This is a genomic window from Marinomonas sp. TI.3.20 (genome assembly GCF_038155025.1).
Taxonomy (GTDB): Bacteria; Pseudomonadota; Gammaproteobacteria; order Pseudomonadales; family Marinomonadaceae; genus Marinomonas; species Marinomonas flavescens.
In genome coordinates, this window is record NZ_JBAKAS010000004.1 from 57,672 (window position 1) to 173,014 (window position 115,343).

A 115,343-nucleotide genomic window follows, 5' to 3' on the forward strand; every position below is an offset into this window, starting at 1 on the left:
GCATAACCAATGTCAGTTTGAAAATCTGGGCTCACTGCCACGAACATGTCTTTGAACAAGGTTTCCATTGCTTCCATGCGAGCATCAAACGAAGGCACACCTTGGCAACCATCCACAAAATTCACTGGCAAGGCTTCGTCGCCATGAATGTCTAAAAACATGTCTACCCCAGTTTCAGCCATCTTAGTTTGAACTGCTAATACTTCTGGGCTGAATTCTTTCGTCGGATTTTTCCACTCACGGTTTAAATTCACACCTTTTGAATTTACCCGTAAATTGCCATGAACGGCACCATCTGGATTCATATTGGGTACAATATGGAATCGACATTTTTCCAACAAGGCGCGTGAAATAGGGTGAGATTCGTCAAACAATCGCTCTAATAATCCCTCAATAAACCATTCTGCCATGGTTTCACCTGGATGCTGACGAGCGGTAATCCAAATGTTTTTCGCTAAACCTTGGGTTTTACTGATTTCCAGCATGGTGATATCTCGCCCTTCAGCGGTTTCACCTAGATGATGAGTAATACAGTCTTCATTGCTTGCCGCCCACGCCATCATGTCTAAATGACGCTCATAGCTGTATGGCGCAAAATACGCATAGTAAACGCTGTCTTGCTCTGGCTGGTGGTTAATTACCAGTTTGCCATCAATATACTCAGTAGGAACACGAAACCAGTATTCCCTGTCGTAGGAAGCGACCGCTTGATAATCAACCCAACCTTCTGGGTACGCAGCATCACTCGCGTTCTCGAATTGAATTACGCAACTTTCGCCCATTCCGCCTTGTAATCGAAAATAAAACCACTGGAGGAATTTAGAGTTTGTATCATTGGGGATTTTTACTCTAATATTGTCCGGATCCGAGGCTTCAATAACAAAGATGTTACCGCCATCAAACGCACTACTGATCTTGATTCGGCTGGTCATTCTTTATTCCTTAAAAATCAAACATTGGTTCTATATATGGCAAGTTTACCTATATTCATGACGGCTGTCGCCAATTCATCTGACGAGCCCGCTTTTCCTCTTTTATTTACTTGGTCAACGCCAGAAGCACAAGTGAAAGAAGTGCTTGTGATTCCTGATGACGAATGGTTAGAAAATCATCATATCGATGCGAACGCCCTAAACCTTGATGAAAATCAACTGTACGAATTCGGCTTTGAAGCCAGCGACATATTGGTTGAGTGGACCAATGAATTCGATACTGACGTTATTTATGGACTTGACCCTGATGAGTTAAGCCTACTGGTAGAAGCCACTTATAACATCAAAAACTTAGATCCGAGCTTTGAAATACTGAGTATTCATTCTTGGTTCGATGAGCGCGGCGTGTCACTAAACGATTCACTGGCAGAGCAAGGTCTAACCACGCCCCTACACTTACTACCACCTGATGAAATTATCATTCAATTGTTGCAGATTGCGGTTGAACACGGATTGATAGATCCCGCAGACATTCCAGATAGCACCCAAGAGTAAGGTTTCTTGACACTGTTATAGGTCAATAAAATGATGAGTATAAAGACAAGAAACTGGCACTACTAAGGTATCCTATTTAGAGTCAGAAGAGATTAATTGTTAATGATTAACTTTACCTTTTCTGACTCTAACTGGAGCCCTTGTGATAGATATTCTCCCCGACTTATGCGATCTCTACCGTGAACATCTTCAGATTGCTGATCCAATTTTCAAATCCTATGGCAAAAAATCCCATTTCTATGGAGAAGTTGTCACCATATCTTGCTTTGAAGATAACAGCCGCGTTCGAGAGCTCGTCGCCACTCAAGGCAAAGGTAAGGTGTTAGTTATCGACGGCGGAGGCAGCGTTCGTCGAGCATTACTGGGTGACATGCTGGCAGATAAAGCCGCGAAAAATGGCTGGGAAGGGATTGTCATTAATGGCGCAATTCGTGATGTCGCCGCCCAATCTCAAGTCAATCTCGGTATTCACGCTTTGAACGCACACCCGGTACCAACTGAAAAACGTGGCTTAGGAGACGTTGGTAAAACGCTTCACTTTGCAGGCATAACCGTGATGCAAGGCGACTATATATATTGTGATTTAAATGGGATTGCAGTTGCTAAACAACCGCTTGCAATGCCAAAGTCGTAAATAGCATTTTTCATTATAAAGTTTTCGTTATAAAGCTTTCGTTATAAAGATTAGAACTCAGCACGCTATCTGCAATGTGCTAGTTAACTGCGTTCATACTAAGTACGACAACGAGGTATGAACTTTTCAACATCACTAACAGAGGTAAATCCTTACAACTCAATTTAATTATTAAAGGGGCACATGATGAACAATAGTTTCGACACCCAATACTCTCTCGCTGTTAACAGTGAGCAATATCATATTCATTCTTTAAAAGGGCTTGGCCAGAAAGCCAGTCGCTTACCTTTTTCTTTAAAAATCTTGCTTGAAAATCTACTGCGCAATGAAGATGGCGTTAATATCAAAAAACAAGATATTCAAGCCTTATTAGACTGGGATTCCAAAGCAACCCCCACAGCCGAAGTTGCCTTCACTCCCGCGCGCGTTGTTATGCAAGATTTCACTGGCGTACCTGCTATCGTTGATTTAGCGGCGATGCGCGATGCAATGGAAAAGCTGGGTGGAGACCCCGCCAAAATCAACCCACTGTCGCCCGCCGAATTAGTGATTGACCACTCAGTACAAGTGGATGGCTATGGCAGCAATGGGGCTTTCGATTTAAATGCAAAACTCGAATATGAACGCAATAAAGAGCGCTACGAATTTCTGCGTTGGGGTCAAACCGCCTTTGATAATTTAAAAGTTGTGCCGCCAGCAACCGGCATTGTTCACCAAGTAAATTTAGAATATTTGGCACGCGTTGTCTTTAATGAAGACAAAAATGGCCAAAAGGTCGCCTACCCTGACACCCTGGTTGGGACAGACTCCCATACCACCATGATCAATGGTTTGGGGGTACTCGGCTGGGGTGTTGGTGGCATTGAAGCCGAAGCTGCCATGCTGGGGCAACCTATTAGCTTACTCATCCCGCAAGTTGTTGGTGTGAAATTAACAGGCCGATTGCCAGAAGGAACCACCGCGACAGATTTAGTATTAGCGGTGACGGAAATGCTCAGAAATTATGGGGTTGTAGGCAAGTTCGTCGAATTCTACGGCGATGGTTTGGCTGACTTACCACTAGCGGATAGAGCGACAATTGCCAACATGGCACCAGAATACGGTGCTACGTGCGGTATTTTTCCAATCGATGATGAAACCATTAATTACCTCCGTTTAACCAATCGTGATGAAGAACAGATTCAACTGATTGAGCACTATGCAAAACACCAAGGACTGTGGCGAAACAAGGGAGACGAAGCAGACTATACCGATGAGCTTGAGTTTACACTTAATAATGTCGTGCCAAGCCTTGCAGGCCCTAAAAGACCTCAAGATAGAATACCGCTTAATGAAGCCGGAAGCGTCATTCGTAACCACTTAAAAACCTTTCAAGACGAACGAATCGCTCGCCGTGCCCATAACGGTGACGCCATAACGCTCATTGACAGTGAAGGGCCTATCACCAACCCAGAAGAGCCAATAGATGAAGCGCAATTCATGGGGGCCGCCAACGTCACCTTTAAAGGCCAAGAGTTTGAGCTAAACGATGGTGCTTGTGTTATTGCCGCGATTACAAGCTGTACGAACACCTCAAATCCGAGCGTTATTATGGCGGCTGGGCTGGTTGCTAAAAAAGCCAAAGCATTAGGCATCAATACAAAACCTTGGGTAAAAACGTCTCTCGCGCCCGGCTCCAAAGTTGTAACAGACTATTTAAAAAAAGCAGGGTTATTGGAGGACTTAGACAGCCTTGGCTTTAATCTCGTAGGTTATGGCTGCACCACATGTATCGGCAACTCAGGACCATTAGGCGATGAAATATCTGAGGCGATACAAAAACATCAACTCATTGTAAGTTCCATTTTATCGGGCAACCGTAACTTTGAGGGACGCATTCATCAAGATGTAAAAATGAACTTCTTGGCCTCACCACCACTGGTTGTTGCCTATGCAATTGCCGGTCGTACTGACATAGATGTTTACAACGAACCGCTCACACAAGATCCACAAGGCCGTGACATTTATCTTAAAGATATCTGGCCAAGCGCCAAAGAAGTAAGCGATCTGGTTAAGGTGACGGTCACCCAAGACATGTTTGAAAAAAGCTATGCTAATGTTTACCAAGGCGATGAGCATTGGCAAACAATTCAAATCCCCGATGGCAAACTTTATGATTGGAATACGGCATCCACTTACATCAAAAAAGCGCCCTTTTTTGATGGCATGACCAAAACGCCACCAGGGATTCCTACCATAGAAGGTGCTCGCTGTTTGGCAAAACTGGGGGATTCAGTGACCACTGATCACATCTCGCCAGCCGGCGCCATTAAAGTAGACGCTCCAGCAGGCTTGTATCTACAAGAACATGGCGTAGAAAAATCACAGTTTAACTCTTACGGATCTCGTCGTGGTAACCACGAAGTAATGATGCGCGGCACTTTTGCCAACGTCAGGCTGCAAAACTTACTTGCTCCTGGCACAGAAGGCGGCGTTACCCGCACACAACCTAATGATGAACTGGCGACTATTTATGATGCCGCTATGGAATACCAAAGCAATAACATTCCGCTTATCATTCTTGCTGGTAAAGAATACGGTACTGGTTCCTCTCGTGACTGGGCAGCAAAAGGCTCTTTATTATTGGGCGTGAAAGTGGTCATTGCACAAAGTTATGAGCGCATCCATCGTTCTAATTTAATTGGCATGGGGATTCTACCCTTACAATTTAAAGACGGTGAAAGCCATGAGTCATTAGGCTTAACAGGACAAGAGCAATTTGATATCAAGGGTCTGACCAACAAAGCAACGCAAGTCACCCTAGTGGCCACCGACAATAACGGTAAGCAAACAGATATTCTTGTTGATGTGCGCATTGATACACCAAAAGAGTGGGACTACTACAATCACGGAGGTATTTTGCAATACGTACTGCGTAACATGCTCAACTAGTTAGCGGTTTAAAACACAATTAAAACGCCCAATTCAGTGATGAATTGGGCGTTTTTTTACGAGCATCCATAAGAAAAAGCCGCTCTATTCGCTAACTTAATGCACTAAGCGTGTGTGTGAACAGACTACGTACGCCATTAACAATCATCTGAACAGACATCATCAACAATAGCATCCCCATTAAGCGTTCTAATGCAGCTAGCCCTTTTTCTTTCAATAACCTATTCAGCATTGGCGCCATCATTAAAACGAAAACAGACACACCCCACGCACAAACAACAGAGACCAACAACCCACCGTGATCACTTGGATAACTTTTCACCATGACTAACAAGGTCGCCAGCGTTGATGGTCCAGCCAACATAGGAATAGAAATGGGCACGATGAAGGGTTCGATCACGGCGTTTTTTTCTTTCGCCATGACCGATGGGAAAATCATTTTAAGCGCAATCACAAACAAGACCACCCCACCCGCAATAGAGATAGACTCTGTTTCCAAATGCAACAGCTGCATAAATTGCGCACCGAAATATAAGAACGCCACCAAAATAACCAAACCAATCACACCATCGCGTGCAACGATTGCATATTGACGCTTCTGTGGAACGCCTTTCATCACGGACAGTAGAATCGGAATGTTACCAAAAGGGTCAATAACAAACAGGAACAATAAAAACGTCGAGAGAATAGAAAAATCGGTATTCATGAAGAACTCATATCTTAGGTTTTAAAAAGAGATAGCCACTGAAAACTAGAATGCATAGACAAAAAATAAGAAATCTTGATGTTTGGCATGTTTTAACAAAATAAAACTAGCTTCTGATTGATTTTAATGAGGCTATACTTAACTATCTACCCGCTAAATTGGGCTGAGCATAGTACCAATCTAATATTTGTTAAGGAAGGCATAAATCAAGGCATTTACTTACCGCTGCTATTAAGCAAGCTCAAAGAAAAAACAACCCAAACTGACCACTAGTTCAAATTATGCAAAAAACTAACCCTGATAGCGAAGATCAAATTCTGTCAGCGAAATAGGTTTACTAAAATAATATCCTTGATAACCATAAACATCATGCTGCTTTAACAACTCAAATTGCTCATTGGTTTCCACTCCTTCTGCCACCACACTCACACCAAAATTATCCGCTAGATCCACTATCGACTTAACCATTAAGCGAATTTGCTCACCTCCTGCCAAATCTTTAATAAAAGAACGATCTATTTTAAGCTCATCAATCGGCAGTCGATGTAAATAACTAAGTGATGAATAACCCGTACCAAAGTCATCCAAAGAAATGGCAATACCATGAGACTTTAATCTATTCATTTTATCCGTCGCGTCATTGATATCTTGAAGCAAAACCGTCTCGGTAACCTCAACAATGAGTTTGCTTTTATCAATATCATAGGCGCAAACCGTCGCCATGAAATCATCAACAAATTGGCTTTGCCAGATTTGCTTGGCGCTTAAATTCACTGACATAGTTAACATTTGGGTACTTGAGGACTGTTGCCACTTCTGTAGCTGTTCGCAGGCCTGCATAAGAACTTGCTCGCCAATATTAATAATCAGATTACTTTCTTCCGCTTGATCCATAAAAGCAACCGGAGGCAATAACCCTCGTACTGGATGCTGCCAACGAACCAAAGCTTCAGCTCCTATTAATACCGCCTCTTTGTTGACCTTAGGTTGAAGATAAATAATGAAATCATGATCAAGAACAGACTGTCGCATGTCCTTATTAAGTTGACTTATATGCGTCAGATCATCTTTCATATCAATATCAAATAATAGAGCATGTTTACTGCTACTTGATTTAGCACGGTACAACGCAAGATCCGCCAATTGTAGCAATGCACCAGCAGTCACATCATTGCTTTTAAAGACTATTCCGCCAACACTAATAGAAATATCGTAATCAACAGACACATCATGATGGTCATTTTCTATTGTAAACGTTTTTGATACTTCTTTAATTAACGAATCCGCATGCTTCTGAGCTTCAATCGTCGATGCTTCTTTATCTGAATCAATTAGCGGATAGATAATGACAAATTCATCACCACCAAAACGAGAGGTAATCATTGTCTCTTTGCTTACACCTAACAAGCGAGTGGCGACCATTTTGAGCAATTTATCACCCATATGATGCCCATAACTATCATTTAGCAATTTAAAACGATTAAGATCTAAGAACAAAACAGCACTATAGCAATCCTCTTGTTTACTTAATAAGAGGGTCTTTTCCAACTCAATTTCCAGTTGGGTACGATTTACAAGACCTGTCAGTCCATCATAATAAGCAAGACGTTCAATTTTCTGTTGGTTATATTTTTCTGTGGTGATATCTAGAATAATACCCACCAACCAAGTTGGATCACCATTACTATCAAACTCAGCCACACGGCCACGATCCCAAACCCATATTACTTTCCCATCAGGCCGTTTTATACGAAACTCAATACTATATGGCTGGCTCGTCTTCAATAACAAATCCAATGCCTGAACCACTGCCACTCGGTCTTCAGGTAAAATACAGGCTTCAAACTCTTTAAAGGTTTCTTGGCTCGATCCAACACCCGTAATCAGGTCCCATCGCGCATTGTGAAGCACTTGATTGGTGTGAACATCCCATTCCCACAAGCCTTCCTCAGACACATCTAAGGCATGTTCAAGGCGTCTTTTATCTCTATCGGCATCTTCTTTCAGTTGTGTGATATCAGTAACATCTTTAGCAACGATAGCAACTTTAAGGTTGTTTTGAGTATCTCTGAATGGAATTTTAGTGGAGCAAAGGTGTTGCTTTCTACCGGTATCAATATTGTACAAAGACTCACTAACGGTTTCTTTTTCAAACTTATTGATAACAGACTGCAAACTCTCCAAAAAAGCATCCGCTTGATCTCTATGCCGATCAAAAAAATAATCGTTTTTACCTATCATTTCATCAGGTGTACTGCCGTATAAATAGGCTAGTCTTTTATTGCAAAAAACATAATCTCCGTTGTATTCCTTAACGGTAACAATGTCTTCCATCTCATGAATAACATTGGTAATGAGATCCATGTTTTTCATAAATATTTTGTGTAAAAAAACAGAAGTGATCCCACCTGAAATAAACACAAGAGCAACGATGGAGAGCCCCAGCTGAAATCTGGACATTTCAACCAAAGAGTAGAGGAACAAAAACACAAGAAGACAAATAAAACTAATTATAACCGAAACTAATCCTATCTTTAGTCTACTGTAACCAGTCACATTATCCATCTAATCGTCCTTATAGGTGAATGGGGATATTGTACGATTGTAGCTCAAAACAATCTCGTAAATTATATAATATTTGCTTGTTTGGTTTTAGTGCTTTCGAGGTGACATCAAACGTTAAAACGACTCTCCACATTGAAAATAAAACTTTTCCACTATAAAAAAATAATTCAATCTAAAGTCAGCATCCTATTACTTGGCCCTAACTGAAGATTATTGATTAATAAACATTAATCTTCACATACAAATGTAACACAAGCGTTGTAAACTGCTTTTTTTCAAAGACGTACTAAGGAAACACGCCATGAAATGCAAAGCGCTAATACTGCCACTTTTCTCATTGTTACTGCTTATATCTAATATCGTCAATGCCAACGACCTAAAAGTAGGCAGCATAGCACTTGTCCCTCTTAGTACTTTGCACCCTACCCAACCTGCTATTGGTTACGACCAAGTTTATTACAAATTAGGACGCTTCCAAGCAGACCCTAAGAAACAATTTGATGAAATCTGTGAAGCAAATGGTCAAAAAGGTTTATCTCATTTTACCTCAAGTTCTATGCCCAACATTCCTAGCAGCTTTCAATGTGACGAGGCCGTGGGCACAGAAAAGAAAGATATGAAAACCATAGTGATTGCGCCAAATGGCCAATATTATCTTACAGATGGACATCATACATTTAACGCCTTCTGGCAAATGAAAGATGGTGGAAAGCAATTTAAGGTCAATGTTGTCGTTGCTAAAGATTATCGAGCATTACCTACCATGGCAGCATTTTGGAAAGCCATGGTAATAGACGGAAATACATGGCTACAAAACAGTACCGGGCACGCTATTACCTATCAGCAGCTTCCTACTTCTTTGGGAATGGCCAATTTTGAAAATGATAAATACCGCTCCCTTATGTACTACTCTCGCGACGTAGGCTGGAACAAGCCTAAATCTCCAGTACCGTTTCTTGAATTTTATTGGTCTAAAGAAGTCCGCAAAGGCATTGATCTAAACCATTATGACCTAACTTCTGCCAAAGGGTACCGCCAAGCTATCACAGACGTCAGCCATTACCTTATAAATATGAAAAGCGATAATGTTGGCGGCTCAGGAAAAACAACCAAAGAAATGGGACAGTTTACGGCCTTTAACAAAAAAGGACTGAATAAACTACTCAACCCTAAAAAGGGAAAAGTGACTTATATGTTGAAATATAAGAACAGCTTATAAGATTATCATCGTTATCCTAAAACCTTGATCTGCCGTTAAGGGCAGATCAAGGTTTCTAGATCGCACAAAACTTGCGCTCAACCGTAAAACACGACTGACAAAAGGATTTTTACTGTTAGAAAATGTCATTTTTTAGTACTCTCTGCGCTCTTCAATCAGTAAGCCGCCTACACCAACATGTTTAAAAAATTTCTTATTCTCAGTGTCATTTTCTTGATCGCCCCCTTCCAGTCCGCCATTGCCGCGCAAAATTTTACCCTTATTAAAGCGCAAGCAAAATTATCTGACGATACTTACCTAACTGCCGACACACTTAAAGATAGGCTGAACCAACAAGGGCAGGAGCTGGTTCATCAATCTTTGATACCTGCCTCTCAAGTCAGTTATTTCTTAAGCCAGAAGGACGGAGTACAAACCATTGCCATCCGAGGCACCGCTAACCTAGAAAACGCCATTGTAGATTTAACGGTATCGTTACAACCTGATCCCATCTTAGACATTAAACTGCACCAAGGCTTTGCTTCTGCCGCGAGAGCCGTTTACGAAAACATGAAACCCTATCTTAAAAAAGATGAAGCAATACACATCACTGGACATAGTTTAGGTGGTGCGATTGCCGTTATCTTAGGTATGTATTTACAACACGACCATTACCAAGTCACTCAGTTGATCACCTTTGGACAACCCAAAGTCACCAATGTGACGGGAGCCAATAAATTCAGTAACTTACCCTTGATTCGTGTTGTTACACTGCACGACATTGTGCCTTTAGTACCACCAATCAGCCCATTACAAATAAAAGACTTAGACATTTTCTGGCATATGGGACAAGAAGTTATTTTAATGGGAGATAAAAAATACGCTGAAACCAATGGTATAAAAAGCGCCCTAAGAGCGACAAAATTCACCACGTCTATTCCTAACGAACAAAATCTTAATGCTCACAAGATGTCGACCTACATGGGCCGAATTAATGAACTCCAGGACAATCCAGTGGAAGTTCCATATAAAACAGATATTAATTTATTTGGTTTTTCATTCGATTAAGACCAACCCGAATATAGGCTTTTCCAGACATAAAAAAACACCCAGTAAAATATCACTGGGTGTTCTTTATTTCCGTTTAGATAATTGAAGCAAGTACGATGCTCAGATCAAGTCTGATAACGCTATAAACGTAACCCTATCGGCAAACTTTCACCAACAAGGGCATTCAGCTCATTACTATTGATCTCTACTTGGCTTTCAAGACGCTCTAACCATTGAGCCGGACATTTGTCTTTTACTAACTTTTTGCCAATTTTCTTACGATAATCTTTAAGCGATGCTGATTCATCCTGATTCATTTGGCTCATAAGTACCGCGGCAAGCCCAGCCTGCTTACGTTTTTTCCAATCCTCTTTTAGAGCTGCGTCTAATAGAGGATACAGTGCGTCTTCAGGAATACGAGCTTCCTGCTCCCCACTCAATAAATGGCGTGAAGCAATCCGTCCCAATGTCCACCAAGCGGTATCAGGCTCTGAGGATTTTGACAGCCGCTTCAACAACCACTCTATCGCAGTCAGTTTGTCGGCTTGTTCTAACTTCTCTAGGGCACCGACAAGACGAATCAAATCATCACTAGAACGGGTTAATAACGCCTTCATTTTTTCACGAGAACGCTGTCCCGACGGTGAATAAAATTGGCTAAATTGTTTAAATAAAAGGGTTTGCTGCTCAACAGATAAACCACCAGCAATACGTCGATACAGCGTCCAATATTGCCCCCAAACAGCCGCAGCATCATGCTGAGTACCTGCCTTGGTAAGATTAATCACTTGCTGTACTCGAGCAAGATCTTCCTCTGCGCCATAACCAGGACGCAAACAATAACCAATCAGTTGCAACCATTGACGTTCATGTTGAGCGCTTTTCATTCGACCTGATTTCAAGCTCAATAGCTTATCAACTAGGCGTCGCGAGGTAGCAAGGTTCCAATGGTCACGACTACCCAAAAGCGAATCTAAATCCTGCTTAAGGGACTTCACTAGATCGGGTACTTGTTTTTGCCCAGCGCTAGAGAAACAGTTAGTCAAATGTTCTTCGGCTTGGCCCATATTGGCGGGCAATAAGCCGGTGCTAGTCTTGACACTCTCAGCTGATGCGTTAGCTGGCGAGGCGTTAGACTGCGTAGAGAAAAGCAAACGCCACTGATCGCGCTCATTCTTGCTTTTCAAGGAGACTTGCAACACGCCCACTTCCGTCATTTGCACGGCCAAATTAACAACGGCTTCATTCGCATCAATTGAAGCATCCAGTTCAGTCGACAAGGTGGAAATATAATGCAACCCTTCGTGCTGCCGTACTTTGCCTACAATACAGTCGATATGATCATCTGAACGATAAAGGGGAAATTGAACCTGTTGACCTAGGGTGACAAAAAAATCTTGTTCTAGGGTTAAGGTTTCTCCTTTCAGCGTGTCTTTTGGCAGAATACCCACGAACTGATCGTCACCTACTTGCAGATATAAAGCATGTGCGACACCACTTTCGATTCGTGCACCCTCACCCACTAACGCACTCAAATAAAGAGCAGCGCCTTTCGCAACGGCATCATTTGGTTCATCAGCAACACAGGCTAATAACGGCGTGTCAGACCAAGCATTAAGCTGGTCTAATAGCTGCGCTTTTAACAGCGGGCTATTAAACAATCCACCATTAAACAAAACAGCGTCTGGCATAATGTTACCAGTGGCTTGTTGAATAGCCTCTTGATGAGTATAAAGAAATGCGGCCAAATGCCGGGTAAATGCCGGATCTGACTCATACGGCAAGCCCAAAGTATGCATGGCGTAAGCGCTTTTTTGCACCTTAGTATTCTGGTCTACCAATGGGAAAAAGCCGCTTTGAATTTGTTCAAGTAACGCATTACGTGACACGGAAAATTTCTGTGAACCACCAATCAAACGACTGCCGCCGCCCAGCACTGTAATACTGACACGATCTGGGGCAGCTTCACCGAGCAATGTCTCTTTGGCTTGACGCGTTTGCTGTACTAACGCAGCAAGCCGCGTCGCAGACAATGCGGAAATTTGCTTAGGATCAAGCTGAAAAGCCAACGCCTGATCTAAATTATCACCACCTAATAATAAGTGTTCGCCTACCGCTATACGCTTTAGTGACACACTCTTATTAGCGGACGTAGTCGGCTGAACAGAAACCAAGCTAAAATCGCTAGTGCCACCACCAATATCAACCACTAAGAGCATTTTTTTATTTGCTAATGCCGCCAGTTTCACATCGTCGTTAATATAGTGATAGCAAGCAGCTTGCGGCTCTTCCAGCAAGTACAAATCATCGAGACCTGCATTTTTTGCTGCCTCAAGGGTTAAAGCACGCGCCTCTTCATCAAAAGAGGCTGGCAAGGTCAAAGCAACTTTTTGCTTTTCTAGAGGCGCATCAGGAAACGTATAATTCCAGCTTTGCTTGATGTGCATTAGCAACACTTGGCTGGCTTCCAATGGGCTTATTTTTTTAGCAAATTCGCTTGCCCAAGGAAGAATGGCAGAACGACGATCTACTTGGCGATGACTCAACCAACTTTTTGCGCTCTGCACTAATTGTCCGGCACGACGCTGACCAAGCGCTAACGCGCCCACACCAACGACACGCCCTTTATCGCCATTACGCCAAGGCAGTACCGGGTCCAGCTTTTCATCCGCCGCCAATAGATAGATAGCGCTTGGCAAGAAGGTAAACTCTTGCACAGAACCATCTGACATGACTTGCGGAATTGGCAATAGAGTCGGCTCACCTCCATCATTCGATAAATAGGATACGACGCAATTGGTCGTACCTAAATCAATCCCAACTCGAAAAACTGACTCTGGCATTTACGCCTCCCTGACTTGAAACTCAATCGTCCAGTTTAGATTCGATTTCGTATCGTGAGCTTGCAATAAAAGCAATCCTAACTCCGTGACACGAGCGGTTAGATACACTCGAACCATTTCACCTTCTTGATAATGACCCGCATCCAATTGAATACTAATGGGATTCAATTCAATAAGCTGACCAAGCGCAAAAGAAGAAATCACCTTACCCACTGAATCTACTTGATTGCCTTGCGACTGGAAGAAACGGAAGGTCACCGATTCACCCACGACAAGCGAGAACTCATTCGGTAACATTTGCTCTTCTGAACCTTCATCCAAACCAAATGGTGCCACACAAACAGCATCCACTGGTGGCGCCATTCCTGGAATAGCAGGCATTGGGCTAGCGACACCAATATAATAATTCGCCGCTAAGCCACTTTTTACTTTTACCCCACCTTCAGCTTGCACCAAGGCATAATAGGTTGCTCCTTTCGCCACCGCATGATCAAGGTGTGACGGTGCCAACATAGTCAGCTCAACACCCTCTAACATGGCGCGCAGTCGAGTTTCTATCGTGCTGCGAATCAAGCTGGCATTAAATACACCGCCATTGAGCAGGATTTTTGTTGGTTTAGCATTATGCTGTGCCAAGAACTCACTAATATGGCGAGTAATTGCAGGATCACTTTCATAATCCAAATTAATGGTACTGATACCACTACGTGGAGCTTTATGAGCTTGCTCACCAAACGTCACTTCTGGAAAGAAGCCTTGCAACAATAGCTGCTGAACATCGTTTTGAGTCAAGGTTGTTTTGATGCTGTTATTGAACAGGCTACGTCCGCGACTGGGTACGACAACACTCACATCATTCAAGTCTGCGTTAGACAGCAACCTCTCTTTCGCTTCACGGCACGCTTGAGTTAAACCAGAAATTTGCCACGGCTCTAGGGTCGTTCCACTTTGTGCAAGCTGACCGGCCAAATGATAAGTCAGCGTCATATCCATGTTATCGCCACCAAGAAGAATATGACGACCAACAGCAACACGCTCTAACCCTAACGTTCCATCTTGCTCAACCGCTTGAATCAAGGATAAATCGGTAGTACCACCACCCACATCAACCACTAAAATGTGCTCATCGACGTGTAAGGCATCACCCCAAGTTTCTTGGTCAGCTAACCACGCATAAAACGCAGCCAAAGGCTCTTCAATCAATCGTGCACGCAAACCTACACGTTCCGCCGCTTGCTCAGTAATGGCACGCGCGGCTGGATCAAATGAGGCTGGCACAGTAATAACCACATCTTGCTCAGCAATGGGGGCATTTGGAAACGCCAGCGTCCAAGCATGTACAAGATGAGATAATAATGTTTCCGTGATCTGCGCTGGCGAGACTTTTGAGACCTCTTCTAACGCGTCGACCGGTAAAATAGCTTCATCAGCACCCACTCGTGAATGGCACAACCAACTTTTCGCACTTTGAACCAAGCGCCCAGAAGATTTCGCACCCAACTCACGAGCCAATTGACCAACGATGGAATTTGCTCTACCCCAAGGCAGCTGCAAATCGCTTTCTAAAAATTCGGTCGCATGAGGAAAGTAAACAAAAGATGGCAATAAAGGCTGTTCTGTTATTTGTCCTGCCGCGGTAAATTGCGGGATACTGAGTTGTTTAATCTCAGGCGTTGCGTTTTCTTGTTTTGATTCAGAATAGAAGACAGCCGAATGCGTGGTACCTAAATCGATACCAATAAAATAATCGCTCATAGTTAAACCTCTATTTCAGCGGGCGCCAAGATGGTTAGATTGTCGGTGCTGCTGACTTTTGGAAGCTGAGTTTTTGTCACTTTCCAACCAGGATGAATTAAGGTACCAGCATACGGGCCAGTACCTTCAACACGACCTTCTAGCTTGATCTGCTTAGCGTCGTAGTCAGACGCTACCTCAACACGGCTGTTCTCTGGTGCTGTGTTAACAACGTCGATAGTAAAGTGCTGGTTAATCACTTTAGAGCAACCGGCATGAATTTGGCGCGCCGCCGCGCCAACCTCGGCGTCGTCATAGCCATCGATACTTTCTTGAATAAAATCGATAAAACGTGCTTCGTGTTGTAATAATTGCAACAGTTGGTGAGCACCGTCCTCATTGACGGTGGCCAATACTGGCGCAGCCACTTCGACTTCACGAATGACTTCAATTTCTTTGGTTATTACAGTGGGCTCTGCTTCAAAGGCCAGCACTTCACCCTTACCTACAGCAGAACAACGGGCAGCGTAATCGCCACTGCCCATGTATTTAAAAAACTGACCAAACGCGCCAAAGAAGCGCGGTATAAAAGAGATTGATGTGATTTTTTGGCTCATAATCTACCCATTCTGCATTTCTTCTAACTCAAGCCAACGCTCCATGGTTGTCTCAAGTTCGTGTTCTTTAGTAGTGACTTTCGCTAAGGTCTTTTGAACCTGCTTCGCATCACCGGCATAAAAATCTGCAGCGCTAGTGATTTGATGCAAAGCGGCAATTTCTTGCTCTAACTTAGCAATCACTTCTGGCATCAAATCAAATTCGCGCTGTATTTTATAGCTCAGCTTTGCTTTCGGCTTAGCGGCCACGGCCACCGCTTCTTTTTTGATTTCAATTTTGGCAGGTTTCGTTTCGTTGGTTTGCGATGTAGATTCTGTTGGGAATTTACCACCTTGACGAATCCAATCTTGGTAACCACCGACGTATTCACGTACACGGCCTTCACCTTCAAAGGCAATTACGCTGGTCACAACACTGTCCAAAAATGCACGGTCATGGCTTACTAATAGCAAGGTGCCGTCGTAATTTAATAGCAGCTCTTCTAACAACTCTAATGTTTCCACATCAAGGTCGTTGGTTGGCTCATCCATTACGAGAAGGTTCGCAGGTTTGGTAAATAATTTGGCAAGTAACACACGGTTACGCTCACCACCTGACAAGGCTTTTACTGGCGTACGAGCGCGCTCAGGCGGGAACAAGAAATCACCAAGATAACCAATAACATGCTTAGTCTGACCATTAATCTCAATGGTATCTTTGCCTTCACCGACGTTCTCAGCAACCGTTTGTTCAGGGTCTAATTGCTCACGCAGCTGATCAAAATACGCCACGTTTAGCTTAGTACCTTGGCGCACTGTACCTGAATCTGCTTTTAAATCGCCTAACAGGATTTTTAGAAAAGTACTTTTACCGCAACCATTTGGTCCGATCAGTCCAATCCGATCTCCACGATTGACGATCAAATCCATTGGGCGAAGAATCACTTTGTCTTCAAACGAATGGGCCACTTGTGTGAACTCTGCTACCAATTTGCCGGAGCTTTCTTTCGACTCAATCGTCATTTTAGCGTTGCCTTGACGGCCAATACGCTCAGAACGTTCAACACGCAACGCTTTTAGCGCTCGTACTCGACCTTCGTTACGGGTGCGACGTGCTTTAATACCTTGGCGAATCCAGACTTCTTCTTCTGCCAAACGCTTATCAAACAACGCATTGGCACGTTCTTCTTCTTCTAAAAGTTTTTCTTTGAAGACAAGAAATTCGTTAATGTTGCCACTAAAAGAAATTAAGTTACCACGATCCAATTCGATAATACGATTGGCTAGTTTCTCAAGGAAACGACGGTCATGGGTAATAAACAAAATCAAACCACGGAATTGCTGAAGCTGCTGCTCCATCCACTCGATAGTAGGAACGTCCAAATGGTTTGTTGGTTCGTCGAGCAAAAGCACGTCTGGATTTGATACCAAAGCTTGAGCCAAAATAACACGACGACGCCACCCACCAGACAATTCAGACATTAACTTGTCTGCAGGAAGTTTTAAACGCTGAATCATGTGATTCACACGTTGCTCAAGATCCCAGCCTTGAATCTTATCCAGCTCCGTTTGAATATCACCAAGTTCATTAGCGTGGTCATTTTCAAAATCTTCTAACAACGCAAAGTAACGTTTCATTAGGTTATGAGCTTTACCTGCGCCTTCACTCACTACTTCACGTACAGTTTTGTTGTTGGCATCAGGAAGTTCTTGAGGAAGCTGCGCAACACGCATACCGCCTTCGATTCGAACCATGCCTTCATCAGCAACCTGTTCGCCTGAAATAATTTTTAATAACGTAGATTTACCAGCACCATTACGACCGATGATAGCAACACGTTCGCCGGCTTCAGCAGCAAAACTAATTTTTGACAGCAGCGGATTATGCCCGAATGCAACACTGACCTGTTCTAACGACAATAGACTCATATCTATCCAAATAAAAAAAGAGGGTAAATTTTGTGCGCGTATAATATCACCCTTCCTAACGAAGGTTTAGCGAAACAAAGAAACTGTAATCCAAAAACTGACAAAAACCATTAATTAAAAAGAGAAAAAAGCCCATACATTGGTATCCATCTACATAATCACGAACAATATGCTTAGATAAGCAAACAAGGATCATTTTATCGCCCTTCAATTGTGCATATAATTGACACAAACTTGATAACGACATACAACATAAGAACAATATAAACCAACCTACTAGGGAGCGGTTAATGGAGCTTAAAAACAAAGCAGGTCCAATTTTTGCGATCACGATAACCGTTGCCGCTGTTTTATGGATGATTGCAGGTGGCCATGGCATCACCACAGCCCAACATGATGATCCCAGCTCAACAAAAAGCTCAGAAGACAGCAGCCCTAAAGAGAATGCGCTAAACAGCAATGCCAACAAATCCCTAAGCACTCAACAGTATTCGGTTCAAGCCAAAACCATTCACGCGCAAATGACCGAGTTACACCTTACCCTTTCGGGACAAACCCTTGCCGACAAAACCCTTATGTTAACCAATAGCTATAAAGGGAAAATTGTTGCGCTGTATGCTGATAAAGGCGACTTTTTGAAGAAGGGCGAGCCAATTTTGCAAATTGATACTCGAGCACTTAAATCGCAAATAAAAGAAGCAACGCTACTAACACAACAAAGAAGTATAGAACTAGACGGCCTGACAAAACTGAAAGCCAAGAACTTAGCCTCTAATGTTAAATTAGCCGAAGCCAAAACTAACCTCGCGGCCGCACAAAGCAATCTAAAGACACTGGAAATCCATTTAGAAAACGCCACGGTTACCACACCTTTTACTGGCACACTGAACACATTAACGGTAAAGCAAGGACAAATAGTGGGTGAGGACACACCGATTGGCTCACTCATTTCTTTAGACCCGCTGCGCATTCAAGTGTCTATTCCACAAAACAAAATACAACAAATCAAAATAGGAACGCTGGGGAAAGTTCGCTTAGAATCTGGTTTTGAGACCACTGGCAGTGTGTCTTATATTAGTGCAGAAGCAAATCAAGAGAGCCGCGCCATTAGCGTCGAGTTATCAATACACAACCCTACACATAAGATCCCAACAGGATTAACCGCTGACGTAGATTTCACGCTTACCAAGCAAAAAGCTCAAGCCTTTTCACCCGCCCTACTTACCCTAGATGACAATGGACATACCGCTGTAAAAGTATTGAACGACCGTAATCAAGTGACCATTTTACCAGTCAATATTGTCAAATCTGGACGAGACAATGTCTGGGTAACTGGCCTGCCAGACACTGTCAACTTGATCACGGTCGGACAAGGTTTTGTTTCCGCTGGCGACACTGTTGAAGCCCACTATTAATAAGGATTTTTAAATGAAAAAATTAATAGAAGCGGCTTTAGCTCGATCACGAACGGTACTATTATTGTTTAGTCTCGTATTGATTGCTGGAGCGGTGTCTTACATTGAAATCGCTAAAGAAAGCACACCAGACATCACCATCCCTATGGCTTACGTGTCTGTTACTTTAGACGGCATTTCACCAGAAGATGCGGACAGTTTGCTAGTCCACCCTTTGGAAAAAGAACTGAAGGGCCTAGATAACCTTAAAAAAATCAGCTCTGTTGCCTCTGAAAACCACGCATCAATCATTTTAGAGTTTGACCAAGGGACAAATATCGATCAAGCAATCATCGACACTCAAGAAAAAATTAACCGCGCTAAAAGCGACCTTCCTCAAGGCGCTGACGAACCAACCGTAACAGAAATAAATCTCTCTACCTTCCCTGTACTACGCATCAATTTATCTGGTGATGTAGGCTTTACTACATTAAGCAAAGTCGCCAATGACTTGCAAGACAAAATTGAAGCGACTAATGGCGTACTCGAAGCGGCGATCAGTGGCGATCGCGATCAGCAAGCGCAAATAATTATCCGCGCTGATCAATTAGACTCGTACAATTTAAACCTCACCGATGTGGCTAACTTTGTCTCAGGTAACAACCAATTAGTAGCAGCAGGCAACCTAGATACTGGTGCAGGCCGCTTCCCTATTAAAGTCCCGGGTCTACTCAAAAATAAAGAAGATATTCTTAATTTACCCATCAAGGTAGATGGTGACAACGTCGTTAAATTAGGGGATATAGCAAACGGTGAATTAACCTTTGAAGATCCCACAAGCTACGCCAGAGTTGATGGCAAAAATAGCATTTCACTCGCGGTCTCAAAACGGGTTGGCGCTAACATCATAGACACGATTGATGCTGTCAAAGCCTTGGTTAAAAAAGACAGTACTCAGTGGCCTCAAGGGGTTAATTACACAATCACCCAAGACGAATCAAGCAATATTAAAACGTCGCTTAATGACTTATTTAATAATGTGATAACAGCAACGTTATTAGTCATGATTGTCATTGTCTGGGCGCTTGGTATCCGCAGCTCAATATTAGTCGGATTAGCCATTCCCGGCGCCTTTCTAGCGGGCATTTTATTGCTTAACATTCAGGGCTACACCATTAATATGGTGGTACTTTTTGCGCTAATATTAAGTGTCGGCATGCTCGTCGATGGTGCCATTGTTGTGACTGAATACGCCGATCGCAAGCTTGCCGAAGGCGCCCCTAAAAAAGAAGCCTATAGCGAAGCCGCAAAACGCATGGCATGGCCTATTATCGCATCGACGGCAACCACCTTGGCCGTGTTTATGCCATTACTATTCTGGCCAGATACGGTCGGTGAATTTATGCGTTATCTGCCTATTACGGTTATCGCTACACTCACAGCATCTCTAGTGATGGCGCTCATTGTGCTTCCTACATTAGGCTCTTTAATCGGTAAAAAAGGCAATTACAGTGACGCCACCCTACTTTCATTACGCCTTGCTGAAAATGGCGACCTAACAAATCTCAAAGGGGTTACTGGCTGGTACAGTCGCGTACTTACTCGCTTAGTCAACATACCAATTTGGGTTTTAATGTTTGTCATTACGTTACTAATCGCCGTTCAGGTTACCTATAGTCTTTATGGCAAAGGCGTCGAATTCTTCCCAAGCATAGAACCCGAAGTGGCTAATTTAGAGATCCATGCTCGAGGCAACTTATCCTTACAGGAAAAAGATGTTTTGGTGCATAAAGTTGAAAAGCTACTTATTGGCAATCCAAACCTTAAATCTCTGATAGCTACAACATTTGCTACCCCCAGCAATAAAGATGCGCCAGACAGCATCGGCAAAATTTCTATGGAGTTTATTGACTGGTCACAGCGTGAACCCGCCAGCGTCATACTTGAACAGATTCGCGAGAAAACAAAACAAATCCCTGGCATCCTAGTCACATCCGAGATTCAACAAGGCGGCCCGCAATCGGGTTCAGACATACAATTAGAGTTGAGTTCAGATTATTCTAAACCTCTGAACGATGCAGCCGACATGATCGCCGAACAATTAAGACAACAGGATTCGATCATTTCAGTAGACGATGATAGATCGCTTCCCGGTATCGAATGGCGCCTTGAAGTAGACAGAGCCAAAGCCAGCCGCTATGGCGTTGATGTAAACACGCTTGGAAGTGTGGTAAAGCTGGTCACCAACGGATTAAAACTGAGCGATTTTTTACCAGAAGGCGCAAATGACAAAATTGATATTGTTTTGCGCTATCCCGTTAACAATCGAAGTTTAGAACAACTAGACCAAATACAGATTCCATCCAACAAAGGCCCTATTCCAGCCAGCAACTTCATCCATCGCTACGCAGCACCTAAGCAAGGTGTCATCAATCGAACAGATGGCAAAAAAACCGTCACGATTGACGCCAATGTGAAAGATGGCGTGGTGGTCAACGACGTTATCAAAACCATAAAAGCGAAGTTAGACAAAGAGCTTCCAAGCGCGATTACCTATCAATTTAGAGGCAACACAGAGAACCAGCAAAAGTCGACCGACTTCCTGATCAAAGCTTTTTTTGTTGCCTTCTTTATTATGGCGATCATTTTGGTTACGCAATTTAATAACTTCTTCCAATGCGCACTCATTCTAAGCGCCGTCATCTTCTCTACCATTGGTGTCTTCATTGGTTTGATGATGAAAGGCCAGCCTTTTGGCGTGGTCATGAGTGGCGTCGGTGTTATCGCCTTAGCTGGCATAGTGGTGAATAACAATATTGTTCTAATCGATACTTTTAACAATCTCAGAGCACAAGGCATGAAGGTTCGAGAAGCCGCTATTCGTACCGGCGTACAACGCTTGCGCCCGGTCATGCTCACCACGATTACCACTATTTTAGGACTCGTTCCTATGGTGTTTCAGCTCAATATCGACCTAATTCATCAATCTATCAGTGTTGGCGCGCCATCAGCGCAATGGTGGACGCAACTTTCTACCGCCATCGCCGGTGGGCTGACATTCGCCACACCATTAACGCTGATACTGACACCTTGTCTCTTAGTCCTCGGATATCGTCGCGGAGAACGTAAAAAAGACGCCTTAGAAGCGAGTGAAAAACTTGAAGAGGTTAAAAGCGAATAACAGAATTTTATTCTTAAATTCAGCTAACAAGAATAAATGCAGCACTGCAAAAAAGGCGCAGAAGAAGTGAAGAAGAAGCATCACACTCTTCTAGCGCTTACCACTGATAATCGGCTGCACATAGGCATTCGCCACCTCCACGCAGACCGGCCTTTGAATGTATTGGCATTTACGTCAATTAAAAACAACAAAGCCAGGCATGAGACCTGGCTTTGTTTTATGCAACGACAATAGCGAGCTATTTTTACATAGGGTACATCATGTCATTACTAGAAGCTGTCTCGACGGATGATTTCTTAGAATCATTACGAGCGCTTTCAAGACCTTGAAGATAAGACTCAGTGATGTCTCCAGTAATGTACTTACCATCAAATACTGAAGTATCAAATTCACGAACATCAGAGTGCTTTTCGTCAACACAAGCTGCAATCAAATCGTCCAAATCTTGGAAAATCAATTTGTCAGCACCGATTAATTCACAAATCTCATCAACATTGCGATCATTGGCTATCAGTTCAGTCACCGCAGGCATATCAATACCATACACATTAGGATGACGAACTTCTGGCGCGGCAGAGGCGATGTACACTTTCTTCGCACCCGCTTCACGTGCCATTTCAATAATTTCTTTACTCGTGGTACCACGAACGATGGAATCATCAACCAACAGAACCGTTTTGTCTTTGAATTCAAAAGGAACAGGATTCAATTTTTGACGAACAGACTTTTTGCGTATTTCCTGCCCTGGCATAATAAAAGTTCGACCGATATAACGGTTTTTCACCAGACCTTCACGGAACGGAATATTCAACGTTTGGGCTATTTGCAATGCAGCCGTACGACTGGTATCTGGAATCGGAATGACCACGTCTATGTCGTGATCTTTCCATTCACGGCGAATTTTCTCCGCTAAACGATCGCCCATATTCATACGGGCTTTATACACTGAAATACTGTCGAGTACAGAATCTGGGCGAGCAAAATACACATACTCAAACAAACAAGGACGTGCGACTTTTTTTGGCGTGCACTGACGAACATGAACATTGTGGTGCACATCAAAGAAGATGGCCTCACCTGGCTGAATGTCACGTTCTATTTTAAAGCCACCTGCATCGAGCGCCACGCTTTCTGACGCCACCATGTATTCAATACCGGTCTCAGTTTGTTTAGAGCCGTAGATCAAAGGGCGAATACCATCTGGATCACGAAACGCTAAGATACCGTAACCAGTAATCAGCGCCACAACCGCATAACCCCCTTCAATTCGCTTATAAACACGCTCTAGCGCATTGAAAATATCTTCTGGCGTTGGGATAAGTTTCCCTTCCGTATGAAGCTCATGAGCCAGTACGTTCAACAACACTTCTGAATCAGACGTTGTATTTACATGACGAAGATCAGATTCAAACACCTCTTGTTTCAGCTTCTTCGTGTTTGTTAAATTGCCATTGTGGGCAAGAGAAATACCGTAAGGAGAGTTAACATAAAAAGGCTGCGCTTCTGCTGAGCTAGAAGTACCCGCGGTTGGGTAACGAGCATGCCCAATGCCGATATTACCCTGAAGCTTTTTCATGTGACGCGTACGAAATACTTCACTAACCGGACCATTGTCTTTGCGTAAGCACAAACGACCATTATGGCTTGTTACCATTCCTGCTGCATCTTGTCCGCGATGTTGAAGCAGAGTTAACGCATCAAAAATAGCTTGGTTGACCAGGGACGTGCCAACGACACCAACGATACCACACATGTTCTAGATCCTCGTGTTGGGGAAATTGTGTTTATAAACACAATAAAGGTTCTTCATTTTTTGCTGCTTTATAAGCAACTAATTTCCAAGAGCACGATCTATGAGAGACGGACTTATCATGTCCGAACTCTTGCCTAACATATCTCGTGTCCAGTCTTTCAAAAGTACTAACTGAGGAATCAATTGTGATGACTTCCAAAGTTCTGTTTTTTCTATTGCTGGGCTCAAACTCAATAATGAAACAAAAGCCACAACCACTAAACCGCCTCGTGCAAAACCAAATACCATTCCTAATACCCTGTCAGTACTAGAAAGGCCAGTTACTTGTATCAAAGAGCCAATCAAATAACTCGCTAATGCACACACCACGAGACTCGCAACGAATAAAGAGACAAAAGAAACGATATAGCGAATCTGGTCACTTTGAACCTGATCGACCAATAAAGCCTGCATATTGTCAGAAAACTTAACCGCAACAACAAATGAGACAACCCAAGTGACTAGCGATAAAACTTCTTTTACAAATCCCCTCTTTAGACTTAACAAAGTGGAAATAAGAACGACGGCAATGATAAGCCAGTCTAACGTTGAAATTGAATTTACAGTGTCCATAATGACCCTATTAAAAGCGCGCCGAAGTTTAACAGAAGGTATAGATAATCCAAATACCGAAAAACAAAACTCGTATTAATTTTCAGAAAATCTCACAACAATCCCTTTTAGGGAAAATTTCTTCTGGATATTGCTTTGGACTTTTTCAGAGGTATCTCGGTCTAATTCAGGGCCAACAAACACTTTAAATAATGAATTTGTAGTGACGCTATACGCTGAGTAATTTGCTTTTTTTAGCTTATCAACCAGTCTTTTTGCATTATCTTCTTTTGAGAAACTGGCGATCTGAACAGTCCAACGACCAGAGGGCGTAGCAGCAGGTTTTAATTTGACTTTTGGAACACTTTTTTGCACCACTTTCACTGCTGGTGCTGGTGCTGGTGCTGGTGCTGGTGCTGGTGCAACGTTGTCATTTTTAGTCGCTGGCACAAGACTTATATCTTGAGCCGATTTCGCAACCGTGTTATCCGATGAAATAGCGGCCACATCACTTTTACCTGAATCAGGTAGTGCATCTAATGACTGCGCCGGTGCAATTTTCACATCAGGAAAGATGGGAGGTTTACTGACTGCCACTTGAATATCGAGCTCAGGAGGACGTTCACCATCTAGAATTTGTGGCAAAATAATCGCTGCTGCCACAATCATAATCCCTGCCCCAATCAATCTATAAGTCATCTTTTTATCTAACATTGTGCTTCCTTATGTTTGATATGAGCAAGATAGTCAGTCACAGTAACAAAAGAACCAAAAACAATAATCGGGCGATTTTCTTCTAATGCGCGACAAGCAGCAACCTCAAAAGCCTCAGCAATGCTCGAATACTCATTCGCAACAATATCATGCAACCGCGCCAAGACTTGACCTAGCTCTTGTGCTTTTGCCCCTCGAGGGCCACCTAAGTCAGCTAAATACCAAGAAGAAAACTGATCACAAAGCGTTGTCATAACACTATTAATGTCTTTATCTTTTAGCATGCCACACACAGCAATGGGCTTAACACCAAGCTGTGACACTCGTTTCGCCAATTCACCAGCCGCTTCCGGGTTGTGAGCGACATCAATGTAAATTAAAGGACTTTCATTTACTTTTTGAAAACGCCCCGTTAATTCAGCAGTCTGAAATAATGCTTGCAGATCAAGTAGCTCAAGATCAAACCCCATATAGCTCAACACAGCGACCACGGTTGCTGCGTTCTCCAAGGGCAAATTAGGTCGTGGTAAATTAGCAAAGACCTGATTGTTACCCGTCCAAGACCATTGATCCCCATTGATTTGGTAAGAAAAGTCTTCCCCTTTCTGACGTAAGTCTGCACCTATCATCACAGCAGTCTGAGCCAGACTACGAGGAGGATTTACGACACCACTAATCAGCAGTTTATCTTTACGCGCAATCCCTGTTTTCTCACGAGCAATCACCTCAATGGAATCGCCCAGCCAATCCGTATGATCAAGCGCAATGGAAGTCACGACAGCCACATCGGTATCGACCATATTGACCGAATCCAAACGACCACCCAAACCCACTTCTAACACCCAGTAATCTAGGTCTGCTTGTGAAAAAATCCACAACGCAGCCAAAGTGCTGAATTCAAAATAGGTTAATGGCGTATCGCCACGAGCGGCTTCAATCGCGCTAAACGCCTGACAAATGATTAAATCGTCACAAGCAGTATCATTAATGGCGATACGCTCATTGAAATCAATAAAATGGGGAGAAGTATACGTGCCAACCGAATGGCCTTGGGAATACAGATACTGGGTCAACATAGCACAGGTTGACCCTTTACCATTCGTCCCAGCGACCGTAATAATTTTGCCTTTCGGTCTCGAAATGTTTAATTTTTCTAAGACTGAACTTCCTCGTTCGAGACCTAATTCGATCTCGGAGGGGTGTTGGCTTTCGATGTACGAAAGCCAACTATCTAACGACGTTGGCGTCATTTATTTAGGCTGCTCTGTTAGTCAACAATGACAAGATATTGAATAAGCGATCGCGCATTTCTTCACGTCCGATAATCATATCAAGCGCTCCTTTCTCTAGCAAAAACTCGCTACGCTGGAAACCTGCAGGCAGTTTCTCACGCACTGTTTGCTCGATAACACGAGGACCAGCAAAACCAATCAAGGCATTTGGCTCAGCAACATTTAGGTCGCCTAGCATAGCAAGAGAAGCGGAAACACCACCAAACACAGGATCTGTCATAACAGAAATGTATGGAATGCCTTCTTGTTTTAGACGTTCAAGACCCGCACTGGTTTTGGCCATTTGCATCAAGGAAATTAAAGCTTCTTGCATACGAGCGCCGCCACTGGCTGAGAAGCAAATCAATGGGATGCGTTTTTCAAGACAGACATTGACAGCCTGAATAAAACGTTCGCCAACGATAGCGCCCATAGAGCCGCCCATGAAGCTAAATTCAAATGCCACAGCAACAACGGGCATGCCATTTAGAACACCTTCCATTGCAACCAACGCATCTTTTTCGCCTGTTGCTTTTTGCGCAGCCGTAATACGATCTTTATAGCGTTTGGTGTCTTTGAACTTGAGCTTGTCTTCAGGCTCAAGGTGAGCACCGATTTCAAAACGCCCTTCTTTATCCAAGAAAATATCCAAACGACGACGAGCACTGACTCGTAAATGGTGACTACATTTTGGACAAACGTCTAAATTTTTCTCTAATTCAGGACGGTAAAGAACATTGTCACACTTAGGGCATTTTTTCCAAAGGCCTTCAGGAACAGAACCTAATCCGCGTTTTGATTCGCTACGTACAAGCGACGGTACAAATTTGTCTAACCAGCTACTCATTTAACTCTCCATATCTCTGTTTACAGCTGCCGCTTAAGCATCCATTTCTGTGCGCATAGGCGCTAGAATGGCTTGCAAAGCGTCAGCGATATATTCTTTTGGCTGATCTTTATTTTCAGCAATGGCATTTACCAAAACACTACCAACAATAACACCATCAGCACACTTACTGACAGCGGAGGCTGTTTTCGCATCGCGAATACCGAAACCCACACCAATTGGAAGCGATGTAATTTCACGCAATGAATCGACGTGTTTTTGAACACTATCCACATCCAGTTCAGCCGTACCAGTGACACCTTTTACCGATACGTAATACACATAACCGGAAGCCAGATCACAAATTTTCTTAGCTCTAGCCGGTGTTGTTGTCGGCGCTAACAAATAAATCAGGTCAATCTCGTTTTGGCGGAAGCATTCTACTACATCTGTCGCCTCTTCTGGAGTCAGATCGACTAATAAAATGCCGTCTACACCCGCTTCTTTCGCAGAATTTGCAAAAGCTTGATAACCAAAGAACTCAATTGGGTTCAAATAGCCCATCAAGACCACTGGCGTATGAGAGTTTTGTTTACGAAATTCAGCAATAATAGCCAATACCTTTCGCACACTGGTGCCAGCCGCTAAACTACGCTCACAGGCTAACTGAATAACCGGACCATCTGCCATAGGATCAGAAAACGGCATACCAATTTCAATCACATCAGCGCCAGCATCAACCAAACCATTCATCATGGTAACCGTATGTTCTGGCGTTGGATCACCTGCGGTAATATAAGGAATTAATGCTTTTTTACCTGTTTTAGCTAGATCCGCGAAACACTGTTTGATTCGGCTCATACTGTAATCCCATCCAATTCAGCAACCGTCATAATATCTTTATCACCTCGACCTGACAGGTTGATCACAACAATCTTGTCTTTTTCCATTGTCGCCGCTAATTTCATACCATAAGCCACCGCATGGCTTGATTCTAGCGCCGGCATAATACCTTCTAGGCGTGTCAGATCATGAAAGCCATCCATCGCCTCATCGTCATTGATCGCAACATAATTCGCACGACCAATGTCTTTTAACCACGCATGCTCTGGACCCACACCTGGGTAATCCAAACCTGCAGAAATAGAGTGCGTACCGATAATTTGACCATCATCGTCTGCCATCACATAAGTACGATTACCATGAAGCACACCAGGACGACCTGCTGACAATGGCGCCGCATGACGACCTGTTTCTATGCCATCACCACCGGCTTCTACGCCATACATAGCCACACCGTCATCACCAATGAATGGATGGAACAGTCCAATCGCGTTAGAACCACCACCAACACAGGCAACCAAAGCATCAGGCAATCGACCTTCCTGCTCCATGCACTGTATTTTAGCTTCACGACCAATCACGGACTGAAAATCTCGTACTAATTTAGGGTACGGATGAGGGCCCGCTGCGGTGCCGATAATGTAGAAAGTATCGTCTACATTACTCACCCAATAACGCATTGCTTCATTGAGCGCATCTTTCAGTGTTTTGGTACCAGACTCAACCGAAATCACTTCAGCGCCCAATAGCTTCATACGATAAACGTTCAGCTTCTGACGACGAATATCTTCCGCCCCCATGAACACCTTACAATTCAACCCAAGACGAGCCGCTACAGTGGCAGAAGCCACACCGTGCTGTCCGGCGCCGGTTTCAGCAATAATATTAGGCTTACCCATGTGCTTCGCCAATAAGGCTTGGCCAATGGTGTTGTTGATTTTGTGCGCGCCCGTATGGTTCAAATCTTCACGCTTAAGGTAAATCTTAGCGCCACCGGCTTTTTCAGTTAATCGCTCAGCAAAATACAATGGAGAAGGACGACCAACATAATGGGCTAAATCCTTATCAAACGCGGCTTGAAATGCAGCATCCTGAGACAACTCTTCGTACATTTTTGTTAAATCATCAAGTGCAGACATTAACGTTTCAGAAACGAAGACTCCACCATACTGACCAAAACGACCATGCTCATCCGGCAAGGTTTGATCTATATCTTTATTGCTCACGTTTTGCTCCACTAATAAATTGTTTTACTTTTACCTTGTTCTTTAAGCCTTTGGACGCCTCAACACCACCGCTAACATCCACCGCATAAGGAGCAACTTGCTCAACCGCATGGGCAATATTTTCAGGTGTTAAGCCACCCGCCAAAATAACCGGCAAAGGTAAGTTGTTTGGAATCAAAGTCCAATTAAACACTTCCCCCGTACCACCCGGTACTCCCGCTTTATAGGCGTCTAATAAAATGGCATTGGCCGACAAATACGTTTGCGTTGCCGCTAACAAATCATCGCCCTCTTTAACCCTTAATGCCTTTATATAGGGACGATTATAAGATAAACACTCTTTTTCTGATTCATTTCCATGAAATTGAATCATCCAACGAGAATGACCTGAGATTACTTCGTTAATTTCATCACTTTGAGCATCCACAAAAAGCGCTATTGGCACAACAAAGGGAGGCAATTTAGCAAGGATACCATTGGCTACTTCAGGATCGATATAACGAGGGCTTTTTTTATAAAAAACGAAACCCAGAGCATCCGCACCATATTCGCAAGCGGTAAGCGCGTCCTCAAGGTTAGTAATTCCACAGATTTTAACGCGACAAGGCATACTCTGGCTCTTCTACATAAGGTAAAAAATGCGGACCTAATGGTCGCGAAGGGACATTGAAATGATCAGGGTATTCAGCATCAACAAAATACAAACCTGTTGGCGGTGCTGTGATACCACCTTGAGTGCGATCTTTAGCATCTAATACTTGTTTCGCCCAAGAAATGGGCTTCTCACCCGCTCCAATGGTCATCAATACACCCGCAAAATTGCGAATCATATGATGCAAAAACGCATTGGCACGCACATCAAGCACAATGTACTGACCCAATTGTTGAACTGAAAAATTCAAAATGGTTCTCGTGGGCGTATTGGCTTGGCAACCAATGGCACGAAAGGACGTAAAATCATGAGTTCCCAGAAAGCACTCTGCGGCTTGCGCCATTGCGCCAACATCTAGCGACTTGTAAGTCCATGTAAGACCCGAAGACAAGATAGCAGGACGCAGAGCCGTAGGATAAATGACGTAGCGATAGCGACGACTAAGCGCACTAAATCTAGCATGAAAATCATCATCAACGTACCGAGCTGCGACCACCGCAATATCAGAAGGCAGATGCGTATTCGTGCCTAACGTCCAAGAGCGCTCACTGCGCTCCTCATCTGTTTCAAAATGAACCACTTGCGAACTGGCATGAACACCAGAGTCTGTTCGACCTGCGCAAATAACGCTCACTTTGTGGTTTGCAATCACACTCAGTGCTTTTTCTAAATTCTCCTGAACAGTGGGTACATCGTATTTTTGTGCTTGCCAGCCTTTATAGGCTGAACCATTATATTCTACTAACAGGACAACTTTTCTAGTCACTTGGGAACATCCGCTCCATCATACTTTTTGCGTCGGCAATTTGTTTTTCATTGCCCGTGGATACAACATCTTCAAGTATAACACGCGCACCCTCATCGTCACCCATATCCATATAGGCACGAGCAAGATCAAGTTTAGTTGCCACCTCATCTCCGCTGGCATCGAAGAAATCAAACTCTTCTTCGTCATCGTCAACCTCAGCACCCTCTGCTGCTTCTTCTACACCAAATGAAGGTACTTCAATATCCGTCATATCATGCTGCGCTTCTGCTAATGTTTCTTCGATAGTGGACGCTAAAGATTCGTTTGGCGTTTTATCGAACAAAGCAGACTCATCAAGATCATCCTGCTCATCATCATTTAGCAGACTTGAAACAAAGCTCTCTTCTTCACTAGGTTCATCCACGTCTTGTATGGCAGTATCGGCCTGGATCGTTTCAGTTTCTGTGGCATCCATTTCAGGCTCTACCGTTGGAACATCCACTTCATCTTCAGGAACAGCTTCTAATTCTGACTCAAGACTTTCAAAACTGTCATCCAAATCTTCAATATCATTTTCATCCGACAACTCATCCATTTCCACGTCTAAAGACGCAAAAGGATCTTCTAATTCATCATCCTCAACACCATCATCTTGTGGTGACGTCTCTTCAGGGATAGACAAGTCTTCAGCGAAATCAAACTCTTCTTCATCTAAATCCAATGAATCTGTTACTTTATTCATAGATTCAGCTTTATCACCCACTGCATCATCAACAGGAAAGTCAAAAGGGTCTTTTAAAGAGTTTTCTTCGGATTCATCATCATTATTAATGGCAACAGCCGCCGCCGCTCCGGAAAGCGCCGCAGGAGCCGCCAAATCAAATTCATCTGCAACTGGCTCAATCTCTTTCTTCTTACCTAGGCGACGCATCAACAGCCCACCTAAAAATCCGAATAAAAGCATGACGACCGCAGCAATAGAGACAATGATAGGATTGCCGAAAATTTTATTCACAAGAGAATCAGCTTCAGCCTTTTCTTTCGCTCTTCGCGCCTGATCCGCTTCTAGAAGCTGATCAACCGTATTTTTCTGTTCTTGTAGAGACTGCTGTGCGCTCGCAAACTGCTTCTCTAGCTCCGCCATTTGCTTATCTTTTAAACTGATAAGTTTTTGCAGCGTATCCAGTTGTTTATTCAAATCGCCAAGCTTGCCTGAAAGATCTTCTTTCTCACGCTTCTCTTTATCTAATGACTCTTCAGCGGAAGAAAGTTGCGATTTAAGATTGCTAACACTCTGCCCTTGACCTGCATTTGAGTTGGCATTATTTTCTGGCAAAGCACTTTGACCAGAAGATAAGGTTAATTTATCCGAGTCGGAGACCGGCGATGTAGCCGCGCCTTTTGCTTTGGCTTGAGTGTTCAACTGAGCGCTTGCGATTTTTGAACGACTTGCAGCCGCACTTTTAAGCGCCATCCACGCACTGTGCTGACGATTAAATTCTTTTTGAGAAAGGGACTTATTGAATAGAGCAATTTGCTGCTCAGTAGGCAATCGTAATACAACACCCTCTTTGAGCAAATTAATGTTATTTGAATAAAAAGCATTTTTATTTAATGCCTGAATCGCCATCATAGTTTGATAAATATTTAAGCGGTTCGATAAGGTATTTTTGTCCGCAATTGACCACAGCGTATTGCCTTTCGCCGTAAACATATTACCGCGCGAAGCCATTTTATCCGCTGATGCCGTCGCACCACGAAACACCGAACTTGAAGAGGTTTGCGCAGAAGTAAGTTTCGTCGAACGGACGAGTTCTTCTTGCGACTTATCGACCAAGGCAGATTGATTCAGTGGCGTTTGATACTCACGAACCACTTGCCCACTAGGCCAACGAGCAGCCAATACAAAATGTAATTCTTTATCTTTTATCGCTTTAACCGAGGTCACATCAATGACAAGGTCTTTACCATTACTCGCACGTTTCACATCAAATTTTAGCTGAGATAAGTCCGTCGCAGGTTTGAAGCCAGCCTGCTGGAATTCACTCTCACTTCCTAAGCGAACTAAAATATCTTCTGGCGTGAGCTGACCATAATCCGACAATTCAATCTTGCCTCGATATGGTTCATCTAAGTTTGATTGAGAGGTTAACTCGCCCAGTTCCAATGCGTAGCCGTTTGACACATAAAATGCACCAGCAACGGCCAGACTAATGAGGGTTTTCCTGAGCATAATCGTCCCTTTTATTTTAAAATGGCGTTAAATTCTAATCTAAGTATCTTACACGGTTGAGTATTTATCAATAGCTTTAGAATCAATGGTTTGTCTTATAATGCCAGAATTGAATAATCGCCTAATTAGTCGACAATTTTAGCCTTTAGAAATAAATAAAGTTATCTCGATAAAAGAAGCCTTGCACGTAATCTACGCCAATCCGCTCAGCAAAAGCCAGATCTTCAGCGGTTTCCACACCTTCCAAAATAACTCGCTTACCGGTGACATGGGCAAACTCAATAATCTTTGAGACAAACACCATATAGCTCACATCATCTTGCATTTTAAGAACATACTTATCAAGCTTAATCCACTCCACCAACTGCATCACAGCCACAGATAACATGGACCTAGGATTACACAAATCGTCTAGCGCCGTACCTATCCCTAAATTACTAAAGGCCTCAATCATAGACAAACTCATCAAGGCATCATTGATCTCAGAGTTTTCAATCAACTCAACCACAACACGACCCTTACCAACCTGCTGAATAGCACCAAGAATTGGATTATCTGCCACCTCACCCCCGCACGCGTAAAACGCATCTTGATCCAGATTGACAAACACTTGATGTGCTTTAGGCATATTGCTCAATTGTAAGCATTTTTGCGCGTATTCCACCTGATACAAGGACAAGGGATTGTCATGCAAAGAGGCATAGACAAGATCTGGACGAATCGCCTTACCCGCCACATCATAGAATCGAGACAACGCCTCATAGGCTACTATCTCATTGGTATCTATCGCTACAATAGGTTGATATTCCACCCCAAACCTCTGATGCTTAATCAGATCCAACAACACACTATTCGACAAATCAAACACTCACAGTTTCCTTTTTAAAGCTAACATTTACTGCAGAGATAATAATTCTCATTAACATAAAAATAAAGCATGAAAATAAAACATAAAAATAAGCACAAAAAAACCCCGCGTTAGCGAGGCTTCTTTTGTATCAATAACTTAGATGGTGATTATCGGGTAAGGAAAAACCACAACAACCCCTCCCTTCCGGACGATGCCCGCCGTATGATTTAGGTGTATACATTTTACACAACGACATTATTGATTAATCATTAAAGCTTATTTTGAAAAGCCACCAAGAGGCTTTAATAAAAGTGGGGCAAGTGCAGCATGCTTCTCTCTAAGCGCCATCGGTAAATTACCTAAATGAACCATTCTTGTTGGCGTAGCCGCTGCAATCCAACGCTCCGCATGTGCATTCCAGTTTTCAATATGAATATAAGATGCCTCAAGATCTTTAAAACGCTCGTAGACCATAATGTCACCAGCATCAGAGATGTAGTACTGATAGTTTAACGTACCCTCTTCAGTTAAGGCTCTGTTAACCTGTGAGTTCATCACCTCTTTAAAATTTTCAAGTTGGCCTTCGTTCAGTTTAGCTTCTACTATCTGTAATAGCTAAATAGGATTCTGTTGTGATACCCCACCTTATATCCCTAGTTGTTTACTTCTGGATTTAACCTGTTGAATTTAAATTAAAAAATTTAATTTCATGTGATTAAAATCTTACCAAAGTAAGATTAGAAGTGTTTTGATGGATCCATACGCTGATGAAGAATACGGGCAACATCAATACCACTTTCACTAATTTGATAAAAGACAATATGCTTCTCTACGGGAAAGCTTTTAGCGCCGTCATAAACATCGCTTCTTTCTCTACCAAAATCAGGGTATTGAGCTAACTTCAATAAGGCAGCATCGATAGTTTGAGCATACACCTTTGCCTGTGCACTTCCCCAAGATTCAATAGTTGATGAAATTATTTTGAATAAATCGACTTCAGCTAAAGGAGATAACCTATAGCTAGGCATTGGTATTATCGCTCGCTGACTTGCTAGCGACTGATAGAGAAGCTTGTTCAAATATTTCCATTACACTGTGCTTTGACGATTCGCCAGCAGCTAGCTGCTCGAATCCTTTAGCGACTTCTTCTCGTAATATTTCAAGTTGCTGATTTTTAGCAGCGTCTTTCTCAAATAAAAGTCTCAAACCATCACGGATCACTTCACTTGCTGAAGTATATAAACCATCAGATACTTTCTCTGTGATCCTTCTTTCGAACTCTTTGCCTAAAGTAATATTCATCATTAACACTCCAACCATTCATTAATCACATTATGCGCATGATATGCACATAATTCAAGTTTGATGATAGAAAATAAAAAAAGCCCGAATATCGCTATTCGGGCTTTCGTTTAAATGGTTAGAGCTTCAGTAATAGAGTTAAAAATCTATGTCGGGTAAGAGAAGCTCATTACTAAGCCTCCCTCCCCTAAGAACTGTGCGTGCGATTTTCACCGCACACGGCTCAAGCCTTTATAAGGCTAGCAAGCTAGACCAGCAACTTAAAGTTCTGGCAAAATATCGAGCGCATCACTGGTAAAATGAACAGGAAAATCTCCAATTGAGCGACGATTAATGCGAATAAGACCAAACTCCTCAGCTTTCTCGTACAATTGAAAGTCGGTCGCCGACTCACTCACTGAAAACGCTTTACCATTTTGCTTTTTCATCATTTCTATCACCCAAACATAGATCTCATCTTGTGTCATTTTTTCCAACATAGTCAAACTCCATTTACTTACAAGCATTTAAAACATGCATCTTACGATGACAATTATGATGTAACAACACCAAGTTATCCAGTTTGTCGCTTCCACCCTTATGACGCTCTACCACTTGATGAATATCCCATCTTGCATCGGATGCCATCTGCTGGCTGCAACATGGACAACGGCGCTGTGCCAATCAAATCTCATCACACAAACCAAATCACACAAGCAAAAAAAAAGCCCCGCGTTAGCGAGGCTTCTTATATTTCAATGACTTAGGGGATGATTTACATCATGCCGCCCATGCCACCCATTCCGCCCATGCCACCCATATCAGGCATAGCTGGAGCACTATCCTGAGGAGCGTCAGCAATCATTGCTTCTGTGGTGATCATAAGACCAGCAACAGAGGCCGCTGCTTGTAGCGCTGAACGAGTTACTTTCGCTGGGTCAAGAATACCCATCTCTAGCATGTCGCCGTATTCGCCTGTTGATGCGTTGTAACCGTAGTTACCTTCGCCTTGTTTTACTTTATCCACTACAACAGACGCTTCTGCACCAGCATTGGATACGATTTGACGCATTGGCGCTTCCATCGCACGTAAAGCAAGCGCGATACCAACGTTTTGATCTTCGTTCTCACCTAGAAGGCCAACTACTTTTGTTAGTGCACGAACAAGCGCAACACCACCACCAGCAACCACACCTTCTTCAACCGCTGCGCGAGTTGCATGAAGTGCGTCATCTACGCGTGCTTTTTTCTCTTTCATTGCAAGTTCAGTTGCAGCACCGATTTTGATGACAGCAACACCGCCTGCTAATTTAGCAACGCGCTCTTGAAGCTTCTCTTTATCGTAATCAGATGAAGAGTTAGCGATTTCAGAACGAATTTGAGCAACACGGCCTGTGATGTTTTCAGCAACACCCGCACCATCAACAATCGTTGTGCTTTCTTTAGTCAAAGTAACACGCTTAGCCGTACCAAGTTGTTCGATTGACGCTTCTTCAAGCTTGATGCCGATCTCTTCAGAAATAACAGTTGAGCCTGTCAAGATAGCAATGTCTTCAAGCATGGCTTTACGACGGTCACCGAAACCAGGCGCTTTGGCTGCAGCAACTTTAACTATACCGCGCATAGTGTTCACAACAAGAGTTGCTAACGCTTCGCCTTCAACGTCTTCTGCAATGATCAACAATGGACGTGATGCTTTAGCAACACCTTCCAAAATTGGTAGCAAATCACGGATATTAGAAATTTTCTTATCAACCAAAAGAATGAATGGATTTTCTAGTTCCGCACTCATCGTTTCTTGGTTGTTGATGAAGTAAGGAGATAGGTAGCCGCGGTCAAACTGCATGCCTTCTACTACTGCTAGTTCATCTTCAAAACCAGAACCTTCTTCTACAGTGATCACGCCTTCTTTACCAACGCGCTCCATTGCTTCAGCAATGATTTTACCCACAGAAGAATCAGAGTTTGCAGAAATTGTACCGACTTGCTCTACCGCACGAGTATCTTTACACGGTGTAGAAAGTGCAGCAATTTCTTTAACAACGGCGGCAGCAGCTTGATCGATACCACGCTTAAGATCCATTGGGTTACGGCCAGCAGCAACCGCTCGCAGGCCTTCAGCAATGATAGACTGAGCTAGCACTGTTGCTGTTGTTGTTCCGTCACCAGCGACATCATTGGCTTGAGAAGCAACTTCTTTCACCATTTGAGCGCCCATGTTTTCGAACTTATTTTCTAGTTCAATTTCTTTCGCTACTGTCACGCCGTCTTTAGTGACAAGCGGTGCGCCGAAAGATTTTTCAATAACAACATTACGACCTTTAGGTCCTAATGTTACTTTTACTGCATCTGCAAGAACGTTTACGCCTTTTAGCATTTGCTGACGTGCGCTATCTCCGAATTTAACTTCTTTAGCTGCCATTTTCTTATACCTTAACTGTTGTAAGTGTTATGAATAGTAATAGAACTGTGGGACGAGTTAGGCTTCAACAATGCCGTAAACTTCATCTTCTTTCATGATAAGCAGTTCTTCACCTTCGATTTTAACAGTTTGACCGGAGTACTGGCCAAACAACACAGTATCACCGACTTTAACGGCTAATGCTTGCACATCGCCATTGGATTGAATACGGCCAGTGCCAACAGCTAAAACCTCACCTTGAGTAGGCTTTTCTGTAGCAGATCCTGGTAAAACAATACCAGATGCAGTTGTTGTTTCTTCTTCTTTACGTCGAACAACGACACGATCGTGCAAAGGACGAATATTCATTGATCAATCTCTCCAATTAAAAACAAAGTAAAAGCCAGGACGTCCCTGGCAGGACTACACTCACCGTCATAGGGCAAGTAACTATCTCGAATTCTTATATACGGCTAACAAAGTGCATTTCAACCCTTAGCCGCAATTATTTTTTATCAATTAAATCATGATTATCATCTGGCTCTTTAGAATACTCTCCATCAAAAGTATCCCCTTCTTTTTCAGAAAACTGACTGCTTTGGAAATTCCATTGACTACCGCGTTTTACCATGGAGGCAATAAAGTTAACAACCAAGCCAGCCGCCACCAGTTTACGAACAGGCGGGATCAATAAAAGCGCACCAATTGAATCGGTAATGAAGCCTGGCATTAAAAGACACAAGCCAGCAAACAGCAACATAATACCTTCAGCCACTTCAGATGCTGGCAATTCACCTCGGCGAAGTTTCTCTTGCGCCTTCATTGACGTTTCTAATCCTTGCTTACGTATCAAGGTCACCCCTAGAATAGCAGTCAGGAAAACCAAGCCAATGGTAGGCAAAGCACCAATACTACTGCCCACTTTAATCAAGAGCGTTAACTCAATGACTGGGACTAGAATAAACAATAAAAGCGCAATTCTCATATCTACCTTCTTTATAATAAGTTCAACTCAGTATTTAAGGGCGAAGTGGTGACTAATCAAGCAATAGACCATTTTAAATCACAAGTCTTTTTAATTTTGAACAGCGTACCTCACGGCGAATGCATTGCCTATGGTGAACTAGCCAAACTTGCAGGTTTTCCTAATCACGCTAGACAAGTGGGCGCGATGATGAAAAATTTACCCAAAGACACCAAATTGCCATGGCACCGGGTGGTGAACTCGCAACGAAAGATCAGCTTCCCAGAGAACACAGACGGTTATTTACGCCAGAAAGAGAAGCTAGAACAAGAAGGATGGGTGATTATTGGTACAAAACTGGCCATGAAGACAGAGTAAAAAAAATACCAAGCCGATTGAGCTTGGTATTTATCATTCATATCACAAAGAAAAGAACGCTGTCTTTTGCTCTTGCTAAGTATCACTAATCTCGAAAGTTAGTAAATTGCACTGGCTGATTCAGGTCCGCACCACGCAACAACGCCATAACCTGCTGTAGGTCATCGCGTTTTTTACCTGTCACACGCAATTGATCACCTTGGATTTGCGCCTGCACTTTTGCCTTACTGTCTTTGATCAGTTTAATAATGCGTTTGGCTTCGTCGGTTTCAAGCCCTTCTTTCATTTTGACTTCTTGCGACACCCTCATATTGCCTTTCACAATGGCTTCTTTTTCTAAACTTTTTAGATCGATGCCACGCGCCACAAGCTTCTGGTTCAATATATCAGACAACTGACGAAGCTGAACTTCTGCTTCTGTCGACATAACAACACAGCTTTTGTCTTTTACTTCATAGCTTGCTTTTACGCCTTTGAAATCATACCGTGTGGTGATTTCTCTGTTCGCTTGGTCAACGGCATTGGTCACTTCGTGCCAATCCAGTTCGGAAACAACGTCAAATGATGGCATTTTTATGCTCCTTTACATGGTCAATAATGGATTTGGGCGCGATAATAACAGGGATTGAAATAAAATACCTAATGGAAGTCTTATTATGAAAACCACAACTTGGCTCGTTGTCGGCGCTGGCGCCATTGGTCTACTCTGGACCTGCAAACTTAAAAAGCTCGGCTTCAATGTCCATTTAGTTTATCGAAACGAAGACCCCAGCAACCTAATTACGCTAGACGACTCACTCGCAGGGGAAGAAGACACCCCCACATTATCTGACTATAAAATCAAACGTTTCAAAGCATCCAAGCTAAATCAAAACTACGATAAAGTACTCTTTTGCACCAAAGCCTACGACTTACAAGACGCCTATCATGCTGTCGAACCACACCTAAGCGAAACCGCAGACATTGCTTGCCTCTGCAACGGTCTTGGCGCTCAAGAAAAACTACAGCAGGCTATTAAACCAACACAAACATTGTGGGCTGGCACCACCAGTGAAGGCGCGCTGAAAATCGCGCCAAACAAGGTCAAACACACAGGACTTGGTGACACGTATTTCGGACAGTGGCTCGCCTCGAAGGAGAACAAGCACTTCCCTATTCCTTCTTTTGAAGTGGTTAATATCCACCAAAGACTGATAGAAAAACTGGCCATCAACGCCATTATCAACCCAATCACCGCCATTTATGGCATCCAAAATGGTGATATTTTAAGCAACGACTACGAAAATCTTTTTAAAACAGCCACTGCTGAACTGGCCGATTTTTTTACTCAATCTGATTTTTCGTTACTAGAACACAGCAAACACCTAACCACTGATAATCTAATCAATCGCATTTCAACAGTTGCTCAGCTAACGCGTCTCAACCGTTCATCCATGCACGAAGATTTGCGACTAAAAAGACAAACCGAAAACGAATTCATCTCAGGCTATTTGATCGAACAAAGCAATAACTCCCTACCCATTCAAGCCGCACTTCACCAAGCCGTCGCCCAACCTGAGCAGCGCGAAGAGATCAAAAAAAAGCTACTAAACACGGTTTAGTAGCTTTTTTAAAATAACTTAATCTTTCGCTTTGGCTGGCATCAAAAACACCAAGCACGTCAAGACATTAGATCTTACTGATTTTCTCTTTCGTCAGCTGAATTTTCTTGTCTTTATAAAGTGCGCCTAAGGCTTTTTTGTACGTCGCTTTACTGACTTTAAAGACTGCATAAATCGCCTCTGGAGACGCTTTATCTGTCAATGGTGACTCACCGCCATGGGCGTCCAAATAATCCATAATATCATCTAAGATATTACGAACTTTCTTGTAGCCTACTTCTTGAAGACTTAAATCGATCTTGCCATCTTCACGAATACGTTTGATGAAGCCGGTGGTTTTTTCGCCTTTACGAAGCTGCCTAAACGCATCTTCAAAAAACAACACACCCCAAAAACGATTTTCAATAATGCATTTAAAACCAATATCGGTTTTATCACCGATAATAATCGAGACTTTCTCACCTGATTTATAAGGCGCTTCTTCTCGATTGAGCAATGTATCTATTCTTGTCGTTGCAACAATACGATTGGTGATGTTGTCTAAGTAGATAAAAAGTAAATGTGTCTCACCTTCTTCCACTCGGTTCTTTTGCTGACTAAAAGGCACCAATAAATCTTTTGGCAACCCCCAGTCAAAGAACGCACCCACTTGGTTCACGGCAATGGCCGTCAGCCCTGCAAACTCACCGACTTGTGCCTTCGGAAGGTCTGTCGTTGCAATTAATTTATCTTCAGAATCTAAGTAAACGAATACTTCCACGTCTTGACCTATCTCAAGACCTTTAGGAACGTAACGTCTAGGCAATAAGATTTCACCTAATTCTTCGGCATTTAAATACACACCAAACTCTTTTTCTTTTACGACTCTTAACGTATTTAAGCGCCCAATTTGTGTAGCCATGAATTCTCCGGCATTAAGTTTTTACGCATTATAACCCATCACTAACAAGCCCAAACTAAACGTCTGGTGTTTGCATGCTATTGGATAATATTTTTTCCAATGACTCTTTTCCCATTTCTTCCATCACATCAATATTGCGCTCTGGAATAGCGTCGGTATCACCATAGAATTCTATGGCTTTTTCAACACTCGCCTCACGCAGCAAATGCAACATAGGATAGGGAGAACGATTGGTGTAATTTGAAACATCTTCTGGTTCGGCACCAGAAAAACAATAATTTGGATGAAAGGTCGCCAATTGATATACGCCCTCACATTCTTGCTCGAACATAATATTTTCCGCTAGATCAACAAAGTCCAAATAACGGTAAAAATCACTAAACAAGGTCGGAAACACAATGATCGTTGTTTCCGTTTCTGGGTGCTCATCCAGCCAATGCACCTCAGACATCAATTCTTCAAGCGCTACTTGCGATTTTTTAGAACGCACGACCACGAAGCGAACACTTTCTCGCTCCATTTCACGCTTTGCAAAAGGGCAAATATTCAGCCCCACGATAAAATCATTCACCCACTTAATGGTTTGGGTGGTTACCAGCTCATCTGACAAATGCATGGTTATCTTCTTCCTATGATTTCGCCATTTTAGAGCAAAGCACCGAACGGGTCTAACTTAACTCGTCATGAAATAAGGTTTCGATTTCGAAACACCATAAAACAAGGTATTATTATGCGTTATGCAGACCATTACACTACTACATTAGCGTAATGCAAGAGAGAGAGGTTTAACTCGCTGCACCTTTTCCCCCGCAATAGAGAGTGTACATGTTATTTGATGAACTAGATCTTGATGCCACAATAGAGCGTGCCATTATGGACATGGGGTTTGAAACCCCTACCCCGATACAAGAACAAGCTATCCCTATTGCTTTAGACGGATCAGATTTACTAGCAACAGCCCCAACAGGAACAGGGAAAACCATTGCTTTTTGTGCCCCTGCAATCCAGCATATTCTTGATCGGGATGAGCAATCGACTACGGCGCCTAAAGTGATGATTATCGCGCCAAGCCGAGAACTTGCTCGCCAAATATACAATGTCGTGATTGAATTGACTGCGTACACAAGAATCGAGTCACAGCTTATTATTGGCGGCATTCCTTACGGCATGCAACAACAACAATTAAGCGAAAACTGCGACATATTAGTTGCCACTCCAGGACGCTTAGTAGAATTAGATGAGAAACATTGGCTTGATTTGAGCGATGTGTCTTATTTCGTCATTGATGAAGCCGATCGTATGCTAGACATGGGATTCTCAACGGCCATTACTCGCTTAGCAAAACTGCTGCCTAAAGAGCATCAAACATTGATGTTTTCTGCCACTTTAGAAGGCGAGAAAATGGGCCGCTTTGCCAGCGCCTTACTTAACGACAGCACTGAACAACTTCGCCTTGGTGAATCTGCTCGCTCCGTCCCCAATCAAATTCGTCAAGTTGCTTATCGAGTTGATGATGAAGAACACAAAGAAGCGATTTTAAAACACTTGCTTACGCTGGACAGAGTCCAACAAGCCGTGGTGTTTGTTTCTAACAGAGAGCACGTTGATGTTTGGGTTCAGCGCATTCGTAAAATGGGCTTGATGTGTGATGGCCTACACGGCGAAATGAAACAAGGCGATCGTAGCGAGCATTTAAAGCAAATGGTTCGTGGACGTTTACAGATATTAGTGGCGACCGATGTTGCATCGCGCGGTATCGACCTTCCTGAAATAAACACCGTTATTAATCTTCGCTTACCTCGCAAAGCCGACACTTATGTACACAGAGCGGGTCGTGCTTCTAGAGAAGGTGAACCAGGCGATTGCATCTCTTTAATCGATGTCAACGACCTACCTATGATCGAGAAGATTCAACGCTTCATGCAAGCTAACATTAAATTTGGCCGCATTGAAGGCTTGGAAGCGAAAAGCAAAGCTCGCTCACAAAGCAGTCGCCCGAGAAAGAAAAAAGCACCTAGTAAAGCGGCCATGAAAGCGATCGCTAAATCAAAAACGAAAGCTAAAATCAAAAAATAAAACTGAAAAATAAAGCTGGAAACTAGAACTAAATAAGTCGAACAGCGGACACAAAAAAGGGCTTTTGAAAAAGCCCTTTTTTTGTATCTGACTAACCACTTATCGTTGTCTTATTCATCAATAAACGTCAGCGTGTGATGCTTGCGATTGGCTTTAGTATGCAAATAAGAGCGGTTATGCTGATTGACATGCACTTTCGTGGGAATCAATTCAGCCACTTCGATACCATGCTCTTGCAACTGCTTTGCCTTGTCTGGGTTATTCGTTAACAAACGAATTTTTGTCACACCCAATGCTTTCAACATTTCCGCTGCCACACCAAAGTCGCGATCATCGTCTGGTAAATGCAACATTTCATTCGCTTGGTAGGTATCGTAACCTTGGTCTTGCAAAGCATAGGCTTCTAACTTAGCGTACAAACCGATACCACGACCTTCTTGACGCAAATAAAGAATATAACCGCCTTCTTCATCAATGCGATCAATGGCCTCATCTAACTGCTCACCACAATCACAGCGCCCTGAACCAAACACGTCCCCAGTCAAGCACTCAGAATGCAAACGCACCAAAGGAACCTCATTTTTAAACGCTGTATTTTTTCCTTCACAGAAAATGCCGATGTGCTCTTTGCCTGATTCATCTCCATTAAAAGAAATAAAATCAGCCATTACGTCGCCCGCTCTTACAGGAATCTTCACTCGACGCTTAACCGTTAACTGATTCATTGACACTCACTCTCTTTATAAATAATGCTGTTATATGCGTGTATTATAAGTACTTTTCAATACGAGAACTAAGGAAAACTAGATTAAATGATCTAACGGCAGCGAGGTGCCATCTTTGACACTGCGAAGCAAGAAACTAGATTGAACGCCTGTCACACCAGGAATACGCGTCAGCTTCCCCAACAAGAAGTCATGATATTTCTCCATATCTTCAACCACCACTTCGAGCAAATAGTCACAATTCTGCCCAGTCACCAAGTTGCAATTTCGTACTTCAGGAAAAGCATTTACTTCTTCTTCGAACACACTAAAACGATCTGGCGTGTGTCGATCCATGCTGATCTGCAAAAAGGCCGTCAACTTCAAACCCAAGCCTGAGCGCTTAAGTAACGTTACCTTGCGATCAATAATACCACTTTCTTCCAACGCCTTTACCCGCCGTAAACAAGGCGAAGGAGACAACCCCACTCGATCAGCCAACTCCTGATTGGTAAGACTAGAATCTTGCTGAATCTCCTTCAATATACTCAAATCAATCTTGTCAAACTTCATAAACCCACCATTTTCACCCACTTTTTCCACATACTAGCAATTTAATGCCAAAGAATATGTGATTTTTATTAAAAAACGCAATCTTTTACCCAAGGTTTTTCGTTACTATAGAAACATCAACAAGCGCCTACTATATAGATGCGTATAACACACTGGGGTTTACCGACCCTTCAACCAGCAAGGACTTACATCATGACGTCTTTTGACCACACTAAGTACACGCCATTCAAACCAGTGGCTATCCAAAACCGCACTTGGCCTGACCAAGTCATCACCAAAGCACCTATTTGGTCTAGCGTTGACCTGCGCGATGGCAACCAAGCACTGGTTGAACCAATGACAGTGGAACAAAAGAAACAATTTTTCGCCTTACTGGTAGATGTGGGTTTTAAAGAGATTGAAGTAGGTTTTCCAGCTGCGTCACAATTAGATTTTGATTTTGTACGCTGGTTGATTGAAGAAGAACAAGTGCCTGACGATGTTTACATCCAAGTATTGACTCAAGCACGTCCTGAATTGATTGAGCGTACTTATGAGTCTTTGAAAGGCGCTAAAAAAGCCATCGTTCACGTTTACAATTCCACATCGACGACTCAACGCGAGCAAGTGTTCCGCATGGACATGGCTGGCATTAAAAAAATTGCCGTTGACGGCGCTCAGTGTGTCAAAGATCACGCGGCGAAACACCCAGAAACAGAATGGGTCTTCCAGTACTCTCCAGAGAGTTTCACTGGTACAGAAATCGATTATGCAATTGAAGTGGTCGATGCCGTATCTGAAGTATGGCAACCAACCCCTGAAAACAAAATTATCATTAACTTGCCAGCCACAGTCGAAGTGTCTACACCCAATCGCTACGCTGACCAAATTGAATACTTCTGCCGCAACGTTAAAAAACGCGACAGCATGCTAGTGAGCTTACACACCCACAACGACCGTGGTTGTGGCGTGGCCGCCGCTGAACTTGGTGTTATGGCCGGCGCAGACCGCATCGAAGGCACCTTGCTAGGAAATGGCGAGCGCACAGGTAACATGGACATAGTCACCATGGCGATGAACATCTACAGCCAAGGCATTGATCCTGAGCTAGCGCTAGGCGACATGGACCGTATCATAAGCGTGGTTCAAGCCTGCACCTTGCTTCAAGTACACCCGCGTCACCCTTACGCAGGCGAGTTGGTATTTACCGCTTTCTCTGGCTCTCACCAAGACGCCATTAAAAAATGTTTGGCTAACCAAACAGATGACAAACCTTGGGATGTGGCTTACTTGCCTATCGACCCTCGTGATGTGGGCCGCAGCTATCAAGAAGTGATTCGCGTAAATAGCCAATCTGGTAAAGGCGGCATCGCTTATACCCTTGAGCAAGAATACGGTTTGGCTTTGCCTCGCTGGTTGCAAGTAGAATTCAGCCCAATCGTACAGCGATTTGCTGAAAAAGACGGCGGTGTTGTTAACGCTGAATCGATGAAAGACTTGTTCGAAAGCAGCTTTGTCACCGGCACTAGCCCTTACAAACTTGGCCGCTATGACCTTGCTAAAGAAGAGGAAGATACGGTTCGTGCTGAATTGCTTAGCGACAGCGGCAGCGTAAAAATCAGCGGTTCTGGCAACGGTGCCTTGTCTGCTTTCAGTGAAGCGCTTGGCAACCACTTTAATATGCGCGTAGACATCATTCAGTATCAAGAACACGCTCTGACCGTAGGCAGTGACTCACAAGCCATCGCTTATGTTCAAGTTAATATTAATGGTGATCGCTTTAATGGCGTAGCGATAGACAACGACATTGTGTCTGCCTCTATTCAAGCCTTGCTTGCAACGGTAAACCAAAAAGCCATTCAGAGTGAAAGCGCGGCTGTCGCTTAAAGGCAGTCACTTAAAGACAGTCACTTAAAGACAGAAACAGTGTCATTTCCATCTGGACCGTCATTATCCATGACGCATAGTCTAGACAATAAAAAGCCGCTTCATTGATCATGAAGCGGCTTTTTATCTATTGCGTATTACTTAGCCATTCATAACTTATTTGATTAATGGCTGCATCGCTGGCTCACAACGAGAAAGATCGAACCCTTTTGCTGTCACGTCCGCTTTAAGGTCATTGTAATTCTGGCCCTGTGCGTTATTCATTAATACCCACAAAACCGAAGATCGAGTACCAGTACGACAAAACGCTAAGGTTTTCTTCGCGTCGGCAATCGCCGTAGCTTGAGTACTAACTTGCGACTCGCCAAGTTTTTTTAAATCCACTGGATTATGAACATACTCAAAACCTAACGTTTCAGCGGCTTCTTTTAGATCATCGGACAACGGCTGATCTTCTGCTTCCTGATCAGGGCGATTATTAATAATACGCTCAAACCCCAGCATTTTTAGTTCAACCAAGTCATCAGAGATAACTTGCGGCGCAACGAAGTAATTATTTCCCAATGAAATAGGGGTATTCATCTTCACTCTCCTTTACATGCGTTTTTTAAGATCTATACAATACTTTTATTAAATGGAAACCAAATTTCGTCTTGATAGGACCTTGAATTTCTAACAGCGGGCCATTAAAAACGGCTCTATCAAACGCTGGCACCATATCGCCTTTATGAAACTCACCAAGATCTCCCCCTTTTTTACCAGAAGGACAAGTAGAGTACTGCTTAGCGAGCGTATAAAAATTCGCCTTAGGCTCCTTAAGTTTTAACTTAATGGATTCAGCCTCAGCTTTGGTTTTAACTAAAATATGACATGCACTTGCCGTCGCCATTAGAACACTCCAACTCAAATATTGATCAAACTCCGTATTCTAGCGTATTTGATGTGATAGCATCACTTTATCTACTCAAAAAGAAGGTGTTTAGCCAATGGAAGTTTATACAGCAATACAAGATCTGTCCCTACTTCTTGTCGAACCCTCCGACATGCAAAAAAAAATCATCGCCAAAGCCTTAACAGAAGCAGGCATTAAAAAAATAGAATTTGCGGATAATATTAAAGACACATTGGCTTTGATTACAACGTTTCCGCCAGACTTAATCATTTCGGCAATGTACCTTCCTGACGGTTCTGCCAATGAATTAATTGATGCCATTAGAAATAATAAAAATACGGAGAACCAGTGTTTTATGCTGGTATCCAGTGAAAGTAACCGAGAAAACCTAGAACACTTACGTCAGTCTGGCGTCTTAGCTATTCTACCCAAACCCTTCACCAATAAAGATCTACAAAGAGCTATTTATTCAGCACTAGACCTTATTGTTGAGGAAGAAATAGACCTAGAATTGTTCGACCCAAGGTCTCTAAGAGTGCTTGTTGTTGATGACAGTCTAATGGCTCGAAAGCACATCAGCCGCACATTAAACTCCATGGGGATAGAGCACATTGAGGTTGCAGAAAATGGCAAAAGCGCAATAAACATACTCAACAATGCAGAGTTTGATTTAATTATTACAGACTACAACATGCCTGAAATGGATGGTCGAGAATTAACAGAAGCGGTTCGCCACTCTATAGATCTGGACCATATTCCCATCCTTATGGTGAGTTCAAACGCAGGCGACAACCAATTAGCCAATATTGCACACGAAGGGGTTGATGCTATTTGTGGCAAACCTTTTGAACCCGCAGTCGTTCGTAAACTACTTGCGAAAATTTTAAACTAACCTTGAACCATGGGAGGCAAACAGCAACAATCAAGTCAGCACGAGTTCTTGCCGACTTGATGATTGATGATTGATGATTGATGATTGATGATTGATGATTAGCCTAAAACAATTTGATCTCGACCAAGGCGTTTAGCCTCAATCAAACAAGAGTCTGCTACCTTAAGAGCGTCTTCTAACGAAGCCTCTTTTGTCATGTACGCGCCAATACTGCAGGTAACAGCAATGTTCGCTTCAGTGAAAGCACAGCGTCTAAGCTTTAAAAGAAAATCGTCTAGCTGTTTTTCAAAAGAAACACCTCCCTTGCCAACCACACAAAAGACCTCGCCGGAGAATCGTGCTGCAAGTGCATCCGGAAAAGACGCCATAATTTCAACGCCTATTTCTTTCAGTAAGGCATCTCCAACCATGCAACCATAAGCATCATTAACGGCTTTAAAGTGATCTAAATCCAACAAGGCTAATCCAACACCATCAACCTTGGTAGATTCCTTATCAAAATACGCTTGCCCTTCATCAAACAAATAACGTCGATTTTTCAGCTGTGTCAGAGAATCCACATTGGCAAGATCTCGAATCGTTTCCAACATCTCTTGTGATTCCAAGTTGTGGATAATCCGACAATAAAACTCTTCATGGTAGAACGGCTTTTTAATAAAATCATTCGCCCCCATTTTAATAAATTTTGCCGATAAGGTAGTGTCCCCTTCTGCAGAGAGACCAATAATAACCAAATCTTGAAAACGAGTATTTTGACGTAATAATTGGACCAACTCATAGCCATTGATCAGTGGCATATTATGATCAGTAATCAACAACTGAATGTCAGGTTCAGACTCCAACTTAGCTAACGCTTCTTGTCCATCTTTTACATCAATAACATTAAAGCGATATTGCTCAAGCAAAACTTTTATAAAAAGCCGGCTAGTTGATGAGTCTTCAGCCACTAACGCTTTTATTGCTTGGTTCTTTTTAAGCCGTTCAATCATACTAATGGCGTGACTGAAAGAATAATGACTGTCTTTGGTTATGTAATCCAAGACGCCTTTATTCAGAAGTTCGAGACGCAACTCATCATCAAATGTATCGGTTAGCACAACACAGGAAATATTAAACGACAACACCAGATCAACAACTTCACCATGAAGTGCATCTGACATATTCAAATCAACGATCGCAGCAAAAAAAGGCGCGTCTTTGCACGCTAGCAACGCAGCCTGTGCCTCTTGATAAGAAGAGCATAAAACTGAAGAAAAAGAAGGCACTTTAGATAATAAGTGAGTCAGAATTTTTAAGACAACAGGGTTCTCTTCAACCACTAAAATTTTGTTCATCATCATGATAAAAACGCTTTAATTTGACCGATTTTGCGAAATAATTAATAAGCTTATTTAAAGCTTCCCTATTGCCCTATACCTTGAATACTTTAAAATAGAACGTAAATGCATAAGTTTATGAACATTCAATTTATTGACACTAACTTATTGCTTTTTTTAATTCTTTTGCCATTTAACAAGGTATTTCCCTGATATGCAATGTCGTTCTCATTGCGGTGCCTGTTGCACAGCGCCTTCTATTTCATCCCCTATTCCAGGGATGCCAAATGGCAAAGCCGCCGGACAAGCCTGTATTCATCTTGTTGAAGAGTATCGTTGCGCTATTTTTAACGATGCATCACGCCCAAAAGTGTGCAGTGATTTTATGGCAGAAGCAATGATTTGCGGCAACTCTAGAGAAGAAGCAATGATCATTATTGCCTCTATCGAAGCAGCAACCACACCAACGGATAACGATTCTATTGCTAGGAGCAGCACCCAATGACACTCGCTTTTAAACGCCCGCTTGCCTTTCTATTTCTATCGCTAATATTGAGCGCTTGCTCAACACAAAATACCAGTAGCCGTTTAGTCGTTGAACCTCCTAGCGAATCACAGATTAAAAGCAGTGTTAAAGATCAAGTATCCATGATGCTTAATGCTTTTACGCCTGTCGCTGGTCAAGCACTTCCAAATAACACTGTGTTATCAACGTACGCACAAAGGGGCTATCGTCCAATTTGGATCAAAGACAAACACATAGATCCTTCTATTTACAAACTAGTGACCATTCTCGAAAAAGCCAAAAGCCACGGCCTCAATCCGATTTATTACCATGTCGGCATTATTAAGCATTATTTGGCCCTCAAATCCCCTACGCCACAGCAATTGGCAGAAATGGATGTGATTACTACCATTGCTTTATCGAGTTACGCCCACGACATCAGCAATGGCCGTTATGAGCCTCAACTCATTGACCCAAATTGGCAATTAGATGCTCCAAGCCGAGACTGGAAAGATTTACTGTCGTTAAGCTCTGCTGGCGAAATGGTCGATTCACTGCCTCTGCTTGCACCTAGAAGCTCACAATATCAAATTTTACAAAAATGGCTTGTCTACTACCAACAACTCGCTAAAAAAGAAAAAGACATTATCGTCAAACCTGGCAGTGCGCTGTCTATCGGCGACGAAGGCCCAAGAGTCTCTCAATTACGAGCACGATTAGTTCAACTCGGCGACATCCGCTTTTCAACTCGAAAAGTAGACGAAGATAGATTTGATAAGAAACTAAGAGAAGCTTTAATGAGCTTTCAACATCGCCACCACTTAACGGCAGATGGGGCAGCTGGCGCGCAAACTATCAGCATGCTCAATGTCCCTCTTAAAAAACGCGCTGAGGAAATTGCCTTTAACCTAGAAAGATGGCGCTGGCTTCCCAATAAACTTGAAGCCAATCGCATCTGGGTAGACCTTACAAACTACTCAGTAGACGTATATCTAAATGGTGCTCGCACAACCATGAAAGCTGTGGTCGGCAAGCCTGATAGAATGACACCGGTATTCAAAGGCATGATGACGTATATGGTCGCCAACCCAAGCTGGCGCATCCCACAACGAATCGCCCGCGAACACTTACTTCCAAAGCTTCAAGCTGACCCGAACTATTTAGGTAAACATGGTTTTAGAGTTTTCTCAAGCTGGAGTATTGGCGCTAAAGAATTAGACCCTACAAGAATCAATTGGAGAAGCATTGCTCCCGAAGACCTAGCCTTTCGATTCGAGCAAATACCAGACGAAGGCAATGCTCTGGGTGAATTTAAGTTTATGTTCCCTAACAAGAATGAAATCTACTTGCATGACACACCAGCAAAATACCTATTTAAGCGAACAAACAGAGATTTCAGCTCTGGCTGCATTCGTTTAGAAAAAGCAGAAGAATTCGCAAAAACCATTACTAACGGCAGCCCACAAGCCAAAGTTCTCGCGAAATACATTAAAAACAAACAGACTAAAATTATTACTTTACCCACCTATATTCCCGTATATATCGTCTACTTTACTGTGGTAGCAAACGCAAACGGTATGCCCGAATTTCGTGATGATATTTACCATCGTGACGAGTTAATGGAACGCGCCATGGGATATAAAGCGTTTCAAGTGAACGAACCACTTTAACCCCTCATTACAATATAAGCAGCACAACAAAAACCCCATTAACGATTAAGTTAATGGGGTTTTATATTAAATAACGCAGATTAAATGTTATTTATTGAGCAATAATACAAATCGTAATTTCTTCTCGGTCATGATAAAGATGCTTAGCTTGATAATGATAAGCGACACCTGCTTTTTTGAGGTGATTTTCAATCAGCTCTAAACACAACATAACTTCTTGATAACGTTTTTTCATTGGCAATTTTAAATTGAAAATTGCCCTATGTGTCCAACGATTTGCCAACCATTTGGCCATCAACTCTGCAACCATAATAGGACGCTCTACCATGTCACAGACCAACCAATCAACGGTATAAGGGGGTTCAAACTTAAAGCCATCGGCTTTTTCATGCTCAACTAACCCTGTCGACATCAATGCTTTTTGCATCGGCCCATTATCAACCGCAATAACATGAATATTACGTTTCACAAATTGATAAGCCCAGCCTCCAGGCGCCGCACCCAAGTCAACCGCCCACATACCCTCAACCAAATCTGTCGCGCGCTTCTGCTCAGGAATGAACTGCAAGAACGCCTCTTCTAACTTCAATGTAGAACGACTTGGCCCTGCAGCAGGAAAACGCAAACGACGAATCCCCATAGGGAACTCACTACGACACGCGGCATAGGAAACCCCTAAGTAGGCGTTTTCACCATCAAGCAAAAACACATGATGTCGCACACCCACAGCCTTGTTCCGTAATACGCCTGATTTCTTCCAACCCAGTCTCAAGGGTTTATCCAGCTTTTTGATTAAGCCAGATAAGGCTTTAGTATCATTCGTGTCTGCGGTCTCAACCCAAACCTCTTCTGCCAATGGCAACTGTCGAGCCGCCTCAAGCAAAGATTCAACACGCGCACCGGGCTCCAGATCGACTAAATCATTAATGGCAATAATCTGACGAGCAAAAATTAAACGATTGAAATCCAACTGCTTAATCAACCCTTCGATTTCTTCGGTTTGATCAAAGCAAAAAATCACATAACCTGCATCAGGCACTACTTTCGCGTAGCCATAAAACCCTTTCTCAGACGAAACCTGCGCCAGCTCAGCCGCACAATCTTTCTCAAAACCTGGTCGGCAATAAGCCAAAATATTCTTCATTTACTTTCCTACCCCAACACTATTCCTAGGTTGGGTTACATTTACTGGCCAGTAGGCCATTTTAATGACGCTTCTTGAAAATTCATTTCAAAGAATTCACGAAACGCTAAACCAAAGCATTCTCCAACATCTGGAGAATGATTAAAAATTTGTACTTCACCTTGCCAAGTAAACGCCAAAGAGCACGCGTGTAAATAACCACGATCAGCCGCAGCGCCTGCATAACGCTCATCACCAAGAATAGGGGAACCTACACTTTTCAAAGCCACTCGAATTTGATGTGTTTTACCCGTCAACGGCCTTAAAAAGAAAACGCGTTTACCCTCAAATGCCGCTGAAAAAAACTGCGTCACCGCAAGATTCTCATTGTCTTTAGTAAGACGCCACTGCCCTCTTCGGCTTGGCACCATACCACCACGAACCGTTCCCTGTTTCTTTTTAGGCTTACGATCTGACAGTGCAACATAACGCTTTTCAACTTGATGCTTCTCAAACATCTCACCAAACAGCACAGCTGACTTATGATTTAGAGCAACCAACAAAAGCCCTGACGTGATCTTGTCCAAACGATGCACAGGGTAAAACACTTGATCAGGATAATCATGCTTTAATGTCTGCATAACGCCTAACCCTTCGGATTCCCCATGAAAACTCATGCCAGCCGGTTTATTTACAACCCAAAAATCATCACAACGATATACAACGTCTAACAAAGAGAAACCTCAAAAAAAACCAATAGACCACCCACTTCAGCAATAAGGAAGTGAACAGCACCTATCTTAAAAAATTAAAAAAACTAAAGAGTCGAAGCTTGAGAAACAACACGATTACGGCCAATTTCTTTCGCTTGATAGAGCGCGATATCCGCTAAGGCGAGCACATCTTCATAACGCTTAGTCTGACTTGATATTACCGCTAAACCAATACTCACCGTTACGGGTATAACAATACTCTTATCCGTTACGATCATGGCATTTTCAACAGACTGACGTAAGTCATTCATTTTTACTTCCGCTTCTTTCAGCGTCGTATTTTTCATAATAACAACAAATTCTTCCCCACCATATCGCCCAATTTCATCACCCGGCGTTAAGCAAGAATGCATCACAGAAGCGACTTTACTCAGCACAACATCACCGGCCTCATGACCAAAATTGTCATTAATGTATTTAAAGTGATCAAGATCCAAAATAGCAAAAACGCACGATTTACCAAGCTGCTGAGCTTCTGCATAGATACTCACAGCGCTCAAGAGTATTTTTCTGCGATTCGCCAATCCTGTTAACTCATCCTTCTCAGCCAATATCCGTAAGTGGTTATTCGCCTGACGCAATCGAGCGACCACAACATTAATCACCACCGCAATCGTGATTAACGTCCATAAAAAAGTCAGTACCGACGATACTTTCTGCTCATTAACACTCAGAAATGCACTGTGTGCGGGAAATAACTCACAGACAATAAAGAGCAAAATAGACAAAGCAATAACACCATATCGTAGCGCTTTTTCGCCCGGTTTAAAGCCAGCAAACGCATAAGCCGAAATAGTGACCAATAACCAGTGGAAATCGCTATAAGCACCAAAAAACAATAAGTTAGAAACAACAATCTGGGTAATAATATTGAAGGGGGTGAGCACTCTAACGAAAGTAAGTAGGCCTTTAGATTGAAGATAAAAACCAGATAGAGAAAGAATCAATGCCAAAAAATAAAAAGCGACTACCAAAAAGGATCCATGCGCACTAAAAATCAGCATCAACATGAAATCCGTCACACAAAGCAAAGCCAGTGTTAAATTCACAACTTGTTGATACGTCAAACTACTTGCTGACCCTTCTGAAACACCAAAGTTAAGAAGTTTATCAAGCCAATACGGTTTTGTAGGTGGCACTTTATCCCTAATAAAACTCAATTTTTATAATGTCACTAATATAATACAAACGAATGTGGTACTTTTTTGATGTGTAAATTCTACCTAAAAAACACCTTTTTTCCTACTAATTAGAACCCACCCACAAAGTAAAGCGGATAGTTTACTTATCCGCTAAACGAAAGCCTGCAATTTTGTGCACCTGACGCACTGCCATTTTAAATTCTTCTTCAACCGTATTATCAATACGCGCCTCAAAACCTGACAATATATCAAATCTAGTTGCTCCTTTTACCGCCATAATAAAAGGAAAGCCAAACTTAGCCTTATAAGCCGCATTATAAGCGGTAAATTTTGCTAACTCTTCAGGTGTGCACTGATCCAACCCTGCTCCTGCTTGTTCTGACGTAGATGCCATGGTAAGCCCACCGGACAAAGCCGCCTTACCCGCGAGGTCTGGATGCAATCGCAACAACGCTAATTTTGCGTCAGCACTGCTATGCTCAACAATGTCATGCAACAAAAGCGTAAACACCTCTCTCTCGTCAAAATCCGCAGCCTGTTCATTCTCTTGTATTCTCGACCACGCCGCCTCCGCCACCCACATAGAGTGCTCGTAGATGTCTTTAAATTGCTTGATAAAATCGTCTTTGCTTAACTCGCTGGGCTTATTCAATAAAAGGCGCTTATCATTACTCATTAATGTCATACCAACTACTCTGCTTTATAAGGGAATTTATCACGCCAGTGGTGGGCAATATCGATACGGCGCGCACACCAAACATCATCAAATTGCTGAATATAGTCTAGGAAACGACGCAATCCAGCAATACGTGCTGGACGACCAATGATTCGACAATGAAGACCAATAGACAGCATTTTAGGACTAGTTTCTCCTTCCGCGTAGAGCGTATCAAAGGCGTCTTTTAAATATTGAAAAAAGTGCTCGCCGGTATTAAACCCCTGCATGGCAGCAAAACGCATGTCATTGGTATCCAATGTATAAGGAATCATCAATTGAGGTTTATCATTCTCAAGCCGCCAGAAAGGAAGATCGTCACTATAATCATCGGCATTATATAAAAAGCCCCCTTCTTCAGCGACCAAACGACGTGTATTCGGGCCCGTTCTGCCAGTGTACCAACCTAATGGCCGCTGGCCGGTTAGCTTAGTAATAACCTCAATGGCTTTATGCATATCCGAACGTTCTGTTTCTTCGTCTACATACTGGTAATCGATCCAACGATAACCGTGACTACAAATTTCATGCCCAGCATCAACAAACGCACTGGCGACTTTAGGGTTACGCTCAAGCGCCATGCCAATTGCAAAAATGGTTAAAGGGATGTTCATTTCCTTGAATAGAGAGAGCACACGCCAAACACCAGACCGGCTGCCATACTCATAAATAGACTCCATGCTCATATGCCTTACGCCTTCTCGGGCATCGGCACCAACCATCTCAGAAAGAAAAGCCTCTGATGCCTTATCCCCATGCAAGATGCAATTCTCACCACCTTCTTCATAGTTAAGAACAAACTGCAAAGCAACACGGGCATTATTAGGCCATTGAGGATTCACTGGATTTCCGCCATAACCTAATAAATCACGATCGTAAGACATACCTTTCTCCTATATTTAAAGTAACAACTGCATATTATTTACTTAAAAGAAACTTGACCATAAAGACAATTCACAAAAAATCTCGTATCCTTCGCCACTTTCATAAAAAACATACACCAATTTAAAAACTTTGGCACGAAAGTTGTTTGTATGAAACATAAGTTTCAAAGAAAGAGAGCAAAAACACATATTAACCGATCGGTCAAAGTTTTAAAAATAACTTTAAGCGACAAAATAGAGCAAGCTATTCAATAAATGCACTATATTGATGCGAGTATTTAATTTTTTACATGAGAGTATTAGCCCGATTTGAGCACTATGCAGTAAGCATACCTAAGACTCATTAACTAAAACCTGCTCTTTTTGAGCACAACTGCAGAGAAATTACGGTGGCGGAAACATTGAAAAAGCGACATTTGATACCTCGTATCGAACTCGCAAATATCACTAAACAATACCCCGGTTGCCTCGCGAATGATAATGTCAGCTTGACACTCATGCCTGGTGAAATACATGCTCTTTTAGGTGAAAATGGCGCAGGAAAAAGCACTTTAGTTAAAACGATATACGGTGTTGTGGCACCCGATAGCGGTGACATTATCTGGGACGGAAAAGCGGTTGAAATAAAATCCCCATCCATCGCCAGAGATCTTGGTATTGGCATGGTTTTTCAACACTTTTCGTTATTTGAAACATTAACGGTTAGCCAGAATATTGAATTGTGCCTGAGTAAAAAGCAATTAATCGCCATTGGTGATCTTGCTAAAAAAATTACTGAGCTTTCTAAAGAATACGGACTGGATGTCAATCCTAATCGGTATGTGCACTCATTATCTATTGGTGAAAGACAGCGTGTAGAGATAATGCGTTGCTTAGTGCAATCCGTAAAACTGTTAATACTTGATGAGCCGACTTCTGTTTTAACCCCGCAAGAAGTTTCTGGTTTGTTTGAGGTATTACGCACGCTAGCAAAAGAAGGCTGTAGTATTCTTTTTATTAGCCACAAACTTCATGAAGTAACCGAAATTTGCCAACAAGCGACCATTCTTCGTGGCGGTAAAGTCGTCGACACTTGCGAACCTTCTAAAGAAACCCCTGCTTCCATTGCCAAAATGATGGTAGGAGATCTTGCCGAGCAGGACGCAGGGTATTCCAAAAAAGTGGGAACACACACTGTTTTTGAAGCAAAATCACTGACGTTACCTGCCAAACATCCTTTTGGCACATCCTTAAAAAACATTAACTTTGATCTTAAAGCCGGGGAAATACTTGGTATTGCTGGCGTTGCTGGTAATGGTCAAGATGAGCTAATGGCGATTATTAGCGGCGAAGATGATCGCAATGTTAACAATACCCTCACCTTCCTTAGCCAAAGCATTGGTAATTTAAGCGCTGGACGCCGCCGCAAACTAGGCATGACTTATGTTCCTGAAGAACGCTTAGGACGTGGTGCCGTTCCTGATATGAGCTTAACGGAAAACACCCTGTTAACCCATAGCGAAGGATTTGTTAAAAACGGTCTTGTTCAATGGCAATCACTAAAGAACTATGCCAATACGTTAATTTCTCACTATAAAATAAAGTGTCATGGTGAATTTTCTGAAGCAAAAAGCCTCAGTGGTGGCAACTTACAAAAATTCATTATGGGTCGTGAAATTGGCCAGAATCCCAAAGTCTTAATCTGTGCGCACCCGACATGGGGCGTAGACGTAGGGGCAGCCTTAGCTATTCACCAAGCACTTTTGGAGCTGCGCGATCAAGGGGCGGCTATTTTATTGGTGTCAGAAGACATAGACGAATTGTTCTTACTAGCAGACCGTATGGGCGCTGTCTGTGATGGTTATTTATCCCCTGTTATCAAAACCGAAGATGCGACCATCGATCAAATTGGCCAATGGATGGCTGGGACTTTTATTGATACATCATCACAACATCCTGAAGAGGCAATAGCATGATCCGCATACAAGCTCGAACTGAGCCTAGCTCCATCATGAAGGTGGCTTCCCCACTGATTGCCATTGTTTTAACCTTGATATTCGGCTGCATTCTTTTTTCTGCACTGAATAAAAACCCATTTGAAGCTCTGCATGTTCTACTGATTGCCCCATTGTCAGATATGTACAACATTGGAGAAATGCTCGTTAAAATGAGCCCACTCCTATTTTGTGCTGTCGGCTTATCACTTTGTTACCGAGCCAATATGTGGAACATTGGCGCCGAAGGCCAACTCCTTGCAGGCGCGCTTGGCGGGTCAGCCGTTGCGCTATTGTTCATCGACTCTACGTCTGTTTTCGCCCTACCACTTACGTTAATTGCTGGCATTATTTCTGGCATGCTATGGTCGGCTGTGCCTACGTATTTGAAGTTACGCTTCAATTCGAATCTCATCCTGACCACCATCATGTTCAATTACATTGCCTTGTATCTGTTAATTTGGGCCGTAAATGGTCCTTTAAGAGATCCAGACGGCTATGGTTTTCCTGAATCAGCAATGTTTTCAGATTCAACCACCTTACCTATCTTGCTCGAAGGCAGCCGCATTCATTTAGGTGTTCTGTTCGCAGTTATATCCGCCTTTGTTGGCTGGTTTATATTATCTAAAACACATTTAGGTTTTCAGATTCGAGTCTTTGGCGCCGATGAACCTGCGGCAAAATACGCAGGGTTTAGCGGTAAAAAACTCAGCTGGTTCGTCATGCTATTTTCTGGCGCCCTCGCGGGATTTGCTGGTGTTTGTGAAGTAACAGGTCCCATTGGTCAGTTAGTACCGAATGTGTCTCCTGGGTATGGCTATTCCGCCATTATCGTTGCTTATTTAGGACGTTTACATCCTCTTGGCGCCATTGTTGCAGCGATATTTCTGGCTGTGTTGTATATGGGTGGCGATCTAGCCCAAATACAAATGGGCATTCCGGTTGCTGTCGTAGGTATGTTTCAAGGTGTTTTGCTCTTCTTCTTATTGGCGTGTGACTTTTTCATTCGTAACCGCCTTACGTTTAACAACCAAGTGACGAACTAGGAGTCAGTTTTGGACGCAGATTTAATTGTACTCGTATTATTTGCCGCCATTAAAACCGGCACCCCTTTATTGCTTATTGCGCTAGGAGAAGTCATTTGTGAGAAATCAGGCATCTTGAATCTAGGTCAAGAAGGCATGATGCTCATGGGCGCCGTCGTGGGCTTCATTGCAGCCTATTCAACTGGAAACGCAGGCTTCGGCGTACTTGCTGCCATCTTAATGGGCAGCTTTATGAGCCTGATTTTCGGCGTGCTAGTACTCCACCTTGGCGCAAATCAAGTCGCTACTGGCTTGGCGCTGACCATTTTTGGTACTGGCCTTAGTGCCTTTATTGGTTCTGATTTCGTCGGCCATACCGTGCAAGGTTTCCAGCCAATTGCTATTCCCCTACTTTCTAAAATTCCTTATCTTGGTGAGATTCTTTTCAACCACGATATTTTAGTCTATCTGTCTTTCGTGCTAGCCGTGATCATTGCTTATGTGGCTAATAAAACACGCGTCGGCCTGATACTAAAGGCCGTTGGTGAAAACCCTCATGCCGCCAATGCTATTGGTATAAAAGTACTTCGTGTGCGCTACTTGGCTATTATGTTTGGTGGCGCAATGACCGGACTAGCTGGGTCTTATATGTCATTGGTATACACCCCAATGTGGGCTGAAAACATGACCGCTGGTCGCGGTTGGATTGCGCTAGCATTGGTTGTTTTCGCCTCATGGCGTGTTGGTCGCATTATGCTTGGCGCCTACCTATTCGGCTTTGCCAGCATTATGCATCTGGTATTACAAGGATTAGGAGTCGATATATCTTCTAACCTTTTAGCCATGATGCCTTATGTGGCCACCGTTATTGTGATGGTGATCATCAGCGCGGATCAATTTAAAGAGAAACTATTAGCACCACGTTCATTAGGGAAACCGTTCGATCCTAGACACATGGCGTAACGTTTGCTTAGCAAAAAGAATCACTCAACATGATAAATAGAAAAAACGCCTTAGGGCAAAAGGAGCTAAAAATGAGAATAAAGAGTTTATTAGTCGGGCTTGGCCTATTAGTCGGTTTCGGCATGGCTGGTGTCAGCACTGCCCAAGCAGAAGAACCCTTCAAGGTTGGATTTGTCTACGTTGGCCCAATTGGCGATTTAGGTTGGAGCTATGAACACGATCGCGGTCGTTTAGCGATGCAAAAATACTTTGGCGACAAAGTAAAAACCACCTTCGTACAAAATGTATCAGAAGGTGCCGATGCTGAGCGTGTCATTACTCAGCTTGCAAAAGCGGGTAACAAAGTTATTTTCACAACGTCTTTTGGGTTCATGAACCCAACAGTCAAGGTGGCGAAACGCTTCCCTAACGTCATTTTTGAACACGCAACTGGCTACAAACGCTCAAAAAACATAGGTACTTATGCGCTTCGCACCTATGAGGGTCGTTATGTTTCTGGTGTTGCCGCTGGCCTAATGACGAAAACAAATACCATTGGCTATATTGGCGCTTTCCCAATCCCTGAAGTCATTCGTGATATTGATGCGACCTACATGGGTGCAAAAAGTGTTAACCCTAACATCAAGCTTAAAATTGTGTGGGCGAACACTTGGTATGATCCAGGTAAAGAAACCGATGCTGCCAACGCTCTAATGGACCAAGGCGCCGATGTATTGATTCAACATACTGACAGCCCTGCGCCTCTTATTGCGGCACAAAAACGTGGCGTTCGCGCCATTGGCCAAGCATCTGACATGAGCAAATTTGCGCCAAAAGCTCAAATATTTTCAGTACGCGACCATTGGGCACCTTACTACATTAAAACAGTGCAACAGGTTATGGATGGCACATGGAAATCTCAAGATTTCTGGGGTGGTTTCCACGAAGATATGCTGCAACTGGCCTCTATCAATCCAAACCTACCAAAAAGCGTACGCGCTAAGATTGATGAAACTTACCTAGCGATAAAAACAGGTAAGCTAAAACCATTCGAAGGCCCAATCAAAGACAACACAGGTAAAATCGTCGTTCCAGCAGGACACACACTAACCGACAAAGAGTTAGCAAAAGTCCACTGGTATGTTGACGGCATTACGGATAAAGTTCCTAATTAATACCACTAAGGCAGTCAGGCTTCCTGATTGCCTTTTTTACCACCAATCTCAATCAGACGGTTTGACTCCCTTCGCGTTTTTCGTTCCGATCGCCGTTTAATATTAAGGAAAAACAATGGGATACCTGACTACTCATGTCCTAGACACCGCGAACGGCATACCCGCTTCCAACGTATCCGTGACGCTTTATGAGCTTGTTGATGGACAAAAAAAAGAACTTTTTAAAACGATTACTAACGACGATGGCCGTTGTGACCAGCCCATATTAACCGAAGCCAATTTTAAAAAAGGCGTCTATGAGCTTGAGTTTGCCATTGGCAATTATTACCGAGTTAAAAATAGTAAATTAAAAGAACCGTTATTTTTAGACGATATTGTTATCCGCTTCGGAATCAGTGACGAATCCAGTCACTATCACGTGCCATTACTTGTTTCTCCATACGGATACAGTACTTACCGTGGTAGCTAGAAAAAACAGTGCAGGTGCTTTATGAACACAAAATGGGTACAAGAAGCCGCTCGTCTTGAAAAATCTGGCATCGACTTCATCATGGTGTCCGTGCTATCGATAAAAGGCTCTACACCCAGAGAAATTGGCGCTCGCATGCTAGTGAGCCAACACGCCATATACGGCACAGTGGGCGGAGGCAATTTAGAATGGCAAGCGATTGCCAAAGCAAGAGAATCACTCACTGAGCGAAGCACTGAAACACACACCCACGACTATCCATTAGGTGCAACACTTGGCCAATGCTGCGGAGGTTTTGTTACCTTGTTATTTGAAAGTGTTCTGCAATCTCCCCTGCATATTGCCATTTTTGGTGCGGGACATGTTGGTCGAGCCATTGTGCATTGCCTTGAAAACATTCCTTGCCAAGTCACTTGGATTGACAGTCGAGAGCAAGAATTTCCACGTTTTATTCCAGACAACGTCACAATACAACTCAGTGAATTTCCTGTAGACGACGTGATAGATATGCCAGCACAAAGCTATTATTTAATATTAACGCATAACCACCAGCTGGATTTAGAGCTAACCGAAGCGGCCATTAAACGAAACGACGCGACTTTTATTGGCGTCATTGGTTCCAAAACAAAAAGCGCCCGCTTCCGACATAGATTACAAAACAAAGGCTTTAGTGACGCGCAAATTGCCACTATGCACTGCCCAATGGGTGATACAGAAATACACTCAAAACAACCTGGAGAAATCGCTATTTCCGTTTTAGCGCAACTTCTAAAAATACGCGCAACTGCCGCTGCTCCTGTATCGCAAGCAATGCCAATCAAATAGAAAGAGGTACGCCATGAGTGTAAATACACTGATGACACTGGCTGAGAAAATGCCAAAAACAGAACTACACTTGCACATCGAAGGCACCTTCGAACCAGAACAAATGTTTGAGTTGGCGAGGCGTAATAACGTTACCTTAAAATACGCATCGGTTGAGGCACTTAAGGAAGCCTATCAGTTTACTAACCTGCAAGATTTTTTAGACCTTTATTACCAAGGCATGTCAGTCTTATTGAAAGAAGTCGATTTTTACGATTTGACCATGGCTTATCTGACTAAAGTACACAGCGAAAATGTGGTTCACGTGGAGATTTTCTTTGATCCACAAGGCCATTTATCTCGTGGGGTTGCCTTTGAAACACAAATCAACGGCATCTATAACGCCCTACAAGACGCGGAGAAAAAGTGGGGGATGACCTCTAAGCTTATTATGTCTTTTCTACGCCATCTAAGCGAAGAAAGCGCCTTTGAAACATTAGAAGCGGCCAAACCCTTCTTAGGTTGGATTCACGCTGTCGGCTTAGACAGCTCTGAACTGGGTCATCCACCAGAGAAATTTAAAAACGTCTTCAAAGCGTGTCAGGAACTAGGGCTTAAAGTCACCGCCCATGCTGGCGAAGAAGGGCCTCCAGAATACGTTTGGCAAGCCATTGACCTTATTCAGGTTGACCGTATCGACCATGGTAATCGCGCTCTAGAAGATATGAACCTTGTGGCAAGTGTTAAAGAAAAACAGCTGACACTAACTGTATGCCCGTTGTCTAATCTTAAACTCTGCGTCGTGGATGACCTATCGGATCATCCAATTAAACACATGCTACGCCTAGGTTTAAACGCCACGGTTAATTCAGACGATCCGGCCTATTTTGGTGGTTACATGAATGATAATTATCACGCATTAATCAAACACGCCGGCATCGACAAAGCGGCCTTATACCAATTAGCGCTCAATGGCATCACAGGGAGTTGGATGAACACTAGCCAGAAAGAACAGCATATCGCGACATTAGACGCACTTTTCGCCTAACTTATGGTAATAATTTAAACCTTCAGCGCCCTTAAGCACTACAGAAAAGAAACCATAACATGCTATTATGGTTTCTTTTTTATTCGAGTTTTATTCCAATGACCACGCCTGATTTTTCTTCTGATGCATTTTTCCGTTTACCAAGTAACCGTCGTTATGAGGAAGTCATCTTACATATTAAAAAAGGCATGAGTGTCTTTCTATTAGCCGATGCCGAAGGCTGTTTGATCATTGATCTAGGAAGCGACAAAGTACTGCCTATTTGGCCAACGGCTGAACTTGCCTCTGAATGGGGTGCTAAAGACTATGAAGGCTTCCAATCACTGGAAGTGTCCGCTCAAGAATGGTCTGACAAATGGCTAACAGGGATGCAAAAAGATGGTTTTTGCGTCGGTGTCGCATCAAATCTGGCTGGAGAATGTATCGTTTCTTCTGCCGAAGAACATCAGCACGATATTCAATCTTAAGCTTACTACTTGGTATTGAATAGATTCTAGCTTGAACTCGCTAATGACGCCCTTTAGTCACATCAGCAATAATGCAAAACCAATGCGCAAAGCCGTATTGGTTAGCCTATTTGCAATGATGCTCATCTATATTGCTCCGCTATTTTCTCAACTGCAGATGAGCACTGGCATGATGCACCATAGTGCTATGCCTTACTCTATGGACGGCATGTCCGGTGATATGGGAGCAATGCACCACCCAGCGAGCCATTCTACGAGTCATGCAACACACGCTATGTCACATCACCATACCGGCTTAGAAGCGGCTTGTGGTTATTGTACGTTACTGTTCCACTTAAACTGGCTTAGCGCTCCGTCTTTTAGCCTACCCGCCCTGCTTCAAATGGCTTATCTTAACTATGTTTTAGCCATCCATGGCAGGCAATCTCTTGATGTTTATTCTGCCATCTTACCTAGAGCACCTCCCACAATCGCAAGCACGAGCTCCAGCTACAAAATTTAAACACACGACGACTTCTACTTAATGCCGCTTATATCGCGATTTTAAAAGTCGTCTGCTTTGCTACGCTTATACCATGTCATCAGGTTATTAATGCGGCTTAACTCATTTCATCGAGTAACGGCAATTTAATTAACCATGACAGACGTGGTTCATGGATTTTCTATTTTTATGAATAACGAACATTTAAATAATAAAACGGCGAACCCAAACGCCTTACTTATGTTGATTACACGGCTTCATTTTTACATTGGACTGTTTATTGGTCCTTTTATCTTTGTCGCCGCACTAACAGGAACCTTATACGTTCTTACGCCGCAAATTGAACACGCGATGTATAAAGAGGCTCTCACCACACAAAGTGTCGGACAAAGTCAGCCGCTTGCTGCTCAAATAGCCGCGGCCAAACAGTCACTGCCTAAGGCATTGACCTTGTTTGCCGTCAGGCCAGCGCCTGAAAAAGGTGATACGACGCGCATTATGTTTTTAGACGCTACGACAGATTCGGGTGCCAGAGCCGTTTTTATCGACCCTGTAACACTTGCTGTTAAAGGCGATATGGCCGTCTATGGAACCAGTGGTATTTTGCCTTTTCGAATGACGCTCGACTTTCTCCATAGGCAACTTTTGCTAGGCGAGTTTGGTCGAAACTACAGCGAATTGGCCGCTTCTTGGTTGTGGATTGTCGCCTTAGGCGGTTTTTTCTTATGGTTTAAAGGCGGTAAGAAAAACAAAGCAAACGTGGCATCACGAACACCTTATTTAAAAACAAGAAAAAACCACAGCCAGCTAGGTTTGGCATTACTCATTGGTTTGTTGTTTTTCTCAGCAACTGGTTTAACGTGGTCTAAGTGGGCTGGCGGAAATATTTCCACCGTTCGTCAGGCCTTAGGCTGGTATACGCCCTCTCCTAATATGAGCCTACCCAATACGGATGCGACTAAAAATACGGACCAATTATTTGATCAGATTTTAGCAACCGCACGTAACGCGGGTATCGATGCCAATAAAATTGAAATCAAACCACCACGAAAAGCCAATCAAGCATGGTTTGTTCGTGAAATTGACCGCTCATGGCCAACGCAAGTGGATTCAGTAACTATCAACCCAACGGATATGAAAGTCATTAGCCGTGCCGATTTCGCCACTTTCCCTATTGTCGCTAAACTGATTCGTTGGGGTATCGACTTTCATATGGGTATTTTGTTCGGTGTCGTCAATCAGGTTGTCTTAGTCTTTTTTGGGCTTGGCCTATGTACCATGGTCGTCTGGGGATACATGATGTGGTGGCGTCGTCGCCCTGCTCCCGGCGCGACATCCAAACCGCTGCTCGAAGCATGGAACAATCTTGGCGCAGGCACAAAAGTCATTACTCTGGCCATCGCCATCGCACTGGGTGTTAGCTTACCTGCCATGGGCGTTAGCCTATTATGTTTTCTATTGATCGACCTAGTTCGCTGGAGAAAAGCCGCCAACTAAATAGCCAAGCAAACAACTAACAGAGAAAATAGCCTCGCCATATTCGTCTTTGGTGAGGCTATCTTCTTGTTTATGCTGACTAGCACACTAAATTCACAGTAAAATACGGACAATTAAAGCAATGGCTTTCCAATACCTATTCACAAACTAATGCTAAAAACACCACTATGATTAACACAGCCTTACCTTCTCTCACTCAACACACTCTCGCCGCACTAACCTCTATACGAGGTGAAACCCGAAGACTGTTTCACGGTCGTGGTCGTTGCTATGCAGGCTTAGAGCACATCACCGTAGATTGGCTGCAAGGGCAAGTATTGGTGTCATTATTTAAACAACCCAGCGATGAGTTTTTGTCAGAATTACAACAAACAATACAAACATGGCCTTTGAGCGACGAGTGGCAAGCAAGCGAAACAACATCACTATTGCTCCAGCATCGCTACCTTAGCAGCAACCTAATTGAATGCCTTTGGGGAGAGCATGTACCGCAACAAGTCATCATAGAAAACGATCTCAAGTTTCAACTAGACCTTGATCGCAATCAGAATAACGGACTTTTTTTGGACATGCGTTTTGGTCGACAATGGGTCAAAGAGAACAGCCAACATAAACGAGTGCTTAATTTATTCTCTTACACTTGTGGTTTCTCGGTCGCAGCGCTTGCAGGCGGAGCTGAATACGTTGTGAACCTAGACATGGCGAAGTCTGTTTTGAACCGAGGAAGAGAGAATCATCGTTTAAACGAACACGACCTAAGCCAAGTCTCTTTCTTTGGACACGATATCTTTAAATCTTGGGGAAAAATCAAAAAATACGGACCCTATGACCTGATTATTATTGATCCGCCCAGTTTCCAGAAAGGCAGCTTTGCGATTACTAAAGACTATCAAAAAATCCTACGCCGCCTTCCTGATTTACTGTGCGAGCAAGGTACTGTTCTCGCCTGTGTAAATGACCCGAACTTAACGTCACAATTCTTAATTGATGGCATGAAGGAAGAAGCACCCAAACTAGCGTTTCAAACTCGCCTAGAAAACCCGCCTGAATTTTTAGACATTGACGAAGAAAGTGGATTGAAAGCTCTTATCTTCCACGTTCATCAATAATATTGCAGTTCGAAGCAAACGTAATGACACCGTTTTCTAAGGCCAAGAGAGCCAAAGTGTCATTACCTTGCTGAATAGCAAAACAGCATATCGACCCTGTAAATATTTGAAATTAAATAAGATTTTTAGCTTATAAAACAACAATTTTTCATCTTTTTTTTATCTGACGTTTATTAACATTTACATTCTAAGAAAATTTTATCCTAGGATTGTTAATGAAAGAAAAAACTTCTACTCATGTAAAAAAAATCAAGTTTACACTTTCCTATACAAGCCTAGCGTTAATTCTCGCCTTATATTACGCCACTATCGTTAACATCCCGCTCTATTCCGAATTTTATAAAATTCTCAGTAAGCTAGACAATGTCCATGTAAGCTTCATTTTTGCGATCCCGACTTTTATTTTTTTATTGAATGCCATTTTATTCAACTTGTTAAGCTGGCCCTTCCTAGGCAAACCTATTTTTATATTCCTATTGATCACCTCCAGCATGGTGAGTTATGTCATGCTGTATTATGGCATCAATGTCGATTATGGAATGATCGAGAATGCCTTTGAAACCGACCCAAGTGAAGCCGCTTCCTACTTGAATTTGCATTCTATTACCTGGATCACCATCATGGGGGTCATCCCCTCTCTATTAGTCGCCTTTGCGCCGATGAAGCCAGGCTTAGCATTACTCAAAAAAAGCGTTGTGCTTGTTATTCTGTTCAGTCTTCTTTTGGCCCTGCTTTTTTTCACCTATAAAGACTTCAGCTCAGTGGGTCGCAACAATAAATACCTAAAAAAGATGATTATCCCAGGCTTCTACGTCTACAGTACCCTCAACTATATACATGATACCTACTTAACAACCCCTATGACCTTCAAGCACATAGGTGAGGACGCGACATTAACCGCCGATGTCGCTACCGAAAAACCGACTTTGTTTTTCTTTATTCTTGGCGAAACCGCTCGTTCACAGAACTATGCCTTAAATGGCTACGCAAAAAACACCAACCCTTACACCGAAAAACAAGGCGTCATCTCGTTTCAGAATGTGCACTCTTGCGGTACTGCCACCGCAGTGTCTGTTCCTTGCATGTTTTCCCAACAAGGTCGCCACGACTACGACAAAGAGCGCTCCTACACTCAAGATAACGTGATGGACATACTGCAACGTGCGGGAGTCTCATTGCTTTGGAAAGAAAACGACGGTGGTGATAAAGAGGTCGCCAAACGCATTCCTAAAATAGAAATAGACAGGTCTCATAAAAACCAATTCTGCAATGGCAGCACTTGTTTAGACATGTCATTACTGCAAAATTTAGACAGCGAAGTCTCTGCCATGAAAGGCAAAGAGAAACTTGTTGTTATGCACATCATGGGAAGTCATGGACCAACCTATTATTTGCGTTACCCGAAAGATCAGCAAAAATTCTTACCCGATTGCCAAAGTAGCGAAATAGAAAACTGCTCCATAGACCAAATTGTAAACACCTATGACAACACCATTGTCTATACAGACTATGTGATCAGCCAAGCTATCGACAAACTAAAAGCACTCAGTAATCAGTACAACACCGCGCTTTTCTATATCTCTGACCATGGTGAGTCTTTGGGTGAAAATGGCGTGTATTTACACGGCGTACCTTATGCTGTGGCACCTGCATTTCAAACCACGGTACCGCTTATTTTATGGATGTCAGATGGCTTTAAGAAAAGCAAAAAAATTAATGAGCAATGCTTAAAAAATGAAGCTAAGCGCGGAGGTTTTTCACAAGATTACGTATTTAGCACCTTGCTTGGCATCATGGATGTAAAAACCGATGCTTATAATAAGAATTTAGACATCTACCATCCTTGCCGCACTTAACCTGCGCCCGCTAGCAAAGACATCAAAATAAAAACGCTAACGTCTGCCAAGGAAGGCAATGCTTAACTCAGGAACATGTAATCACATCGAGATCAAATCAAAGAAACGCGGCCGGCAAGTTAGTTGTCGCTTAATCGCTACACGTCTTCGTAACAAACTCGATTACCAACGCTTTGCCTTTACCGTAAAAAGGCACAGTTTTAGATGCTTCTTTTTCGAAGACACACAAAAACAAACGCGCATTCTAGAAAAAACTTTATAAAAACCTTATTTCAATCATTTTAAACTCATTTTCTTTTATTTTTTTTCCACCTCTATTCTATTAGAATGCTTGAAAATATATCCTCCACTCTAGGAACACTGATGAAAGAGCAAAACTCTTCTCAAATAAAAAAACGTAAATTCCAACTCTCTTACACCTCTTTAGCTTTAATTGTTGCCGCTTACTACGCCATTGTTGTCAATTTCCCTCTATATAAAAGTCTTTATAAAATTTTATCAGAGGTAGACACGGTTCATATTAGCTTCATTATTTCGATTCCTATCTTTATCTTTTTACTGCTGAGCATTATTTTCAATCTGTTTAGTTGGCCTTATTTAGCCAAACCCATCTTTATATTTTTACTCATCACGTCAAGCCTAGTCAGCTACGCCATGCTGTTTTATGGGATCAGCGTTGATTACGGAATGATAGAAAATGCTTTTGAGACAGACTCGAGTGAAGCCGCATCCTACTTGAATTTGCATTCAATTAGCTGGGTCATCATTACTGGCGTCATCCCATCTCTTTTGGTGGCATTTGCACCAATGAAACCAGGCCTTGCTCTGGTTAGAAAACTAATCGCCATCGTCATTTCCTTAGTTCTATTATTAATCGTGGTGTTTTTCGTCTATAAAGATTTAAGCTCAGTAGGACGCAACAACAGCTTTTTAAAAAGAATGGTGATTCCTACCTATTACCTTTACAGCGGTTACAACTATTTACATGACACCTATTTTTCTACTCCAATGACGTTCAAACACATTGGTGAAGACGCCAAATTGGCAGCAAAAGACAATAATGAAAAACCCACTTTGTTTTTCTTTATTCTTGGTGAAACAGCGCGTTCACAAAATTATGCCCTTAATGGCTACGCAAAAAACACCAACCCTTACACCGAAAAACAAGGCGTTATCTCGTTTCAAAACGTTCACTCTTGTGGCACCGCTACCGCTGTATCTGTGCCCTGCATGTTCTCCCAACAAGACCGTCACGATTACAACAAAGAGCGTACATACAGCCAAGACAACGTGATGGACATACTGCAACGCGCGGGAGTGTCATTGCTTTGGAAAGAAAACGATGGTGGTGATAAAGACGTCGCCAAACGCATTCCTAAAATAGAACTAGACAGATCCCGTAAAGACCAATTCTGTAATGGCAGTACTTGCTTAGACATGGCTTTACTTCAAGGACTAGACGGTGAAATTGCAAAAATGAAAGGCAAAGAAAAACTCATCGTTATGCACATCATGGGGAGCCATGGGCCAACCTATTACTTACGCTACCCCAAGGCTCAACAAAAATTCTCACCAGATTGTCAAACCAGTGAGATAGAAGACTGCTCCATAGACCAAATTGTAAACACCTATGACAATACCATTGTCTATACCGACTATGTGATCAGCCAAGCGATAGACAAGCTAAAAGCGCTCAGCGACCAGTACAACACCGCGCTTTTCTATATCTCTGATCATGGTGAATCCTTAGGCGAAAATGGGCTGTACCTTCACGGCGTCCCGTATGCTGTTGCCCCAGCCTTTCAGACGACAGTGCCGCTCATTTTATGGATGTCTGATGGCTTTAAGAAAAGCAAAGGCATCAATGAGGCCTGTCTAAAAAGTGAAGCAAAAGCAGGAGGATTCTCACAAGATTATATCTTCAGTACACTACTTGGCATTATGGATGTAAAAACAACAGCCTATGATAAAAATTTAGATATCTACAGTCGCTGTCGCTCTTAACATTTCATAACTCATAACTCATAACTCATAACACGCACTATGCCTACGCACACTCACCACAAAATTTGAGTGAGCGTAGGCATGAATACGTTAGTATTTTTTGCACATTTATGCTTATATTCATACTCATTTCAATAAGTGTATGAATATAAAGATGTATACAGTATTCCAACGTTATCTCTCTCCCCTACGCCCCTTTAGCACCTTCTTAATCGCTTCGCTTTTAATTTTTACAATGAGCCGTCTTGGACTCATGCTATGGGAATCTGACCGAATTAGTTCTGCCTCTGATTGGCTAACAATTTTAGGGTTTGGGTTTCGGATCGATTTAGCAACTATTAGCTATTGGGTTGCCTTACCCGCCATTATTAGTCTGCTAATATCAGGCATTCCCTACCTAAATCGATTCTGGGATGTGATTTGTCGATTATGGCTCACTGGTATTTTTGTTTTTTTTGTCTTTATGGAAGCCGCTACCCCTGCCTTTATAAATGAGTACAATTTACGCCCAAATCGCTTATTCGTTGAATACCTTATTTACCCAAAAGAAGTGTTTTCCATGCTAATTGAGGGGCACAAATTAACGCTGGTTATTACGTTCGGCATTACGGTAGCAACCACGCTAATTGCGTATCGGATTTTTCGTAAACGCAGTATTGTTAACTCACCACAACCAAGATGGTTTGAGCGCCCAGTACTGGCCATTATCGTCTTATTAGTGTGTGTACTGGCCGCTAGATCAAGCCTACAGCACAGAGCGATTAACCCAAGTTATACGGCATTTACCAATGACCCTCTCACGAATAGCCTTACTCTAAACTCCACGTATTCTATGCTATACGCGGTCAGTCAATTGTCCGGCGAAGTCAGCTCGTTTCAACTTTATCCATTGATGAAAAAGCCCCAAATTGTTGATGAAATCCGCCAATCTATGGGCATTCCTTTAACAGACTTTGTCTCTGATACGTATCCAACCTTACATAAACAAACCGCGAGCAGACAATATGCTCGACCAAAAAATCTCGTTATCATTTTAGAAGAAAGCTTAGGTGCACAATTTATCGGTCGTTTAGGCGGCTTACCGCTGTCACCTGAATACGATAAATTGGCAACACAAGGCTGGGCTTTCGATAATTTGTACGCTACGGGTACACGATCTGTTCGTGGTATTGAGGCCGTCGTCACCGGATTTGTCCCGACACCGGCACGAAGTACTGTCAAACTCCCCAACTCACAAACAAATTTCTTCACTCTAGCGAAACTGCTGGATAAGTATCACTTCGACACGAGTTTTATGTATGGTGGTGGCGCGCATTTTGACAACATGAAGAGCTTTTTCTTAGGCAACGGTTTTGATTCCATCATCGAAGAGAAAGATTTCGTTAAGCCTGAGTTTGTCGGCTCATGGGGCGTGAGTGATGAGGATTTATTCAGAAAAGCCAATCAGCAATTTATTGAAAAATCGAAATCTAATAAGCCGTTTTTCAGCTTGGTCTTTAGCTCTTCGAATCATGACCCTTATGAATTTCCCGATGGGAAAATAAACCTATACAACACACCAAAGAACACCCGTGAAAACGCGGTTAAATATGCAGACTATGCTGTTGGTCAATTTTTCAAACTCGCCAAGAAATCTGACTATTGGAAAGACACCATCTTCTTAATCGTCGCCGACCATGACGCTCGCTCAACTCGCCCTGAGCTGGTTCCTATCACCAACTTTCATATACCCGCGCTTATATTGGGTGACGGCATAGCGCCAAAGGCAGACTACCGTATCGTTAGTCAGCTGGATCTAGCGCCCACGCTATTGTCTCTTATGGGGATAAGCTCTACTCACCCTATGATTGGGAAAGACATGACAACTGCCAGCCCTGACTATATCGGCCGTGCAATCATGCAGTTCCATCAAAATGAAGCCTACATGAAAGGCAATGACGTTGTCGTATTGCAGCCTAAGAAAGCGCCAGAGTCCTTCATTTATAAAAACAAACAACTCATTCCTAGCAAGAAAATAAACGAAGACTTAATTAAAGAAGCCATTGCACACCCACTACTTGGGACATGGCTATATAACGACAGAAAATATCGACTGCTACCTGATCATTAATACGTCCTCCAACAAGAAGCCGACATTGGGTTGGCTTCTTGTTTCTCAGGCAACAAAAACAGCAAAAACTCTCTGCACACTCACATCTATGATGGCCCCGCACATTCGTTAAACCTAGCAACAGTAAAGAGCGAAAAACAAAGAAATATTGGATATACGTAAGCAGCCCAACTATTTCATCATTAGCCCTGCCATAATCCGATCAAATTTTTTATACTAGCGCTCTTTTTACAAAGTCTGACCAATTGCTTAAATATCACCCCACGTTGACCTAATAATTTACCTTTAAGTGACGCTAAGTCGTTTATCTGTCTATCAATTAGGCTATTTAATATAAAAGGTTACTCAATGCTCGAACGTCTTTTCCAACTAAAAGCTCACAATACGACGATACGTAATGAGATCATCGGAGGCATAACAACCTTCCTAACGATGGCTTATATTATCTTCGTCAACCCTTCGATCTTGGCACAAGCTGGCATGGATCAAGGCGCTGTATTTGTCGCAACTTGTATCGCAGCGGCGGCAGGCTGCCTTATTATGGGCTTGTACGCAAATTACCCGATCGCCTTAGCACCAGGCATGGGACTCAATGCTTTCTTCACTTATGGCGTTGTCCTAGGCATGGGCTACACATGGGAACAAGCATTAGGCGCCGTCTTTCTTTCTGGCTGTGTGTTTATTGTTATCAGTATTTTTAGAATCCGAGAATGGGTTATCAATGCCATTCCCTCGTCTTTAAAGCTTGGTATTGCAGCGGGTATCGGCTTGTTTCTAGCGATGGTTGCCCTGCAAAACACAGGTATTATCGTGAAAAGCCCAGCCACATTAGTCACCTTAGGCGACCTAGCAAAACCAGGCCCTATCTTTGGCTTATTAGGTTTTTTTATCATTTCGGCCCTGTCTCACTTAAGAGTCACTGGCGCCGTCATGATAGGGATTCTTTGCATCACAGTGCTCTCTATTGCTCTAGGTTACAGCCACTTTAATGGCGTTATATCTGCACCACCTTCCATCGCTCCTACCTTCCTAAAAATGGATGTAGCAGGCGCATTTAATGTCGGCATGATCAGCGTCATCTTCGCTTTCTTATTCGTTGATTTATTCGATACGTCAGGAACCTTGCTTGGTGTTGGTCAGCGAGGCGGATTATTAGATAAAGATGGTAACTTACCACGCTTGAAAAAAGCCTTATTAGCAGATTCAAGTGCCACTGTTATTGGTGCTGCTTTTGGTACCTCATCAACCACCAGCTACATCGAAAGCGCTTCTGGTGTTGCCGCTGGCGGTCGTACTGGTTTAACGGCAGTCGTAGTAGGGATATTATTTTTACTAAGTTTATTCTTCGCACCATTAGCCGGGTCTATTCCCTCTTATGCGACCGCTGGTGCTCTGCTTTACGTTGCCGTACTAATGGCAAGCAGCTTAGCGAAAGTAGACTGGGAAGACATTTCAGAAGCCGCGCCTGTATTGATAGCGGCTTTCACCATGCCGCTAACCTACTCAATCGCCCATGGTATCGCACTGTCTTTTATCACTTACGCAGCGATTAAACTGTTTTCTGGTAAAGGCAAAGACGTTGGTATCAGCGTGTACTTACTGGCTGCGTTTTTCATTTTGAAATATCTGTTTTTTACATAAGCATCCATCACAGACACTAAAATCCTATGTATAAAAAAACCGCTCTGAGATTTCAGAGCGGTTTTTAATTAACCAATTCAGGACGATTCAACATACACCCGCAACGCATACCTTCAAGACATGCCTACTAAACAAAGATATTTTCATTGGCTTTAACCTCAATGCCAAATCCTCCACTACCCTGTTTATGCTTTACCGTGAGTAACACGACTTTGTCGTGCCAAGCTGTCGACAATGACCGCGATGGCTAACACCGCTCCGGTGATCATGTAACGATGAGCAGACGATAAGTTCAGTAACGTTAGCCCATTGGCGATAGATTGAATAACCACAATACCCAATAAAGCAGACCAAGCCGAACCACGCCCACCGAACAAGCTGGTGCCACCGATGACCGCCGCCGCGATCGCATTCAAATTTACATCTCCGGTACCCGCTTGCTGACTCGCAGAAGCCAAACGAGCCGCGGCCAAAATACCACCCAAGGTAGCCAAAGTAGAACAGGTCACAAAGGCACTGATGTAAATGGCTTTAACATTAATTCCCGCTCGTCTTGCTGCCTCGGCATTACCACCAACGGCAAACATAGAGCGCCCCCATTTTGTTCTTGTTAGCGCGTAATTCATGCAAATCACCAAGACCACAAACAAACCAAACATCCATGGTACGCCACGAGATTGATTGAGGTAGGCCACAATAGCTTCCAGTACGACCGTCAACACCAGCGCTTTAAACACAATACTGTTAACACTCTTTGCCGAAAGATTAACCGATTGTCGTTTATGACGAACTCGCAACCCCATCACCACCACGACAATACCCGGCAAGAGCACAAGACAATAAGACAGCCAAGCAGGAATGATCATTAACTGACCAAAACTCACTAACGCAGAATCATAGGGTAAATTAATCGAGCCGGTATCCCCCAAGATATAAAGTTGAAACCCCAATAGCGCGAGCAAACCCGCAAGGGTAGAAACAAAGCTAGGCATACCAAATTTAGTGCGCACAAAAGCATAACTAAACCCTATTATCGCGCCGACACACAAACTCCCACCAATCACCAGCGCGATAGGCCAACCTTCATTAGCCCAGAGCACACCAAGCATGGCAGAACCAACCCCGCTCATCGAACCAATCGATAAATCTATTTCACCCAGCAACAGCACACAAACTATACCAAGCGCGATAACACCGACCGTAGAGCAATCAAACAACAGATTGACTAGATTATTAGCGGATAAAAACAGCGGATTAATGGCAGTAAAAATCCCCCAGCGGCCAGATTTAAATGTAATAGTCTAATCATCTTAGAGCCTATAGTTATATAATTAACTTTATATAGGAAGCACCAACAAAAGCTTTAAGCGCATCCTTAAGCCTGGTATTATCCCTGCCATCAATTCGTGTATGTTGTAACGCTATGAAAAACAGTGAAATTTTGGTTATTGATTTGTTCGCAGGCCCAGGAGGTCTTGGCGAAGGTATTTCTGCAACTCAAACCCCCGATGGGAAGTTTCCTTTTCATATAGGAGTTTCTGTAGAAAAAGACATGTTCGCGCATAAAACGCTAACAACACGCGCTTTTTATCGATTACTTAAAAGAAAGTCACAAAATCTAGATAATTATTATCGCTACTTACATGGTGAGATCAGTAGAGAAGAGTTGTTTGAGCAACACCCAGACGAAGCGATAGAAGCTCAAATCGAAACGCTAAATGGGCCTAAAGAGTTAGGTAAAGACAACGATCTTATACACGACCGTATTTCAACGTTAGTCAAAGACCACCAAGGTCCAAAAGTTTTGATCGGAGGCCCTCCATGCCAAGCATACTCTCTAGCGGGGCGTTCTAGAAATGCTGGCAATAAAAACTATGTTGCAGAAAATGATACTCGCCATTTTTTATATAAAGAGTATTTAGAGGTCATTAGCCTAGCCAAACCAGATGTATTTGTAATGGAAAATGTACGAGGTATTCTTTCGGCTAAGGTTAACGGGCAAGTTATGTTTCCTCAAATCCTAGAAGATTTACGTAATCCTGGTCTGGTAACAAAACAACCTAATATCCCTAGCTATAAAATTTACTCTTTAGTAACTGACGCCGAAGACCCAGAAAACCCACAATATGAAGACTCTACAAATTTTCTAATTCGTTGTGAGCAATACGGCATACCTCAAGCAAGACACCGTGTTATTTTGCTTGGCATTCGTGAAGATATAAGTTCAACTCCTGAAATACTCAAATCATGTAATGATCAGGTCACTGTTGAAGAAGCCATTGGAGACTTGCCAAGTTTACGTAGTGGGTTGTCTAAGCAAAAAGACAATTCTGAAGATTGGGAAGATCTGGTTTCTGATAATGCAAATAAATTACAAAACACATTAATCAAACAATTTAATGCAGATACAATAAGTAGACTTAACCTCCAACCCAAAAACAGATTAGCTAGAAAAGAAAGAAAATTAAGCAATAATGCGCTAAATATGCCGGTGTCATTACAAAATTGGTATATAGATCCTAATCTTCAAGTAGTTCTAAACCATGAGTCTAGAGGTCATATGGCTGATGACTTACTCAGATATGCATACTGTGCAGCTTATGCAAAAATCAAAGGTGTCTCGCCAAAATCTCGGGACTTTCCTAAAGAGTTAGCACCAGCTCATGCCAATTGGGAGACAGGCACTCATGCCGACCGCTTTCGCGTACAAGTAGCCAACAAATATGCAACAACAATAACGAGCCATATTTCAAAAGATGGTCACTACTTTGTGCATTACGATCCTCAACAATGTAGAAGCCTAAGTGTTCGTGAAGCTGCTCGCTTACAAACTTTTCCTGATAACTACATTTTCGAAGGCAATAGAACAAATCAGTATGTACAGGTAGGAAATGCTGTTCCTCCTTACCTAGCAAAAAAAATTGGTGAAATAATCACTAAAATATTCAAAGAAAATCAAAGCCCGATAAATAAGCTAACTTCCTAACTTCAACGGCCATTTTCATCTGTTTGTCTGTAGGTACTTTACCATATTGGTGGAGGCCTACACACTTAAGAGGGATTCCTACATTTTTATGTGTAATCGGGTAATTTGACGAAAAATACTCAGATATATTTGCCCACTCCGCAGCACTGACTTCCATAATATATTCAAAATCAGAAACAGACTTAGAAGTATTTATGACCTCACTATTCTCTTTAACGACTTCATTAAGTTGATTTTCATCTAGTAAATCATTTTTATCAATAGAACTACAATCCACTTCTAAGTTTTGAAATTTCAACCAGCCTTTTTCAGATTTGCAAAATTCTGAGGGATTTACAATACCATCTCTAAAATATGGATCTGTTATAAAATTTCTGACTTTATAAGCAAGATCTACTATAAAACCTAATAAACTCACGCCAACAGACTGATTATTATAAATCCTTTTCAAGTTTATATCTTTACCATTTTTTCTAAGACTGTATCTTAACAGTGAAAGTGTATAAGTCACTATTTCTGCTTTAAAGCCTTTTTCCTGTTTATACCATTCAGATCGAGGAATTGCATAATCAGCACTTCTAAAAAGAATCATTTTTGCTACTAAATCATTAAAAAATATAGCGCCAAAATCATCTTCATTTTTTTCAAATTCTTTTAATATAACCTGACCTAATGCTTTCAAGTTAGCTTGAGCACCACGCTTAACTTCATGAGGCCTCATTCTCCAAGTATTTTCATACTTAGCCATATCAGTTTTTGTAAAAACTTGATCCTTTGGGTATTCAGCAATAAATTTATTACTGCGACTTGCTGTCATAGCTCTTAATTGAGTTGTATACTGCCCTCTTGCTCTTTCATAAAACCATTTTGTAGGGTATCCAAGTTTCCCTGTCGGCATTAGTTGTTTACGAGACCTACTTTCAAGGTTTATATGAAAAGGATGATTAGACACTAAATCTGATTGCTGTATTGAATTCTGAGAATTTGCAAAAGTAGCTATATTGTTTTTTAAAGAATCAGATACTTCCTTCTCTCCTACAACAGTCAATTTCATCTGTACAAAAACCTTAGAAAGGTCTATGTCACTGTAAGAATACTCTTGATTCTCGCTCTTAATACCACCTTTATCTTTAGGTGAGAAATATATTGAAGCTGTAGTTTGCCCTCCATTGACTATTTGCATATTATCAAGCTCAGAAATCATCATTTGACCGTCAACTATTTCAGTCTTTATGGCTGTAGAAGTAATTGTCAATCCATTATTATATGCAAAAAACCTTTCTGGCTCAGTTAAAAGAGTTTTCCTCATGCCCTTATTAGTTCCAGCTCTGAAATCTAGAAAAGTTCTTACATTACTTTCCAATAGCCTCTGACCAAATTCATCATAAATCTTGCTCAAAAGCTCGCCCGGCATAATACCTAAATATGTACTAACACCTCCTTCAAGTTCATTGGCTGGTAAGACTTTCAGCCCTCCTCCTAAAGATTTTATATCAACAGTAAATTCTTCTGAATCTGTCGTAGAGTCTGACAAGCCTTTAAGTCTTTCTATATCCCAAATTTCAATTGACGTATCTTTATCGAGAATGTTTTCAATAGATAATTTTTTGACACGAGAACTAAGTTTTTGATCTGTAAATATAACAATTTTTATTTTAATTGACTCTTCTATATAGTTACTTATCTCTTGTGCCGCATATCTACCAGGATCGGTCACTTCTAAACTATCTATGAAATTAGCATCAATACTTGCCTCAAAGAATTTTGTTACTTTTTTACCTATATCTTTAATTTCAGAATTAATAAGTGTATCTATATGATCTTTTTCATTAGTAAAGTTAACAACTATTCCGTAAATTGTTTTTTCTAGAGGATTCCAACTATAGCCATCTAACTTCATGCCTTTTCGAGTATTTCTATATGGGCAATACTCAATATCATCTAGTATTCCAGCTTCCGACAACATCTCACCTACATGCTCAAAAAAGCTCTCTTCAGGAAAAATAGAATTTTTATCTGCATCGATATTTGAAATACTATACAATTCATTTTTATATTCTAGAATATCATCCATTTTTAACTACCTGATTTATTGATTCTTTAGAGATTGAACCTTTTAACCCTTCAATTGATAGCTCATAGTTTGCTTTAAAGATACCTACGGGGACATTTTCGCCTGTTAATTTTGGAAAATTCTCGTCTACACAATAAAGCACTTCAGATACAATCAAAAAATTAAAATCTAATTGCTCTTCACTTGCTTGACCATACAAATAAGATATTTTACTTAAAAATGTAGTTTCCATTCCGATATCATATTTAATCATTTCTAAACACTCATCGTGCAATCTTCTTAATGAAATAGAGTCTTTACTATTTTGTGCTGGAGTAGCATTAAAATGAATCAAATATAATGAAGGAACTGTTTTTTCTAACTGTTCTAATGAACTAATTTTTATAGTTTTAGCATCGCCTGCCAACGAAGTTTTAATTTCAATTGATATCCTATTAAGTGTTACATCCTGCTTCTTTCCTGAAGGACCAATCCAAAACCTTGTAGCATCAGAAAAACTAAAAAACTCTAACAGATATTTTTTAAAAAAATAAAACTCGCCAATAAACCCTATAAGTTCTGGAGAAGATAAACCAGCCCTTGTTGGCTTCAAAAAATTAGACCACTCTCTAATTTTTAATTGCACTTTTAAAAACAGATCACGCCCAAAGAAATCGCTAGTACTAAAGGCTATATTTTTAGAAATTATTGAAAACTTATTCCTTGAATCCTCGTCATCTTCTAGTAACGTGCATATAAGACGAGTGGAGTCATTATAGCTGTCATCTAATTCTATTTTTAAAGATGATAATTGCTCAAATATTTTAGCATTAAAATTAAAATTTTCATGAATAAAAAACAATCTACGACCAAGCTCATCAACTGAAACCCAAAAGCGATCATCATTTAAATATAACCTTCTACCAGCAGGATAGCTCCCTATATCCATTCCTTTCCAAGGATCATCGTTGAAAAATTGATCATAATCACTCTTCATCATAATCTTCATAGTCAGCTATTTCTCTAAGTTTATCTTTTATTTTATTGATTTTATATTCATGCTTAGTTTCTTTATTTAATTTCACTATATCTTGAGCAGACAAACCTTTTAGTTTCTCTATTCTTGGAATAGAGATGGTAAAGCCTAGAGTTGGCTTCTTAGCATGCGGTAAGCTCACAGTGGAAACATTACTCTGCTTAAATGGATAAGGAGAAACATGAGCGACAGCAAAAAGATAAATTATAAGACCAGGAAAATCCCGTTCATCTGAACATAAGTAATCAAAACTAACAGGCTTCTTTTTAGAGGAAGCAGAAACCTCATTAGGTTTTTTCAGGAAAAACTTTTCATCGTCAGGATTACCTAATTGAACACTAGGTATATAGAAAAAACCATCCTTAAAATTCATTGCTCGTTTTGGCAAATTCATCTTCTGCTCACAAAATAAATAGCTATTATTTATGAACTCCTTATTATCTTCACCAAGTTCTCTTTCCCATCTAAGGCTCTTTCCTTTACCTTGATTAAACAAGCAAACTTTTGGCAGCCCTAATCCTTTCTCTTTCATGCTTCTTAAATGAGAAATTAAAGCTATATTGCCTACATCATCTTCTGGCAAATCTATATTTTTTATAAAATCTATAATATCTTCATATTCAACATTAGAAAATATTAGCGGGCTGTCTGAATTAGGTAAAGATAATATTGGATCTAACCTATCACTTTCAAAAAGCTTCCGTATAAAACCTTCTGTATATCGAATGTTTTTTTCGTTAATATCTGGACTTTCCTTAAATTTAAACCTTCTTTGAATTTGCCCCCATAAATCCTGCTTTATTACTTCAGAAGTACCAAAGCCAATTTTGTTCTTAGCAGTTATAATCATTGCACCTGGATGCTCTCGAACTTTCAACCCAAAATCACTTGGCCTTTCTCCTCTTTTACTCATTAAATCTAGTTCTTGATATAGCTCTCTAATCGATGTGGATATAAATGAATACCAATCCTGTGATTCTTGGGGTAGATAGACCTTACATAAATCTTTGTATGTTGGCCTGTACCCAAACCATCGACACATCTGCATTAATGTATCGTAAGCTTTTGAATTCCTACAAAAGTAGGAAATTGATAATCCTTCTAAAGTAAGACCTCTAGATAATTTATGGCCACCTATCACAATAACAGACAATCCGTTATCTTTATGTTTAGAATAATCTAAATCCCTATTGTCAGATTTCTTATTACCTTGGTTTATTGCCCAGACCTTAATTTTTCCAGCCGAATCAAGTAATTTGTTAAATACTAGATCATACTCTTCGTCTACATTAAAAACAGCATTAAAAGTTTTCTTTAAGTCAGTAAAAACAACATTATTTAAGTATGAAGTGCCTTTTAATTTAGAAAAAGCATCTAAAGCCAAAAATATCTCCTTCTTATACTCTTCTATAAGAAACTCTAGCTGATCTTGATGAATTTTCAAATGAGAAACATTAACTAACATTGTATTATGAGATGTACTTTCACCTCTGACATTTCTTATTGCAACAGATATAATAAAAGATCGAACAGCTTCCTTTAAGCTATCTGGCAAATAAAATATTTCTTCATTACTCTTCAACTCAAATATACTATGATGATCCTTTATAATAACTAACGGTGAGTAATTATCATCAAAATCATTACCATCTTCGTTAAAAACTTCATCTTTGAAAAAGTAATCTTGTCCTAAATAATTATCAGGAACAGGAATCTTTATCATAAAATCTCTTGGAAATAAATCATCTTGATCTGTATAAGAATTATCATCAGGATCAATAAATATATTGGCGAATGGAGTTGCCGTATAACCAACGTAAGTATTTCTATTAAAAAGAGAAAGTAGATTCCTAATGCAATCATTAGTTTTAGTCACTTCTTCCTTATGATGTTTTGTATTTATTGATGCATAATCCGCTTCATCATCAATTAACAACAAAGGCCCATCTAATCTAATCCCTTTTTCAGGGGACAGCATATGCTCATCTTTAATATAGTTATATAAACCATCTAAAACTCCAGTATGCTTTTTTATAGTAAAAATAACCGGGTCTGATCCATTTAGTTTTATCCCAAAACTTTCAGCTGAAGATTTAGTGAAATCCTTCATCGTTGACGTACCAGTATGGATAACGTTTTTAGTATTAAAAATACCAACACCAATAGGGGAAGCTATAGTTCTATTTTCTAAAAGTAAATGTTTCGACTCTCTGCCCAATACACCTTCATCAATTCTCTCTTGTGTTTGCTTTCTCAAATCATTTAAATGACCTCCAAGTACAATTACTGTTTTATAACCACAATCTATTGCTTTGTTAATCAAACCTAAAAAATTTTGAGTTTTACCAGACTGCACATTCCCCATAACAAGACCTTTTCTAGACCATGTTCCAGGAGTTTCTGGATCACCAGAATAGTCTAATATAGAATCGATAACAGCTTCATTTTTATCAATTACATCTATTGCCCTTGCCTGAGACAATAGCATATCCTTATATGCTTCCCAATGAGACCATTCGATCTTAGACTTTTTATTATTAAACCATAATGGCAAATCAGGATTTGATAGTTTAATCGCATGCTCACCAACTTTAACATTGAACATACTTTCAAGGTTAAACTTTAAAAGCTTTACATCCTCCTCTTCAAATAAAAAATTAGCATTGCTTTTAAACTGAGAAAAAATCTCATCAACTTTAGAATCTATATAAGATGGAGTTATAGAAACTCCTAACTCTTCGTTCATCTTTAAATTAGAGGAAATCTGAGATATTAATTTATTAAAGAAAGACTTATTCATTAAAAACTCCATCTACAATCGAAAACAGTAACTCTCCAACTAAATCGTCTTGTTTTATATCTTTAGGGGACTCTGACATTTTCTGATAAATATGATTCAGCGGTATGTTTTCTGAAAGGGCACCTAAATACTTTATAACTTCTTTTTTCTTATTATCTTCTAGACCATCTAAAAGATTAATTAGAGAATTGTTTTTAGAAGAAATCTGGTAGCTAATTGTGTGATCAACTTCATTCTCTTTTATATCCCAATATTTATTGGCACAATCTTGCTTACCACGATAACTATAAACATTTTTAGAACGTTTAATTGGATCAGAAAGAAACTTTCTTAGTTCTCTTTTTATTCTAGGAGGAAGTTGGAGACTCGATTTTTTCACATCTGTGGACCATTCTTGATCTAAGCTTGATGGAATATTCACTTCGACTCGGGCAAGAGCGCCTAGCTGGCTAGTTTTTGCTAATCCAAGCCAACCTCCTGCACTTATTAGTCTTTTTTCACGATAAATATAAAAACCTTGATTTTGTACTATTCCATTCGCACCGCCTAATCTATCAAGAGATTTTTTATCCATTCTTTTGAAATGTGGTAATACATGAGTATTAATTTCAATATAGCCACCTTTACATCTAAGTTTTTCTGATCGCCCTTCTTGATAGCCTTCTGATCTTGTCATAAAAGGATCTATTACTTGAAGTAATTTACCATTAATAGAAAACTTTCTTTTTTCCTTACCCTCCATAAATTTATGAAAATATAATGATATGTATGGATCTAATTCACTTAAAGCAGATGCTAGAACAACATCATCATCTAGTGAGTGATTGGTCTTGTTTAGACAAGCTATTTTTTCCCAAACAATCTGAGTCCCATGTTTATAATCATCATTTAATAAAAGTAATGGGTGATTATTTATCTCAGATTCTTCCAATATTTCTAAACACCAAGTGTTCTTTTCCTCTATTTGATCTATATCCCAAACAGCAGCATAAATAGATTCACCTTCTGACCTAGAAAAAACGGTTAGTCTACGTGCCTGTGAGAAACTTGCTGTTTTCATGCCAGATCCAAATCGCCCAAGGTCTCCTGTTAGTCGATCTTCTCCAGGGTCCTTACAACCAATTCTCATATTATTAATCAATTCTTCCTTGCTCATACCAAAGCCATCATCCACAATAGAAATACTTGGGTTTAATTGTCCTGGAAGAGATTGAATCTTGATGTTTTTTGCATTTGCAGCAATTGAATTATCAATTATATCTGCAATTGCTGATGGAAGCGTATAGCCAATTCTCATTAATGTTTTGATATGAGACTTAGGGTCAGGTGAAGAATCTTCAAAATAACTCATTTCGATTCACCTAGCATTTTTTTAACTTTATCTAATGCTATGTTTTCTTTTATATCTAATCCATCAGATCCAGCACTGAATCTACAAAGTTCAACTACGAAAGAGTTTAAGCCGAAGTTTTTTACATCTGATATATATGTTTCAATCTGTATATCTTCAAGAAAGAATTCATCTAAAACTGATTCGAATCTTTTTTTAAGATATTCTGGATATCTATCATGAATAAATTGATACATTGAATCTTCTTCAACCCTTGAAATAACTCCATCTTTCCCACAAACACAAGCTGAAACTTTTACTATTCCGTCAATAACATTTAAATCCATTAATACATCCTCATATCAAAAAACTTACTCTGCTACATAGCAACTTTGTTTCCAATCTAAATTGCATTACTCCAAAACACCTTATCAATGAGCAATACCAAAACTTATTCATCTTAGTTAGCCTAAACCTTATACCCAGCAGGTTCTTCTGCCACTAATCCAAGCGATGTATTTTGTTGCTGCACTGCCACTGCCACCGCCCCTGCTTCTTCAAATTCATTTATTCCAAGCCAGAGTTTGGCGTTACTGGATTCCGCGACCTGATACGCCCAGTTGCTAACGGCAAGTGAGGTGTCTGCATCGCAATGAAAATAGTCACCAAGTTCATTGCTGATGATTTGGTTATGAGTCACTAGGTTCTGTTCTTGCCAACGGGTGCGGTGCAATGGCGCAGCAAGAAAGTCACGCTTGTTGTTATTGCAGGTACGATGAGCGGCAACAAAATTGTGGCCAAGGTCGTTGGCGTAACGAGAAAACGGAATAAAGTGATCCACTTCTACGTCACCTTTCATCGGTTTACGACAGTAAAAGCATTGGTTGGTCTGCAACTCGATCAACACAGGTTTGGCTTTCGTCAGTGCGTTGCGGTCTACGCCAAATAGAAATTCTTGTAGCTGGCTTTGGCGACCGATTAACACTTGGTTGTGTTTAATACTTTGGATTTTTTGCAACCATGCGTTTCTCGCAAGATAGACAACAAGATCGTAAAAGCGACGAAAGCATTGAGCAATGCCAGTATTCAAAACGATGCTTTTCGGCTCTTTGCCCACACCAAAAAGTTCATGAGGGTATAAAAAGCATTCTTCTTGTCTGGCGAGTATTTGCAAACGCCACAGCGGGCCTGTTTTTAGTGTGCTCATTGCCGCGCTAAAAGCGGCTTTATAGTGCGGGCTTTGCTTGAGCTGTCGCATGGTGCGTATGTTGTTTTGTTGGCACTCAAACAACACGCTAATCACTTTGGATTGCGCGCCTGTATTCTGTTTTAGCAATGCGCTCTCCCCTGTATGCTCCGCTGAAAACGGCATGGCGTGATGCCAATACAGAGTGAGGAGTTTATCCGCCAGTGTCGGTAAGCTAATGGCGAGCTTACCTTGCTCTATCAAGGGCGATGGCGTCGATGACGACGTTTGTTCTACGCAAACATCAGCAATGGCGTGCAACAGAGCAAACTTGTACGTCGCACTAAAATCCCCTTCCACCAGCATGCGCTGTATGTAAGCGATAAAGTCGAGCTGTTGCTGCATGACGCTCATCATCGTTCTGGCACCGCTTTGATCAAGGCATTTAACCAAGATTCGCTTTCTCGCCCAGGACGCTGATCGGCACTTTGCCAATGCTTTATTAGGTTTAGCTGCGGGCACGCGTCGATCAAGCTGGTTAAGGTGGTTTCGTTTAAATCCGTGAATTCACGGCCATTATCGACACGCTCTGTTGTTCCGTATTTAAACGATACATATAAAACGCCATTTGGCTTTAAGGCGTTTTGCAGTCTGATAAAGACGTTAGGGAGTTCGTTTTTCGGTACGTGAAGTAAGCTCGCGCAACACCAGATGCCATCGTATTGATTGACCCTGTCCAGTTGTTGAAAAGTGCTTACTTCGACGATTTGTTGCAGATGTTGGCTGGCTAAGGCCGCCAGCTCTTCGCTGGCGTCAAAGGCGCTCACGGTAAAACCTTGTTGCTTGAAATAGGCGGCATCACGGGCGGAGCCACAACCAGCGTCTAAGATGTGGCCGTTTGGGGTAATCGTCGGCAAAAATTCACGATACAAGGCCGACATATCAACGCGTATGGTTGAGTCGGTGAAGTCTTGTGCATTTTGATTGTAAAACGTAAGGGTAGTATTCGACTGCAAACTGACCGCTCCTTGGAGTATGTAATCTGGGCCAGGCAAACACCTTTCGCAGGCTGTGCTAAAACCCTTGTTATTGTTTTAAATCACCTTCTTTTAAGGTTGGTTGACTCTTTACACTATGTCACATAAGTTAACAATTGTGGAGATTTTTTGACCATTACTTTTCGATTATTTGTCACATGTCGCTATTCTGATGGGGCGGTACTATTCAAGTGATGGGGAAAATCCATTAGCAAAGTAGATGACTAAAAAAAGCCACTGAACAAAGGTATTCACCCTCATTCAGTGGCAGGCGTTTCATAAGTTGGTTAGCCGATTTTTTAACCTAATTTCCTTGGCTAAAATCCTCGCTAAACAAGCAGCAGGTTAGTTTAATTGTGTGTTGTTAATCAGCATCAAAACCAAGCTTTCACACCAATAACAAACTCAGTGTCCCCTGAACTTTCTCCATCATTGCGAACAAGGTCTGCTGTGTCTCCAAGTTTTTGACTCCAATCTAGACCGATATAAGGCGCGAATTTACGAGTTACTTCATACCTTAATCTAAGCCCTGCACTGATATCCGATAGACCAGAGCCAATGTTCACTTGTTCGTCTTTTTTGCCGTAAATATTCATTTCAAGCTCTGGCGTTAGAATCAGTTTTTGAGTGATCAATAAATCTTGCTCAACACTTACTCGCAGTGCACTGCGCCCCTCTTCTCCGATAAATAAAACGGCATCAATATCATAAAAATAGGGAGCTAAGCCTTGAATCCCAAGCACTGCCCAATGACGAGTGGGTGTTGGGTGCACATCTTGTCTTACACCCACTTGTAAATTCCAATAGGGTGCAACTGCATGACTGTAAAGGGCTTGAACTTCTAACTCTTGCTCATTGCTGCTTGTGTATTCACCATCAACTTTCAGCCAAAGCTTATTTAAGTCGTAGCCAAGCCAGGCTTGGGCACTGACATTTGTCGTATCTTCAGAGTTAATCCCTGTTTCCAGCTGATCTATTATGACACTGGCTAATAACGGGTCATCTTCTGCTTCTGCATAAACAAAAGAGCTCCCCACAGAGGCCGTTGCTAGCATCAAAGTCAGGATGGGTAATTTAAAATTTTTCATGAAGCGCTCCTTATTTGACGACAACTTTTCTAAACATACCAGGCATGTGATACAACAAATGACAATGGTATGCCCATTGCCCTAATGCATCCGCAGTCACCAAATAACTCACCTTCGAACCGGGTTGAACCAAGACAGTGTGCTTGCGTGGAATGTGCTCAGGATCTCCCGTTTCAAGCTCACTCCACATACCATGTAAATGCATGGGATGGGTCATCATTGTGTCGTTTACTAAGGTAATTCGTACCCTTTCCCCATACGCAAGCTCCAGCGGAACTGAGTCGGCAAATTTGATCCCATTAATAGACCACATGTAACGATCCATATTACCCGTTAAGTGCAGCTGAATTTCTCTGCTCGGCTGGCGCTTATCCTTTGTGGGATACAGCCCTTTTAAGTCGGCGTATGTGAGCACCTTACGATGGTATTTTTCTTGATGCTCTCTCAATCCAATACCAGGGTCATTTATCCCATTTTTAGGCGTCTCTGCCTGCATATCCACTTGCGGGCCATGCTCTGATTTTAAATGGCGTATTTCACTGTTGCTGCCATAACCAGCCAACCCGATTTGGGCCATGGACATACTATTATGGTCCATGGCGCCGTTTTGCATAGCACCACCGTGCATAGCTCCAGTGCCCATCGACATAGCACTATGATCCATAGTGTCACTTTGCATGGCATCACCTTGCATAACTCCGGCGCTCATTGCCATATGATCATGTCCCATTTTTTCCATGTCCATGTCCATGTTCATGTTCATATCCATGCCCATATCACCATGAGTAAGAATCGGCGCAGGGTCCATGGAGGGAACGTTGGCAGATAAGCCATAATCCGAGGTTAGATTACCAATGGCGTAGCCGGATCGATCAATACTTTGCGCAAACAGGCTGTAGGCATTATCAGCTTCTGGTTCAACAATAAGGTCGTAGGTTTCTGCTACACCTATACGAAACTCATCAACAATAACAGGCTGGATATTTTGCCCATCACTGGCCACTACGGTCATTTTTAATCCAGGGATTCGCACGTCAAAAATGGTCATAGCAGAACTGTTAATCACTCGCAGACGCACTTTTTCCCCTGCTTTGAACAAAGCCTGCCAAGGCTGAGCGGGTGAGTTGCCATTCATTAAGTAGGTATAGGTTGCGCCGGTAACATCTGAAATATCACGGTCACTCATGCGTTGCTGATTCCACATAGAGCGTGTTTTCCAGGTGTTCACCAGCCCTTGCTTTTTGATATCAGAAAACAAGTCCGACAAGGTTCTTTCCTGATAATTATAATAATCAGACTGTTTTTTTAAGTTTGCATAAATGCTTTCTGGCGCCTCGTTTGACCAGTCTGAAAGCATCACTACATATTCTCGGTCAAAGCTGACAGGATCAGGCTCTTTTGGATCAATAACAATGGCACCATAGGCGCCAGTTTGTTCTTGGAACCCAGAATGGCTATGGTACCAATAGGTGCCGCTTTGCTTCACAGGAAATTGATATTCAAAGGTTTCCCCAGGTTTTATGCCACCAAAACTTAACCCAGGAACACCATCCATACCGGTCGGCAGAATCATACCGTGCCAATGTAATGAACTATCACGATCTAGGTTGTTTTTAACCCTGAGGGTGACGATGTCGCCCTCTTTCCAACGTAACAATGGCCCAGGCAACAACTGATTTATGACCGTTGCACGAGCAGGCTCCCCGGTAATATTCACGATTTTATAATCAATCGTTAAATCGAATACCTTGCCTGATAACTGAGTTAAAGACTGAGCCATCGCACTGGCAACAGCATGTTTTGAAAAAGGGATGGTCGCAAACGCGAGAACAGCAGAAGCGCCGAACACAAATTGACGACGACTAATCCCCTTGCTTGCAAGAGCTGATTTCGATGAACAATTAGTTTCATGAGATGGGGGTTTTAACTGTGTCATTGTACGCACTCCGTTAAATAAACAAACCGAAGCACAACAATGTGTGGACGCAACTGATCTACATTTCGAGTAAAAGACATACATTGTCTCCAATATCATTCTGTAAAACGCTCAAAGCAGAGCGGATCGCCACTTTCGTATCAAAGTGGTGTTAAAAACTAAGAATTTTTATGGATTTGGACAGCCTTCAAAAACAAAAGACTAAGCCAAATTTAGACAAGTATTGGAGGCCGATATAGAGAGACATTATGTTGCGGTAACTCATGAATAACCAAGCTGGGGCTATTATGAGTAATTATACGTTCAGGCAACAAGACCTGATGCTTAACCATGGAAAGGGTCGCTAAGCAGGATACCATCGAGCAGTTATGGGCGTTTTTACAGCAATCTGGTGCTACAAGAGAATCTTTTTGACATGACATATCACTATTAGACATGGCTGAAGAGGACATGTTTTGCATAGCAACATGCTGTATTGGACTGACTATTTCTACAGAAGCAGAAGCTTGACTAAGAAAAGCAAGCATGGCGAATAAGATAATAATGATATTTTTTTGTCTCATTCCCCAGCTCCAATTTCATTTCGCGATTATGATACCGTGTGAGATAAATTTTCTCCATTACTTAATTTTGACTCCTGTGAAATGATTTCAAACAATCAAAACGCTGATCACAGCTCTCATTACAGAAAAACCAAACGCGTCTATTTTTGCTCCTTCAGCTCCTCATTCACCAGTTTAACCAACGCTGGGTCGATGGGCGGTAAGGTTAAATCCACGTCTTTTTCCAACCCTTCTACCACGGCGGTTAAAAACTGCACCCGTGCGAACCATTTATAATTCCCAGCGATTAACGTCCACGGGCGATCCACCTCTGAGGTGTAAGCAAACATGTCGTTGATGGCGACTTCGTACTCTGGCCATTTGTCGCGGTTGCGAATGTCTTCGTCGGTGAGTTTCCAGCGTTTTTTCGGGTTACTTAATCGTGCCGCAAAGCGTGTAAGTTGCTCTTGTTTATCGATGTGGACAAACAGCTTGATGATCCTTACGCCGTCGTCGCTTAGCATGCGCTCAAATTCGTTTATTTCTTGGTAGGCTCTTTGCCATTCTTGTTCGGTGGCGAATTGTTCGACGCGCTCCACCAGCACTCGCCCATAATAGGAGCGATCGAAAATGGCGATGTTGCCAGGCGCCGGCAAGCGCGATTGAAAGCGATACAAATAGTGCTTACCCTGCTCAGACGCGGTCGGTGCAGCAATCGGAAACACAGTGTAACCACGAGGGTCAAGCCACTCGGTTAAGCGTCTAATGGCACCGCCTTTTCCGCTTGCGTCCCAGCCTTCGACACAAATAATCGCCCTCAAGCCTTGGTGATAATAAGCTTGTTGCACGGCAAGCATGCGTTTTTGCAAATGCTTGAGTGCCTTTTTATAGTGCTTTTTGCTGACAAAGCATTGCGAGAGATCCACCTCGCTAAGGCTAGGCGGTGTTGGCTCTAATCGAATTTTGGATGGTGTAAACATCGTACTGCCCTATTAAATAACGCCTGAATAGAACCACTAGAGTCCCCCATCGGTTTGTAAAACACAAATCAAATAGGCCCAGTGCCGTCTGCCTCACGCCCTTATTGGTGCCTGATTAGTTCGTTTAGGAGGTTTATGTTTTCGGTCACTCTCTATAAAATAGCGGCATTCTATCTGTAACCTCGTTGCTTCGTTGCGAAGCACAAAGACAAAGAGTTTTAACATGAATGACGATCAGGAAGTAATCACCAATTTAGTCGAACTTGAGCGTTTTCTACTGAGTGTAGAAACCGGCGCTCTTGGTTTGGAAGGCGTTGCTGGGGTAGGCATGGCCACCAATAATTCAGACGGCCGCCACTTTGTTGCTGTCTTTGATGAGCAGCAAAAATTGCTTTTGGCCCGCTGGATCAGCGTTGAAGTCTTTGAAACCGGTAAAGACTTAGTGCGCTACGGCACTCGCCTTAAGCACTAATCTACACGATTTAAGACAACGCCTTAGGCTAGAGTGATGATGTCACTGTTCTGCTTTTGATAAGCGTTGAATAAAAATGGCCGTGATGAATCTCTGTTCACCACGGCCATTTTTTAGCTTACTCCCTTAAGCCTTACGCTCTCCTTAGCGCCCTTCCTTGTGTTTTTTCTTGTGTTTTCTCTTAGCTATCTAGCTAGCTCTTCACTCTACTAAGCCGCGCTATTAAGCCACGCTTTTGTGCTTTTGCTGATCCAAGCGGATCACTGTGTCGCAACATTTGTCGATCAGCGCTGGGTCATGGCTGACGATCAATAAGGCACAGCCCTGCTCCCTTGCGAGCGCGATGAGCAATTCGGTGATTTCTTTGGCGATGAAGGGGTCCAAGCGTGAAGTTGGCTCGTCAGCAAACAAAAACACCGGCTCCAACAATAAGGCACGTAAGATCGAAAATCGCTGCAATTCACCGCCAGACACGTCTTTGGCAGAGCGCGCTAGGATGGACTCAGGCAGGTTAAGCTTTTGCATTAACGGCGCTATTTTCTTGGTATCGAGTTTGTGCAGTTTCACCAAGTCGTTCAACAAGGTTTGCAGCGTCACATGGGCGCTTAAGCTCGATGGTGGATCTTGAAACAACTTCAACCACTGGTGCGGTTTGGTGTTGGCTAACAAGGGGTTGATCTCGCCTTTTAACGGCAGCAACAAGCCTAATAGCGTGTCACCAAAGGTGCTTTTACCACAGCCACTGTCGCCCACAACCCCTATGATTTCACCGCCATGACACGTTAAATTCAAGCCAGACGACAAGGCATTGTTACCACGCCCTATGGTCAAATCCGACACTTGCAAAATGGCGCTGCGCTCGGCCACAGGAGCAGGTTCTAGCTGCCAATATTCTGGCGCTGCATAGATCAGCTCCTTGGTGTACTCAGCCTGTGGATTGGTTAACACAGACTCGGCGCTGCCCGCTTCTATCATGTCGCCATTTTTAATCACCAAGATGTCGCCGCCCAATTGTTGAGCCACATCGATGTCATGGGTAATGGTCAGCAAGCTGCCCCCTTGGGCGCTTTTTTTCAGCAATTGGATGATGTCATCGCGACGACTGCTGTCTAGCCCCTTGGTTGGCTCATCGGCTATCAGCAAGTTGGCGCCCCCTGCGGTGGCACTGGCAATCGCCAAACGCTGCGCCATGCCACCAGACAATTCGGTCGGGCGCTTCAAAGCACTGTCTTTTAGGCCAAGATGGTCTAAATCGGCGATGGCGTGATTAAACGCTGTCTCGCCGTCTTCGCCCTTCACTGACTCGTACACTTCAGACACTTGCTGGTAATTTGCCATCAGCGGGTCAAGGGAATGCCACGGCTCTTGGGGCAACATGGTGATGCTTTTGCCCCACAATGGCGAGCGCGACTGAGCCATTACCGGCTTACCAAACACTTCCACCACACCGCTGGCGTCTAGCACCTTGGGTAACAGCCCCATGATGGCTTTCGCGACCAAGGTTTTACCTGAGCCGGTTTGCCCTAAAATGGTTAACGGACGGCCTTTTTCAACGCTAAAAGACACCTTATTGACCAAGCATTTTCCTTGGTAATGGACGGTTAAATCTTGGGCCTTAATGAGCGCTGTCATGTTTATTTCCTGCTAGAAGGTGAAAGCCAAAAACCAAGGTCGCAATCGCGATCAATGGCTGCACGAGAATCCACGGTGCTTGAGCATAATAGGGAAACAGCTCGACACTCATCAGACCCAGCTCCGCCAACGGCGGCTGAATGCCCACATAAACAAAGCCCAGTGACGCCATGGTCAAGATCGCATTGGCACCGCCAAACGAGGCAAGAGTCAAAATAGAATGGGTCAGCTCTGGCCAAATATGACGACGGAACTGATACCAAGGGCCAAAGCCCATCATTTGCGACAGCTGACGTGCTGGGCTATTGATAATGGTATTAGTGATCGCTCGCGACACACGGAAGTACTCGACCCATTGGGTTAAGGTGATTGCCAAATACAATACCAGCAAAGAGCCTGGCACGATGGCGGCAAACAGCAGCACCAAGACCAAGCCTGGTAATGCCAACAAGATATTAACGATCACGTCCATACCTTGCGCCATACGACCGCCTTTCCATGCGGTAATCACACCCAAAGACACGCCTAATGTGGCCGAGGTCAGCACGCAGAAAAAGCTCAACACAAACGACAACTGAATCGCACTGGCGATGCGCGTTAGCATGTCACGACCAAAATGGTCTGTGCCTAACCAATGCTCAGCACTGGGGGCTAATAATCGGCCCGACAAATCTTGATCGGCTATGTGGTAAGGAGACCATTGCACAATGCCGCTTGCGACCAATAACAAGCCAAGCAGCAAACCCACCCCTATTTTTTGGTTGATGTTAAGTTGCGCCATCATGCTTGGGCTCCTCTTGGGTCAATCCAGTGACAAAGTAAATCCACACAGGTATTGAGCAATACAAACAAGACCCCCATCATCAGGGCACAACCTTGGATCACAGGAATATCACGAGCAAAAATGGCGTGCGCCAAACCATGGCCAATACCCGGCCACGAGAACAAAGATTCGATCATCACAATGCCTTCAATAACCGTCACCAATTGAATGCCGATAAAGGCGATGACAGGAACAGAAATATTACGAATGCCATGCTGAACAAAGGTTTGTGTCGGCGACAAGCCCTTGATCGCGGCAAATTGATAAAACGGCGCGCGAATGACTTTTAGTGTGTTGTTGCGCACCACTCGGTTAGACACAGCGGCAAGGCTCAAGGCCAGCGCCACGGTCGGCAGCACCAAATGTTGCCAAGTACCAAAGCCTGCGACGGGCAAGATCGGCCACGCCACCGCAAAGATCAAAATCAGCATAAGGCCGATGACAAACACAGGCATGGAGCGCAGCAAGGTCGATAACCACAAAAAACTGTGGTCTAGCGTGCCCTGACGAAACGCCGACAACACACCAATGAAAATCGCGATCAAAGATGCGAGCAGCACGCTGGTAAAGGCCAATAACACAGAATGGCCTAACTGGTGCTGGACGGTGTCGATCACTGGCAAGCCACTGACTAAGGATTTACCTAGGTTAAATTGCATTAAATCCACAAGCCAATGGGCGTAACTTTGCCACCAGCTGGCGTCCAGTCCTAACTCTTGGCGCACCAATTCGGCGGCGGCAGAATCTACGCTGTCTTGACCGTAACGGCTCGCCGCAATGCGGTAGGCCATGTCCCCTGGCAAACTGCGCATCAACACGAAGGTTAATGTGCCGACACCCCAGACAACCAATATCACTTGAAAAATTCGGTGTTTAATGAGCGTCCACATGGTCGACCAGCTCCATCTTGTTAATAAAGTAATCTCTTAGGAAAGGGTCAAATTGATAGCCCTTGATGCGCGCGTTGACCGCGTTATGTTGTTGGTAACTGGCGACGGCAATTACCGGTTTTTCTTGATAAATAGCCGTTGCTACTAACTTGGCATCACGCTTGGCTTGCACTTGGTCACTCTGGGTAGTGAGTCGTGCTAAGGCTTGACCCACTTGCGTGTTGTACCAATTCATAGCGCCCCAATCGCCACCACCCTGGGTGTATTCATTGGCCATTATCGACACTGGGTCGGCTATTACGCCTAAGTTTCGGGCGATTAACGCTACTTCCAGGGTGTTGTCCGCATGGCGTGATGGAATCATACTGGAGTTGGTTACATCCACTTTTAGGTCGACACCAAGACGTTTCCATTGATCTTGCAATGCGGTAGAAACCGTTGTCAGTTCTGGGCGATCCGCGTAGGTGGTTAAAGTCAGTTGAAAACGCTGACCGTCACGGACTAACCAGCCTTGTGCGTCTTTTTGCCAACCTAGTCCCGCCAATAAATCAGCGGCTTTCGCTAGGCTATAGCTTTCTTGCGGCTGGTCTAAATGCCAAGCCCCCATAGAAGACGCAAAGATCTGATCACTGGCTGCTTCCGCCACATGCAAAACTTGCTCAGCAATGGCTGGTCGATTGATAGCAAGGCTCAAGGCTTGACGCGCTTCTACAGAATTTAAAAATGGATGACCTGCATTCAGTTTTAACAACAAGGTACGAGGAATGGGGTGAGAGTACACTTTCACGTCATCGGCTGTGCTTAATTGATCCAGCATGGAAGCATCAAGGCTGTAAACTATGTCCGCTTCGCCAGATTTGGCTTGTAGGATACGGCTTTCAGAACGGTGTCCTGTCAAATACTGAGCAAACTCAATGCTTGGCTTAATACCCCAATAAATTGGATTGGCTTTAACCGACAACTTGTGTGGTGGTTCAAAGGTATCCAGAACATACGCGCCGGAACCAATGAGGCTGGTGACCACGCCTTCTTGGTTGTAAGCACTTGGCGCCATAATCGCCGTAGAATAGTGCGCCAACAACGCCGGTAAGACAGTGTGCGGCTGGCTTAACACTATTTCTACTTGCTGTGGGTTTTTCACGCGTATTGCTTCGATCGGTGCTTTTTTCAATGTGCCGTGCTTGTCTTGAGCAAAACGTAACGCACTGACAACCGACGTGGCATTCATGGGCGAGCCATCTTGAAATAGCACGTTAGGCTGTAGCATCAGAGTCCAGATCTTTTCATCGGCACTGCTTTGCCAAGTACGTGCAAGGCCTGGGATAAGCGCCCCTTTTGCATCCACATTGATCAAGGTTTCCAGTATATTCATACGCGTATAAATATACCCCTGTTTCGACGGCTCCAGGCTGGTGAATTCCCATGGACCACTGATCGCCAAGGTATTCGAGCGCGTTTGGTTGTTACTGGTCGCTTGACCAAATAAAACAAACATCAGGCACAGGGCAAAGCCCACACCGCCTGTTAATGCGGCTTTTATCCGCGTTTTTCGACGGCGAATTGCAGCGTAAGACAATTCTGTCATTCGGTTTCTCTTCTAAAGTAATCATCAAATAGACAGACGCATCCTGATCATGGCCCCCATAAGAGCCAATTTCAGCATGGTCAATTTTCTTGTTAATAAAGGTTAGGAAAAGAACGAAATAACGGCGGGGCCCGAGCGCGAGACGTTAGGGCTACAAAAGTAAAGAAGGAAACAAACAGAGGAATACTGCGCTGGGGAGATGGATACACCACAGGCCAGACAAATTCAGTAGCAGGCAGCCACTGTTGAGAAAAATGAAACAACTCACATTGATGGTGCTGGTGATGAACCTCATCTGGGTCCGTATCGTGTGCGCTCGATATAAAACCAAGCGCAAGCACCAATAAAACGCAGCAGATAATCTGACTCAATGTAGGTTGCTTTTGTAGCATGCGTTAGCTTAGAGACCGTATCAATAAAGTTCGTCAAAAGTGGTTGTTTTTAAAGAATTTATTGCGATTAGGAATAAGTAAATCTAGCGCTATAAATAATTTGTTACCTTATAACATAACCAGGCGTTTAAAGAAATACACACAGCCAGAGTAAAGCCATCTCATAGCGACTTTTGCGGCGCTCAAAGCACAGTCAACGCTTTGCTATTGCTCATCCCAATAGGGGTGATCTCCGCCCAGTCTATCGACAATAAAATCAAGAAACACACGAACCTTAGTCGGTAAATAACGGCGTTCAGGGAAAACCGCATACAGTGTTTGCAGCGGTAGATCATATTCCGTCAGCAAGGGGACTAACTTCCCTGCCGCAATGTCTTTACCCACAATGAAGGTCGGGATCTTAGCGATGCCTAGCCCTGCTAACACGGCTTGCTGCAAGGCTTCACTGTTATTAACCTGATAGTTACCACGGATTTTGACTTTAACTGGCTCGGATTCACCCAGTAATGTCCATTCACTGCCACCGCTAAAATACGAATAATGGATGCAATTATGTTTGAGTAATTCATCAGGCATCAGTGGAAGCGGATTCTTTGCTAAGTAGTCAGGAGACGCACAAATCACACTGCGACAGGGTGCCAAACGTCTGGCGATTAGGCTGGAATCTTGTAAGTTTCCCGCTCGGATAGCCAAGTCAAAACCGCCTTCTACCAAATCAAACACCTTGTCGTCCATGACCATGTTGAGCTCAATATCTGGGTACAGGGCAAGAAAGTCTGCGACCAAGGGCGCGATGTGTAAGCGGCCAAATGACATTGGCGTATTGATCTTAAGTAAGCCTTTTGGCTTTCCTTGCAACTGAGTGACGGAATCAACCCCTTCGCTGGCAGCGCTAAAGGCTTTAAAAGCGTACTCCGCATAACGCTCCCCTGCTTCGGTCAAACTCAATCGTCTTGTGGTTCTGTGTATTAATTGCACGCCGAGTTTACTTTCTGGCTCTCGTATTCGCTTGCTCACAGCAGACTTGCTAGTTCCTAGCCGTATCGCCGCCTGAGAAAAACTACCATGTTCCACTACGGCCACAAACACAGGTATTGCCGAAAAAGTTTCCATTCCACTCACCACTGTCAACTAAAACTCAACAATGAGTTTCCGACATCCCCACTTATCAGTCAACCAGAAAGCCTTTACAGTCACGTTCGTAAAGCACGGCCCGTTAACTGCAGCCCATTGACAGTGACCTCACTGGCTGCCAAGCAAACAATTTATCAAGCAAACAACAGATCAAAATAAAAGGAAAATTATGAAGGTTTTTCAGGCTATTGAGCAACGTAGAGCGGTTAAGCACTATCAAAAAGAGAGCAAAATGCCAGCAGAAGATTTCGACAAAATAATGTCGGCAGCCATACTCTCTCCTACCTCTTACAATATTCAACACTGGCGCTTTATTCGAGTCACAGACCAACTGCACAGACATAAAATGAAAGACGCAGCCTGGGGGCAAGCACAAGTAGCGGACGCGGCTGAATTGATCGTTTTATGCGCCGATGTTAATGCTTGGAGCGACAGACCAGAACGTTATGTCGCTAATAGCCCACAAGAAAGTCAAGATATATTGCTGCCAATGATGCACGCGTTTTATGCTGGAAAAGAGCAAATTCAACGCGATGAAGCCATGCGCTCATGTGGCATTGTTGCTCAAACCATCATGCTAGCGGCCAAAGGATTGGATTACGACAGTTGCCCAATGGTTGGCTTTGATAGAGAAGAAGTAGCGCGCTTAATTCGCTTGCCCAAGGGGTACGTCATCGCCATGATGATTGCCATCGGTAAAGCAGAAAAAACCGCCTACCCGCGCGGCGGTCAATTATTACTGGAAGAGGTGTTATCTGAAAACCATTTTTAATCTCGCTACCAAAAGAGGTTAAAGGCATGGGAAGTCAGCAATAGAGTCACAAATCGACTCTATTGCTTTTTACTTTAAAGCACAGTTGAATACAAAAATTCATAAAGATATTTATAAAAAAGTAATCACTTCATTATATTTCAGAATATTGTCAAATCTAGGGTTTTATTATTTATTGACAAACAATCTGTTAAGACCATTCAACATCAGTAGCAAGCATATAGCCTACACCATAGACGGTTTTAATTAAGGTGTTTTTGTTATTATCTGGTTGTATTTTTTTACGAAGTCTCGAAATACGTACATCAATACTACGGTCATAGGGAAAAGTATTATCCCCTAATAGCTGATCTCGTGAGAGTATTTTATAAGGATTTTTAAGTAGTACAAATAGCATATCCGCTTCTGCGCGACTAAGTTTTTCTTCAATAGAGGTACCTTCATTCAGTGTCAACGTCGCTGGATGGTAAGTCAGTCCTGAAAAATAAACACACTGTGGCTTATTTTTTATGGGGTTAGATTGAACCTGCATACGTCGTTGTAAACTTTGCACTCTAGCCACAAGTTCACGAGGTTCAAATGGTTTAGTTATATAATCATCTGCCCCTAATTCTAAACCAAGAAGACGATCAGTGAGGTCTCCTCTACCTGATACAATAATAAGGCCTATTTGTTTATTCTGCAGACGCTTTACTAGATCAATACCATCCATGTCAGGAAGGTTAAGGTCAATTATGCAGATATCTGGCTTTACCATTTGAATAGCACTTTCAGCCTCACCACCACAACTAAAACAGGTAGCCTCAAAAAAAACCTTAGCCAAACTATTAGCAATCAATAACCCTAAATCCTGTTCATCTTCAATGATGTATATTAAAGATTTTTTATTCATCTGAATGACCTGGAACCTTTATTTGATTAGACGCTATAGCGTCAGAAAGTGCACTGATGTCAAAAGGCTTTTGTAATAACACACCTTCATATTCTAACTGAACGAGTTGGTCACTGTAGCCACTCATAAGCACAAAAAACACACCCTTATAGTTTTCCTTGATCATCAATGAAATATCGTAATATGACGCGTTACCAGGCATGACTGCATCAGAAATAACCCCGACAAGTGCAGATAAATTCGCCTCTAGTAACAATAATGCGTTATCTGCTGAGCTCGACTCTATGACTGAATAACCCAATGAAAGTAACTGCTGTCGAACAACCAATCTAACGTCTTCATTATCTTCTACTAATAAAACTAATGCATCCTTCCTGTCTTTCGATACGACTCCGGTTACAGGTAATGTATCGGAAAATATTAAAGGTGAATCCTGCGCTACTGGTATCAGCATCTCGACTTTAGCCCCTATATCTGGATTATTTTGTATTCGCATATAGCCTTTTGACTGCTTCACGAACCCAAAAACCATACTTAATCCAAGACCAGAACCAGCTTCTGATGATTTTGTAGTAAAAAACGGCTCATACGCTCTTGTTAAAGCCTCAGATGAAAACCCTCTACCGCTATCAATAATAGAAAACAACACATATTGGCCTGCGCTAATAGGTTCATCAAATTGTCCTTCATAAACAGAAGTCAGATACCCTACACTCTTAACTTGAAGCGACAACTGCCCACCTTTTGGCATCGCATCTGCTGAATTCAAAATCAAGTTTACTAAGGCATCTTCCATCAAGCCTGAATCAACAAAGATAATGGGGCAATCCGCCACGACATCAGTAAAAAACACGATATTATCAGGCAATGGTGCTGACAATAGATCCACTATTTCACTGATTAATAATTGTGGGGCTATATAACTTGACGACAACGGCTGTCGGCGCGAAAAGGCTAATAACCGTCGAGTCATATCCCCTCCTCTTCGAGTCGCACGGATAGCTGGTATTAAATTATTATTCCATGCCGCGGGCAATTCTTTTTGATTTTGTAATTCAAGTAAATTGCCTAAAATGATCGTCAACAAATTATTAAAATCATGCGCCATCCCGCCTGAAAGTTGTCCTACCGCTTTCATCTTGCTGGCTTCAGCAAGGCGTTTTTCGGTTTCACGTTCTTTGGTGATATCAATACACACAGATAACACACCAATAACATTGTTCGAATCATCGTAAAATGGCAATAAGGTTCTACGGGTGAGTACATCCTGGTGGTTATCTTTTAGAGTATACTCATAAACTATTTTTTCCCCTTTCAATGCCCGTTGAATATAATAACGTATGAAACCATACACTATCGGATCAACTACATTATTCATGGGTTTACCAATAACACTATCCTTGGTTACATTAAAAAATTCTAAAAACTCTCGATTTGCAAATATAAACCTTTGATCACTGTCTAAATAGGCTACTTGTGCGGGTAAAGAATCCAATATAAGACGCTGCCTAGCTTCAACTGCGTGCAACTCTGCTTGAGTTGTTTTTAGCCTTTTCACCGTATTTAATAATTGTGTATTACTTTCTGAAAGATCACTGGTTCTGGCTTCAACCCGAAGGTTTAAGGTATTAATATTGTTGCGTAATCGCTCAACCATAAGATCAAACGATTCAGCCAGCATACCTAGTTCATCATTACGCTGAATATTCGTCTTGGCCGTAAGGTCACCTTTATTAATCCTTTGGGCAGTTGAAGATAGCTTACAGATAGGTGCCGTTAGCCATTTAGCAAACAAAAAAACAATCAACATGCCTACAAACAAACTTATCATACCAATAACAAAGATACGTTGACTCAACTGAATAGAATTAGCTCTCAAATCATCAAGATATACAGAGGTGCTAATATACAAATTAGATTTAGGTAAATGTCTAGTAATTGCCAGCTTTTCATAAACATAATGACCAAGATCATCCGGCCGATCCCATTTATAATAAAACTCTTTATTTTTATCAGCCGTAGAAATTAACTCTTCATATAAAGACTTTTCTGTCGTTGAGTTCAATCGTACCTTTATATTATGTCTAATCATTTTATCACTAGAATCAAATAAAACATCACCATTAGAATCAAAAACATAAACACAACTACCATTTAAATTCTTAATACTTTTATATATTTCGATGAAATTTTTTAGCTTTTCAATTTCAACTTTATAATTAGAGCTTTCTCTGGAATCGGTACAATACTTATGATTGTGTTTGCAAACATCACTATTATACAAACCTTTCAACAACACATTAAATGCGACATTAAGAACCTGTTTATTTGAATTCAATTCAATTTTAAAAACACTATTTTTTATCAAGGGTACAGAAAAAAAATATATAGCACTAAACATAGTAACAATAAGTAAAAGTAGTATTGAAAAAAGTCGAAGTGTAATAGTTGACATGTGCAGTACAGCTTTTTAGACGTTGGTTTGAGATATAAATCTTAACATAAAGTTATCAAAATAAAGGTTTTTGTTACATTTCGTTAGAATTGAAAAATTGTTTAGTTCAGATTTTTAGATATTATAGGTCGGCATGCGCATACAGCTAGGTCAAAAAGTATTGTTAATGCGCAAAAAAGTACAAGAAGGAAATCGTTTAAGTGTAGACAAATTAGTTAGCATACCCTTCTTATTATAGATAAAGCAGGATTAACATAAGCTAACAGTAAGGCAAAATATAATAAAACAAGGTTTTTCAAAAAGTTCAGATACCTATTCAGAAAGTTTTGAAATCAACTTGAATATTTAAGGGATTATTATGAAAAAAACGATAGGTTATGATAGATCGGAAATTTGCAAAATATCAGTTATAACTGGTTCAACCTTCTCACTTGTATTTTTTTCTTTTTATCCTTTAATAGAATCCTCTACACCTGAACTAATGGCTTTTACATATAGCATGATTTTCTCTACCAGTATACTAAATTCAATTTTTTTACACAGGATATTCAAGAAAAACATGGGCATCATTAGCAATATAATCCATCAAATGGATGACATTGTGACAATTAAAGACTACGACGGAAAATTTATATTTTCGAATAAAAAAATAGCACAATTTTATAACAGTACCCCTGAAAAAATGGCAGGGAAAGATGATTACCAATTAACCAATGATCTTGAACAATCAAAAATATTAAAAGAAGATCTAAAATCAATAATGGACAAATTCGAAAAAGAAATACTCAACGAATCTGCAACCGATATTAAAACAGGTGAGGTTCGGCATTTTTGTTCGACTAAAATTCCGTATAAAGACACTCAAAACAAAATCAAAATTTCTATTATAGCTAAAGATGTTACACCTTTGATACTATTAAAAGAAGAAGTCAATAGAAATAAAAGACGTCTTGAACATGTTTTGGATGTATCAGAAGAAGGATTATGGGAATGGAATATTCAGACCAATCAAATATTTCATAATGCTCGATGGAATCTGATCACGGGAATTAAATTAGACCATGAAACCTTTGAACAGTATGAGAGTCGTGTTTTCACAGAAGACTGGATGCAGGTGGTTCAAGCGTTAGATTTGTTGTTGAAAAAAAACCAGCCGTTCAATATTGAGTATCGAATAAAAAAACCTGATGGGACAGTAATATGGGTTTGGGATCGTGGTCGTGTCGCTGAGTTCGATGCCAATGGTAATCCTGTATTATTGGTAGGTATCATTCTAGACATTACCACAGAAAAATATAACCAAAAAAAAATCGAGCGACTTGCGTATTACGATAATCTCACTGGCCTAGTTAATCGTACTCAGCTTGAAATTGAGCTTAATAAGACCATATTATTAAATAAACAAGAAAATTGTTACAGTGCTATTTTGTTCCTAGACCTTAATCGATTTAAATTGCTAAACGATAGTTATGGGCATCATATGGGTGATAAATTACTCAAAATGGTAGCCTCTCGCTTAAAAAATGAAAGTAAAGCAAAAGTGACCACCTCTCGCTTTGGCGGCGATGAGTTTGTAATCATTTATCCTCTTATCGATTCTAATAAAGAAACCGCAACAACTGAGGCTCAGCAGTACGCCGACTCACTGATTAAAGAAATCTCCAAAACATTTACCATAGAAAATGACCATCACAATGTATCTGTTGACTATGACATATCTATTAGCGTTGGCGGAATAGTGTTTAAAACCGACGATGTCTCAACTAGTTCATTATTGCAGTTGGCAGATCTTGCTTTGTATCGTGCTAAATCTACTATATCTGAACAGGCGCTATTGTTTGATATGGATATGAAAGATGAATTAACCCATACCAGCCAGCTTCTTAAAGATATGAGACAATCTATTATTGATCACGACTTTATCATTTATCTTCAACCTCAATTCAATACAGAGGAAGTATTAATAGGAGCTGAGGCTTTGGTTCGTTGGCAGCACCCAACGCGAGGATTATTGTCCCCAATTTCTTTTATTGATCAAGCAGAAGAAAGTAATTTGATTATTAAAATAGGCGAACAAGTACTTATGCAAGCTTGTGAGCAGCTATATATATGGCAACAGTCTTCAGATACTCAAATGCTAACTATGTCAGTGAACTTAAGTGCGAAGCAAATCTGGCAAAGTCAATTTTCTGAAGATTTTATAGCAACGATATCTGCCTATGATATTGATAAAAGTAAACTTATTATTGAGGTGACAGAAACAGTTTTACTCCAAGATATTAATGATGCAATAGATAAAATCAACAAATTAAAATCTCATGGAATTCTTATTTCCTTGGATGATTTTGGTACAGGTTATTCATCATTGAGTTATTTACATCGACTGCCGATTGATGAAATAAAAATAGATCGTTCTTTTATTAAAAATTTGATAGAGGGTGAGGAAGTAAACTTAATGGTTAAATCTATTGTTGGCCTAGCTAAAAACTTTAATGTGAGAGTCGTAGCTGAGGGTGTTGAAAGCATCAAGCAATTCGAGTCATTAAAACAATATGATATCAATACTTATCAGGGATACTATTTTAGCAAACCAATTTCTGCGATTGATTTTGAACATTTCTTAAATCAATCACTATTATCGAACTAAATCCTATTAAGAGAAGCTTAACCTGGAGAATACACCTTATGAGCATTTCACAGTTACAAACAACAAAATAAAAAATCTTGATACGTCATTAATCATAGAAAATAAAAATTAAATCACATTTGATAGGAAGTCCCTAAAAATGATATTAAAGTCTCTAAAACTGCGGATTTATCTTCTAGCTTTCGCTCCATTTCTAATCGTTACAATCATTAGCGCTGTCATTCAAATGTATACGATAGAATCTATTAACACTGGCACTTCTAGTCTAGTAACAGATTCTACTATTGATGTTGAAAAAGATCGTTTAGTTTCCATTTTAAGCACTTCTTTGAGCGCTATCCAAGACGATCTAAACAAGCCTGGTAAAACAGGCCTAGAAGATGCTCTAAATACCTTAAACAAGGTAAAATTTGATAATGGTCGAGGCTATCTTTATGCATACGATACAAGTGGTATTCGCGTGATGCATGGCGCTGGTGACACTATAGGTGGAAACTATTGGGGTGCTAAAGATAAAAAAGGCAAGTTCTTTATTCAGGACATAATAAAGTCCGCCATGAAGGGAGATGGTTTTAGTACTTACTATTTCCCTAAACCTGGAGAAAAAAAAGCCTCTCAAAAATATAGCTACGCTGTCTATATTCCAAAATGGAATATTGTTATTGGTTCAGGTTTCTACATTGATAGTGTAGACAAAATAATTGATAGCATTCAATCCTCTATTAAAAAAACTCAAGGAAATAGCTCGCTTAGCGCCCTATTAATCCTTGCTGTGATATTCTCTGTCCTCACCTTAAGCGTTTTGTTTTTTTCAAAAACAATTTTAAACCCCTTATTTATATTAGGTAACTCAGTAAAGGGGCTCGCCTCTGGTCAAGGAGATTTAACAAAGAAACTCCCAAACAGCTCAATTGACATTCTAAACAACATAGCGAATGACTTTAATACATTCTTAAGTGCAATGGCAATTGATATTAGAGAGCTGAAAAATTCCAGTGACGAATTACATTCTATTTCAATTCTTGCGAATGAACAGAAAGCCCACTTACAAGAAGTATCCTCCAAGCAAATAGATGAGACTAACATGGTTGCTACTGCCGTCGAAGAAATGGCATCTAACTCAGATGAAATAGCAAAAATTGCTGAACTAACCAAAAATTCTGCTGAACAAGTGGAAATTGAAGCCCAAGAAGTCATCAAACAAGTTCAATTTTCAAGCACTCAGTTAAATGAATTAAGCCGCGTATTAACCAATGTAGAGCAATCTGTCGAAGTTGTCGCTGCGAATGTTGAAGAAATTGATACCGCACTAAGTGTGATACAAGGTATTTCCGAACAAACTAACTTATTAGCCCTAAATGCCGCCATTGAAGCTGCAAGAGCTGGCGAACAAGGAAGAGGCTTTGCAGTAGTTGCTGATGAGGTACGTGTACTTGCTCAACGCACTCAAAGAAGCACAGTAGAAATTAAAGAAATCCTTGAAAAACTTCAACAAAGCGCAGTGAACACAATCAATGAAATGCATGGTTCAACGGAGCAACAAGATAAAGTGGTTGAATTTATGACTAAAATTAATAGTATTATTGACTCAAGCACCGAGTCTATTAAAAAGTTAACGCTAATGAATGTTCAAGTTGCCACATCAGCAAATGAACAATCTCAAGTTGCTAATAGCATTTCTAACCACATATCAGGTATTGCAACATTAGCAGAGAACATCGGTAATGATGCTAATAAGACAGCAGTTCAAATGGATAAACTAGGTAAACAAGCGCTGATCATAAAAATCGTTACGGACAAATTTAACGCTTAATCACTGATTTTAATAGATGAGTCTTAGCAGAATCTCGCTAAGACGTTCATCGAAGCGAGTTACTAAAAAAACAGAAGAGTAAAAGACTTAAGCACGGATATAAGACCAGCCTTTTGCTTGCTGATGAGCTAAGTACTGAACCGCGGCGTCAACTTGCTTAACCTCTGCCTGAGCGGTAAGTCCTTGAGCTTGTAGACTATTACGACAAATCACTAATCGGCTTAAAATGTCTTCGTCTTTCAAGGTAACCGCGACAGCCGCAGCTGGGCCATTGACGACAATTTCTACTTGCGCATCAGATTCTAATTTAAGCAAATTACGCGCGTTATTCTGAGCTCGCTTTAAAGAATCTATTGTCGGTGCGTGGATCAATAACTGAGTGATAGCCATGATGTTGTCCTTCTAAAAATTAAAGTGCGTTCGCAATATCTTGAGCCAATGCTTGCAGTGCATCTGAGCCACGCCGACGCGGGCGAGGCAAATCAATACGCTGATCCAATACAATATTCGCCGGTGACCCAGACAATACCACTACTCGATCCGCTAAATACACTGCTTCTTCAATATCGTGGGTGATAAACATTACTGCTTTGCGCGCTTGTTCCCAGATGGCTAATAGCTGGTCTTGCAAATGCTGACGAGTGATCGCGTCTACCGCACTGAAAGGCTCATCCATCAAGAGTAAATGAGGCTTAACCGCTAATGCTCTGGCAATGCCACCACGCTGAACTTGACCGCCGGACAATTGATGAGGCCAGCGCTCAGCTAGCTCCTCAAGGCGAGCCAGTTTTAGTACTTCGTCAACACGATTGACTTTTTCTTCCGCCGTCAACTTAAGACCTTTAAGACCGTAAGCCACATTACTGCGCAAGCGACGCCAAGGCATCAAGCGACCGTCTTGGAACACCACACCACGAGAGCGGCGGGTATCATCTTCTTCAACTTGAAGCGAAATACTGCCATGACTCGCCGTGGCAAGACCAGCTACACAGCGCAGCAAAGTCGATTTACCGACTCCAGAGCCACCGACTACAGCGATAAACTCGCCATCTTCCATGCGAAGATCCAAATTGGAAAAAACGGGGTTGGGATTGTCACCATAGTGATAACTCAACCCTTCAATATTTAGGATGGACGCCATGTCAACACTCGCTTCTCAATAAAACCAAACAGAGTATCGCTCAAGGTGTAAACCAGAGAGATAATCAGCATGTAAACCACAACCACTTCGTAAGCACCCACGCCTGCGGCCGAATTCATTTCTTGTCCCATACCCGGAACACCCAACAACTCAGCAGCAATCAACGTCATCCAAGCTTGTCCGATGCCAGTTCGGATACCAGAGAAAATCCCCGTTGCCGCCCCAGGTAAGGTAACTTGTAACGCCTGACGAATATGGCCGTTTTGACCAAAAGCACGCGCCAGTTCATAAAATCTAGAATCCACATTGCGTACCGCAGAATAAGTCGCAAAGTAGTTCACCCAGAATACGCCAATGGCAATAACAAACGCCGCCCCAGCATGACTTACTTTGAACCAAGCAATAGCAAACACGACCCATGCTAATGGAGGGATCGGTCGTAAGATTCGTGCTAACCAAGCTTGTAACGCATCAAACAGCGATGAGGATGCTGCCAATGTCCCGACTAAAAAGCCAAGAAAAGTGCCAATCGCTAAGCCCCATACATAGTGTATTAAACTGGAACTAAGTGCTGGTATTAAACGGCCAGAAGACCATTCATCGGCCAGTGCTTGTGGAAGTCCAAATGGGTCTGGTATCGTTCCGGCCGCAGCCCAACCTGCTGTCTGTGCGTATTTCCAGAGTAGGACAAACGCCACCACACCGATCAGCCCTAAGAAGGCACGCCCCCATCGAGAGCGTGTTAAAGGATGAGCTTGTAATGCCATGTTAGGGAATTACTCCTGAGTTAGCTCGTTATAGAAACGAACATCAAATAATGTCTTAAGGTCAACGCTGGCTTTAAGTGTGCCCTGACTCGCTTGAAAATCACGCATGACACGAGTGCCATCGATAATGGCATTTGGGTCTGCCTGAAACTGATCACGTGAGTTTTTCAATGCATTCAAAATAATTTTAGTTGGTAAACGACCACCACCGACGTACTTGCCAACCGCTCTTACCGCCTTTTCCGGGTCATTTCGCAATTCATTAGTCGCCGCGATATGCGCTTTAACTAAGGCTTTCACCAACTCAGGATGATCCTTGATCAAGGATTCACGCACAACCAGCACAGCACCCGGCTGATGAGGAAACATACCAGAACCAGAAGCAACAACTTTCGCATCGGATTTGCGATCAAGCACAATGCTGACCACGGGTTCTAAAATCGCGGCACCATCAACCGCTTCAGTCATCAAAGACTGCTGAACTTGAGCAGCACCTTGATAAATAATATCAATATTTTGTTTAATCTCATCACGGCTCATACCTAACTGTTTTTGTAACCAGTACTGCAACACAGTTTCTGGCACAGAGCCTCTTGGGAAAGTCGATATAACGGCTTTGCGGCCATGATCTGCTTTAAAACGAGCAAACGCCGTTTTCGCATCGCCCTTGTCAAAGTAAGGAGACAATTTACCCAACGCAACCATGCTGATCTGCTCAACGATATTAGAAGCAACTACTTTGATATCCGCCCCTTTCGCGCGAGCTACCATTGCAGGTCCAATACCAAGATAAGCCACGTCTAACTGACCAGCCAACAGTGCTTGTACAATCGCTGGGCCATTTTGAAACTGATACAGTTTAGGATCGCTAACACCTGCATTCTCCAAGGTGTTATTTTCCAAAGCAATAAACGCTTGAGACACAGGAATAATAGGCATATAGCCAATTTCAAGGGGCTTGTCAGCAGCGGATACCAAACCACTCCAGCTACACAACACCAAAGCCATTAAAGTTACGAATTGGCGCATGAAAGCACTCCAGATAATTAAAATTTGAGGTCAAATTATATATAAACTAAAGGAATATTAAAACCAACATAAAGACCATTTTGAACTAAGTATAATTTAAAACCGTCTAAGAGAAGTGTGAGGCGAAGCCTATTTAACAAGCTTAATGAGGGGCATGCTCTATTAATTCGGAAAGAGAAATAACCAAGATTCTTCCGAGCCCGCCAATAGTCCTAAATCATTAACAGAGGGCCGTTGACAAGGAGCTGCATCAAACGTTTTCGCTATATTCAACGCCGCCGGAGAAAAATAGACCTTCAATTCACAGTGAACCCCACCTATTGATTCATGGCGAAAAAACGCCGCCATGTGATTCGCACTTTTGCCGCTATCACACTGTGAAGAAAAACAAGATTTGACCTGATTTAAGCGCTCATCTGCTAGCATAGGATCACCAAAATTACTCATAAACCAGTCATTCATCAGACACCCTACCTTTTGATAATATACAAACGCTTTATCATGGCTTCAAAAACACTGAATGCCAAATACTAAACATACCCAGTAACATCATCTACGCATACTGCCCTGCACAAAAGCCGCTGGCCCATGCCCATTGAAAATTGTACCCACCTAACCAGCCTGTTACGTCGAGAACTTCACCAATAAAATACAGGCCTTTTTGTTTGTTAGACTCGAAGGTTTTAGATGACACTTCTTTGGTATTGACCCCGCCGAGTGTGACTTCGGCGGTGCGGTAACCTTCTGTACCATTAGGCGCGATATCAAAGTTAGCAAGGTAGTTAAACAAGCTTTCAATTTGTTCATTAGAGGTTTGTGCACTGCGTTCGTTTAACCAAGGGAACGCCTCTTTCATCAGTTCGACTAAACGTTTTGGCAACTGGTTAGATAGAAAGCCTTCAAAACTTTTCTTCGGTGTATTATCACGCACGGCTTGGAGGCTTTCCAGTGTCAAATCAGGTACTAAATTGATCGTTAACGCTTCACCTGGTTGCCAAAAGTTGGTGATTTGTAATATAGAAGGGCCACTGACGCCACGATGGGTAAACAGCATTGGCTCTTGAAAGGTGGTGCCATTGGCGCTGGCGGCTATGTCACAGGCGATACCCGATAATTCAGCTAATTGCGCTTTGCGATCTGGTTGCACTGTGATCGGCACCAAACTCGCACGCGTTGGCAGAATATCGTGCCCGACTTGTTTGGCAATATCATAACCAAAACCACTGGCGCCCATGGTTGGAATAGACAAGCCACCGGTCGCAATAACCAGTGATTCACAAGCAAAATCGCCTTGGTTGGTTTTGATCACTGTCTGAGTCTCTTGATACTCGATGTGATGAATTTTGCTATTAAGTTTTAGCTCAGCGCCGGACCATTCAAGCTCCGTCATGAGAATATCAAGCAAATCTTTTGCTGAATGTTCGCAAAACAATTGGCCAGGTGTTTTCTCGACATAATCCAAACAATGTCGGTCTACAAGGTCAACAAAATCTTGAGAAGAGTAACGACGTAACGCAGAAATACAAAAATGTGGATTGTCAGACAAAAAGTGCTTGGGTGCGGCATCCATATTAGTGAAATTGCAACGCCCGCCCCCTGACATTAGAATTTTCTTGCCTGCTTTATTTGCATGATCCAACACCACAACGCGTCGGCCTCGGTATGCAGCTGTCGCTGCGCACATCAAACCTGATGCCCCTGCCCCAATAATTACCACATCCACCTTATCCACACTAAACCTCTGTTTTTTTAGTTGATGGCATTATAAAGATTGGCCTTTATATTGCTATTAAATATCAAAATCTGGGGAAATGTTTAAAAAATATGACGCTATTATTTTGTCCACAAAAACCGTTAAGAAGGCTGTGGGAATCATCAATAATGCTATGTTTTTCAGTCTATTAGATAAAATCAAATATTATTTTAAGATTTCTTTATTCTCTTGATTTATCAAGGTTATTTAGAAAACAAGAACAAAAATCACACGATTTCACAAAAAACGCTATACACATTTACTGTTTTTATATACAGTACTGTATAAACAAACAGTATAAATAACAGACGAGGCTGTGGATATGATTTGCTTAACCATTAAAAAATCAAAACAGAATATGAGCACGCTTATTATTGGAGCACTAGCAGTAGTGGCTCTCTATGCCCCCATAAAAGATGCAACTCATTATTTATCCAGCTTATTTCATAAACAAAATATCGAAATTGTTGATGCCTCTTTCGGTGCAAAAACACCTTGGCAAACACAAAGTAGTGCCTACGTTAAAGTTTCTAACTCATTATCCACAATAAACTCCAAACCTAGTCTCTCGACCCCGCAAATCATTTACACCCGCTTACGTCTAAACAATCCAACGACGAGTTCAAAAACCTATCGTAAAATATGGTTAAACTTTGAACATGCGAACGGCAAACGTGAACACGCCACTGATTACACACTTTATAATGTAGAGACGCGTCAGCGCTTGATAGGTGAAAGTGTACAGTTAGGACCCAATAGCAGTGTTGATGTTATTGCTGCTTATCGCTTCATTCCAAGTTATGGGCGCAAAACCCCAGAGTCTATGAGCGTTTCATGGGAAGGTAAGGGGCTAATGCGAGAAAAGGCATGTGAGTATGATTTAAAAACCGCCGTGCAGAACAACTTCCATTATCAATGTAATGGCTAAGAACAAGACAATATGAGACGAATGGACAACACATCCTTTTGTCTTATATTGTGCGAATATGACAATACATTAGAATTGCGCATCAATGATTTAGCCTTCATTCCTCATCTCATTTTCACATCAAAGACTACCACCTTTTGATTCCTGACAATTTCTTGACGAAATTATTCGTTTATAACGAAAAACAAGATAGTCATAGCTTAAAATTTTAGGTAGCCTCTATAAATACCTGAATTTACTCAGTTCTTTTATTTCATAGATGAAGTTGATCAATGTTAATTAACTTTTTTAAAGAGTTTTTCTTAGTTGATAGTGCCCAACTTAATAGGTACAACAAGAGCTCTTTTCAACAAAGTGCTCTTAGGATATTGATTACCTTAACTTTACTCGTACTACTAGGGGTAGAGTTAAACAGTCTTTTCCTTTCATCTGAAAAAAACAGTGGATTCTTTTTAGCGATCAATAGTACCTGTTTAGTGCTCCTTTGTGGCTTATTATGTTTTTGTAAAAAATACACCAAAGCCACCTCATTCTTGTTTCTTAGCACCTTAGCCACCATCGGCTTACTACTCGTGACTCTGTCGAAAGATTCAAACGCAGTAAAATACGGTTTAATTTCTTTGTACTCACTTCCTCTGATGGCAAGGCTATTTTTTGGTTTTCGCTTATCACTACTGCTTAGCATTGCTAATATCGGCTCATTTTATTTGATTGTCTCAGATTCACACAGTTTAGAGATGCGTGGTAATGGCCTAGTTCCCGCCTTTACGTCTTTTTACTTTCAGGTTCTTAGTTTTTTAACACTCAATGTAGGGCTTCCATTAGCCGTTTCTCGGATCATGTTCACACTGGAAAAGAACATGGCCCATCTCAAATCTTTATACGCTCGATTAAACCGGAACTATGCATTATCAGAAGAAATTTTCGAACACACTGGCACACCCACATTGCTTTGCAATAAGCACGGTAAGGTATTAAAAGCCAACTATTGCGCTCGCAAGCTATTGTCTATTTCTAGCTCACACAAAATAGAAAACAGTGACATCCAATCGTGGTTAACCCCTATTGGGCACAAAAAAGAAAAGTACTTTTGGCAGGTCAGCAACGCTGAGTGCACATTAAAAAAAGACCAAACAGTTAATATTGAAGTCCATAGAGCAATACTGACTAACAATGGTCACTATATGCTTCATCTACAAGACGTCTCGCATCTTAAAGCACTGAAACAAGCATTAGAAAGTACACAAGAAACAAATAGCCGTTTAGTGCATTTTGATGCATTAACTCGCTTAGCTAATCATCATTATTTTTGTAGCCTAGCTAATCAGAGAATCCAAACAAAAGATGATCATTTTACTGGCGCTATGTTTATTATCCGTATCAGCCAATTCAAGCTATTAAACAAACAATACGGAAAAGACAATGCGAATCGTATTATTTTAAACTTCTCAAACACACTGCAAAGTAAGTTGTCAGATCAGACAATTATAGGTCGCTTACGAGGGGTTAAATTTGCCTGTTTTCTTCCTGTAGGCCAAGCGTATTTAGTACAGAAAAATTTATCAGCATTAATCAAGTCCGTCCTTCCTGAACAGATCAGATTGGATGGAAAAACATTAAACATGAACTATCAGATTGGTATTGCCTATTACCAAACAGATGGTAACAATGCCGAAGAATTACTAGAGCATTGTGAAATGGCGTTGGAGTACTCTACTACTGCAGATAGGTTTTCTTATTATAATAACCAACTTGAGAACAGACTCATTGAAGAACATCGACTGGGACTGCTATTGAATACCGCCATCAAACGTAACGAGATCGTTTTATGGTTACAACCTCAAGTATCCCCTAGTCGCCAAATCTGTTCTTTTGAAGCGCTCGCTAGATGGCAAAAAGAGGATGGTAACTTTGTATCGCCTTTTGTATTTATCAACCTTGCTGAGAAATTAGGCCTGCTGCCTTTATTAGCTGAGAATTTATTACGTTCTTTAATCCCTACTCTAACCGAATGGCACGAAGAAAAGATTC

Annotated in this window: 101 protein-coding genes (2 of these 101 cut by a window edge); 36 read left to right on the top strand and 65 right to left on the bottom strand. The window is 42.0% G+C overall.

The window, feature by feature from the left end; genetic code table 11:
- On the bottom strand, positions 1-932 hold the 5' portion of the coding sequence (locus tag V6259_RS06045) for a M14 family metallopeptidase (protein WP_133011420.1). The gene continues 226 nt to the left of window position 1, outside the view; only the first 932 of its 1,158 coding nucleotides appear in the window; the start codon lies at positions 930-932; the stop codon falls past the left edge of the window.
- Positions 933-968: 36 nt separating this feature from the next.
- Here V6259_RS06045 and V6259_RS06050 point away from each other — a divergent pair, with 36 nt between their 5' ends.
- From V6259_RS06050 to acnA, 3 genes are all read left to right on the top strand, one after another.
- Positions 969-1,487, top strand: a complete 519-nt coding sequence (locus V6259_RS06050) for a hypothetical protein (protein ID WP_133011419.1) — start codon at positions 969-971, stop codon at positions 1,485-1,487.
- Between the two features lie 142 nt (positions 1,488-1,629).
- Positions 1,630-2,121 (top strand): putative 4-hydroxy-4-methyl-2-oxoglutarate aldolase, encoded by a 492-nt coding sequence (locus V6259_RS06055; RefSeq protein WP_133011418.1) that lies wholly within the window; start codon positions 1,630-1,632, stop codon positions 2,119-2,121.
- Positions 2,122-2,307: 186 nt separating this feature from the next.
- Entirely contained in the window at positions 2,308-5,052 is a 2,745-nt protein-coding gene (gene acnA, locus V6259_RS06060; RefSeq protein ID WP_341583915.1) for an aconitate hydratase AcnA, read from the top strand.
- Between the two features lie 91 nt (positions 5,053-5,143).
- On the opposite strand, the gene V6259_RS06065 is transcribed toward acnA, so the two are convergent.
- Together V6259_RS06065 and V6259_RS06070 are read right to left on the bottom strand one after the other, a co-directional pair.
- Positions 5,144-5,758, bottom strand: a complete 615-nt coding sequence (locus V6259_RS06065; protein ID WP_341583740.1) for a MarC family protein — start codon at positions 5,756-5,758, stop codon at positions 5,144-5,146.
- A 291-nt stretch (positions 5,759-6,049) separates the two neighbouring features.
- Positions 6,050-8,218 (bottom strand): EAL domain-containing protein, encoded by a 2,169-nt coding sequence (locus V6259_RS06070; protein WP_341583741.1) that lies wholly within the window; start codon positions 8,216-8,218, stop codon positions 6,050-6,052.
- 406 nt (positions 8,219-8,624) lie between these two features.
- Here V6259_RS06070 and V6259_RS06075 point away from each other — a divergent pair, with 406 nt between their 5' ends.
- Both V6259_RS06075 and V6259_RS06080 read left to right on the top strand, forming a co-directional pair.
- Positions 8,625-9,542: a ParB/Srx family N-terminal domain-containing protein gene (locus tag V6259_RS06075; protein WP_341583742.1), complete on the top strand. Its 918-nt coding sequence runs from the start codon at positions 8,625-8,627 to the stop codon at positions 9,540-9,542.
- Positions 9,543-9,719: 177 nt separating this feature from the next.
- A complete protein-coding gene (locus V6259_RS06080; RefSeq protein ID WP_133011413.1) occupies positions 9,720-10,589 on the top strand; it encodes a lipase family protein in 870 nt (289 codons plus the stop codon).
- Between the two features lie 122 nt (positions 10,590-10,711).
- Here V6259_RS06080 and V6259_RS06085 read toward each other — a convergent pair whose 3' ends face one another.
- The 4 genes from V6259_RS06085 to V6259_RS06100 are packed head-to-tail and all read right to left on the bottom strand — an operon-like array spanning position 10,712 to position 17,673.
- The gene (locus V6259_RS06085; protein ID WP_341583744.1) at positions 10,712-13,414 is read right to left on the bottom strand and encodes a hsp70 family protein; all 2,703 of its coding nucleotides are present in this window, start codon (positions 13,412-13,414) and stop codon (positions 10,712-10,714) included.
- A complete protein-coding gene (locus tag V6259_RS06090) occupies positions 13,415-15,169 on the bottom strand; it encodes an Hsp70 family protein (RefSeq protein ID WP_341583745.1) in 1,755 nt (584 codons plus the stop codon).
- A gap of 2 nt (positions 15,170-15,171) precedes the next feature.
- Positions 15,172-15,765 (bottom strand): DUF2760 domain-containing protein, encoded by a 594-nt coding sequence (locus V6259_RS06095; protein ID WP_133011410.1) that lies wholly within the window; start codon positions 15,763-15,765, stop codon positions 15,172-15,174.
- Between the two features lie 3 nt (positions 15,766-15,768).
- A complete protein-coding gene (locus V6259_RS06100; RefSeq protein ID WP_341583746.1) occupies positions 15,769-17,673 on the bottom strand; it encodes an ATP-binding cassette domain-containing protein in 1,905 nt (634 codons plus the stop codon).
- Positions 17,674-17,963: 290 nt separating this feature from the next.
- Here V6259_RS06100 and V6259_RS06105 point away from each other — a divergent pair, with 290 nt between their 5' ends.
- Positions 17,964-19,088 carry an efflux RND transporter periplasmic adaptor subunit gene (locus tag V6259_RS06105; RefSeq protein ID WP_341583747.1) on the top strand — a complete coding sequence of 375 codons (1,125 nt, stop codon included), beginning with the start codon at positions 17,964-17,966 and terminating at the stop codon, positions 19,086-19,088.
- A gap of 13 nt (positions 19,089-19,101) precedes the next feature.
- On the top strand, positions 19,102-22,248 hold the full coding sequence (locus V6259_RS06110; protein WP_341583748.1) for an efflux RND transporter permease subunit: 3,147 nt from the start codon (positions 19,102-19,104) through the stop codon (positions 22,246-22,248).
- A 244-nt stretch (positions 22,249-22,492) separates the two neighbouring features.
- Here V6259_RS06110 and purF read toward each other — a convergent pair whose 3' ends face one another.
- The 19 genes from purF to V6259_RS06205 all read right to left on the bottom strand — a co-directional run bounded on the left by purF (position 22,493) and on the right by V6259_RS06205 (position 38,622).
- On the bottom strand, positions 22,493-24,001 hold the full coding sequence (gene purF / locus V6259_RS06115) for an amidophosphoribosyltransferase (RefSeq protein ID WP_133011406.1): 1,509 nt from the start codon (positions 23,999-24,001) through the stop codon (positions 22,493-22,495).
- Between the two features lie 78 nt (positions 24,002-24,079).
- Positions 24,080-24,613: a CvpA family protein gene (locus V6259_RS06120; protein WP_133011405.1), complete on the bottom strand. Its 534-nt coding sequence runs from the start codon at positions 24,611-24,613 to the stop codon at positions 24,080-24,082.
- Positions 24,614-24,688: 75 nt separating this feature from the next.
- Entirely contained in the window at positions 24,689-25,306 is a 618-nt protein-coding gene (locus tag V6259_RS06125; protein WP_341583749.1) for an SPOR domain-containing protein, read from the bottom strand.
- A complete protein-coding gene (gene folC / locus V6259_RS06130) occupies positions 25,300-26,556 on the bottom strand; it encodes a bifunctional tetrahydrofolate synthase/dihydrofolate synthase (RefSeq protein ID WP_341583750.1) in 1,257 nt (418 codons plus the stop codon). Before folC ends, V6259_RS06125 begins: the two co-directional genes overlap by 7 nt.
- A gap of 4 nt (positions 26,557-26,560) precedes the next feature.
- Positions 26,561-27,424, bottom strand: coding sequence for an acetyl-CoA carboxylase, carboxyltransferase subunit beta (gene accD, locus V6259_RS06135; protein WP_133011402.1), 864 nt, complete (start codon positions 27,422-27,424; stop codon positions 26,561-26,563).
- Between the two features lie 33 nt (positions 27,425-27,457).
- Complete coding sequence (gene trpA / locus V6259_RS06140) at positions 27,458-28,264, bottom strand: tryptophan synthase subunit alpha (RefSeq protein ID WP_341583751.1); 807 nt, start codon at positions 28,262-28,264, stop codon at positions 27,458-27,460.
- Positions 28,261-29,472, bottom strand: a complete 1,212-nt coding sequence (gene trpB, locus V6259_RS06145) for a tryptophan synthase subunit beta (protein WP_341583752.1) — start codon at positions 29,470-29,472, stop codon at positions 28,261-28,263. The genes trpA and trpB overlap by 4 nt, the downstream gene beginning before the upstream one ends.
- Positions 29,462-30,082: a phosphoribosylanthranilate isomerase gene (locus V6259_RS06150; RefSeq protein ID WP_133011399.1), complete on the bottom strand. Its 621-nt coding sequence runs from the start codon at positions 30,080-30,082 to the stop codon at positions 29,462-29,464. The genes trpB and V6259_RS06150 overlap by 11 nt, the downstream gene beginning before the upstream one ends.
- Entirely contained in the window at positions 30,066-30,890 is an 825-nt protein-coding gene (gene truA, locus V6259_RS06155) for a tRNA pseudouridine(38-40) synthase TruA (protein ID WP_341583753.1), read from the bottom strand. The genes V6259_RS06150 and truA overlap by 17 nt, the downstream gene beginning before the upstream one ends.
- A complete protein-coding gene (locus tag V6259_RS06160; RefSeq protein WP_341583754.1) occupies positions 30,883-33,105 on the bottom strand; it encodes a FimV/HubP family polar landmark protein in 2,223 nt (740 codons plus the stop codon). Before V6259_RS06160 ends, truA begins: the two co-directional genes overlap by 8 nt.
- Positions 33,106-33,250: 145 nt before the next feature.
- Complete coding sequence (locus tag V6259_RS06165) at positions 33,251-33,973, bottom strand: EAL domain-containing protein (protein WP_341583755.1); 723 nt, start codon at positions 33,971-33,973, stop codon at positions 33,251-33,253.
- Between the two features lie 258 nt (positions 33,974-34,231).
- The gene (locus V6259_RS06170) at positions 34,232-34,561 is read right to left on the bottom strand and encodes a putative quinol monooxygenase (RefSeq protein WP_341583917.1); all 330 of its coding nucleotides are present in this window, start codon (positions 34,559-34,561) and stop codon (positions 34,232-34,234) included.
- A gap of 131 nt (positions 34,562-34,692) precedes the next feature.
- A complete protein-coding gene (locus V6259_RS06175) occupies positions 34,693-34,983 on the bottom strand; it encodes a type II toxin-antitoxin system RelE/ParE family toxin (RefSeq protein WP_341583756.1) in 291 nt (96 codons plus the stop codon).
- On the bottom strand, positions 34,976-35,260 hold the full coding sequence (locus V6259_RS06180) for a type II toxin-antitoxin system ParD family antitoxin (protein ID WP_341583757.1): 285 nt from the start codon (positions 35,258-35,260) through the stop codon (positions 34,976-34,978). Before V6259_RS06180 ends, V6259_RS06175 begins: the two co-directional genes overlap by 8 nt.
- A gap of 257 nt (positions 35,261-35,517) precedes the next feature.
- Positions 35,518-35,736: a hypothetical protein gene (locus V6259_RS06185; protein ID WP_341583758.1), complete on the bottom strand. Its 219-nt coding sequence runs from the start codon at positions 35,734-35,736 to the stop codon at positions 35,518-35,520.
- A 13-nt stretch (positions 35,737-35,749) separates the two neighbouring features.
- Positions 35,750-35,920, bottom strand: a complete 171-nt coding sequence (locus V6259_RS06190; protein WP_341583759.1) for an HNH endonuclease — start codon at positions 35,918-35,920, stop codon at positions 35,750-35,752.
- A gap of 91 nt (positions 35,921-36,011) precedes the next feature.
- The gene (groL, locus tag V6259_RS06195) at positions 36,012-37,658 is read right to left on the bottom strand and encodes a chaperonin GroEL (RefSeq protein ID WP_341583760.1); all 1,647 of its coding nucleotides are present in this window, start codon (positions 37,656-37,658) and stop codon (positions 36,012-36,014) included.
- Between the two features lie 57 nt (positions 37,659-37,715).
- Positions 37,716-38,006, bottom strand: a complete 291-nt coding sequence (locus V6259_RS06200) for a co-chaperone GroES (protein ID WP_133011377.1) — start codon at positions 38,004-38,006, stop codon at positions 37,716-37,718.
- Between the two features lie 136 nt (positions 38,007-38,142).
- Positions 38,143-38,622, bottom strand: coding sequence for an FxsA family protein (locus V6259_RS06205; protein WP_133011376.1), 480 nt, complete (start codon positions 38,620-38,622; stop codon positions 38,143-38,145).
- Positions 38,623-38,670: 48 nt separating this feature from the next.
- Here V6259_RS06205 and V6259_RS06210 point away from each other — a divergent pair, with 48 nt between their 5' ends.
- Complete coding sequence (locus V6259_RS06210) at positions 38,671-38,979, top strand: MGMT family protein (RefSeq protein ID WP_341583761.1); 309 nt, start codon at positions 38,671-38,673, stop codon at positions 38,977-38,979.
- Positions 38,980-39,064: 85 nt separating this feature from the next.
- On the opposite strand, the gene V6259_RS06215 is transcribed toward V6259_RS06210, so the two are convergent.
- On the bottom strand, positions 39,065-39,550 hold the full coding sequence (locus tag V6259_RS06215; protein ID WP_341583762.1) for a YajQ family cyclic di-GMP-binding protein: 486 nt from the start codon (positions 39,548-39,550) through the stop codon (positions 39,065-39,067).
- Between the two features lie 85 nt (positions 39,551-39,635).
- Here V6259_RS06215 and V6259_RS06220 point away from each other — a divergent pair, with 85 nt between their 5' ends.
- The gene (locus V6259_RS06220; protein WP_341583763.1) at positions 39,636-40,580 is read left to right on the top strand and encodes a ketopantoate reductase family protein; all 945 of its coding nucleotides are present in this window, start codon (positions 39,636-39,638) and stop codon (positions 40,578-40,580) included.
- 67 nt (positions 40,581-40,647) lie between these two features.
- On the opposite strand, the gene V6259_RS06225 is transcribed toward V6259_RS06220, so the two are convergent.
- Together V6259_RS06225 and V6259_RS06230 are read right to left on the bottom strand one after the other, a co-directional pair.
- Positions 40,648-41,481: a CvfB family protein gene (locus V6259_RS06225; RefSeq protein WP_341583764.1), complete on the bottom strand. Its 834-nt coding sequence runs from the start codon at positions 41,479-41,481 to the stop codon at positions 40,648-40,650.
- A 55-nt stretch (positions 41,482-41,536) separates the two neighbouring features.
- On the bottom strand, positions 41,537-42,097 hold the full coding sequence (locus tag V6259_RS06230; protein ID WP_341583765.1) for a DUF1415 domain-containing protein: 561 nt from the start codon (positions 42,095-42,097) through the stop codon (positions 41,537-41,539).
- A gap of 209 nt (positions 42,098-42,306) precedes the next feature.
- On the opposite strand from V6259_RS06230, the gene V6259_RS06235 reads away from it, so the two are divergent.
- Entirely contained in the window at positions 42,307-43,557 is a 1,251-nt protein-coding gene (locus V6259_RS06235) for a DEAD/DEAH box helicase (RefSeq protein ID WP_341583766.1), read from the top strand.
- 110 nt (positions 43,558-43,667) lie between these two features.
- On the opposite strand, the gene ribA is transcribed toward V6259_RS06235, so the two are convergent.
- Complete coding sequence (ribA, locus tag V6259_RS06240; protein ID WP_133011370.1) at positions 43,668-44,282, bottom strand: GTP cyclohydrolase II; 615 nt, start codon at positions 44,280-44,282, stop codon at positions 43,668-43,670.
- A 78-nt stretch (positions 44,283-44,360) separates the two neighbouring features.
- The gene (locus V6259_RS06245; protein ID WP_341583767.1) at positions 44,361-44,834 is read right to left on the bottom strand and encodes an Lrp/AsnC family transcriptional regulator; all 474 of its coding nucleotides are present in this window, start codon (positions 44,832-44,834) and stop codon (positions 44,361-44,363) included.
- Between the two features lie 192 nt (positions 44,835-45,026).
- Here V6259_RS06245 and leuA point away from each other — a divergent pair, with 192 nt between their 5' ends.
- Positions 45,027-46,700, top strand: a complete 1,674-nt coding sequence (gene leuA, locus V6259_RS06250) for a 2-isopropylmalate synthase (RefSeq protein ID WP_341583768.1) — start codon at positions 45,027-45,029, stop codon at positions 46,698-46,700.
- Between the two features lie 156 nt (positions 46,701-46,856).
- Here leuA and V6259_RS06255 read toward each other — a convergent pair whose 3' ends face one another.
- Together V6259_RS06255 and V6259_RS06260 are read right to left on the bottom strand one after the other, a co-directional pair.
- Complete coding sequence (locus V6259_RS06255; RefSeq protein WP_341583769.1) at positions 46,857-47,282, bottom strand: TIGR01244 family sulfur transferase; 426 nt, start codon at positions 47,280-47,282, stop codon at positions 46,857-46,859.
- Between the two features lie 25 nt (positions 47,283-47,307).
- Positions 47,308-47,589 (bottom strand): peptidylprolyl isomerase, encoded by a 282-nt coding sequence (locus V6259_RS06260; RefSeq protein WP_133011366.1) that lies wholly within the window; start codon positions 47,587-47,589, stop codon positions 47,308-47,310.
- Positions 47,590-47,686: 97 nt separating this feature from the next.
- Between V6259_RS06260 and V6259_RS06265 the strand changes: the two genes are divergently transcribed.
- Positions 47,687-48,484 (top strand): response regulator transcription factor, encoded by a 798-nt coding sequence (locus V6259_RS06265; RefSeq protein WP_341583770.1) that lies wholly within the window; start codon positions 47,687-47,689, stop codon positions 48,482-48,484.
- A 98-nt stretch (positions 48,485-48,582) separates the two neighbouring features.
- On the opposite strand, the gene V6259_RS06270 is transcribed toward V6259_RS06265, so the two are convergent.
- Positions 48,583-49,824 carry a GGDEF domain-containing response regulator gene (locus V6259_RS06270; RefSeq protein WP_341583771.1) on the bottom strand — a complete coding sequence of 414 codons (1,242 nt, stop codon included), beginning with the start codon at positions 49,822-49,824 and terminating at the stop codon, positions 48,583-48,585.
- 190 nt (positions 49,825-50,014) lie between these two features.
- On the opposite strand from V6259_RS06270, the gene V6259_RS06275 reads away from it, so the two are divergent.
- Positions 50,015-50,305 carry a YkgJ family cysteine cluster protein gene (locus V6259_RS06275; RefSeq protein ID WP_133011363.1) on the top strand — a complete coding sequence of 97 codons (291 nt, stop codon included), beginning with the start codon at positions 50,015-50,017 and terminating at the stop codon, positions 50,303-50,305.
- Entirely contained in the window at positions 50,302-51,975 is a 1,674-nt protein-coding gene (locus V6259_RS06280) for a L,D-transpeptidase family protein (protein ID WP_341583773.1), read from the top strand. The genes V6259_RS06275 and V6259_RS06280 overlap by 4 nt, the downstream gene beginning before the upstream one ends.
- A 91-nt stretch (positions 51,976-52,066) precedes the next feature.
- On the opposite strand, the gene rlmM is transcribed toward V6259_RS06280, so the two are convergent.
- The 5 genes from rlmM to puuE all read right to left on the bottom strand — a co-directional run bounded on the left by rlmM (position 52,067) and on the right by puuE (position 56,612).
- Positions 52,067-53,119 carry a 23S rRNA (cytidine(2498)-2'-O)-methyltransferase RlmM gene (rlmM, locus tag V6259_RS06285; RefSeq protein ID WP_341583775.1) on the bottom strand — a complete coding sequence of 351 codons (1,053 nt, stop codon included), beginning with the start codon at positions 53,117-53,119 and terminating at the stop codon, positions 52,067-52,069.
- A 41-nt stretch (positions 53,120-53,160) separates the two neighbouring features.
- Positions 53,161-53,832, bottom strand: a complete 672-nt coding sequence (locus V6259_RS06290) for a TIGR01621 family pseudouridine synthase (RefSeq protein WP_341583776.1) — start codon at positions 53,830-53,832, stop codon at positions 53,161-53,163.
- 83 nt (positions 53,833-53,915) lie between these two features.
- Positions 53,916-55,010 (bottom strand): GGDEF domain-containing protein, encoded by a 1,095-nt coding sequence (locus V6259_RS06295; protein ID WP_341583777.1) that lies wholly within the window; start codon positions 55,008-55,010, stop codon positions 53,916-53,918.
- 142 nt (positions 55,011-55,152) lie between these two features.
- Positions 55,153-55,689: a 2-oxo-4-hydroxy-4-carboxy-5-ureidoimidazoline decarboxylase gene (gene uraD, locus V6259_RS06300; protein WP_341583778.1), complete on the bottom strand. Its 537-nt coding sequence runs from the start codon at positions 55,687-55,689 to the stop codon at positions 55,153-55,155.
- A 14-nt stretch (positions 55,690-55,703) separates the two neighbouring features.
- Entirely contained in the window at positions 55,704-56,612 is a 909-nt protein-coding gene (gene puuE, locus V6259_RS06305) for an allantoinase PuuE (RefSeq protein ID WP_133011357.1), read from the bottom strand.
- A 401-nt stretch (positions 56,613-57,013) separates the two neighbouring features.
- Here puuE and V6259_RS06310 point away from each other — a divergent pair, with 401 nt between their 5' ends.
- The 15 genes from V6259_RS06310 (at position 57,014) to V6259_RS06380 (ending at position 75,213) form a co-directional block, all read left to right on the top strand.
- On the top strand, positions 57,014-58,567 hold the full coding sequence (locus V6259_RS06310; RefSeq protein WP_341583780.1) for an ABC transporter ATP-binding protein: 1,554 nt from the start codon (positions 57,014-57,016) through the stop codon (positions 58,565-58,567).
- On the top strand, positions 58,564-59,631 hold the full coding sequence (locus V6259_RS06315; RefSeq protein ID WP_341583781.1) for an ABC transporter permease: 1,068 nt from the start codon (positions 58,564-58,566) through the stop codon (positions 59,629-59,631). The genes V6259_RS06310 and V6259_RS06315 overlap by 4 nt, the downstream gene beginning before the upstream one ends.
- A 9-nt stretch (positions 59,632-59,640) precedes the next feature.
- Positions 59,641-60,573 (top strand): ABC transporter permease, encoded by a 933-nt coding sequence (locus V6259_RS06320; RefSeq protein ID WP_341583782.1) that lies wholly within the window; start codon positions 59,641-59,643, stop codon positions 60,571-60,573.
- A 71-nt stretch (positions 60,574-60,644) separates the two neighbouring features.
- A complete protein-coding gene (locus tag V6259_RS06325; RefSeq protein WP_133011353.1) occupies positions 60,645-61,727 on the top strand; it encodes a BMP family ABC transporter substrate-binding protein in 1,083 nt (360 codons plus the stop codon).
- A 115-nt stretch (positions 61,728-61,842) separates the two neighbouring features.
- Positions 61,843-62,196 carry a hydroxyisourate hydrolase gene (uraH, locus tag V6259_RS06330; protein WP_341583783.1) on the top strand — a complete coding sequence of 118 codons (354 nt, stop codon included), beginning with the start codon at positions 61,843-61,845 and terminating at the stop codon, positions 62,194-62,196.
- Positions 62,197-62,217: 21 nt separating this feature from the next.
- The gene (xdhC, locus tag V6259_RS06335; RefSeq protein WP_341583785.1) at positions 62,218-63,021 is read left to right on the top strand and encodes a xanthine dehydrogenase accessory protein XdhC; all 804 of its coding nucleotides are present in this window, start codon (positions 62,218-62,220) and stop codon (positions 63,019-63,021) included.
- Between the two features lie 13 nt (positions 63,022-63,034).
- Positions 63,035-64,048 carry an adenosine deaminase gene (locus V6259_RS06340; RefSeq protein ID WP_341583786.1) on the top strand — a complete coding sequence of 338 codons (1,014 nt, stop codon included), beginning with the start codon at positions 63,035-63,037 and terminating at the stop codon, positions 64,046-64,048.
- A 59-nt stretch (positions 64,049-64,107) separates the two neighbouring features.
- Complete coding sequence (locus V6259_RS06345) at positions 64,108-64,515, top strand: DUF2750 domain-containing protein (protein ID WP_341583787.1); 408 nt, start codon at positions 64,108-64,110, stop codon at positions 64,513-64,515.
- Between the two features lie 43 nt (positions 64,516-64,558).
- Positions 64,559-65,017 carry a DUF2946 domain-containing protein gene (locus tag V6259_RS06350; RefSeq protein WP_341583788.1) on the top strand — a complete coding sequence of 153 codons (459 nt, stop codon included), beginning with the start codon at positions 64,559-64,561 and terminating at the stop codon, positions 65,015-65,017.
- A gap of 168 nt (positions 65,018-65,185) precedes the next feature.
- Positions 65,186-66,493 carry a PepSY-associated TM helix domain-containing protein gene (locus V6259_RS06355; protein ID WP_341583789.1) on the top strand — a complete coding sequence of 436 codons (1,308 nt, stop codon included), beginning with the start codon at positions 65,186-65,188 and terminating at the stop codon, positions 66,491-66,493.
- Between the two features lie 167 nt (positions 66,494-66,660).
- Positions 66,661-67,602 carry a class I SAM-dependent methyltransferase gene (locus tag V6259_RS06360; protein WP_341583790.1) on the top strand — a complete coding sequence of 314 codons (942 nt, stop codon included), beginning with the start codon at positions 66,661-66,663 and terminating at the stop codon, positions 67,600-67,602.
- A 215-nt stretch (positions 67,603-67,817) separates the two neighbouring features.
- A complete protein-coding gene (locus V6259_RS06365) occupies positions 67,818-69,458 on the top strand; it encodes a phosphoethanolamine transferase (RefSeq protein ID WP_341583791.1) in 1,641 nt (546 codons plus the stop codon).
- 363 nt (positions 69,459-69,821) lie between these two features.
- Positions 69,822-71,462 (top strand): phosphoethanolamine transferase, encoded by a 1,641-nt coding sequence (locus V6259_RS06370; RefSeq protein ID WP_341583792.1) that lies wholly within the window; start codon positions 69,822-69,824, stop codon positions 71,460-71,462.
- Positions 71,463-71,715: 253 nt separating this feature from the next.
- Positions 71,716-73,572, top strand: a complete 1,857-nt coding sequence (locus tag V6259_RS06375; protein WP_341583793.1) for an LTA synthase family protein — start codon at positions 71,716-71,718, stop codon at positions 73,570-73,572.
- A 348-nt stretch (positions 73,573-73,920) separates the two neighbouring features.
- A complete protein-coding gene (locus V6259_RS06380; protein ID WP_133011343.1) occupies positions 73,921-75,213 on the top strand; it encodes an NCS2 family permease in 1,293 nt (430 codons plus the stop codon).
- 185 nt (positions 75,214-75,398) lie between these two features.
- Here the strand turns inward: V6259_RS06380 and V6259_RS06385 are convergent, their stop codons facing one another.
- Positions 75,399-76,511 carry a sugar ABC transporter permease gene (locus tag V6259_RS06385; RefSeq protein WP_341583919.1) on the bottom strand — a complete coding sequence of 371 codons (1,113 nt, stop codon included), beginning with the start codon at positions 76,509-76,511 and terminating at the stop codon, positions 75,399-75,401.
- Between the two features lie 125 nt (positions 76,512-76,636).
- Between V6259_RS06385 and V6259_RS06390 the strand changes: the two genes are divergently transcribed.
- Entirely contained in the window at positions 76,637-78,199 is a 1,563-nt protein-coding gene (locus V6259_RS06390) for a DNA cytosine methyltransferase (protein WP_341583795.1), read from the top strand.
- On the opposite strand, the gene V6259_RS06395 is transcribed toward V6259_RS06390, so the two are convergent.
- The 11 genes from V6259_RS06395 to V6259_RS06445 form a co-directional block, all read right to left on the bottom strand.
- Positions 78,159-80,273, bottom strand: a complete 2,115-nt coding sequence (locus V6259_RS06395; RefSeq protein ID WP_341583796.1) for an AIPR family protein — start codon at positions 80,271-80,273, stop codon at positions 78,159-78,161. The two genes, V6259_RS06390 and V6259_RS06395, sit on opposite strands and share 41 nt — an antisense overlap.
- A complete protein-coding gene (locus V6259_RS06400; protein ID WP_341583797.1) occupies positions 80,266-81,252 on the bottom strand; it encodes a PD-(D/E)XK motif protein in 987 nt (328 codons plus the stop codon). Before V6259_RS06400 ends, V6259_RS06395 begins: the two co-directional genes overlap by 8 nt.
- Positions 81,239-84,088, bottom strand: a complete 2,850-nt coding sequence (locus V6259_RS06405; RefSeq protein WP_341583798.1) for a Z1 domain-containing protein — start codon at positions 84,086-84,088, stop codon at positions 81,239-81,241. Before V6259_RS06405 ends, V6259_RS06400 begins: the two co-directional genes overlap by 14 nt.
- Positions 84,081-85,439, bottom strand: a complete 1,359-nt coding sequence (locus V6259_RS06410; protein ID WP_341583799.1) for an ATP-binding protein — start codon at positions 85,437-85,439, stop codon at positions 84,081-84,083. Before V6259_RS06410 ends, V6259_RS06405 begins: the two co-directional genes overlap by 8 nt.
- Positions 85,436-85,765, bottom strand: a complete 330-nt coding sequence (locus tag V6259_RS06415) for a hypothetical protein (protein ID WP_341583800.1) — start codon at positions 85,763-85,765, stop codon at positions 85,436-85,438. Before V6259_RS06415 ends, V6259_RS06410 begins: the two co-directional genes overlap by 4 nt.
- A 122-nt stretch (positions 85,766-85,887) precedes the next feature.
- Positions 85,888-87,021 (bottom strand): HNH endonuclease, encoded by a 1,134-nt coding sequence (locus tag V6259_RS06420; RefSeq protein WP_341583801.1) that lies wholly within the window; start codon positions 87,019-87,021, stop codon positions 85,888-85,890.
- A complete protein-coding gene (locus V6259_RS06425; protein ID WP_341583802.1) occupies positions 87,018-87,620 on the bottom strand; it encodes a class I SAM-dependent methyltransferase in 603 nt (200 codons plus the stop codon). The genes V6259_RS06420 and V6259_RS06425 overlap by 4 nt, the downstream gene beginning before the upstream one ends.
- Positions 87,621-88,015: 395 nt before the next feature.
- A complete protein-coding gene (locus tag V6259_RS06430) occupies positions 88,016-88,729 on the bottom strand; it encodes a copper resistance protein B (protein WP_341583803.1) in 714 nt (237 codons plus the stop codon).
- A 10-nt stretch (positions 88,730-88,739) separates the two neighbouring features.
- On the bottom strand, positions 88,740-90,665 hold the full coding sequence (locus tag V6259_RS06435) for a copper resistance system multicopper oxidase (RefSeq protein ID WP_341583804.1): 1,926 nt from the start codon (positions 90,663-90,665) through the stop codon (positions 88,740-88,742).
- 212 nt (positions 90,666-90,877) lie between these two features.
- Positions 90,878-91,228, bottom strand: coding sequence for a hypothetical protein (locus tag V6259_RS06440; RefSeq protein ID WP_341583805.1), 351 nt, complete (start codon positions 91,226-91,228; stop codon positions 90,878-90,880).
- Between the two features lie 140 nt (positions 91,229-91,368).
- Entirely contained in the window at positions 91,369-92,187 is an 819-nt protein-coding gene (locus V6259_RS06445; RefSeq protein WP_341583806.1) for a polyphosphate kinase 2 family protein, read from the bottom strand.
- Positions 92,188-92,410: 223 nt separating this feature from the next.
- Here V6259_RS06445 and V6259_RS06450 point away from each other — a divergent pair, with 223 nt between their 5' ends.
- Positions 92,411-92,659: a hypothetical protein gene (locus V6259_RS06450; protein WP_133003476.1), complete on the top strand. Its 249-nt coding sequence runs from the start codon at positions 92,411-92,413 to the stop codon at positions 92,657-92,659.
- Positions 92,660-92,881: 222 nt separating this feature from the next.
- Here V6259_RS06450 and V6259_RS06455 read toward each other — a convergent pair whose 3' ends face one another.
- From V6259_RS06455 to V6259_RS06480, 6 genes are all read right to left on the bottom strand, one after another.
- The gene (locus V6259_RS06455; protein WP_341583808.1) at positions 92,882-94,291 is read right to left on the bottom strand and encodes an ABC transporter ATP-binding protein; all 1,410 of its coding nucleotides are present in this window, start codon (positions 94,289-94,291) and stop codon (positions 92,882-92,884) included.
- Positions 94,275-95,075 carry an ABC transporter permease gene (locus V6259_RS06460; protein WP_341564524.1) on the bottom strand — a complete coding sequence of 267 codons (801 nt, stop codon included), beginning with the start codon at positions 95,073-95,075 and terminating at the stop codon, positions 94,275-94,277. Before V6259_RS06460 ends, V6259_RS06455 begins: the two co-directional genes overlap by 17 nt.
- Entirely contained in the window at positions 95,072-96,004 is a 933-nt protein-coding gene (locus V6259_RS06465) for an ABC transporter permease (RefSeq protein WP_341583809.1), read from the bottom strand. Before V6259_RS06465 ends, V6259_RS06460 begins: the two co-directional genes overlap by 4 nt.
- The gene (locus tag V6259_RS06470; RefSeq protein WP_341583810.1) at positions 95,988-97,589 is read right to left on the bottom strand and encodes an ABC transporter substrate-binding protein; all 1,602 of its coding nucleotides are present in this window, start codon (positions 97,587-97,589) and stop codon (positions 95,988-95,990) included. Before V6259_RS06470 ends, V6259_RS06465 begins: the two co-directional genes overlap by 17 nt.
- Before the next feature lie 92 nt (positions 97,590-97,681).
- Complete coding sequence (locus V6259_RS06475) at positions 97,682-97,981, bottom strand: DUF2607 family protein (RefSeq protein ID WP_341583811.1); 300 nt, start codon at positions 97,979-97,981, stop codon at positions 97,682-97,684.
- 204 nt (positions 97,982-98,185) lie between these two features.
- On the bottom strand, positions 98,186-99,094 hold the full coding sequence (locus tag V6259_RS06480; RefSeq protein WP_341583813.1) for a LysR family transcriptional regulator: 909 nt from the start codon (positions 99,092-99,094) through the stop codon (positions 98,186-98,188).
- Positions 99,095-99,284: 190 nt separating this feature from the next.
- On the opposite strand from V6259_RS06480, the gene V6259_RS06485 reads away from it, so the two are divergent.
- Positions 99,285-99,887, top strand: coding sequence for a nitroreductase family protein (locus V6259_RS06485; RefSeq protein WP_341583815.1), 603 nt, complete (start codon positions 99,285-99,287; stop codon positions 99,885-99,887).
- 190 nt (positions 99,888-100,077) lie between these two features.
- Here the strand turns inward: V6259_RS06485 and V6259_RS06490 are convergent, their stop codons facing one another.
- Together V6259_RS06490 and V6259_RS06495 are read right to left on the bottom strand one after the other, a co-directional pair.
- Positions 100,078-100,779 (bottom strand): response regulator transcription factor, encoded by a 702-nt coding sequence (locus V6259_RS06490; protein ID WP_341583816.1) that lies wholly within the window; start codon positions 100,777-100,779, stop codon positions 100,078-100,080.
- Complete coding sequence (locus tag V6259_RS06495; protein ID WP_341583817.1) at positions 100,772-103,234, bottom strand: PAS domain-containing protein; 2,463 nt, start codon at positions 103,232-103,234, stop codon at positions 100,772-100,774. The genes V6259_RS06490 and V6259_RS06495 overlap by 8 nt, the downstream gene beginning before the upstream one ends.
- Before the next feature lie 358 nt (positions 103,235-103,592).
- On the opposite strand from V6259_RS06495, the gene V6259_RS06500 reads away from it, so the two are divergent.
- The gene (locus tag V6259_RS06500) at positions 103,593-105,881 is read left to right on the top strand and encodes an EAL domain-containing protein (protein WP_341583818.1); all 2,289 of its coding nucleotides are present in this window, start codon (positions 103,593-103,595) and stop codon (positions 105,879-105,881) included.
- Between the two features lie 139 nt (positions 105,882-106,020).
- Positions 106,021-107,694, top strand: a complete 1,674-nt coding sequence (locus tag V6259_RS06505) for a methyl-accepting chemotaxis protein (protein ID WP_341583819.1) — start codon at positions 106,021-106,023, stop codon at positions 107,692-107,694.
- Between the two features lie 87 nt (positions 107,695-107,781).
- On the opposite strand, the gene V6259_RS06510 is transcribed toward V6259_RS06505, so the two are convergent.
- The 6 genes from V6259_RS06510 to V6259_RS06535 form a co-directional block, all read right to left on the bottom strand.
- On the bottom strand, positions 107,782-108,084 hold the full coding sequence (locus V6259_RS06510) for a DsrE family protein (RefSeq protein ID WP_341583820.1): 303 nt from the start codon (positions 108,082-108,084) through the stop codon (positions 107,782-107,784).
- 19 nt (positions 108,085-108,103) lie between these two features.
- Positions 108,104-108,835, bottom strand: a complete 732-nt coding sequence (locus V6259_RS06515) for an ABC transporter ATP-binding protein (protein WP_341583821.1) — start codon at positions 108,833-108,835, stop codon at positions 108,104-108,106.
- Positions 108,820-109,602 carry an ABC transporter permease gene (locus tag V6259_RS06520; RefSeq protein WP_341583822.1) on the bottom strand — a complete coding sequence of 261 codons (783 nt, stop codon included), beginning with the start codon at positions 109,600-109,602 and terminating at the stop codon, positions 108,820-108,822. Before V6259_RS06520 ends, V6259_RS06515 begins: the two co-directional genes overlap by 16 nt.
- Before the next feature lie 9 nt (positions 109,603-109,611).
- Positions 109,612-110,631, bottom strand: a complete 1,020-nt coding sequence (locus V6259_RS06525; RefSeq protein ID WP_341583823.1) for an ABC transporter substrate-binding protein — start codon at positions 110,629-110,631, stop codon at positions 109,612-109,614.
- A gap of 162 nt (positions 110,632-110,793) precedes the next feature.
- On the bottom strand, positions 110,794-111,093 hold the full coding sequence (locus V6259_RS06530; protein WP_341583824.1) for a hypothetical protein: 300 nt from the start codon (positions 111,091-111,093) through the stop codon (positions 110,794-110,796).
- Between the two features lie 91 nt (positions 111,094-111,184).
- Positions 111,185-112,315: an NAD(P)/FAD-dependent oxidoreductase gene (locus tag V6259_RS06535; RefSeq protein WP_445928502.1), complete on the bottom strand. Its 1,131-nt coding sequence runs from the start codon at positions 112,313-112,315 to the stop codon at positions 111,185-111,187.
- A gap of 391 nt (positions 112,316-112,706) precedes the next feature.
- Between V6259_RS06535 and V6259_RS06540 the strand changes: the two genes are divergently transcribed.
- Positions 112,707-113,312, top strand: coding sequence for a hypothetical protein (locus tag V6259_RS06540; RefSeq protein WP_341583826.1), 606 nt, complete (start codon positions 112,707-112,709; stop codon positions 113,310-113,312).
- A gap of 572 nt (positions 113,313-113,884) precedes the next feature.
- Positions 113,885-115,343 carry the 5' portion of a bifunctional diguanylate cyclase/phosphodiesterase gene (locus V6259_RS06545; protein ID WP_341583828.1) on the top strand. It continues 524 nt past the right edge of the window, so only the first 1,459 of its 1,983 coding nucleotides appear in the window; its start codon is at positions 113,885-113,887; the stop codon falls past the right edge of the window.

What these genes read in the sequence shown, in the direction of transcription:
- V6259_RS06050 (WP_133011419.1), top strand. Translation starts at nt 969, where the DNA reads ATGGCAAGTTTACCTATATTCATGACGGCTGTCGCCAATTCATCTGAC.
- acnA (WP_341583915.1), top strand. Translation starts at nt 2,308, where the DNA reads ATGAACAATAGTTTCGACACCCAATACTCTCTCGCTGTTAACAGTGAG.
- V6259_RS06065 (WP_341583740.1), bottom strand. Translation starts at nt 5,758, where the DNA reads ATGAATACCGATTTTTCTATTCTCTCGACGTTTTTATTGTTCCTGTTT.
- V6259_RS06070 (WP_341583741.1), bottom strand. Translation starts at nt 8,218, where the DNA reads ATGTCCAGATTTCAGCTGGGGCTCTCCATCGTTGCTCTTGTGTTTATT.
- V6259_RS06075 (WP_341583742.1), top strand. Translation starts at nt 8,625, where the DNA reads ATGAAATGCAAAGCGCTAATACTGCCACTTTTCTCATTGTTACTGCTT.
- V6259_RS06080 (WP_133011413.1), top strand. Translation starts at nt 9,720, where the DNA reads ATGTTTAAAAAATTTCTTATTCTCAGTGTCATTTTCTTGATCGCCCCC.
- V6259_RS06085 (WP_341583744.1), bottom strand. Translation starts at nt 13,414, where the DNA reads ATGCCAGAGTCAGTTTTTCGAGTTGGGATTGATTTAGGTACGACCAAT.
- V6259_RS06090 (WP_341583745.1), bottom strand. Translation starts at nt 15,169, where the DNA reads ATGAGCGATTATTTTATTGGTATCGATTTAGGTACCACGCATTCGGCT.
- V6259_RS06095 (WP_133011410.1), bottom strand. Translation starts at nt 15,765, where the DNA reads ATGAGCCAAAAAATCACATCAATCTCTTTTATACCGCGCTTCTTTGGC.
- V6259_RS06100 (WP_341583746.1), bottom strand. Translation starts at nt 17,673, where the DNA reads ATGAGTCTATTGTCGTTAGAACAGGTCAGTGTTGCATTCGGGCATAAT.
- V6259_RS06105 (WP_341583747.1), top strand. Translation starts at nt 17,964, where the DNA reads ATGGAGCTTAAAAACAAAGCAGGTCCAATTTTTGCGATCACGATAACC.
- V6259_RS06110 (WP_341583748.1), top strand. Translation starts at nt 19,102, where the DNA reads ATGAAAAAATTAATAGAAGCGGCTTTAGCTCGATCACGAACGGTACTA.
- purF (WP_133011406.1), bottom strand. Translation starts at nt 24,001, where the DNA reads ATGTGTGGTATCGTTGGTGTCGTTGGCACGTCCCTGGTCAACCAAGCT.
- V6259_RS06120 (WP_133011405.1), bottom strand. Translation starts at nt 24,613, where the DNA reads ATGGACACTGTAAATTCAATTTCAACGTTAGACTGGCTTATCATTGCC.
- V6259_RS06125 (WP_341583749.1), bottom strand. Translation starts at nt 25,306, where the DNA reads ATGTTAGATAAAAAGATGACTTATAGATTGATTGGGGCAGGGATTATG.
- folC (WP_341583750.1), bottom strand. Translation starts at nt 26,556, where the DNA reads ATGACGCCAACGTCGTTAGATAGTTGGCTTTCGTACATCGAAAGCCAA.
- accD (WP_133011402.1), bottom strand. Translation starts at nt 27,424, where the DNA reads ATGAGTAGCTGGTTAGACAAATTTGTACCGTCGCTTGTACGTAGCGAA.
- trpA (WP_341583751.1), bottom strand. Translation starts at nt 28,264, where the DNA reads ATGAGCCGAATCAAACAGTGTTTCGCGGATCTAGCTAAAACAGGTAAA.
- V6259_RS06150 (WP_133011399.1), bottom strand. Translation starts at nt 30,082, where the DNA reads ATGCCTTGTCGCGTTAAAATCTGTGGAATTACTAACCTTGAGGACGCG.
- V6259_RS06160 (WP_341583754.1), bottom strand. Translation starts at nt 33,105, where the DNA reads ATGCTCAGGAAAACCCTCATTAGTCTGGCCGTTGCTGGTGCATTTTAT.
- V6259_RS06175 (WP_341583756.1), bottom strand. Translation starts at nt 34,983, where the DNA reads ATGCCTAGCTATAGGTTATCTCCTTTAGCTGAAGTCGATTTATTCAAA.
- V6259_RS06180 (WP_341583757.1), bottom strand. Translation starts at nt 35,260, where the DNA reads ATGATGAATATTACTTTAGGCAAAGAGTTCGAAAGAAGGATCACAGAG.
- V6259_RS06185 (WP_341583758.1), bottom strand. Translation starts at nt 35,736, where the DNA reads ATGTTGGAAAAAATGACACAAGATGAGATCTATGTTTGGGTGATAGAA.
- groL (WP_341583760.1), bottom strand. Translation starts at nt 37,658, where the DNA reads ATGGCAGCTAAAGAAGTTAAATTCGGAGATAGCGCACGTCAGCAAATG.
- V6259_RS06200 (WP_133011377.1), bottom strand. Translation starts at nt 38,006, where the DNA reads ATGAATATTCGTCCTTTGCACGATCGTGTCGTTGTTCGACGTAAAGAA.
- V6259_RS06205 (WP_133011376.1), bottom strand. Translation starts at nt 38,622, where the DNA reads ATGAGAATTGCGCTTTTATTGTTTATTCTAGTCCCAGTCATTGAGTTA.
- V6259_RS06215 (WP_341583762.1), bottom strand. Translation starts at nt 39,550, where the DNA reads ATGCCATCATTTGACGTTGTTTCCGAACTGGATTGGCACGAAGTGACC.
- V6259_RS06220 (WP_341583763.1), top strand. Translation starts at nt 39,636, where the DNA reads ATGAAAACCACAACTTGGCTCGTTGTCGGCGCTGGCGCCATTGGTCTA.
- V6259_RS06225 (WP_341583764.1), bottom strand. Translation starts at nt 41,481, where the DNA reads ATGGCTACACAAATTGGGCGCTTAAATACGTTAAGAGTCGTAAAAGAA.
- V6259_RS06230 (WP_341583765.1), bottom strand. Translation starts at nt 42,097, where the DNA reads ATGCATTTGTCAGATGAGCTGGTAACCACCCAAACCATTAAGTGGGTG.
- V6259_RS06235 (WP_341583766.1), top strand. Translation starts at nt 42,307, where the DNA reads ATGTTATTTGATGAACTAGATCTTGATGCCACAATAGAGCGTGCCATT.
- ribA (WP_133011370.1), bottom strand. Translation starts at nt 44,282, where the DNA reads ATGAATCAGTTAACGGTTAAGCGTCGAGTGAAGATTCCTGTAAGAGCG.
- V6259_RS06245 (WP_341583767.1), bottom strand. Translation starts at nt 44,834, where the DNA reads ATGAAGTTTGACAAGATTGATTTGAGTATATTGAAGGAGATTCAGCAA.
- leuA (WP_341583768.1), top strand. Translation starts at nt 45,027, where the DNA reads ATGACGTCTTTTGACCACACTAAGTACACGCCATTCAAACCAGTGGCT.
- V6259_RS06255 (WP_341583769.1), bottom strand. Translation starts at nt 47,282, where the DNA reads ATGAATACCCCTATTTCATTGGGAAATAATTACTTCGTTGCGCCGCAA.
- V6259_RS06260 (WP_133011366.1), bottom strand. Translation starts at nt 47,589, where the DNA reads ATGGCGACGGCAAGTGCATGTCATATTTTAGTTAAAACCAAAGCTGAG.
- V6259_RS06265 (WP_341583770.1), top strand. Translation starts at nt 47,687, where the DNA reads ATGGAAGTTTATACAGCAATACAAGATCTGTCCCTACTTCTTGTCGAA.
- V6259_RS06270 (WP_341583771.1), bottom strand. Translation starts at nt 49,824, where the DNA reads ATGATGATGAACAAAATTTTAGTGGTTGAAGAGAACCCTGTTGTCTTA.
- V6259_RS06275 (WP_133011363.1), top strand. Translation starts at nt 50,015, where the DNA reads ATGCAATGTCGTTCTCATTGCGGTGCCTGTTGCACAGCGCCTTCTATT.
- V6259_RS06280 (WP_341583773.1), top strand. Translation starts at nt 50,302, where the DNA reads ATGACACTCGCTTTTAAACGCCCGCTTGCCTTTCTATTTCTATCGCTA.
- rlmM (WP_341583775.1), bottom strand. Translation starts at nt 53,119, where the DNA reads ATGAAGAATATTTTGGCTTATTGCCGACCAGGTTTTGAGAAAGATTGT.
- uraD (WP_341583778.1), bottom strand. Translation starts at nt 55,689, where the DNA reads ATGAGTAATGATAAGCGCCTTTTATTGAATAAGCCCAGCGAGTTAAGC.
- puuE (WP_133011357.1), bottom strand. Translation starts at nt 56,612, where the DNA reads ATGTCTTACGATCGTGATTTATTAGGTTATGGCGGAAATCCAGTGAAT.
- V6259_RS06315 (WP_341583781.1), top strand. Translation starts at nt 58,564, where the DNA reads ATGATCCGCATACAAGCTCGAACTGAGCCTAGCTCCATCATGAAGGTG.
- V6259_RS06325 (WP_133011353.1), top strand. Translation starts at nt 60,645, where the DNA reads ATGAGAATAAAGAGTTTATTAGTCGGGCTTGGCCTATTAGTCGGTTTC.
- uraH (WP_341583783.1), top strand. Translation starts at nt 61,843, where the DNA reads ATGGGATACCTGACTACTCATGTCCTAGACACCGCGAACGGCATACCC.
- xdhC (WP_341583785.1), top strand. Translation starts at nt 62,218, where the DNA reads ATGAACACAAAATGGGTACAAGAAGCCGCTCGTCTTGAAAAATCTGGC.
- V6259_RS06340 (WP_341583786.1), top strand. Translation starts at nt 63,035, where the DNA reads ATGAGTGTAAATACACTGATGACACTGGCTGAGAAAATGCCAAAAACA.
- V6259_RS06345 (WP_341583787.1), top strand. Translation starts at nt 64,108, where the DNA reads ATGCTATTATGGTTTCTTTTTTATTCGAGTTTTATTCCAATGACCACG.
- V6259_RS06350 (WP_341583788.1), top strand. Translation starts at nt 64,559, where the DNA reads ATGACGCCCTTTAGTCACATCAGCAATAATGCAAAACCAATGCGCAAA.
- V6259_RS06355 (WP_341583789.1), top strand. Translation starts at nt 65,186, where the DNA reads ATGAATAACGAACATTTAAATAATAAAACGGCGAACCCAAACGCCTTA.
- V6259_RS06360 (WP_341583790.1), top strand. Translation starts at nt 66,661, where the DNA reads ATGATTAACACAGCCTTACCTTCTCTCACTCAACACACTCTCGCCGCA.
- V6259_RS06365 (WP_341583791.1), top strand. Translation starts at nt 67,818, where the DNA reads ATGAAAGAAAAAACTTCTACTCATGTAAAAAAAATCAAGTTTACACTT.
- V6259_RS06370 (WP_341583792.1), top strand. Translation starts at nt 69,822, where the DNA reads ATGAAAGAGCAAAACTCTTCTCAAATAAAAAAACGTAAATTCCAACTC.
- V6259_RS06375 (WP_341583793.1), top strand. Translation starts at nt 71,716, where the DNA reads ATGCTATGGGAATCTGACCGAATTAGTTCTGCCTCTGATTGGCTAACA.
- V6259_RS06380 (WP_133011343.1), top strand. Translation starts at nt 73,921, where the DNA reads ATGCTCGAACGTCTTTTCCAACTAAAAGCTCACAATACGACGATACGT.
- V6259_RS06390 (WP_341583795.1), top strand. Translation starts at nt 76,637, where the DNA reads ATGAAAAACAGTGAAATTTTGGTTATTGATTTGTTCGCAGGCCCAGGA.
- V6259_RS06395 (WP_341583796.1), bottom strand. Translation starts at nt 80,273, where the DNA reads ATGGATGATATTCTAGAATATAAAAATGAATTGTATAGTATTTCAAAT.
- V6259_RS06400 (WP_341583797.1), bottom strand. Translation starts at nt 81,252, where the DNA reads ATGATGAAGAGTGATTATGATCAATTTTTCAACGATGATCCTTGGAAA.
- V6259_RS06405 (WP_341583798.1), bottom strand. Translation starts at nt 84,088, where the DNA reads ATGAATAAGTCTTTCTTTAATAAATTAATATCTCAGATTTCCTCTAAT.
- V6259_RS06410 (WP_341583799.1), bottom strand. Translation starts at nt 85,439, where the DNA reads ATGAGTTATTTTGAAGATTCTTCACCTGACCCTAAGTCTCATATCAAA.
- V6259_RS06415 (WP_341583800.1), bottom strand. Translation starts at nt 85,765, where the DNA reads ATGGATTTAAATGTTATTGACGGAATAGTAAAAGTTTCAGCTTGTGTT.
- V6259_RS06420 (WP_341583801.1), bottom strand. Translation starts at nt 87,021, where the DNA reads ATGATGAGCGTCATGCAGCAACAGCTCGACTTTATCGCTTACATACAG.
- V6259_RS06430 (WP_341583803.1), bottom strand. Translation starts at nt 88,729, where the DNA reads ATGAAAAATTTTAAATTACCCATCCTGACTTTGATGCTAGCAACGGCC.
- V6259_RS06435 (WP_341583804.1), bottom strand. Translation starts at nt 90,665, where the DNA reads ATGACACAGTTAAAACCCCCATCTCATGAAACTAATTGTTCATCGAAA.
- V6259_RS06440 (WP_341583805.1), bottom strand. Translation starts at nt 91,228, where the DNA reads ATGAGACAAAAAAATATCATTATTATCTTATTCGCCATGCTTGCTTTT.
- V6259_RS06445 (WP_341583806.1), bottom strand. Translation starts at nt 92,187, where the DNA reads ATGTTTACACCATCCAAAATTCGATTAGAGCCAACACCGCCTAGCCTT.
- V6259_RS06450 (WP_133003476.1), top strand. Translation starts at nt 92,411, where the DNA reads ATGAATGACGATCAGGAAGTAATCACCAATTTAGTCGAACTTGAGCGT.
- V6259_RS06455 (WP_341583808.1), bottom strand. Translation starts at nt 94,291, where the DNA reads ATGACAGCGCTCATTAAGGCCCAAGATTTAACCGTCCATTACCAAGGA.
- V6259_RS06460 (WP_341564524.1), bottom strand. Translation starts at nt 95,075, where the DNA reads ATGATGGCGCAACTTAACATCAACCAAAAAATAGGGGTGGGTTTGCTG.
- V6259_RS06465 (WP_341583809.1), bottom strand. Translation starts at nt 96,004, where the DNA reads ATGTGGACGCTCATTAAACACCGAATTTTTCAAGTGATATTGGTTGTC.
- V6259_RS06470 (WP_341583810.1), bottom strand. Translation starts at nt 97,589, where the DNA reads ATGACAGAATTGTCTTACGCTGCAATTCGCCGTCGAAAAACGCGGATA.
- V6259_RS06475 (WP_341583811.1), bottom strand. Translation starts at nt 97,981, where the DNA reads ATGCTACAAAAGCAACCTACATTGAGTCAGATTATCTGCTGCGTTTTA.
- V6259_RS06480 (WP_341583813.1), bottom strand. Translation starts at nt 99,094, where the DNA reads ATGGAAACTTTTTCGGCAATACCTGTGTTTGTGGCCGTAGTGGAACAT.
- V6259_RS06485 (WP_341583815.1), top strand. Translation starts at nt 99,285, where the DNA reads ATGAAGGTTTTTCAGGCTATTGAGCAACGTAGAGCGGTTAAGCACTAT.
- V6259_RS06490 (WP_341583816.1), bottom strand. Translation starts at nt 100,779, where the DNA reads ATGAATAAAAAATCTTTAATATACATCATTGAAGATGAACAGGATTTA.
- V6259_RS06495 (WP_341583817.1), bottom strand. Translation starts at nt 103,234, where the DNA reads ATGTCAACTATTACACTTCGACTTTTTTCAATACTACTTTTACTTATT.
- V6259_RS06500 (WP_341583818.1), top strand. Translation starts at nt 103,593, where the DNA reads ATGAAAAAAACGATAGGTTATGATAGATCGGAAATTTGCAAAATATCA.
- V6259_RS06505 (WP_341583819.1), top strand. Translation starts at nt 106,021, where the DNA reads ATGATATTAAAGTCTCTAAAACTGCGGATTTATCTTCTAGCTTTCGCT.
- V6259_RS06510 (WP_341583820.1), bottom strand. Translation starts at nt 108,084, where the DNA reads ATGGCTATCACTCAGTTATTGATCCACGCACCGACAATAGATTCTTTA.
- V6259_RS06515 (WP_341583821.1), bottom strand. Translation starts at nt 108,835, where the DNA reads ATGGCGTCCATCCTAAATATTGAAGGGTTGAGTTATCACTATGGTGAC.
- V6259_RS06520 (WP_341583822.1), bottom strand. Translation starts at nt 109,602, where the DNA reads ATGGCATTACAAGCTCATCCTTTAACACGCTCTCGATGGGGGCGTGCC.
- V6259_RS06525 (WP_341583823.1), bottom strand. Translation starts at nt 110,631, where the DNA reads ATGCGCCAATTCGTAACTTTAATGGCTTTGGTGTTGTGTAGCTGGAGT.
- V6259_RS06530 (WP_341583824.1), bottom strand. Translation starts at nt 111,093, where the DNA reads ATGAATGACTGGTTTATGAGTAATTTTGGTGATCCTATGCTAGCAGAT.
- V6259_RS06535 (WP_445928502.1), bottom strand. Translation starts at nt 112,315, where the DNA reads ATGTGCGCAGCGACAGCTGCATACCGAGGCCGACGCGTTGTGGTGTTG.
- V6259_RS06540 (WP_341583826.1), top strand. Translation starts at nt 112,707, where the DNA reads ATGATTTGCTTAACCATTAAAAAATCAAAACAGAATATGAGCACGCTT.